The 115343-nt window shown below is 60.6% G+C and carries 107 protein-coding genes, 1 tRNA gene and 9 pseudogenes (1 of these 117 running past the window's edge); 51 read left to right on the plus strand and 66 right to left on the minus strand.

The window, feature by feature from the left end:
* The 7 genes in view from B0G77_RS20770 to B0G77_RS20800 are tightly spaced (at most 29 nt apart) and all read right to left on the minus strand, a layout consistent with a single transcriptional unit that may run on beyond the window.
* Positions 1-394, minus strand: the start of a protein-coding gene (locus B0G77_RS20770) for a M20/M25/M40 family metallo-hydrolase (RefSeq protein ID WP_133663807.1). The gene continues 842 nt to the left of window position 1, outside the view; 394 of the gene's 1236 nt are visible here — the first part of the coding sequence; its start codon is at positions 392-394; the stop codon falls past the left edge of the window.
* Positions 394-1935 carry an amidohydrolase family protein gene (locus B0G77_RS20775; RefSeq protein WP_133660508.1) on the minus strand — a complete coding sequence of 514 codons (1542 nt, stop codon included), beginning with the start codon at positions 1933-1935 and terminating at the stop codon, positions 394-396. Before B0G77_RS20775 ends, B0G77_RS20770 begins: the two co-directional genes overlap by 1 nt.
* Before the next feature lie 29 nt (positions 1936-1964).
* Positions 1965-2846 carry a carbon-nitrogen hydrolase family protein gene (locus B0G77_RS20780; protein ID WP_133660509.1) on the minus strand — a complete coding sequence of 294 codons (882 nt, stop codon included), beginning with the start codon at positions 2844-2846 and terminating at the stop codon, positions 1965-1967.
* Positions 2843-3655 (minus strand): ABC transporter ATP-binding protein, encoded by an 813-nt coding sequence (locus B0G77_RS20785; RefSeq protein WP_208116377.1) that lies wholly within the window; start codon positions 3653-3655, stop codon positions 2843-2845. Before B0G77_RS20785 ends, B0G77_RS20780 begins: the two co-directional genes overlap by 4 nt.
* Position 3656: 1 nt before the next feature.
* The gene (locus tag B0G77_RS20790; RefSeq protein WP_133660510.1) at positions 3657-4556 is read right to left on the minus strand and encodes an ABC transporter permease; all 900 of its coding nucleotides are present in this window, start codon (positions 4554-4556) and stop codon (positions 3657-3659) included.
* Entirely contained in the window at positions 4553-5614 is a 1062-nt protein-coding gene (locus B0G77_RS20795) for an ABC transporter substrate-binding protein (RefSeq protein ID WP_208116378.1), read from the minus strand. The genes B0G77_RS20790 and B0G77_RS20795 overlap by 4 nt, the downstream gene beginning before the upstream one ends.
* A gap of 10 nt (positions 5615-5624) precedes the next feature.
* Complete coding sequence (locus B0G77_RS20800; RefSeq protein ID WP_133660511.1) at positions 5625-6542, minus strand: ABC transporter substrate-binding protein; 918 nt, start codon at positions 6540-6542, stop codon at positions 5625-5627.
* 475 nt (positions 6543-7017) lie between these two features.
* Here B0G77_RS20800 and B0G77_RS20805 point away from each other — a divergent pair, with 475 nt between their 5' ends.
* Positions 7018-7749: a GntR family transcriptional regulator gene (locus B0G77_RS20805; protein ID WP_133663808.1), complete on the plus strand. Its 732-nt coding sequence runs from the start codon at positions 7018-7020 to the stop codon at positions 7747-7749.
* 12 nt (positions 7750-7761) lie between these two features.
* Here the strand turns inward: B0G77_RS20805 and argE are convergent, their stop codons facing one another.
* Both argE and B0G77_RS20815 read right to left on the minus strand, forming a co-directional pair.
* The gene (argE, locus tag B0G77_RS20810; protein ID WP_133660513.1) at positions 7762-8958 is read right to left on the minus strand and encodes an acetylornithine deacetylase; all 1197 of its coding nucleotides are present in this window, start codon (positions 8956-8958) and stop codon (positions 7762-7764) included.
* A gap of 588 nt (positions 8959-9546) precedes the next feature.
* Positions 9547-11532 (minus strand): ATP-binding protein, encoded by a 1986-nt coding sequence (locus B0G77_RS20815; RefSeq protein ID WP_133663809.1) that lies wholly within the window; start codon positions 11530-11532, stop codon positions 9547-9549.
* Between the two features lie 1217 nt (positions 11533-12749).
* Between B0G77_RS20815 and B0G77_RS20820 the strand changes: the two are divergent.
* The 7 genes and pseudogenes from B0G77_RS20820 to B0G77_RS20850 form a co-directional block, all read left to right on the plus strand.
* Positions 12750-13016, plus strand: a pseudogene (locus B0G77_RS20820) (DUF932 domain-containing protein); the annotation flags it as partial.
* A gap of 171 nt (positions 13017-13187) precedes the next feature.
* Positions 13188-14417, plus strand: a complete 1230-nt coding sequence (locus B0G77_RS20825) for a site-specific integrase (protein ID WP_133662643.1) — start codon at positions 13188-13190, stop codon at positions 14415-14417.
* Complete coding sequence (locus tag B0G77_RS20830; protein ID WP_133662644.1) at positions 14414-15763, plus strand: tyrosine-type recombinase/integrase; 1350 nt, start codon at positions 14414-14416, stop codon at positions 15761-15763. The genes B0G77_RS20825 and B0G77_RS20830 overlap by 4 nt, the downstream gene beginning before the upstream one ends.
* Before the next feature lie 2 nt (positions 15764-15765).
* Complete coding sequence (locus B0G77_RS20835; RefSeq protein ID WP_243751126.1) at positions 15766-16761, plus strand: tyrosine-type recombinase/integrase; 996 nt, start codon at positions 15766-15768, stop codon at positions 16759-16761.
* Positions 16762-16849: 88 nt separating this feature from the next.
* Positions 16850-17425, plus strand: a pseudogene (locus B0G77_RS20840) (DUF932 domain-containing protein); the annotation flags it as partial.
* Positions 17426-17676: 251 nt separating this feature from the next.
* Positions 17677-18063 carry a ParB/Srx family N-terminal domain-containing protein gene (locus tag B0G77_RS20845; RefSeq protein ID WP_243751069.1) on the plus strand — a complete coding sequence of 129 codons (387 nt, stop codon included), beginning with the start codon at positions 17677-17679 and terminating at the stop codon, positions 18061-18063.
* A complete protein-coding gene (locus tag B0G77_RS20850) occupies positions 17948-18331 on the plus strand; it encodes a hypothetical protein (RefSeq protein WP_133663811.1) in 384 nt (127 codons plus the stop codon). Before B0G77_RS20845 ends, B0G77_RS20850 begins: the two co-directional genes overlap by 116 nt.
* Before the next feature lie 119 nt (positions 18332-18450).
* Here B0G77_RS20850 and B0G77_RS44390 read toward each other — a convergent pair whose 3' ends face one another.
* From B0G77_RS44390 to B0G77_RS20865, 4 genes and pseudogenes are all read right to left on the minus strand, one after another.
* Positions 18451-18867: a hypothetical protein gene (locus B0G77_RS44390; RefSeq protein WP_243751070.1), complete on the minus strand. Its 417-nt coding sequence runs from the start codon at positions 18865-18867 to the stop codon at positions 18451-18453.
* 39 nt (positions 18868-18906) lie between these two features.
* On the minus strand, positions 18907-19185 hold the full coding sequence (locus B0G77_RS44395; protein WP_243751071.1) for a hypothetical protein: 279 nt from the start codon (positions 19183-19185) through the stop codon (positions 18907-18909).
* A pseudogene (locus tag B0G77_RS20860) lies at positions 19175-19869 on the minus strand (P-loop NTPase). Before B0G77_RS20860 ends, B0G77_RS44395 begins: the two are co-directional and overlap by 11 nt.
* A 10-nt stretch (positions 19870-19879) precedes the next feature.
* A complete protein-coding gene (locus B0G77_RS20865; RefSeq protein ID WP_133663812.1) occupies positions 19880-20344 on the minus strand; it encodes a hypothetical protein in 465 nt (154 codons plus the stop codon).
* Between the two features lie 1225 nt (positions 20345-21569).
* On the opposite strand from B0G77_RS20865, the pseudogene B0G77_RS44400 reads away from it, so the two are divergent.
* Both B0G77_RS44400 and B0G77_RS44405 read left to right on the plus strand, forming a co-directional pair.
* Positions 21570-21626, plus strand: a pseudogene (locus tag B0G77_RS44400) (IS66 family insertion sequence element accessory protein TnpB); the annotation flags it as partial.
* 15 nt (positions 21627-21641) lie between these two features.
* Entirely contained in the window at positions 21642-21896 is a 255-nt protein-coding gene (locus B0G77_RS44405; protein ID WP_243751072.1) for an IS66 family insertion sequence element accessory protein TnpB, read from the plus strand.
* Positions 21897-22044: 148 nt separating this feature from the next.
* Here B0G77_RS44405 and B0G77_RS20875 read toward each other — a convergent pair whose 3' ends face one another.
* The gene (locus B0G77_RS20875; RefSeq protein WP_243751073.1) at positions 22045-22404 is read right to left on the minus strand and encodes a tyrosine-type recombinase/integrase; all 360 of its coding nucleotides are present in this window, start codon (positions 22402-22404) and stop codon (positions 22045-22047) included.
* Between the two features lie 163 nt (positions 22405-22567).
* Between B0G77_RS20875 and B0G77_RS20880 the strand changes: the two are divergent.
* Both B0G77_RS20880 and B0G77_RS20885 read left to right on the plus strand, forming a co-directional pair.
* A pseudogene (locus B0G77_RS20880) lies at positions 22568-22771 on the plus strand (hypothetical protein); the annotation flags it as partial.
* 37 nt (positions 22772-22808) lie between these two features.
* Positions 22809-23105, plus strand: a pseudogene (locus tag B0G77_RS20885) (4Fe-4S binding protein).
* A 14-nt stretch (positions 23106-23119) separates the two neighbouring features.
* Here B0G77_RS20885 and B0G77_RS44410 read toward each other — a convergent pair.
* Positions 23120-23227: pseudogene (locus tag B0G77_RS44410) on the minus strand (short-chain dehydrogenase/reductase); the annotation flags it as partial.
* A 22-nt stretch (positions 23228-23249) separates the two neighbouring features.
* Positions 23250-23996, minus strand: coding sequence for a response regulator (locus B0G77_RS20895; protein ID WP_133663814.1), 747 nt, complete (start codon positions 23994-23996; stop codon positions 23250-23252).
* A gap of 562 nt (positions 23997-24558) precedes the next feature.
* Here B0G77_RS20895 and B0G77_RS20900 point away from each other — a divergent pair.
* Complete coding sequence (locus tag B0G77_RS20900; RefSeq protein WP_133663815.1) at positions 24559-25305, plus strand: response regulator; 747 nt, start codon at positions 24559-24561, stop codon at positions 25303-25305.
* 868 nt (positions 25306-26173) lie between these two features.
* Here the strand turns inward: B0G77_RS20900 and B0G77_RS20905 are convergent.
* The 10 genes from B0G77_RS20905 to B0G77_RS20950 form a co-directional block, all read right to left on the minus strand.
* Complete coding sequence (locus B0G77_RS20905; RefSeq protein ID WP_128595501.1) at positions 26174-26425, minus strand: EF-hand domain-containing protein; 252 nt, start codon at positions 26423-26425, stop codon at positions 26174-26176.
* A 120-nt stretch (positions 26426-26545) separates the two neighbouring features.
* Positions 26546-27100 (minus strand): glycine zipper domain-containing protein, encoded by a 555-nt coding sequence (locus tag B0G77_RS20910; protein WP_243751074.1) that lies wholly within the window; start codon positions 27098-27100, stop codon positions 26546-26548.
* A 39-nt stretch (positions 27101-27139) separates the two neighbouring features.
* Complete coding sequence (locus tag B0G77_RS20915) at positions 27140-27940, minus strand: MipA/OmpV family protein (RefSeq protein WP_166656205.1); 801 nt, start codon at positions 27938-27940, stop codon at positions 27140-27142.
* 421 nt (positions 27941-28361) lie between these two features.
* Entirely contained in the window at positions 28362-29780 is a 1419-nt protein-coding gene (locus B0G77_RS20920) for an efflux transporter outer membrane subunit (protein WP_133663817.1), read from the minus strand.
* Positions 29777-32929 (minus strand): efflux RND transporter permease subunit, encoded by a 3153-nt coding sequence (locus tag B0G77_RS20925; RefSeq protein ID WP_133663818.1) that lies wholly within the window; start codon positions 32927-32929, stop codon positions 29777-29779. Before B0G77_RS20925 ends, B0G77_RS20920 begins: the two co-directional genes overlap by 4 nt.
* Positions 32926-36000, minus strand: coding sequence for an efflux RND transporter permease subunit (locus B0G77_RS20930; RefSeq protein ID WP_133663819.1), 3075 nt, complete (start codon positions 35998-36000; stop codon positions 32926-32928). The genes B0G77_RS20925 and B0G77_RS20930 overlap by 4 nt, the downstream gene beginning before the upstream one ends.
* A gap of 12 nt (positions 36001-36012) precedes the next feature.
* Entirely contained in the window at positions 36013-37092 is a 1080-nt protein-coding gene (locus B0G77_RS20935) for an efflux RND transporter periplasmic adaptor subunit (protein ID WP_243751075.1), read from the minus strand.
* Between the two features lie 182 nt (positions 37093-37274).
* The gene (locus B0G77_RS20940; protein ID WP_243751076.1) at positions 37275-38504 is read right to left on the minus strand and encodes an ATP-binding protein; all 1230 of its coding nucleotides are present in this window, start codon (positions 38502-38504) and stop codon (positions 37275-37277) included.
* 547 nt (positions 38505-39051) lie between these two features.
* Complete coding sequence (locus tag B0G77_RS20945) at positions 39052-39447, minus strand: hypothetical protein (RefSeq protein WP_133663820.1); 396 nt, start codon at positions 39445-39447, stop codon at positions 39052-39054.
* 398 nt (positions 39448-39845) lie between these two features.
* Complete coding sequence (locus tag B0G77_RS20950) at positions 39846-40547, minus strand: fumarylacetoacetate hydrolase family protein (RefSeq protein ID WP_133663821.1); 702 nt, start codon at positions 40545-40547, stop codon at positions 39846-39848.
* Between the two features lie 415 nt (positions 40548-40962).
* On the opposite strand from B0G77_RS20950, the gene B0G77_RS43335 reads away from it, so the two are divergent.
* The gene (locus B0G77_RS43335) at positions 40963-41214 is read left to right on the plus strand and encodes a hypothetical protein (RefSeq protein WP_166656093.1); all 252 of its coding nucleotides are present in this window, start codon (positions 40963-40965) and stop codon (positions 41212-41214) included.
* Positions 41215-41438: 224 nt separating this feature from the next.
* Here the strand turns inward: B0G77_RS43335 and B0G77_RS20960 are convergent, their stop codons facing one another.
* From B0G77_RS20960 to B0G77_RS20975, 4 genes are all read right to left on the minus strand, one after another.
* Positions 41439-41999 (minus strand): MFS transporter, encoded by a 561-nt coding sequence (locus B0G77_RS20960; RefSeq protein WP_166656207.1) that lies wholly within the window; start codon positions 41997-41999, stop codon positions 41439-41441.
* Complete coding sequence (locus B0G77_RS20965; protein WP_166656208.1) at positions 41987-42718, minus strand: MFS transporter; 732 nt, start codon at positions 42716-42718, stop codon at positions 41987-41989. The genes B0G77_RS20960 and B0G77_RS20965 overlap by 13 nt, the downstream gene beginning before the upstream one ends.
* A gap of 169 nt (positions 42719-42887) precedes the next feature.
* Positions 42888-43520: an N-acyl homoserine lactonase family protein gene (locus B0G77_RS20970; protein ID WP_133663825.1), complete on the minus strand. Its 633-nt coding sequence runs from the start codon at positions 43518-43520 to the stop codon at positions 42888-42890.
* A gap of 378 nt (positions 43521-43898) precedes the next feature.
* The gene (locus B0G77_RS20975) at positions 43899-44774 is read right to left on the minus strand and encodes a LysR family transcriptional regulator (protein WP_133663826.1); all 876 of its coding nucleotides are present in this window, start codon (positions 44772-44774) and stop codon (positions 43899-43901) included.
* Between the two features lie 127 nt (positions 44775-44901).
* Here B0G77_RS20975 and B0G77_RS20980 point away from each other — a divergent pair, with 127 nt between their 5' ends.
* Positions 44902-45339 carry a VOC family protein gene (locus B0G77_RS20980; protein WP_133663827.1) on the plus strand — a complete coding sequence of 146 codons (438 nt, stop codon included), beginning with the start codon at positions 44902-44904 and terminating at the stop codon, positions 45337-45339.
* A gap of 13 nt (positions 45340-45352) precedes the next feature.
* On the opposite strand, the gene B0G77_RS20985 is transcribed toward B0G77_RS20980, so the two are convergent.
* From B0G77_RS20985 to B0G77_RS21000, 4 genes are all read right to left on the minus strand, one after another.
* Entirely contained in the window at positions 45353-46402 is a 1050-nt protein-coding gene (locus B0G77_RS20985) for a LacI family DNA-binding transcriptional regulator (protein ID WP_133663828.1), read from the minus strand.
* Between the two features lie 97 nt (positions 46403-46499).
* A complete protein-coding gene (locus B0G77_RS20990; protein ID WP_133663829.1) occupies positions 46500-47306 on the minus strand; it encodes an NAD(P)-dependent oxidoreductase in 807 nt (268 codons plus the stop codon).
* Between the two features lie 30 nt (positions 47307-47336).
* The gene (locus tag B0G77_RS20995; protein WP_133663830.1) at positions 47337-48080 is read right to left on the minus strand and encodes a GntR family transcriptional regulator; all 744 of its coding nucleotides are present in this window, start codon (positions 48078-48080) and stop codon (positions 47337-47339) included.
* Between the two features lie 54 nt (positions 48081-48134).
* Entirely contained in the window at positions 48135-49874 is a 1740-nt protein-coding gene (locus B0G77_RS21000; protein WP_133663831.1) for an IlvD/Edd family dehydratase, read from the minus strand.
* Between the two features lie 144 nt (positions 49875-50018).
* Here B0G77_RS21000 and B0G77_RS21005 point away from each other — a divergent pair, with 144 nt between their 5' ends.
* On the plus strand, positions 50019-51017 hold the full coding sequence (locus tag B0G77_RS21005; protein WP_133663832.1) for a D-glycerate dehydrogenase: 999 nt from the start codon (positions 50019-50021) through the stop codon (positions 51015-51017).
* Positions 51018-51058: 41 nt separating this feature from the next.
* On the plus strand, positions 51059-51988 hold the full coding sequence (locus B0G77_RS21010; RefSeq protein WP_133663833.1) for a dihydrodipicolinate synthase family protein: 930 nt from the start codon (positions 51059-51061) through the stop codon (positions 51986-51988).
* A 72-nt stretch (positions 51989-52060) separates the two neighbouring features.
* On the opposite strand, the gene B0G77_RS21015 is transcribed toward B0G77_RS21010, so the two are convergent.
* From B0G77_RS21015 to B0G77_RS21030, 4 genes are all read right to left on the minus strand, one after another.
* Positions 52061-53227: a mandelate racemase/muconate lactonizing enzyme family protein gene (locus B0G77_RS21015; RefSeq protein WP_133663834.1), complete on the minus strand. Its 1167-nt coding sequence runs from the start codon at positions 53225-53227 to the stop codon at positions 52061-52063.
* A gap of 32 nt (positions 53228-53259) precedes the next feature.
* Positions 53260-54567: an MFS transporter gene (locus B0G77_RS21020; protein WP_133663835.1), complete on the minus strand. Its 1308-nt coding sequence runs from the start codon at positions 54565-54567 to the stop codon at positions 53260-53262.
* 73 nt (positions 54568-54640) lie between these two features.
* Positions 54641-55948: an MFS transporter gene (locus B0G77_RS21025; protein WP_243751077.1), complete on the minus strand. Its 1308-nt coding sequence runs from the start codon at positions 55946-55948 to the stop codon at positions 54641-54643.
* Positions 55949-56048: 100 nt separating this feature from the next.
* The gene (locus tag B0G77_RS21030; protein WP_133663836.1) at positions 56049-57596 is read right to left on the minus strand and encodes an altronate dehydratase family protein; all 1548 of its coding nucleotides are present in this window, start codon (positions 57594-57596) and stop codon (positions 56049-56051) included.
* A 238-nt stretch (positions 57597-57834) separates the two neighbouring features.
* On the opposite strand from B0G77_RS21030, the gene B0G77_RS21035 reads away from it, so the two are divergent.
* The 7 genes from B0G77_RS21035 to B0G77_RS21065 all read left to right on the plus strand — a co-directional run bounded on the left by B0G77_RS21035 (position 57835) and on the right by B0G77_RS21065 (position 65390).
* Positions 57835-58773: an SMP-30/gluconolactonase/LRE family protein gene (locus B0G77_RS21035; RefSeq protein ID WP_133663837.1), complete on the plus strand. Its 939-nt coding sequence runs from the start codon at positions 57835-57837 to the stop codon at positions 58771-58773.
* 86 nt (positions 58774-58859) lie between these two features.
* The gene (locus B0G77_RS21040; protein WP_133663838.1) at positions 58860-59264 is read left to right on the plus strand and encodes a heme-binding protein; all 405 of its coding nucleotides are present in this window, start codon (positions 58860-58862) and stop codon (positions 59262-59264) included.
* Between the two features lie 130 nt (positions 59265-59394).
* Positions 59395-59670 carry a hypothetical protein gene (locus B0G77_RS21045; RefSeq protein ID WP_133660564.1) on the plus strand — a complete coding sequence of 92 codons (276 nt, stop codon included), beginning with the start codon at positions 59395-59397 and terminating at the stop codon, positions 59668-59670.
* Positions 59577-60620 carry an ISL3 family transposase gene (locus B0G77_RS21050; protein WP_243751078.1) on the plus strand — a complete coding sequence of 348 codons (1044 nt, stop codon included), beginning with the start codon at positions 59577-59579 and terminating at the stop codon, positions 60618-60620. The genes B0G77_RS21045 and B0G77_RS21050 overlap by 94 nt, the downstream gene beginning before the upstream one ends.
* Before the next feature lie 65 nt (positions 60621-60685).
* On the plus strand, positions 60686-62854 hold the full coding sequence (locus B0G77_RS21055) for a malate synthase G (RefSeq protein ID WP_133663840.1): 2169 nt from the start codon (positions 60686-60688) through the stop codon (positions 62852-62854).
* A 236-nt stretch (positions 62855-63090) separates the two neighbouring features.
* The gene (locus B0G77_RS21060) at positions 63091-64392 is read left to right on the plus strand and encodes an MFS transporter (protein WP_133663841.1); all 1302 of its coding nucleotides are present in this window, start codon (positions 63091-63093) and stop codon (positions 64390-64392) included.
* Between the two features lie 56 nt (positions 64393-64448).
* Positions 64449-65390: a glutamate cyclase domain-containing protein gene (locus tag B0G77_RS21065; RefSeq protein ID WP_133663842.1), complete on the plus strand. Its 942-nt coding sequence runs from the start codon at positions 64449-64451 to the stop codon at positions 65388-65390.
* 23 nt (positions 65391-65413) lie between these two features.
* Here B0G77_RS21065 and B0G77_RS21070 read toward each other — a convergent pair whose 3' ends face one another.
* The 7 genes from B0G77_RS21070 to B0G77_RS21100 all read right to left on the minus strand — a co-directional run bounded on the left by B0G77_RS21070 (position 65414) and on the right by B0G77_RS21100 (position 71050).
* Positions 65414-66340 carry an amidohydrolase family protein gene (locus tag B0G77_RS21070; RefSeq protein ID WP_166656209.1) on the minus strand — a complete coding sequence of 309 codons (927 nt, stop codon included), beginning with the start codon at positions 66338-66340 and terminating at the stop codon, positions 65414-65416.
* A gap of 67 nt (positions 66341-66407) precedes the next feature.
* Positions 66408-66794: a RidA family protein gene (locus B0G77_RS21075; protein ID WP_133663844.1), complete on the minus strand. Its 387-nt coding sequence runs from the start codon at positions 66792-66794 to the stop codon at positions 66408-66410.
* Positions 66795-66860: 66 nt separating this feature from the next.
* Positions 66861-67958, minus strand: a complete 1098-nt coding sequence (locus B0G77_RS21080) for an alanine racemase (RefSeq protein ID WP_133663845.1) — start codon at positions 67956-67958, stop codon at positions 66861-66863.
* Between the two features lie 91 nt (positions 67959-68049).
* The gene (locus B0G77_RS21085) at positions 68050-68775 is read right to left on the minus strand and encodes an amino acid ABC transporter ATP-binding protein (RefSeq protein ID WP_133663846.1); all 726 of its coding nucleotides are present in this window, start codon (positions 68773-68775) and stop codon (positions 68050-68052) included.
* Positions 68753-69490: an amino acid ABC transporter permease gene (locus B0G77_RS21090; RefSeq protein ID WP_133663847.1), complete on the minus strand. Its 738-nt coding sequence runs from the start codon at positions 69488-69490 to the stop codon at positions 68753-68755. The genes B0G77_RS21085 and B0G77_RS21090 overlap by 23 nt, the downstream gene beginning before the upstream one ends.
* Positions 69491-69493: 3 nt before the next feature.
* A complete protein-coding gene (locus B0G77_RS21095) occupies positions 69494-70192 on the minus strand; it encodes an amino acid ABC transporter permease (protein WP_133663848.1) in 699 nt (232 codons plus the stop codon).
* Positions 70193-70225: 33 nt separating this feature from the next.
* Entirely contained in the window at positions 70226-71050 is an 825-nt protein-coding gene (locus B0G77_RS21100) for an ABC transporter substrate-binding protein (RefSeq protein ID WP_166656210.1), read from the minus strand.
* 167 nt (positions 71051-71217) lie between these two features.
* On the opposite strand from B0G77_RS21100, the gene B0G77_RS21105 reads away from it, so the two are divergent.
* From B0G77_RS21105 to B0G77_RS43340, 4 genes are all read left to right on the plus strand, one after another.
* Positions 71218-72159 carry a LysR family transcriptional regulator gene (locus B0G77_RS21105; protein ID WP_133663849.1) on the plus strand — a complete coding sequence of 314 codons (942 nt, stop codon included), beginning with the start codon at positions 71218-71220 and terminating at the stop codon, positions 72157-72159.
* A gap of 2 nt (positions 72160-72161) precedes the next feature.
* Positions 72162-73082, plus strand: a complete 921-nt coding sequence (locus B0G77_RS21110) for a LysR family transcriptional regulator (protein ID WP_133663850.1) — start codon at positions 72162-72164, stop codon at positions 73080-73082.
* A gap of 172 nt (positions 73083-73254) precedes the next feature.
* Positions 73255-74154, plus strand: a complete 900-nt coding sequence (locus B0G77_RS21115; protein ID WP_133663851.1) for a LysR family transcriptional regulator — start codon at positions 73255-73257, stop codon at positions 74152-74154.
* A 303-nt stretch (positions 74155-74457) separates the two neighbouring features.
* Positions 74458-74604 (plus strand): hypothetical protein, encoded by a 147-nt coding sequence (locus B0G77_RS43340; RefSeq protein ID WP_166656211.1) that lies wholly within the window; start codon positions 74458-74460, stop codon positions 74602-74604.
* Between the two features lie 233 nt (positions 74605-74837).
* Here B0G77_RS43340 and B0G77_RS21125 read toward each other — a convergent pair whose 3' ends face one another.
* The 4 genes from B0G77_RS21125 to B0G77_RS21140 all read right to left on the minus strand — a co-directional run bounded on the left by B0G77_RS21125 (position 74838) and on the right by B0G77_RS21140 (position 78020).
* On the minus strand, positions 74838-75101 hold the full coding sequence (locus B0G77_RS21125; protein WP_133663852.1) for a hypothetical protein: 264 nt from the start codon (positions 75099-75101) through the stop codon (positions 74838-74840).
* 518 nt (positions 75102-75619) lie between these two features.
* Positions 75620-75862, minus strand: coding sequence for a hypothetical protein (locus B0G77_RS21130; RefSeq protein ID WP_133663853.1), 243 nt, complete (start codon positions 75860-75862; stop codon positions 75620-75622).
* Between the two features lie 28 nt (positions 75863-75890).
* Complete coding sequence (locus tag B0G77_RS21135) at positions 75891-77072, minus strand: glycosyltransferase (RefSeq protein ID WP_133663854.1); 1182 nt, start codon at positions 77070-77072, stop codon at positions 75891-75893.
* 225 nt (positions 77073-77297) lie between these two features.
* Positions 77298-78020 (minus strand): methyltransferase domain-containing protein, encoded by a 723-nt coding sequence (locus tag B0G77_RS21140; RefSeq protein ID WP_133663855.1) that lies wholly within the window; start codon positions 78018-78020, stop codon positions 77298-77300.
* Positions 78021-78608: 588 nt separating this feature from the next.
* Here B0G77_RS21140 and B0G77_RS44415 point away from each other — a divergent pair.
* On the plus strand, positions 78609-78761 hold the full coding sequence (locus B0G77_RS44415) for a M48 family metallopeptidase (protein ID WP_243751152.1): 153 nt from the start codon (positions 78609-78611) through the stop codon (positions 78759-78761).
* A gap of 491 nt (positions 78762-79252) precedes the next feature.
* On the opposite strand, the gene B0G77_RS21150 is transcribed toward B0G77_RS44415, so the two are convergent.
* The 4 genes from B0G77_RS21150 to acs form a co-directional block, all read right to left on the minus strand.
* Positions 79253-79343: transfer RNA gene (locus tag B0G77_RS21150), tRNA-Ser, on the minus strand.
* 93 nt (positions 79344-79436) lie between these two features.
* A complete protein-coding gene (locus B0G77_RS21155) occupies positions 79437-81455 on the minus strand; it encodes a sodium:solute symporter family protein (RefSeq protein WP_133663856.1) in 2019 nt (672 codons plus the stop codon).
* A 4-nt stretch (positions 81456-81459) separates the two neighbouring features.
* Positions 81460-81807, minus strand: coding sequence for a DUF4212 domain-containing protein (locus B0G77_RS21160; RefSeq protein WP_133663857.1), 348 nt, complete (start codon positions 81805-81807; stop codon positions 81460-81462).
* Between the two features lie 132 nt (positions 81808-81939).
* Entirely contained in the window at positions 81940-83922 is a 1983-nt protein-coding gene (gene acs / locus B0G77_RS21165) for an acetate--CoA ligase (RefSeq protein ID WP_133663858.1), read from the minus strand.
* Positions 83923-84272: 350 nt separating this feature from the next.
* On the opposite strand from acs, the gene B0G77_RS21170 reads away from it, so the two are divergent.
* From B0G77_RS21170 to B0G77_RS21210, 9 genes are all read left to right on the plus strand, one after another.
* Complete coding sequence (locus tag B0G77_RS21170) at positions 84273-85172, plus strand: DMT family transporter (RefSeq protein WP_133663859.1); 900 nt, start codon at positions 84273-84275, stop codon at positions 85170-85172.
* A gap of 218 nt (positions 85173-85390) precedes the next feature.
* Positions 85391-85987, plus strand: coding sequence for a TIGR00645 family protein (locus tag B0G77_RS21175; protein ID WP_133663860.1), 597 nt, complete (start codon positions 85391-85393; stop codon positions 85985-85987).
* Between the two features lie 58 nt (positions 85988-86045).
* Complete coding sequence (locus B0G77_RS21180) at positions 86046-87581, plus strand: fumarate hydratase (RefSeq protein ID WP_133663861.1); 1536 nt, start codon at positions 86046-86048, stop codon at positions 87579-87581.
* Between the two features lie 179 nt (positions 87582-87760).
* Positions 87761-88240 (plus strand): bacterioferritin, encoded by a 480-nt coding sequence (gene bfr / locus B0G77_RS21185; RefSeq protein ID WP_133663862.1) that lies wholly within the window; start codon positions 87761-87763, stop codon positions 88238-88240.
* A gap of 100 nt (positions 88241-88340) precedes the next feature.
* Positions 88341-89282, plus strand: coding sequence for a glutamate racemase (gene murI, locus B0G77_RS21190; protein WP_243751079.1), 942 nt, complete (start codon positions 88341-88343; stop codon positions 89280-89282).
* 300 nt (positions 89283-89582) lie between these two features.
* Entirely contained in the window at positions 89583-89819 is a 237-nt protein-coding gene (locus B0G77_RS21195; protein WP_133663863.1) for a (2Fe-2S)-binding protein, read from the plus strand.
* Between the two features lie 231 nt (positions 89820-90050).
* Positions 90051-90791 (plus strand): energy transducer TonB, encoded by a 741-nt coding sequence (locus B0G77_RS21200; RefSeq protein ID WP_133663864.1) that lies wholly within the window; start codon positions 90051-90053, stop codon positions 90789-90791.
* 38 nt (positions 90792-90829) lie between these two features.
* A complete protein-coding gene (locus B0G77_RS21205) occupies positions 90830-91561 on the plus strand; it encodes a MotA/TolQ/ExbB proton channel family protein (RefSeq protein ID WP_133663865.1) in 732 nt (243 codons plus the stop codon).
* A 16-nt stretch (positions 91562-91577) separates the two neighbouring features.
* On the plus strand, positions 91578-91994 hold the full coding sequence (locus tag B0G77_RS21210) for a biopolymer transporter ExbD (RefSeq protein WP_133663866.1): 417 nt from the start codon (positions 91578-91580) through the stop codon (positions 91992-91994).
* A 406-nt stretch (positions 91995-92400) separates the two neighbouring features.
* On the opposite strand, the gene B0G77_RS21215 is transcribed toward B0G77_RS21210, so the two are convergent.
* Positions 92401-93381, minus strand: coding sequence for a LysR family transcriptional regulator (locus B0G77_RS21215; RefSeq protein ID WP_133663867.1), 981 nt, complete (start codon positions 93379-93381; stop codon positions 92401-92403).
* A gap of 122 nt (positions 93382-93503) precedes the next feature.
* Here B0G77_RS21215 and B0G77_RS21220 point away from each other — a divergent pair, with 122 nt between their 5' ends.
* The 4 genes from B0G77_RS21220 to B0G77_RS21235 all read left to right on the plus strand — a co-directional run bounded on the left by B0G77_RS21220 (position 93504) and on the right by B0G77_RS21235 (position 95940).
* On the plus strand, positions 93504-94376 hold the full coding sequence (locus B0G77_RS21220; protein WP_133663868.1) for a pirin family protein: 873 nt from the start codon (positions 93504-93506) through the stop codon (positions 94374-94376).
* A 177-nt stretch (positions 94377-94553) separates the two neighbouring features.
* Positions 94554-94952, plus strand: a complete 399-nt coding sequence (locus B0G77_RS21225; protein ID WP_133663869.1) for an OsmC family protein — start codon at positions 94554-94556, stop codon at positions 94950-94952.
* Between the two features lie 70 nt (positions 94953-95022).
* A complete protein-coding gene (locus tag B0G77_RS21230; protein WP_133663870.1) occupies positions 95023-95505 on the plus strand; it encodes an SRPBCC family protein in 483 nt (160 codons plus the stop codon).
* Between the two features lie 186 nt (positions 95506-95691).
* A complete protein-coding gene (locus B0G77_RS21235; RefSeq protein ID WP_133663871.1) occupies positions 95692-95940 on the plus strand; it encodes a hemin uptake protein HemP in 249 nt (82 codons plus the stop codon).
* 307 nt (positions 95941-96247) lie between these two features.
* Here the strand turns inward: B0G77_RS21235 and B0G77_RS21240 are convergent, their stop codons facing one another.
* From B0G77_RS21240 to uvrB, 6 genes are all read right to left on the minus strand, one after another.
* Entirely contained in the window at positions 96248-96655 is a 408-nt protein-coding gene (locus B0G77_RS21240; protein WP_133663872.1) for a heme-binding protein, read from the minus strand.
* Positions 96656-96685: 30 nt separating this feature from the next.
* Positions 96686-98101: a 4Fe-4S binding protein gene (locus tag B0G77_RS21245; protein ID WP_133663873.1), complete on the minus strand. Its 1416-nt coding sequence runs from the start codon at positions 98099-98101 to the stop codon at positions 96686-96688.
* A complete protein-coding gene (locus tag B0G77_RS21250) occupies positions 98098-98943 on the minus strand; it encodes an FTR1 family protein (protein ID WP_133663874.1) in 846 nt (281 codons plus the stop codon). Before B0G77_RS21250 ends, B0G77_RS21245 begins: the two co-directional genes overlap by 4 nt.
* Before the next feature lie 51 nt (positions 98944-98994).
* Positions 98995-99327: a cupredoxin domain-containing protein gene (locus tag B0G77_RS21255; RefSeq protein WP_133663875.1), complete on the minus strand. Its 333-nt coding sequence runs from the start codon at positions 99325-99327 to the stop codon at positions 98995-98997.
* A gap of 81 nt (positions 99328-99408) precedes the next feature.
* Positions 99409-99957, minus strand: a complete 549-nt coding sequence (locus B0G77_RS21260; RefSeq protein ID WP_133663876.1) for an iron transporter — start codon at positions 99955-99957, stop codon at positions 99409-99411.
* A 444-nt stretch (positions 99958-100401) separates the two neighbouring features.
* Positions 100402-102495 (minus strand): excinuclease ABC subunit UvrB, encoded by a 2094-nt coding sequence (gene uvrB, locus B0G77_RS21265; RefSeq protein ID WP_133663877.1) that lies wholly within the window; start codon positions 102493-102495, stop codon positions 100402-100404.
* 335 nt (positions 102496-102830) lie between these two features.
* Here uvrB and B0G77_RS21270 point away from each other — a divergent pair, with 335 nt between their 5' ends.
* Positions 102831-104030 carry an amino acid aminotransferase gene (locus tag B0G77_RS21270; RefSeq protein ID WP_133663878.1) on the plus strand — a complete coding sequence of 400 codons (1200 nt, stop codon included), beginning with the start codon at positions 102831-102833 and terminating at the stop codon, positions 104028-104030.
* Between the two features lie 134 nt (positions 104031-104164).
* On the opposite strand, the gene B0G77_RS21275 is transcribed toward B0G77_RS21270, so the two are convergent.
* The gene (locus B0G77_RS21275; RefSeq protein ID WP_133663879.1) at positions 104165-105397 is read right to left on the minus strand and encodes a patatin-like phospholipase family protein; all 1233 of its coding nucleotides are present in this window, start codon (positions 105395-105397) and stop codon (positions 104165-104167) included.
* Between the two features lie 10 nt (positions 105398-105407).
* Positions 105408-106205, minus strand: a complete 798-nt coding sequence (locus tag B0G77_RS21280) for a 3-hydroxybutyrate dehydrogenase (protein ID WP_133663880.1) — start codon at positions 106203-106205, stop codon at positions 105408-105410.
* A 200-nt stretch (positions 106206-106405) separates the two neighbouring features.
* Between B0G77_RS21280 and B0G77_RS21285 the strand changes: the two genes are divergently transcribed.
* On the plus strand, positions 106406-107377 hold the full coding sequence (locus tag B0G77_RS21285; RefSeq protein ID WP_133663881.1) for an aldo/keto reductase: 972 nt from the start codon (positions 106406-106408) through the stop codon (positions 107375-107377).
* A 231-nt stretch (positions 107378-107608) separates the two neighbouring features.
* Complete coding sequence (gene rlmJ / locus B0G77_RS21290) at positions 107609-108454, plus strand: 23S rRNA (adenine(2030)-N(6))-methyltransferase RlmJ (RefSeq protein ID WP_133663882.1); 846 nt, start codon at positions 107609-107611, stop codon at positions 108452-108454.
* A 46-nt stretch (positions 108455-108500) separates the two neighbouring features.
* On the opposite strand, the gene B0G77_RS21295 is transcribed toward rlmJ, so the two are convergent.
* From B0G77_RS21295 to cueR, 4 genes are all read right to left on the minus strand, one after another.
* Positions 108501-109535 (minus strand): ABC transporter substrate-binding protein, encoded by a 1035-nt coding sequence (locus B0G77_RS21295; RefSeq protein ID WP_133663883.1) that lies wholly within the window; start codon positions 109533-109535, stop codon positions 108501-108503.
* Positions 109536-109690: 155 nt separating this feature from the next.
* Entirely contained in the window at positions 109691-110062 is a 372-nt protein-coding gene (locus tag B0G77_RS21300; protein WP_133663884.1) for a hypothetical protein, read from the minus strand.
* 208 nt (positions 110063-110270) lie between these two features.
* Positions 110271-110417 carry a DUF3563 family protein gene (locus B0G77_RS21305; protein WP_133663885.1) on the minus strand — a complete coding sequence of 49 codons (147 nt, stop codon included), beginning with the start codon at positions 110415-110417 and terminating at the stop codon, positions 110271-110273.
* 295 nt (positions 110418-110712) lie between these two features.
* On the minus strand, positions 110713-111135 hold the full coding sequence (gene cueR, locus B0G77_RS21310) for a Cu(I)-responsive transcriptional regulator (protein ID WP_133663886.1): 423 nt from the start codon (positions 111133-111135) through the stop codon (positions 110713-110715).
* A 132-nt stretch (positions 111136-111267) separates the two neighbouring features.
* Here cueR and B0G77_RS21315 point away from each other — a divergent pair, with 132 nt between their 5' ends.
* The 6 genes and pseudogenes from B0G77_RS21315 (at position 111268) to B0G77_RS21340 (ending at position 115207) form a co-directional block, all read left to right on the plus strand.
* A complete protein-coding gene (locus B0G77_RS21315) occupies positions 111268-111480 on the plus strand; it encodes a heavy-metal-associated domain-containing protein (protein ID WP_133663887.1) in 213 nt (70 codons plus the stop codon).
* 10 nt (positions 111481-111490) lie between these two features.
* Complete coding sequence (locus tag B0G77_RS21320; RefSeq protein WP_133663888.1) at positions 111491-112405, plus strand: SDR family oxidoreductase; 915 nt, start codon at positions 111491-111493, stop codon at positions 112403-112405.
* A 188-nt stretch (positions 112406-112593) separates the two neighbouring features.
* Positions 112594-112746: pseudogene (locus B0G77_RS21325) on the plus strand (transposase domain-containing protein); the annotation flags it as partial.
* A 147-nt stretch (positions 112747-112893) separates the two neighbouring features.
* On the plus strand, positions 112894-113280 hold the full coding sequence (locus tag B0G77_RS21330) for a transposase (protein WP_243750967.1): 387 nt from the start codon (positions 112894-112896) through the stop codon (positions 113278-113280).
* The gene (gene tnpB, locus B0G77_RS21335; protein ID WP_133662130.1) at positions 113277-113612 is read left to right on the plus strand and encodes an IS66 family insertion sequence element accessory protein TnpB; all 336 of its coding nucleotides are present in this window, start codon (positions 113277-113279) and stop codon (positions 113610-113612) included. The genes B0G77_RS21330 and tnpB overlap by 4 nt, the downstream gene beginning before the upstream one ends.
* A gap of 63 nt (positions 113613-113675) precedes the next feature.
* Positions 113676-115207 (plus strand): annotated as a pseudogene (locus B0G77_RS21340) (IS66 family transposase).
* The last annotated feature ends 136 nt before the right edge of the window (positions 115208-115343 follow it).

Below are 115343 nucleotides of genomic sequence, written 5' to 3' on the forward strand. Positions count from 1 at the left end.
CGAAGTCGGACTTCGAGACTGCCGCACCGCGTCCGATCATATAGCCGTCCCGGATCTCGGCGCCGTAAGGATCGCTCGACCAGCCCTCGCCGGGCGGCACGACATCGCCGTGTGCGTTCAGTGCAATCGTCGGGCCGTCGCCGAAGCGATGCCGAACGACCAGGTTGGTCACACTGATCATGCCAGCCTGAACGACAGCGTCTGCCGGCACGACGTGTCGCTCGACTTCAAGGCCGAGCGCTTCTAGCGCGCGGGCGGCCAGATCGGCGTGACCCGCACAATCGCCGGGCGGGTTGTCAGAGGGCTCGCGAACGAGGGCGGCCAGAAATTCGACTTCAGCGTCGAAGCGATCGTCGACCGCTTCCAAAAGGGCTTGCGTGGTCATTCGGTCCATCAGTTCCGTGATGAAGGGGCGTAAAACGGCTGACGCGGCGGTGTTTCAGCAAAATAGTCGGTGTAAAAGGCCTTTACATGAGGGAACACGGCCGTGCCCAGTTCCCGCTCCGCCTGCTTCACCTCGTTGCGCGGCTTCGCGAGAGTCTGTTCGATCTCGTTGAGGATCGCATCGCGATCCACGCGCGTGAACCGGCCATCCCGGTACACCACTTCGCCGGCAATCATCACGGCATCGACAGCATTGGTCTTGGCGCGCTGCATGAGCGCATCGAGCATCGGAATGTTATCGTCCTGATACGGATACGTGGCGGTCTTCCAGTTCATCAGCACCAGATCGGCCAGGCGTCCGGTTTCCAGGCGCCCAATTTGTGCGCCGAACGGGGTGGTTCGAGCGCCATCCTCAGTGGCCATTTTCAGTATTTGTGGGCAGGTCGGCACGTCGTCGTCCATTCCCGGCGTGCGGTGTACCCGCAGTGCGAGGCGCATCTCCTGCAACATGTCGCGGTCTTCGTTGATACCCGCTTCGTCGAGCCCCATGCCGACCGTCACACCGTATCTGGCGAACGCATTCAAGGGTGCCACGCCACTGCGCAAACGGAGATTCGAACTGCAGTTATGGCAGATGCAGGTGCCGGTATGCGCGACCATTTCGATGTCTGCTTCCGTCAGCCACACGCCATGGCCGAGGGTTAGCGACGGACCGAGCAGACCGAGATCGTTCAGATGCGCGACCGCCGTCTTGCCGGTCCGGCGGCGCGCGTATTCCTTCTGATAGGCGGTTTCGAGCAAATGCATATGCATCGGTACGCCGGCTTTGTCGGCGCGTTCCTTGATGGTAAGCAGTGTCTCATCGCTACACCAGTGCAGGTTGGCAGGTGCAAGCTGAATCCGGGTCAGCGATTGGCCTTCGTTGTCCTGCGTGAGCATGTCGAACAACTGCAGATGATCGGCCAGCGGGACCTGCTGCGCTTTCAGATGCGCAGCGAGCTTAGGTCCGATGTCGGCCGGCAGGCGTTTGACGAAGTCTTCGTCGGCTTCGTAGACGAGCAGATTCTGCTCGCGCACGGCGAAGCTGTACGACGCGCGCATACCGATGTCCCGATACGCCTTCAGGACGCCTGAAGCGGCTTCATGTATCGACGACAGCGGACCAGGCCGCCAACCGTGGATGTGCTGCACGGTGGTAATGCCGGACGCAATCATTTCGAAGGCGGAGTACAGGGTATCGAGGTAAAGATCGATCTCGCGCGTACCCATCCGGCTCGCAAACCACAGTTCCAGCGCGTAGTCCGGAGAGCCGTGTTGCAGCGGCGTCAGGCCGACGTGATGGTGACTGTTGACGAAGCCAGGCAGCAACACCGTATCGGGCGAGCCGAGGCGCGGCGCGTTCGGATACTTTGCGATCAGCTGCTGCGCATCGCCGATCTCGACTATTACGCCGTCGCGTTGATACAGCGCGCCGTCGCGGATGACCTCTGCGGTGTGCCGGTCGGCGACGCCCTTGACGATCCAGCCAGCGACAATCAATGTTTCTGACATGGTTGCTTTTACCTGAATAGAGGAGAGTTTCAGAACGATGGTGTGTCGTATAGATCGACACGCCGATGGTCGAAGTAAGACAGCTTTTCGCGGGTCGCCGCGATCTCTGCATGCGCGAGCGTCGCGCTGACGATGCCAGGTCCTTCGTTGCCGGGCCGGCGGGCGAGTACAGCGCCGTCGGCGGCAATCACACACGACTCGCCATAGTTGTCGATGCGCACGCCATCGAGGAATTCGTCACCGGTCTTGTTCGCGCAAACGACCGCCAGCCCATTTTCCCGCGCGTGCGTGCGCAACTCCCCGACGAAGAAATCCATATCGTCGCCACCGCTGCCCGCGACGGGCACGATGACGAGATCGGCGCCGGCCGCACGCAACGCGCGCCAGCATTCTGGAAAGCGGCGGTCGTAGCAGACCAGAACGCCGATGCGCCATGCGCCTACCTGCACGACGTGCAGTGCGTCGCCAGGCGTGAAGTGCGCGGCTTCATCGTAGCCGGGCGGCGGGTCGTCGCCGACAGGCAGGTGAAGCTTGCGCGCAACCGGACCGGCGCGCAGCGGATTGCCGTCGGCGTCGAAGCCGAGCACGGCGTTGTGATACCGACCACTCGCCCGATCGATTTCGTAGAACGGTACGAACAGGGCGATGCCACGCTCCCTGGCCAGCGCGGCGCAGCGTGCGGCGAGGGGACCGTCGGCGGGCTGCGCCCAGTCACGATATTGCCCGCCCGGCGCGCTCGCGAAGTACGGCACCATTGAGAACTCGGGCAAGACGATCAACTGGGCGCCGTCATCAGCGGCGGCGCGCACGGCGGCAAATGCCACGGCCTCGTTGCCGGCAAGGTCGGTTGTGCAGGGAGGCAATTGCAGTGCCGCGGCCCGAAGTGTGCTCAGGGTTACCAGTCGATTCATCGGACCCGCTCCTGCTCGGCGAAGGCGCGATCGACTTCATCGCGCATCAGGTCGGTCAGGTGGACGCTGAGATCGTGGAACGCCCGGCTGCGCGTGTCCCGCGGACGAGGAAGATCGACCGGAATGATGGTCTTGATGCGCCCCGGGCGTGCCGTAAACACGACAATGCGGTCGGCGAGCGCAATCGCTTCGTCGATGTGGTGAGTGACGAAGACCATCGACACATTGCTTCGTTGCCAGACCTGGATCAGGAAGTCCTGCATCTTCGCACGCGTTTGCACGTCCAGCGCGGCGAACGGCTCGTCGAGCAGCAGTATCTCGGGCTTCAGCGCGAGTGCACGCCCCACGGCAACACGCTGGCGCATGCCGCCCGAGAGCTGGTCGGGCCGTTTGTCGATGGCTTCGGACAAGCCGACACGCTCGAGAATTTCCTCTGCGACACGCCGCCGGTTTTCCTTGGGCATGTGCTGCATTTTCAGGCCGAAGGTGATGTTTTCGCCCACGCTCAGCCACGGAAAGAGCGAGGCGTCCTGGAAGACGAGTCCACGGTCCGTGCCCGGTCCGCTCACCTCGGCACCGCCGCACACGATGCGGCCGCTGGATATCTGTTCCAGTCCTGAGATTAGATAGAGCAGAGTACTTTTGCCGCACCCGCTTGGGCCGAGGAACACGACGAATTCGCGGCGAGCGATATTCAGGTCGATGTCACGCAAGGCAACGAACGGTGCGCCGTCTGTCTGCCATGTCTTGCCGACGCCCTTGCAGGTGACGAGCGGCGGTTGCATGGAAGCTGATTCATTCTGGCTCATATCATTTCCCCAAACCGTTACCTGGCACCCAGAACAGCACCTTGCGCTGGACGATTCGCAGCGCAACGTCGAAGGCGAAGCCGGTGACGCCGATCAGCGTCATCGTGAAGAACGACAGGCTCGAGTTGAAGGTATTGCGCGCGAGCATGACGACCTGACCGAGCCCGCTGCCGACGCCGGTCGCTTCCGCCACCAGCACTACCATCCACGCGCCGAACAGGTTCATGCGCAGCACCATGAAGAGCGACGGCAAGATGGCCGGCAGAATCACATGACGGAACGTCTGCGCGCGCGTCGCGCCCATCACGGCGGCGACGTTAAGGTGGGTACGGCTGACGTTGTCGATCTGGCTGATCGTCGAGACGGTCATGACAAAAAAAAGCGAGATGAACACCATGAATACAGCGGGCGCATTCCCGATTCCGAACAGGAAGATCGCGACCGGGAGCCACGCGATCGGTGAAATGGGAGCCAGCAGCGTGATCGTCGGTAAGGTGAGGTTGCCGAGCAGGCGGAAGTAGCGGATCGCGACGCCCATCGCCACGCTGCAGACGAAGCCCAGCACCAGGCCGCTTAACACCCGCAACGTTGTTGCGACGATTGTCATGGCGAGCGACTTCAGCGCTGTCGCGTTGGACGTCTCGCCGATCACGTCAGTCGGGATGAAGTACTGAGCCTGCGACGCGAAGTTGCGCAGGAAGATGTGCGGCGGCGGCAACAGAAGCGGATCTGCCCAACCTGCGGCCCACGCCAGTTCCCATGCGGCAATGAAGCACGCCAGCGAGGCGACTCCCCAGCCAAGCGGCACGAGTCGCCGGACGAGGTTGGAGCGTGGCCGGCCACTTGCTGCCGGGCGCACCACGCGCCGGTGCGCGAAGAGGGTCGTCGGATCGGCTTTCATGCGGATTTCAGCTTGAGCTGGCCATAGAGATCGCCGTTTTCCTTGATCACCTCATTGAGCGGCCCCCAGTCGAACATGTCAGGGCCAGGAAGTCGCTTGATGTAGCGCAGGTCCTTCAGATTCTGCGCCCGCTGCAGGATGAAATTCTGGTTGCTGCGCTGATCGATCATCGCCGGCTGCTTCGCGGCTGCGTCGAGCGTGGCGTCGTAGCTCGTTTTGAAGTACTTGCCGACGGTGTCCTTGACGGCCGAGGCGCGGTCCAGTTCTTCCTGATGCTGCGCGACCATCATCGCCTTGATCAGCGCCTTCACCGCATCGCGGTTTTCGTGCAGGAGCTTGCTGCGCACCGCGAGAACGCAGTCGGAGTAGTTCGCGCCGTATACATCCACACCGTTCGAAAGCTGCACGGAGCCCGGCCTCGCCTTCAACGCCTGCGTCGCGTAGGGCTCGATGTGGCACATTGCATCGACGTTCCCGGCGATGAACGCCTGCGCCAGCTCCGGCGACGTGCCGAAGTAGCGCACCTTGACGTCGGCGAAACTCATGCCGGCCTTCTTCAGGTAATCGTACGGGAGCATTTCGAGCGTATCGGCCTGGAATGTGCCGATGGTCTTGCCGCGCAGTTGGGCCGCTGACGTGATGCCCGCCTGCGCGACGATCACGCAGCCCTGCACGCCCGAGCCTGCGACGATCTTGATCGGTGCGCCGGCATCGTAGAGCGTCATGAAGTTGGTGTACGGAACCACGGAGACGTCCACCACGCCCGCGCCGAAGAGCGCCGCGATGTCCGCATTGGACGGGGTGGTGACGAAGTCGAGCGTGACGCCCTGCGCGAGATTGCGTTCCTTGACGAGAAAGAACGGACAATTGCAGAGACCCGTGCCGTGCGTCGCCTTGAGGGTCAGCGGGCCGGCCGCCATGGCCTGTGGTAGATAGGCACCGCCCAACGCCGCGGCGCCGGCCAGACACGCACCGCGCATCAGGAATTCGCGCCGCGTACTGCCGAGTTCGGTCAATGGGTAACCATTCGGGTCTTGCTGAACAAATTTCCTGAACATCGCGTGGTCCTTAGAGAGGTTGAACGGCAGATGGGCATGTGAAAGTTTCCGCAGGCGACTGCGCAAGCGTTTGTTCCAGCAGATCGAAGCTGAAAATCTGTCCAATCGAGCCGGAAACCTGCATTCGTCCGAGCGCTTCCAGCGACCGGGCACGTGCGAGAATGCACTCGCGAAGCGGGCGAATATCGATGATCGGCGGCTGCGCGGCGACGCCGGCCAGCAGTTCGTCAAGCGCGAATTCGGGGTAGCGGTACGCGCTGGCGCGCAGGGCTTCGCGGGGATTGTTCGTAATCGCTTCCTGCGCATCGAGCATTGCGCGTAAGGCCGCGCGGATGATCTCAGGATGTGCGTCGAGAAAACTCTTGCGGGCGACGAGCAACGTGTCGGGATAGTCGCCGCCCCAAGCGTGCAAGCCGTCGCACAGCACCTCGAAGCCGCGCAGCCGAAGGCGGGAAATCCACGGTTCGATCAACGTCAGCGCCGCGAGGCGGCCGTCGGTCAGATCGGCGACCGCCTCGGCGAGCGATGGGTACAGCACGCGTTCGACCTGCATGAGATCCATTCCGTGTACCCGCAGTGCATCGTGCAGCAGGACTTCCATTGGATCGTCGGCGAAGGTTCCTACACGCTGGCCGCGCAGATCGCTCATCGACAGGCCCGGCTGCCCCACGAGCGCCATGCCGAGCTTGCCGCTGCCACCGACAATGCGCAGCGGGTCGGGCCGGGCATGATCGACCAGCGGCTGTGTAAAGCCGGTGGTGCCGAGATCAGCCTCTCCGCTTCTCAGCAATGCGGCGGTGGAGCTGAAATGTGTCAGCGGCGGTGCTTCGACCTGCAGGCCATGACGCTCGAACAGGCCGGTATCGACCGCAACGAACAACGCGAGATTGGAAAGCGCACTGCCGTGCGCCAGGAGCAGTTTTTGCATGACAGGATCTGGGAGTCAGGGAATCGCTCGGGCAGACGGCTTGCCGCACGCGAGGGCTTGACGATGTTTAGCGAAGACCGTGCCAGCGAGCGGGGCTTCGTATGCGCTCAAACGCATCGCTTTGTTTACAGGATGTTGAGGATATTGTTTTAAATAAATCTTAAAACTTGTACACAATTGTGTCTCATCCTGTCTTCGAAAAACGCACCACAATGTGGCCGAAAGGCTGATTTTGCACCGCCATGTTGCGCTCGGCACAGTGACTGGGCATCATGCGTTCAAGCATTTCTAGCTTGATCTAACAAGGAATGACGGACACAGTCGTACAATTTTCTTTTGCAACAAAAATACAATCTGGCATATAACTTGTGTGCAATATCGGCGATAATTTGCACTGCGGCGAGGCAGTGCAATTGGTGTAGTCAACCGCGCACGTCGCCCTTGTCGTGATTCAACTCATTACCAGGACCCTTTCATGCCGACTGATAAGAAGAGGGCGAAGACGGCCGAAAACGAAGTGGCTGGCTCCTTCGACGGCGCGCATCGCCACGTGATTTACGAGCGCTTGATGAATGCGATCTCGGAGCATCGGCTGCAGCCCGGCACGAAGCTCGCCGAAGACCGGCTCGCCACTATTTTTGGCGTCAGCCGCACCACTGTGCGGACAGTGTTGCAGCAACTGGCGCACGAACTTGTCGTCACGATCGTGCCGAATCGCGGCGCGTTTGTTGCGAGCCCGACGGTGGAGGAGGCGCGCGAGTTGTTCGAGGCGCGGCGTCAGATCGAATTGCCGATCATCGAAAAGGTGTGCCGTTGCGCGACGAAGAAAGACCTGGCGCGTTTGCGCGCGCATGTGGCACAGGAAGATGAGGCCCGTAAGCGTGATGACCGGCGCACCTCGGTACGACTTTCAGGCGAATTCCACGTGATGCTCGCGCAGGTGTCGGGCAATCGCTTCGTCGAGCGTACGATGCGCGGCCTGCAGATGCTCACCTGCCTGACCATCCTGCTCTACAACGCGCCGACGGCGAAGGCGTGTCCACATGACGAACATACGCGCCTGATCGATGCGCTGGAAGCGGGCAACTTGAAGCTGGCGCAAAAAGTGATGATCGAGCATCTCGAACATATCGAAGCCACGCTCCGGTTGCATGAGCCCGAGGAAGAGCACGACGATCTGGAGGCGATCCTGTTCGATGGCCAATGACGTCGGCGTGCTTCAGGGCGCGGTGAGCGTTTCGAGTACCTGCCGCAGGAAGTGGTCGCATTCCGCGAGTTGCCACAACTCGACGGATTCGTCCGCCTTGTGGGCATCGTCGATGCTGCCAGGACCGCAGATGACAGTCGGAATTCCAGCCTGCGAGAACAGGCCGGCCTCGGTACCGTAGGTCACCTTGCGTGTCTCGAAGTCGTTGCACAGGCTCCGCACGAGTCGCGTGACGGCGGCTTGTTCCGCGCTGTCGAGCGCCGGGGTCGTGCCGACCTTTTCAAACGAGATCGACGCCATGTCGGCCACCGCGCGCATCTCCGGTTCGAGTTGCTCGCGGGCATAGCGGGCGATCTGTTCGAAAAAGCGTTCTGGATCTTCTGAAGGCAGGTTGCGATACTCAAAGAAGAACTCGCACTGCTCGGGAATCGTGTTGATCGCGATGCCGCCTGAGATCATGCCGGTCTGCGCCGTCGAAAATGGCACGTCGAAGGCGCGATCGAACGGGCCGTTGCGGCGAAGTAGATCGGCGGCCTCGCGGATGCGGCAGATCAGCCGCGCCGCATATTCGATCGCGTTGACGCCGCTCGGCGTGCGGGACGAATGGCCGGCCAGACCCTTCACGCAGCATCGGTAAGCATTGTTGCCTTTGTGCGCGACGACGGGCCGCATGCTTGTCGGTTCACCGACGATGCACCCAGCCGGGCGAATGCCGCGTTTCGCAAGTTCCGCCAGCAGCAACGGCGCGCCGAGACAGCCGACTTCCTCGTCGAAAGAAAATGCGAGATGAATCGGCTCGCGCAGCCGGCGCTTCTGGATGTCGGGTAACAAGCCGAGCGTCACGGCGATAAACCCTTTCATGTCGCACGAGCCGCGGCCGTAGATTCGATCGCCGCGGATGACCGGATCGAAGGGATCACTTGACCAGTTCTGGCCGGTTACGGGAACGACATCGGTGTGTCCGGACAGCACGACGCCGCCATTCGTCTCGCCGTGCATCGCTGGCAACGTCGCGAACAGATTCGCCTTTTGCCGGGACCGGTCATAGACGAGAAGCGCTTCGACGTCGCGGGCTCGAAGGCGATCCCGGATTGCTTCGATCAGGCCGAGATTCGAGCGGCTGCTGGTCGTGTCGTATCGAATGAGCTCCTCAACTAGCGCAAGGTAAGGCGCGCGATTGCTTGCGCTAGCTGTCGGCTGATCAGGCATGGCCAGTGACCTCTTTGTCTCGGTGTTAGATCGATCAATTCTATGCCGACGAAATTCTTTGAGGTGTGAATGCATATCCCGAGCCGCGGGGTGCGTTGATAGAGCGTTTTCGGCAGCTCCGAATGCCCGAATTCGGCCGGGGGTTAGTTGAGTTGAGGCGGAGTTCCCGAAGCTGCAACCCCTTCTGACCGTGCGCAACGGCCGAACGGACTAAGCCACTCGCGCGGTAAGGTGCTCCGATTGAGCTCTGGTGGTGCCCGAGAAGAAACCCGCTCTGCTTTCTGGACGAGGCAATCCGCGTCGTTCCTCCCCAGGAGCAGAGCTTTGACTCCGATACATATTGATCCTTCACCCAGACCGATCTCTGTAACGCCTGCACCGATTTGCTTAAGAGTACGTCGTAGCGGTCGACAGAGCCGGCGTCCTCTTCTTGATTCAGGGTCCTATAAACGGTCGGACGCTGCTGATCGCGACAGGCAGCAGCCGGGCCAGTTGCAGCCATTCGACCGCCATCTCGCGTGGACACTTGAACGTCGGCTTCGCCTCAAAGAACGGCCGTACACAACTTAGAGCCCAGATACGCTCTCTTCAGCAGTTTTCTTCGATCGAGCCTTTCAACCACCGAATGGATTCCATCGCCGAGCTAAAATTGTCAGCATCAATTTCATTCGCATGCGCGTCGGCCCTGAGTTTGTTGACAGTGGTCATTGCATGCTCGAAGCGAGCCTTATCATCTCGGAAAATATTTTTAAAGGTTTCCCATTCACCGATAATGGCGCGTTTTAAATCCGAGAAATAAACTTCACCGCGGAACATGTCGTCGTATGAATATGTTGCAGCCTTGTCTTTTTGGGATCTCTTTATCATTGCGTTGACGAATTTATCTTTGGCTACCGGGGTTCCAAAAGCTATTTTCAACGTGCGCTTTACAATATTCCTCAACTCTTGCTCAAACGAATTCCTTTCTGCGTTTAGCAACTCCCAGCGCTCTTCCAAAGTTGCGGGCGACCGAAGATGGGTTGCGGTATCGGCGATTGCATCTTGGACTGCGATGATGCGAAAGTGATACTTATCGCTTGCCTTCGTCACAAGTCCATATCCAAGCAGATGGTTTATTAATGTTGGTTCGTCCAAAGCATATGACGAAAATGTCTGATGGTCATCAGCCGAAAGATGTTGCAAGAGCCTGTACTCATCAACGTACCTCTCCCTCAGGATGCGGAGAATAAGGTCAATGTAGTCCCGTGTGCTGAGTCTAAGCTCATCCCGTTTTTCACGGTATATTTCTTTTCTTATATGCACTTTACGAGGCAGAAGTTTTTTCAGATGCCACTGATGTAGTTTGCTACACACTTGGCGAATCAGAAATGGATGCCCACCATATTCGTCCGTAAGGTAGGTATACACTTCCGTATCAAAGGACATCCCCATATAGCCACCAATATATTTGAGCATGGCGGTCACATCGTCTACGTCAAAGAACCCAAGATATGTCGGCTCCACGTAGCGATATAGCGGATTGTCAAGGCTTGGACCTATAAGCGGTACCTCTACGCAGCGAGGATTAACACCGCATACTAAGAAAGAGAAAAGATTTGGATTTTGTTGAAATGTCGACCGTATCGTTTGCCAAAAGGCGAGATAATCTGCACCACTAGCCCAATGATTTGTCGGCGACAGATCAAACGAGAGGTTTTCTATTTCATCGAATATAAGTAACGATGGCTTTCCATATGTTTTCTTGACTAACAAAAGATCCTCCGAAAATGCAACCGAAGCTCCTGCCTCAGAATAGGCATGCTCGCCATGTCCGCCTTCCGCTATCGGATTTGCTTGAAACAAGGCTTGCTTAATGCGAAAAAGTGTTTGATTCCAGCGGGCCTTGTGAAAGCGCGTATCAGTACAATCAATAAAAGCGACAGGCGCACCTATATCCCGAAGCTCTCTAACTACGGCCCAAAGCACAGACGTCTTGCCAATACGTCGAAGACCGAATATCGAACTGTTTTCCCCTTCATTGTATTTTCCGATAATACGTTGCACATCTGTTCGACGCCCAAAAAAGTACCTATCCGTCTTCAAGGCAGACGAAATCGCGAAAAGATCCTTCGTATAGAGATTTTCCTCTAGCCGCCGTCTGACAATATCTCCCTTGCCTGCAACGCTACCCGTCAGTTCGTTATAACGGAATGGGACAAACACCCGCGCCTCGCTAGTGATACTCACCTTCGGTACGTTAGCCTCAACATCGGATGCATTCGAAACGATCAAGACACACAAGCGATCTAGTCGGTTTTGGCTTGCCGACAACGTTCTATCAATAAAATCGATAACGCGCGCATCGAGAACCGGATATGGATGAAGCACACACAGCAACTCCGAGAAGAAACAGAATCGTTGCTGCAAATCATCGGTCGGCTTTAGATAAACTACCGGATATCTGTCTTTGCCTGCTTTTCCTACTTTCGCGTTTGAGACAAAAAATATCGTCGCTAGATTATGAACAATCTCGATCTCTTTCGGTCCAAAATCGTTTAACTTTACCGCCGGGCGAAGCCCAGGATTCTGTTTCATCTTTCAGTAACCTGTGAATTATCTATAGTAATAACCAACCTAACCGCAGGCTTCTCAACAGTTTAGCCCTAAGTGCACTATATATACCTGCCCTTTTTGTTTGTTCGCTGCTCCGCGCCCCTCTCCAAATCCGTTCGGCCTTCTTGGCCGGTTTCTCCGAACGACGCAACCGCGCTCGGCAAAGAGTTTAATGCGTTTCAGCGTGCGATGTGGAACCGTTTGCAATGGACTCAGTAGTCTTCGCAACAGCCGGCACCGAAGTCCTTTAAGCAATAACCATCCGGTTGGTGTCGGTCGCGTCACACACCACAGAAACGGAGGCTTGCGGCAACAGAGCCTGTTGACTGTCGAAAAATCGTTCGTCGTCTGGTAAGCAGACGCGAACGACCGATGTGCCCTCAGAAACGGCCGTAGTGCTCGCATCGCTCTCAAGGGCACAAATGGGTCGTTTGCGGTCCCACGAGGCGCTCGAAAGCGGCCATTCGCTGTCGGCTGCACATGCCCCGCTGCGAACGACCACAAAGGCCGACTTTGAGACGGTCGCACAACGCCGCCAAAAGCTCGGGAACCAATGAAACATCTGCGCTCCTGCGCCGATCGATCCGCTCGGCGCCGGTTCCGGCGTTCCCTTTCCTTGCTTCCTACGTATCCCTTTCTCCCGCGAGCAGGATCCGGACTCACGACCACGATGAGCGCTGTCTATCACGATTCGGATTGCAAGGAGCCTCCCAGGCATATCCCTGCGCCGTTGGATCGGCTTTCGCGCATCCGTTAAGCCTCATCGGGCGTCTCGACTCTGCAGAGCGTCAATCCCCGAAAGAGCCCTACCCCTCAAAGACTAGTCAGGTGAAGGCCGCACGCGGCCTCCACATTCGCGCTCGCCGCGCGGCGTTTCATCCCGCTCAACTGCGCAGTTTCGCCGCTACCAGTCTCCACCGTTCCCGCCCTAACCCGCGACCGTAGCCGACACCAGACGGCCGTCAAGGCGTTCGGGGCCGTGTCCTGCGCTTCGCTCCGTCCCGCACCCACCCCTCACTTCTTTCCTTGACGGCCGCCCGGCGCCGGCTCCTTGAGTCGCACGGGCGCGAACTCAGGAGACTGGCGGCAGCAAAGCCAACCTCCAGCTTCGACCAGGATGAAACCAAACCCTACGACGGTGCGGAATCTTGGAGCCCGGTCAGCGCAACACCGATCAACTTCTTGATGTGGAGATTGCCATGCAACTCGCTTCCTCTTTCCGCTACGGCTCCCCGATGCTTCGTTCCGACTCGCCCCTCTCCGATGACCAGATCCGTCGCATCGCGCCGTCCATCTTCGCCGAAGGCAAGCATCAAAGCCGCTCGGAACGCTACACCTACATTCCGACCATCGATGTACTGAAGGGCCTGCGCAACGAAGGCTTCCAGCCCTTCATGGTGTGCCAGACACGTGTGCGCGATCAGGACAAACGCGAATTCACGAAACACATGATCCGCATGCGCCACTAACCGCAAGCTTGCGGTTAATGGCGTAACGGCAAGGAAGCCGTAATGCGAAGGGGTATCGTGTACCTCGGCGCTGGGCGTAGGTTACGGCTGTTCAACTTTTCATTATTTGATAGCCGCCCAAACCGCCAGTTATGACGCTCGCGCTTCCCGCCAGGAAAGGAGGTCATCATGTATCGATCGGTACCTTGTTCAAGTCCGTGGCTTGATCTATTGAGGCATCGTCTCCAGGACGCAGGCTACTGTCGCAGGATCGCGAAGCAATATGACTTTGCTGCGCGATGCTTCCTTCTCGATCTGGAGCGTCGAGGAAAAACTATCGAGTCTGTATCTCGGTCAGACGTCGACATGTATCTCGCGAACCTGAAGCGGCTACATGACCAGCATCCGCTACCCGTCGCCAGCAGAAGGAAAGATTGTGCCTCTATCAAGATGCTGCTGCGACTGGTCCACAACGGCAAGTGGCCGCCAGAGTTCGCGCCGACAACGGATCACGATATCGTCGTGTTCGATTTGGTGCGCAGCTATGAAACGTGGATGGTGGAGATGCGCGGGCTATCTCCTAACACGCGCAGACATAGACGCTTCGAAATGTATTCTCTTCTGAGGTGGCTGCACGATCATGGAACGAGCATTGAAACGTTATGCCTTCCGGACCTCGACGCCTATATTGCATCGCGGGTTGTCGTGATGAAGCGCCGCTCAAAGGCACATGTAATAAGCACGTTACGTGGTGTACTGCGCTACCTGTTCGATAGCAATCAAATCGCAACGGATCTGGCAAACGCCATTGATGGACCTATCATCTATAAGCACGAGGCTATTCCGACGACAATCCCTCGAAAGGACATCGATCGGGTGCTGGAAATTGCCCGACGCGATCGCTCACCATTAGGTATCCGTAACTACGCGATGCTGATGCTTCTGTCGACCTATGGCCTGCGCAGTGGAGAGATCCGTGGTTTGCGCCTGTCAGATATCGACTGGCGGCATGAACGGATTCACATCAGACATACAAAGACAGGTGCGTGCTCGGAGCTGCCATTGTTACGTGATCCCGCCGACGCGCTATTCGACTATCTCAAGTGCGGTCGTCCCGCGACGTCAACGCGAGAAGTGTTTGTGCAGGCGGTAGCGCCTTATGGGCCGCTGCGTGCCGGTCTTCATCGGGTGCTGAACCACGCCATTCAGGCCGCAGGAGTGTCGCTGACAGGAAAGCGCGGGGTTCATGTCTTGAGGCATAGCCGGGCCGAGTCTTTGCTGGGTAGTGGCGTATCGATCAAGGTGATCGGAGATATCCTGGGACATTACAGTGTGCGAGGTACAGCAATGTATCTCAAGCTGGCAACTGACGATTTACGGTCAGTCGCACTTGATCTTCCGCAAGAGGTGACGACATGACTAGCAACGACCTTGTTCTCCGGTTCGTCGACACGCTGTCGATAGGACCTGAGACGCGTAGCGATTACGCCCGTGCCTTGCGGAAGTTTGAGACCTTCATGTCCGACAAAGCGCTTCCAGACGAAGAAAGCGCGATTGAAGTCCTGCGGACGTGGTTGCGACAGGAAGTCCAAAAATCGCCAGTGAGTTGCGTGGAAAACCGGGCACGCGTAGTCGTCCGCTACCTGCAATGGCGCACGAACGCCGGAGGTGGTTCGCATCCCGTTCTAGAACTGTACGCACATTACGGACGACTGATCGGTCCGGTTGTTCGGGCCTTGCTCGAAGATGACAACGGAAGCGCCCTGCGACGGCTGATTCCACTTCCCGTTTGGGGCAGCGTACTTGGCCCTGCGATGCAGGAACACGTTGTGCGGATGAAGTCACTGGGCTACCGGTACGATACGCGCGCGAGTGATCTGCTGCGCTTCGACCGATTCCTACAGCGTCACCCTGCACTGGCAACTGTCCCGCTTCGACAGCAGTTCGATGCATGGCGTAACGAAAGCCCCGGCTTGCGGCATCAGTACCTGGCTCAGCAATGTGGAGCCACGCTGTCAAAAGCGTTACGCCGAAAGGCCCCTGAGGTCCCAACTCTGCCGATCGAACCAGGATTATATGGCCGACTGATCCAGCAGGAGCGGTGCCCATATCTCTTTACCGAGGCTGAGATTCGTATGCTGCTCGATGCGGCTCGCACATTCCCTTCACCGAAGGCACCTCTACGGCCAGTCGCTCTGCACGCAATGATGACGTTGGCATACTGTGCCGGTTTGCGGCTCGGCGAAATCGCATCGTTAACCGTCGGCGATCTGGATCTTGCCCGCGGGCTACTCGAGGTCCGCGAGACGAAGTTTTTTAAGTCGCGCCGCTTGGCCCTGTCGCCAAGCGCGCTCGACGTCCTACGCGCCTATCTGGAAGCACGCGCGGCATTCGGTGCACCGATCACATCGAGAGCCCCCTTGTGGTGGTCGCCGCTGCGTCGATCGGGATACTGCAAAAGGCTAATTGAATGGATGTTGACCGAGGTAATTCGTCGCGCAGGGCTTAAACCCGCGCATGGTCATCAAGGGCCACGGGTTCATGATATTAGGCACACATTCGTTGGGCATCGGATGGTGCAATGGTATCGAGCTGGCATCAATCCTCAAGATCGCTTACCGCATCTGGCGGCGTACCTTGGTCACAAGGATATCCGGTCGACACTCGCATACCTGCACGTCTCTCCAGAACTGCTCCGTCAGGCTAGTGAACGCTATCGGCGTCACAATGCACGCGTGCTGCGTTTGCCGGGAGAAGCGTCATGAAAATGGCACCCCTCGCGTACTGGCTCCACGCGTTCTTCCACGAGTGGCTCGCTGAGCAGCGCAATTGTTCGCGACACACAATTCTGTCCTATCGCGACACCTGGCGACTTTACTTGCGGTTCGTCGCTGCACGGCGACACTGCCCGGTAAGCTCAATCAAGCTTGACGAATTGACCGCCGACGAAGTGCTCGCGTTCCTCAAGCACATCGAATCAGAGCGGCATACATCGATAGGCACACGCAACTGCCGGTTGGCGGCACTCCATTCTTTTTACCGGTTCATTGCGGACCGGGAGCCGTTAGCGGCCATGCAATGCGCTGCCGTATTGCGCATTCCTGCCAAGAGAGGGCCAATTACCGAACCCGCGTACCTCGACATCGAGGAGGTCGAGGCGATTCTGCGCCAGCCAGACCGCTCGACACCAGAGGGACAACGCGATTACGCGCTTCTTGCCTTCCTGTATAACACTGGCGCGCGCATCCAGGAAGCATTGAGTCTCTGTCCGTGCAATATCCGTCTGGCAGCGCCGGAGCAGGTGAAGCTTTGTGGTAAGGGCAACAAGATGCGGATCTGTCCGATCTGGCCGGAAACCGCGGCATTGCTGGCTGCGTTGCTCGAGCGAAACCCGAGACCGGAGAACGAACCGTTGTTCGTTAATCGTTATGGTTTCCCTCTCAGTGCCGCCGGCGTGCGATACAAGCTCGCGCAGTACGTGCGGACGGCGACGAACGAGGCACCGTCTTTACGAGGGAAACGCGTGCATCCGCACACGTTTCGCCACACGGTCGGGGTCCAACTGGTGGCGTCCGGAGTTGATGTCACCGTGATAAGAAGCTGGTTCGGACACGTGAGTCTCAACACGACAAATCATTACGCACGCGCGAACATCGAGACCAAGCGGCGCGCTCTTGAACAAATGGACCAGTCAACCCGGCCTCGCAGTCCGCCGCGGTGGCGACGTAATCCGAATCTCCTGGATTGGCTTGACTCCCTATAACCGCCTGGTAATGCGAAGCAGGAACACATTCGAAATGCCGATCATCGCACCTGCCAGCCGTTTCCTCTGCATTACGGCCTCCTTGCCGTTACGCCACGCCGACGAAATTACTGGCGAGGAAGCCAACGAGATCGTCCTCCTCAACTCGCACGATGGCACCAGCAGCTATCAGATGCTCGCTGGCGCGTTCAGGTTCGTCTGTCAAAACGGCATGGTCGCGGGCGACACAGTGGGTGAGGTGCGCGTGCCGCACAAGGGCGACATCGTGCAGAACGTCATCAATGGTGCATTCGACGTGCTCGACGGCTTCGACCTGATCCGCGAGCAGAAGGACGGCATGCGCGCCGCCAAACTCACCCGTGACGAACAGCACGCGTTTGCCCGCTCCGCCCTCGCCCTGCGCTACGACCCGACTGACGCCAACACACCGGCTCCGATCACCGGGAGCCAGTTGCTCAACGTACGCCGCTTCGAAGATCACCGTGATGACCTCTGGACCGTCTTCAACCGCGTTCAGGAAAACATGACCAAGGGAGGTCTGCACGGCCGCTCGCGCACTGGTCGGGCCATGTCCACGCGCCCAGTCGTCGGCATCGATCAGAACGTGAAGCTGAACCGCGCGCTCTGGATGCTTGCCGATGCAATGCGCCAGATGAAGGCGTAAGGACCGGAGGGGCGACCGTGCATCGCCGCCCTCCCAGCAGATTGGCGATCAGGATACCTACCCGGGTCCAGTCCTGACGTGATCCGTAACACCGTGACCCGGACGATCTCTGTCAATCATTCTGGAGTCGATCATGCAAATCCGAAGTCATCGCACAAACCAGTACAACGCCTTCCGACGGAGCAACAGCGGAAGCCACTGCCGTATCCCTGCTCGAAACGAATTTCGGTAACGAGCAACCGGTCGCGACCGTGCCCTATTCGAGTCTGTGTCCCTCACCCCATAACGCCCGGACCAAACCCCTGTCGGTCATTCCAGCGCTCGCGGACAACATCCGCGCGAAGGGCCTGTTACAGAACCTTGTTGTACACGAAATGAAGGGGTCACGTGGCAAGGCGCGCAGACACGGCGTACGCGCGGGTCAGCGCCGTCATGCGGTGCTCGACCTGCTGTACGCGAACGGCCATATCACCGCCGACTATCCTGTGCCGGTGCGCCATCAGCACCGCGCTGCAACTCGATATGACGCGATACTGGACGCCCACGCGCGCTTCGTATTTCGATCATGTCAGCAAAGCGCGCATCGCCGAAGTGGTGACCACTGCCCTGTCGCCCAAGGTTGCCGCCGACCTCAGTAAGATGAAGAAGGTCGACGCCGCAGCGGCAGCCGAACTGCGACTTGCGAAGTCTGCATGGCTCCCGGAAATACTCACCGATCGCGAAGTCCCGGCCACGCCCTCCTGGGCTGTCCACGAGGACGAGGACGAAGGCGACCCGGATGCTGTAGGCAACACCGGTGATACACGGGACGGCGAAGACGCCAGCAATGGTCCTGATGCGGAGAGCGGCGGCGAGTACACCAGCAGCGCCGCGGGACGAGCAAGTACCTCCCGCCACCGACAGTAATCAGCCGCCGTGGCCTTTCCCGACTGATTACATGCATTGACCCCGCGCAACCTGACTCGCGGGCAGCGTAAGCTCCAGCCCTCGTCCGGTAACCAGGCAAGGCAGACGGCACAGTCCATTCAGGGCCTGCCGTCTGCCGACCGGAACTGAACTGCGCGACAGTCCGTGGCCGACGGTTGGCATCCCGTCCGCCGGCCAACCAGACCGCCTGCGGCGAGCAGAAGGCAGAGGACGGCACCGCCCACCAGCAGCAGGCGATACATCGAGCGCGCGAAACGCCTTTCCACCCTTGTAGCCATCGCCTCTACCCGCTCCGTCGCTGCTTCAACCGCCCGAACGAACGTGTGGATTGTGCTTTCCAGCCGCTGGCGCTGCTCCCGCGCCGAAAGCGCCGCCGCACCGATCAGCCGGTTACCCGCCGTACGCGCGACCTGATTTGCCATACGCTCGGTCAACGCCATCATGGCAGTCTCATTGAGGGCTGCCAGTGCTGCCCGGTACCGTTCCTCATGCTCCCGCATCAGGTTTTCCGCCAACTGGATCGTCGCCTTGCATCGCTCAAGCGCGTCCCGATGCTACTGCATCAGCGCATCGGTCGCGCCGCCGACCTCGCGACGCGCGGCTTCGAGGCTACCCTCGCTCGCCCACCGGATTCGCTCCGGCATGGCCTCATACAGGCGCGCGTAGTATTCGAGCACCGCAATGATCGACCATAGCGCGTCATTGTCATGCAGGTTCAATGCGTTCGAGAGCCGGTGCATGCGGGCGAGACTGGCTCCGTCCGGGACGTCGCCGGACACCTCGCGAAACAGGTGAATGATCGGATCGACCGATTTCGACCGCCTATTGGTCATGCGGCGTCCTCTCGCTGCTGATGACTTTTGAGAACATGGCGTCGCACAACTCCCGCCAGCGAAACAACTCCGCCCGCTGTCCAATGTGCATGGTTTCTGCCGCCCTGCGGATCGAGACACGTTGACTGCGTAGTTCGTCCGCAACGCGATCCACCAGATCAGGAAAATCGAGTGAGCGGCCCTTCGTCTCGATCGTTTTGCGAAGCTGAGACTCCTGATACAAAGCGAATTTGTCGGGTGCACCGAAGTAGCCGTTGCGAACGACATGCGTCACGGTATCCGGAAACGTCTGCCCGAAAATATGCAGCAACTCCAGGCTGTCGCGCTGCCGGTTGATCACCCATAGCACGACAAGCTGTCGCCCCAGTTCATCCAGTGTCCGTGCGAGTGTGCTGCCATATCGTGTCACGCCCGTCTGATTACGTGCCGCGGTATTGACAATCACTGCGCACCTTAGCAGATCAAGGTGTTGCACTTCAAAATTGATCGCGCCAGGTCATAAGCCGCGCATGTGATCTCGTCTCTAAGCGCTTTCATGACGTCGGGATTCGACGTATCGGTTTCGACCAGAACAGCGTGAATGTCCTGCCGCTGCAGGTAATGAGCCAGCGCGAGCGTTACCATGCTTTTCCCAACACCGCCCTTACTGCCACCGACCAGATAGATGGGATGAGTTATATCCATGACCGACCTCCTAAAGGTTTTCGATATCAGGCCGGATCTCGAACGAGAACCTGTCCTGAATCTCCATTGATCCCGGCTCGCTTACTTCCCTTCCCCTTTGTTGTCGTGCATCGTCATGCCGGTCACCCGCGCGCGTGCCTTTTCGCTCTACAGTCCGCTTCTGACGGGTCAACGGCCCCGCCTCGTTCTTCCCTTGCGGATTGGCCGATCTGGAGGCCGCACCGGAAGGTTCTGGACGATACAGCGCATACTTGACAGCGCCAATGCTGACATCGAGCCCGTTGCGCCCGGCTTCCTGGACGATTTCATCGAGCGTGTACCCTTTCGCCTGGGTGGCAGTGATATGCGCCCGAATCTCTTTCATCGCGTCGCTCACCGTGACGCGCTGTTCGCTCCGGGGCTTCTCAGGTAGCGCTTCAAGCGCACCAACAAACCCATCCCACTGCGCCCGTGTGTAGCTTTTTGCGCCCGGCACGATTCGCTCCCATGGATCACCTTCGTCACCATCATGAGAACCGGGAAAAGGCTCGTCAGTACCCCTTCCAATGGCTAGGCCGCACGATCTGAACAAGTCGGAATACACAGGGAGCCGACGGAACGGAAAAATATTTTCGTTGTGCTGCGCAGATCAACCGCTTACAAGAGGCCTCGTCACAAACCCGGGTTGATGGCTAAGCAAACTGGTGCGCAATGGCATGCTGGCTTAGGACCAAAAGCTTGCGAACTCGTGGCCAAGTAGTGAGCAACTCCGAATGGAGCGCCTGAAAAGTAGAGCGACCAAACCGGCAAACATGGTCGTGTAGTTCGGCGGGCCGTTTGAGCGCACGTCGCAGACTTGCAAACTTGATCTGGCCGACGTTGAGCAGCGACCCGTCAGACTCATGCTGTGCGTTGATACGACCCGCAGCATTGCCGAGTTCGTACTCGCATCGACAACCTCGCGATATTTAGGCAAGGAGTCGACACACGGACACCGTCGGTCTCACCGACGCGCTAGATTCCATGATCAGAATCGCCCCGACACGCCGACAGAATTTCTGCAAAGGGTCAACGGAATCACAGTGGTGACTTCACAAACTCAGCGGATCAGTCTCGCAGAAAATGGCGAACTGCACGCCTGAAAAACAAGATTCAAAAAGTGATGGCAGGATAGGCTTGCGCCGGTTTTAGGCGCCATGGGCACCCACTCCGACACGCCGCACCCGCTCGCAGCATCAGTGGCCCGGGCTTGTCACCCAAATCCTCTCCCGTCTAGCCAAGATCTCGTTGCGGATCCTGGCAATGCCATTGAGCAGATCAATGGGAAAATCGCGACATGTATTCAATCCGCCGAGGAACTCTCCGCTGCTGCGACATAACAGGATCCCTACGCCAGTTGGCCGCCACGATTTCGTGTCGAAGACCGCGGCCAACAATTTGCGCGCCTTAAGGGCGTTGTTGCGGCTGGTGGATAGCGATCGTAACCAGTTCGTCATGTCGTCGTCCCCTTACCGCTATTAGCCCCGACTAAAATCCGAGAGCAAGCACAAAACGGGACCAGTTCGACTTCAGCGTAAGCGGCTCGTCCCGACCGTCGTAGGCGGTGACTGCGATAAACAGCAAAGTGATGTCCATGGACACCACCCCTGTCAGAGTCTCCAGAGAAGAAGCTGGGTAGTCGAGCAGGCCGTCCGAATTACCCACGGGAGCTTCGGGACCGGCTGGCGGCAGCAGCGTGCGAGCCGGGCGTCTCGGTCGCGAGACTGGCCCGTGAGAATGGCATCAACGCGAACATGCTGTACACCTGGCGACGGCGATATCTTGCCGAGCAGCAAGCTCCATCTACCGGCCTCCTCCCGGTCGTACTGCCGAGTGACGCGCCGACGCAGGTCCTTGCGTCATCTTCGGGCGATCCGCAAGCGCTAGATATGAAGCCGGCCTCGCCCGGGGGCACGATCGAGATCCGCATCGGCCGTGCGGTGGTTAAGGTAGACGGCCTGGTCGACGCTGACATGCTGCGTACCGTGCTGGGCAGTCTGCGATCGTGATCTCTCTGCCGGTCGGTACGCGCATCTGGATCGCTGCGGGCGTGACCGACATGCGATGTTATGTGGAGTTGCCGATTATGCGCAGTTGGCCGGCAGTACACGACAGATCGGCAGCGGCCGTGGGCCTGATGACGCTGCGCATCAAGGGCTAGTGCTTCGTTGATCTCAGCATCTCGATCAGAGCATCAGGCGGCCGGAAACGGCCTCGCCGAAGATTCGGGATTCCAGTCGCGGCGAGCGCTTCCAGTTTCTCTGTCGGGTCTGCGCGTAGATAAATCTCCGTGCTCTGAACTCTGGCGTGCCCGAGCCACAGAGCAACCCTTCGGACATCGTATGTTGCCTGCCGGGTATGCATCGCGCAGGAATGCCGCAGCACATGTGGCGAGATGCGTTTCGCGGCAAGCGTTGGCTGGAGTACTGCCGCAGCCTTCTCATGTTTGGCCAGGATGTATTCAAAGCCGGCGTTCTCGCGGGCCAGGCTCGCAAGCCGCAGCCGCCAGTCGATCACGAAGCTCCCGGGCGTAGTTCGGGCGCCCCGTTCGAGTACCCGGCTTCTTCTCTTCAGACTGTGACAAAGTGGTGCCCATCAAATCGGAATGATGGACATTACTTTGGTGTTTATCCCAGTCACCGCCTACGATGGTCGGCGCGAGCCGCTTACGCTGGGATGGATGGTGATGGCGTTGTGGAATTGGGTTATCCCGGCACTATTCGTTGGCGGCCGCCCGATTGACTACGCGCACGCCATGGGTCTGTTGATCCTGAGCCGGATCCTGTTTGGTGGATTTCGAGGTCATGGCGGTTGTGGCGGACGCCGGCATTGGCGTCGGTGGGTACAGACGACACCAGAAGAGCGCGAAAACTTCAGAAAGGCATGTTTTCCGTTCGCGACAAGCACCCAGGAGACTGCGCATGAGCGACGCGTCGAAATCCACTGGCAAGAAAGCCCCTGGTGTCATTGCCCCCGTGGTCAATTTAAAACGTGCGAGGGTAAAGCCGATTGTGCCGTCAAATGCCCTGAATCCGTTTTCGAAATCCGCCTGATCGATACAGCAGACTATCAGCGGCTAGGGACACCGCAGAAACTCAAGCTGCGCGTGCATGAAATGAAGGTTGCGTAGCCACCAAACGCCGATGCGTGCCGGGGCGTGTGGCTTATGCGTGACGGCATGTCCCGAACGCGCCAGCACATTGGCCAGGCTCGAATGACCCCAGGTTCAGTTCACATTGAGTTGCGGGAGTTCCAGCGCAAGAGACCGGGTGAACGCTGTGACCGAGGCCTTGCTCACGGAGTACACGGAAAGCAGAGGAAGCGGCTTGAATGTCACACTCCAGCGTCCAACAGGTAACACTTTAGTTTCGGGTTGCAACGAGCATGTAGCCGAGGCCCCACACAGTGCGGATATGTCGCGGCGAGGTTGCCTCTGTCTCAATCACCTGTCGTAACCGAAGAACTTGCACGTCAACGCTGCGGGCGCTCGCCTCATATTGCGACCCGCGCGCGCGCTCTATCAGATTTGCGCGGCTTACAGGACGGTTTGGCGTCTCCGCAAGCGCACACAGGAGACGCATTTCAGCTGCGCCGAGTTCGACGATGCCCGCTTCGTCCGACATCAATTCTCTACGCCGAACGTCCAGCCTGAAGGCGCCGAACCGCAAGCATTGCGACTCGCCTGCGAGCAGCATCTCGCCCCGCACGTTTTGCAGGCGCACCTGAAACTGCTGCCGACGTAACATCGCCCGAACCCGCGCTATCAGCTCGCTCGGCAGAAACGGTTTCGCGAGATAGTCGTCGGCGCCAATCTCCAAACCTACGACCTTGTCCGCGGGATCGCCACGCGCTGTTAGCATGAGGATGGGGATTGTCTCTCTCCGAGCACGCAACCGACGGCAGATGGACAGGCCGTCTTCGCCTGGCATCATGATATCGAGAATCAACAGGTCGAACGGGTAGCGCTCGATCAAGACGTCCAACTCAATGCCTGTCTTCACCGCGCGCACCGAGAAACCTTGTGCCGTCAGAAAGCGTTGCAGCATATTGCGGATTTCAACATCATCGTCAAGCACGATGATGCGACCGGTTGGCAGATCATCTGACATATGATTAAGCAGACACCTCTAATAAAGCCTGTCTTTTAGTTCCTGTTTGCGATGCTACGCGGCGAACCGCCTGGCTTTGCTACAGCCGTCACGTGCCTCGGTGGGCGGCGACACGTGCATCTGCATGCCACAAGAAGTTCCGTATGGTTCGACGAACGGAATATACAAGGATCTCCGCACTGGATGTGTTGGAAAGGTATGTCAAAAGATGTCACCGTTTGTGCTGGCCACAACACTGACTGGCGAAAGCCCACGACTGCCCGGCGCCACTCGTACGTACGGGCATGCCATCCTGGCTGCTCATATTACATCTGTCGCTCGTGGTCAGCCAGGAAACGCGTGCACCCGTGCGTTTGCGGACAGAAAAATAGGCGCGGCACCGCTCTGGGTAGCGGAACGAGCCCGTCGATGACATTTCCTGACATCATTTGCTAACACCTGACGTTATGAAATTCGCCTACATTTCTTCGATCGATCGTCTGCTGCTGCTTCTGCGGTGCGCTCGCATTGCGGTTAGTCGCGGCCCCGATCATCACTCGTTTGTGAGCGTTATTCTCTTCCTATGTCAGCTCAGATTCTTCTCATCGACGACGACGCCGAATTGTGTGATGCGACTCGCCGCTACCTGGTAAGGTGGGGTTTCGACGTGTCAGTGCTACATGACGCGCGTTCGCTCGAACAGCGGCTCAAACACGAACGCCCGGACCTGATAGTGCTCGATCTTATGATGCCGGGCGTCGACGGCATGACGGCACTACGTAGGTTGCGCGCATCAGGCGACGACATGCCAGTCTTGATGCTCACCGCCCGCGCCAACGAAGAGGACCGCATCGCTGGCCTTGAATTGGGTGCCGATGACTATCTCCGCAAACCGTTTAACCCGCGTGAGCTGGTAGCACGGATTCAGTCAGTGCTGCGGCGCCAGCGCGCCGTACCCGATGCGGGCATTCCCCAACGGCGGCAACCTTACACATTCGGCGCGTTCACGCTGGACTTTCAGTCGCGCACTCTGAATAGCGGAGAGACGTCTCTTACCTTATCTGCCAGCGAGTTTGCGCTGCTGCAGATTTTCGTTAATTCTCCCATGTGCACACTCACCCGCCGGCGTCTGCTCAAGTCACTTCACGGCCCGGACTCCGAGACCGCCGATCGCGGCATCGACGTTCAGGTCTGGCGTCTGCGCCGCATCGTGGAAACTGACCCGTCGACACCACGATTCATCCAGACCGTTCGCGGCTGCGGATACGTCTTCGTGCCGGACCTCGAAGAGCGTGCTGCCGGCACAGCGGCGCACTATTCGCATAACTGAGGTCTCTGGTTGCCCTCATGCTGCTGTTGCGCCTTTCGCGGAATATGCGCTGATTGTTTCGAGGCGACCAGTTACAAAATTGCTATTCGGTGGCAGCGGCCAAGTGGCGAACACCGCGAACGCCACTCCACGTGGTAATCGACCATACGTCGAGCGTCGGCTAACTGCCTCACACAGATATACACGATTTTTGAGCGGCTGTTGTCATGGCCGCTATCCGTGAACTGGACGCAGTTGCGCATCGTCCATGCGGCGAGCTTCGGATAGGATGCAAAGTGGCCGCTATGCAACCCGCCCGCCCGCGGGGCGGACACGCATAGACTCAGGTCAATAGTACGCGGGAGCGACGATCAGTGGCGGTCGAGGGACTACAACCAATGGCCGGGCCACTATTGGACGACCCACCGGAACGACTACACAGCCGCTAAGCACCGCGGCACTCATGCAAAAACCGGCAGCAAGCGCAAAGCGACAAAGAACACGCGCATTAAGCATTATTTCAACTCCTTTCAAATGAGACTAGCGACTGGCAGTAGGGATGCGCTCAGGGGTTACCGCGGGGTGCGACGCGCCGCTCGTGTCCCAGACCGTAGTCCGCTTTTTTGGGGGCCAAGATTCGCGGTGGTGGTCTCCCTGTCCAGGTCGCCCTCGACCGGAGCGCCGGGCGCGACGAGCACGCGGGGATTGATTTCGGTGCGCCTGGCGCGCAGAACTTCTAGCTATCGGCTTGCGCACGGGCGGGTTGTTAGCGTCGGGGTTGCCGGAGCGCGCAGCAGCCCCATCATTCGACGTGATGAGGCGACCCGATGGGACATATTCAATACACGGTTAAACCAGCCGAGGGTATTGAAGCTTGCCTTACAAGCGCTTACTGCTGATGCTGCGCGGCGAACTGTTCAATCTGCTCAAGCGTCACGTACCCTTGATGCGTCGTATCGATCTCATCGAAATGGGCTGCGACGCGCGGCATACCTGCCTCCGCCTGTTCTTTCGTGAGCTTGCCGTCATGAGTTGCGTTCGCGGCAGTAAAGCGCGCTTCCAACATCTGCTGCATGCTGCTCTGCGCGAACGCAGACGACACAGCGAACATTGCAGCCAGAATAATGAATAAACGTTTCATCAAAGACTCCTTTAAGAAAATGAATGACGTGCACGGAATAGCTAAGGGGACAAAGCTCGACCCAGGATTTCCAGCCGGCAGAATTCCAGGTCAAGCCATGGCACGACCATATGAGAGAAATCAGTACGGCGCGTAGTAGTAAGGTGGGGGCGCGCCATAGATTACGGCGCGGGGCGGCACGGGGCGTACGGGCACGATGATCGCTGCCGAAGGAGGTGTTTCGATCGTATCTCCCTTCGCCGTAATGCATTGCGCGTACGCGTTATCGTATTGCTGCTGCGACGACGCTTCGGTCTGATTGTGCTGCGCCGAGCCCATCATGCTGCCGAGCAGCAGTCCGGCACCCGCACCGATTGCGGCGCCGGCACCAGCGTTGCCCGCCCCGGCGCCGATCAGAGCCCCGGCCGCGGCGCCTCCAGCCGTGCCGACAGCGGTAGCTGCAAGTCCGGAGGTTGCCGCCTGATGCGAGGCCGCCGCCGGATTCACGACCTGGGTCGCGTACGAGCGGCAGCTATAGTCGTCCTGCTGGAACTGGTTGAGGGTCTTGCCGTTCGCTGGGACCGCCATGACGGTAGGAGCACTCGGCGGCGTAACCGCACACCCCGCCATGCCCAACCCAACAGCGAGGCTGACAAGCAGTGGCGCGGTACGAGTCCATGTCAGATTCCGGTTCATTGATAATCCTCTCACGATGATGCAGCGCGAAGTAAGCGCTCAGAAGTGGTAAGCAGCGCCCACCGATCCAAATACAGCCGCGCGTCGTTCAACGATCGGACTGTTCGCAGCATCGCCGAGCAAGGAACCGACGCCGAAGGCGCTTTGCAGTGACCACTGCTGGTTCAGCCGATGATCCCAGTCGACCTTGAGGTCGACTCGCGAAAAGCCAGCTGAGGGGTGATACGGCGAGAGGCCGGCCGTGCTGGACGCAGCCTGCTCGCTGTCGATTCCGAACCGCGTCTGCTGCGAAGGTCCGTTGGACCACACGGTGTCGGCGGACACCTTCACCCGGTCAACGGGCTTCTGGACCAGCGCATAAGACGCGCTCAGCGTGACACGATTGCCATAGCCGGCATGCGCGGACTGAAGGAAGCGGAGACCGGCGCTCGCTGGACCATAATGCCAGCGCGCGAACGCACCGAAGTCGAAGGACGTTGCGATATCTCCGATGCCGTTGAGCACCGCCGCATCGTCCTGGTTGCGGCCCAGCTGAACGCCGATCAGCGGGCCCACCGCAACACTCGGCCCCAACGGGTAGGCGATGCCGCCCGTGAGCCCCTGCACGAAGATTGCCCCCTCCGACAGCGACAGCATGGGCAACGGCAGCACACGATAGGACTTGCCGCCTTCGTAGTGGGGCAATGCGGTCACGTCGATGCCCACGGTGTTGGCCGGCGACGACTGCGCCAACGCCGGTGACTTATGCAGGCACGCGCTGGCGATGACAGCGAGCGCGCCCAGCCACCGTCGTGCGCGGCCTCGCTTGAAAACTGCGGTGACAAAGCGATAGTCATGCATGTTCAAGCCCATCCATCGATGGTTGCCGGGCGAACCGCAACGCCCACGCTGATATCAATCGCCAGGGACCCCGCAGGCGCCTTGCCGACAGCCATAGAAATCGCCGCACTGGCAGCAGACACGAGAACGATTTGAAATTTCACTGCACACTCTCCATGTGATGGATTCGCCCCACTGGCGAACCCCGCATGACACAGCCGCCAATGTAGAGAACCTGTGCGCTACATGTTGTTAGAAATGTGTTGCATGCCATGTCAAGTCACGTCGCGACGAAGCGATACCGCACGAGTGGACGTAACGGGGCCTTGCACGCAGTTCGAGACGCGGACTTTGAAAAACAGTCGTGGGCGCTAGCGCGCTCTGGACCACGCAGATCGGCAGACGACGTCACAACGGCGCGCCCGCCATCATGGGATCGGGCCTAGCTCTTCGACGACGTCCAGCCGCCGCCAAGGTTCTTCACCAGCCCAACGCCGCTTTTCGCCAGTGCCCCCTGCGTGTCGTTCAGGTTCTGTCTGGCCGTCAGTAGCGTCACTTGCTGAGTCAAATCGGACTGCTCGCTCGCGGTTCCGGCCGTCAGTTGCGCGGCGACGCTCTCCAGCAACTGCCGGTTGCGCTGGTAAATGTCGGCAAACGCGTGCTCCTGCTGGCGCAGATGGTTCAGCGACGACAGGCTGTCTTCCACGTTCTGGAACGCCGTGAGCACGGCTTCGCGGTAAGATGCGACGTCTTCGTCATAGGTCGCCTGCGCCTTGTGCACGGCGGCCACGCGGGCACCACCGTCAAACAGCGTGGCGGCAAGTGACGGACCGAGCGACCACATCCGGGTCGGCAATGAGAACAGCGTCGCGAAGGTGTTGTGTTGCACGAGACCCTGTGCCGATAGATCGAGGTCGGGAAAGAATGCGGCCTTCTCGACCCCGATGAGCGCGTTCGCAGCAGCAGCGGTGCGTTCCGCGCTGACCACGTCAGGCCGTCTTTCCAGCAACGCAGACGGCAGCACGGATGGCACCTCGGGCTGGCGAAACACATAGTCGAGCCGCGGTGCAATCGACAACGAAGCCGGCGGCACACCCGTGAGCGCCGCGATTGCGTGCTCGTCCTGCTCGCGCGAGGTCAGTGAAATTTGCAGGTTCGCGACAACCGCCTCCTGCGTGTCCTGCGCATTCAGCAGATCGACTTGCGACGCAGTCCCCTGTGCCAGCGCTGTGCGCGTGATCGCGAGAATCCGCCCGTTGACCGCCTCCTGCTGCCGCAACAGGTCGATGTCGATATCGAGCTGGCGGATTTCGAAATAGTCGGTCGCCAGCGTCGCGGCAATCGATAAGCGCTCGCCGGCAAGCGTCGCATCCGCGCCCTGCGCGTTCGCCTTGCCCGACTCGATCTGCCGGCGCACGGCGCCCCACAGATCGACTTCCCAAGTCGCGTCGGCCTTCGCGTATTCCGTCGTCGTGCCCGAACTGTGCGAGGCCGACGCGTCGACACCGAGCGTCGGAAACAGGCTCGCCCGGTCTGCAGCGACGGTGGCCTGCGCGAGCCGATAGGCGGCCGCCGCGCCTGCAATCGACTGATTCGACTGCAGCGCTGCGTCGACGAGCCGGGACAGCTCGGGATCGTCGTACGCGTCCCACCACCGGGTTGAGAGCGATGCCTGCGGGTTGGGCGCCGCAAGTCGCCACTGTGTGCCCGCTTCCTTGAACTGCGTTGGAATCGCTACGGCCGGCTGGTGATAGTCCGGGCCGACCGCGCAGCCCGAAAGCCAAAGCGTGGCACCGAGCGCACAGACGCAGCAGCACATGCCGACCGACACGACCGACAGGAATCCGATGGGCGATTTCATGCGTGTTTCCTTCGGCGCCGCAACCGCTGCGACGCCCGATCGAGCCAGAGATAGATGACAGGGGTGGTATAGAGCGTGATGACCTGGCTGAACACCAGACCGCCGATGATCGAGATGCCAAGCGGCTTGCGGAATTCGGACCCATAGCCCGAGCCCAGCACGAGCGGCAGTGCACCGAAAATTGCGGCGACCGTCGTCATCATGATCGGACGGAAACGGATCAGGCCCGCGCGCACGATCGCCTCCTCCGACGGCAGTGCATGCTGACGCCCTTCGGCAATCGCGAAGTCGATCATCATGATCGCGTTCTTCTTCACGATGCCGATCAGCATCAGCACGCCGATCAACGCGATAATCGACAGCTCCGTGTGAGTGAGCAGCAGCGCGATCAAAGCGCCGACGCCCGCAGAAGGCAGCGTCGAGAGAATCGTCAAAGGATGAACCAGGTTCTCGTACAGCATGCCGAGCACGACGTACACCGACAACAGCGCGGCGAGGATCAGCAGCGGCTCGCTCGCCATCGACTCACGAAACGCTGCTGCCGTGCCGGCGAACGCGCCGGAGATACTCGCCGGCATTCTGAGCGCAGCGACGGCCTGACTGATCTGCTGCGTCACGGGTCCGATCGATGCACCGGGGCGCAGGTTGAACGATACGGTAATGGCGGGGAACGTAGCCTGGTGATTGATCGAAATAGCGCTGGGGTCGGTCGAGAACCGGGCCATCGCGGCGAGCGGCACCAGCGCTGAACCGTTCGCCTGGGCCGCGGCCGACGGCGTAGCGGCGCTTGCGCCGGTTGCCCCCCCGGCGACGATCGTCGACGCGCCGCTCGTGGCGAGCGCCGGGCTCGCTGGAACATGGATGTCCTTCAGTACCGAAGGACTTGTCCAGTACTCGGGTGCCACCTCCATCACGACGTGATATTGATTCGCGCTCCCGTAGATGGCCGAGACCTGCCGTTCGCCGAACGCGTCATAAAGCGCCTCGTCGATATCTTTGAAGCTCACGCCCATTCGCGCGGCGGAGTCGCGGTCGACGTCGATGCCGACCTGCATGCTCTTGTCCTGCTGGTCGGTGTTGATGTCGGCCAGCGCCGGCATCTTGCGCATCTGCGCAACTAACTTCGGCACCCATTGATCGAGTGTCGCCTGGTCGTCCGCGGTCAGCGTGTACTGGTACTGCGCGGCGCTCTGTCGGCCACCGGCCGCGAGGTCCTGCAACGACTGCAGATAGAGCTGTGCCCCCGGCATATCGGCAAGCCGTCGGCGCACCTGAGCGATCACCTGATCGGCCGTCGCGCGACGCTCACCCAGGGGCTTTAGCGTGACGAACAGCAGTGCGTTGTTGAGCGCGTTCGCTCCCCCCACGAAGCCACCCACGAACGCGACGTTCGGATTCTCCTGCACCGCCTTGTTGACCATCTGGAACTGGTGCTGCATCTCGTGCCAGGAGATGCTTTGCGACGCCTGCAGCGTGCCAAGCAGCAGCCCCGTGTCTTCCTCCGGGAAGAAGCCTTTCGGAACCACGGTGAACAGCCAGAGGTTCAGCACGAACACCAGCACCGTCACGCCACCCATCAATAGCGGATGCCGGATGACCCAGCGCAACGACGTGCCGTACAGGCGAGAAATTCCGCTCTCGTGATGGTCGTCGCCGTTCCCGGCTTGCTGTCCTCCGCGCAGGAAAATGCTCGTCAGCATCGGCGTGACCGTGAGCGAAATCAGCATCGACATCACGATCGCAACGGAAAGCGACACCGAGAATTCACGCAGCAGCCGGCCAATCAGGCCACCCATGAACAGCAGCGGCACGAATACCGCGATCAGCGAAACGCTGATCGAAAACACCGTGAAGCCCACTTCCTGCGCCCCTGCGAGTGCCGCCTCGATGGGGTTCTTGCCGCGCGCCAGATGCCGCATGATGTTTTCGACGACGACGATTGCATCGTCGACCACGAAACCGGTCGAAATGGTCAAGGCCATCAGCGAGAGGTTGTTCAAGCTGTAGCCAAGAAAATACATGACCCCGAATGTACCCAGCAGCGACAGCGGTACGACGATCGCCGGAATGAGCGTCGCGCGCCAGCTGCGGAAGAACGCGAACGTGACCGCCGTCACGAGCACGATGGATACAAGCAGCGTCATTTCGACGTCGAGCAGCGAGCCACGGATCGTCTTCGTACGGTCCACCGAAATCGCCAGCTTGATGGACGACGGGATCGCCGCTTCGAGCGCCGGGAGTTGGGCCTTCACGTTGTCGACGGCGTCGATCACGTTCGCGCCCGGTTCCTTATAGAGGACCAGCAACACGGCCGGCTTGCCGTTCGACAGGCCGTAGTCTTCAAGCTGCTCGACATCCTGACGTACATAGCCGAGGTCCGACACACGCACGATGTTGCCGTTGTTCTGCCTGACGATCAGTCGTCCGTAGTCGCCGGGTGAATACAACATGTCGTTCGCGCCGATCGAATAGTTCTGCCCGCTCGCCGACATCGATCCCTTGGGCAAATCGACATTCGCATTCCCGATCGTGCTGCGGATCTGCTCCAGACTGATGCCGTAGTGGCTCACCCGGTCTGGATTCAGTTCAACCCGCACCGCCGGCAGCGCGGCGCCGCCCACCACCACGTTGCCCACACCGGTTGTCTGCATCAGCTTCTGTTGCAGCACCGTCGACGCCGCGTCGTAAAGCTGGGCTGGCGTGGCCGTGTCGGAGGTCAGACTGATCACGAGGATGGGCGAATCCGCGGGATTGTCCTTGCGATACGTCGGGCTGCCGTCCATATTGGGCGACAGGTTGGTTTTCGCCGCGTTGATCGCGGCCTGCACGTCGCGTGCCGCGCCGTCGATATTCCGGCTCAGGTCGAACTGCAACGTGATCTGCGTCTGCCCGCGCGAGCTGACCGACGTCATCTGTGCCAGGCCCGCAATATGGCCGAACTGCCGCTCGAGCGGCGTCGTGACCGAGGAGGCCACCGTCGTCGGATCGGCACCGGGCAGTTGCCCCTGCACCAGGATCGTAGGAAAGTCGATTTCGGGCAGCGGCGCAACCGGCAGCAGCCTGAATGCCAGGATACCGAACAATGCAAGGGCGACCGCCAGCAACGTCGTCGCGATGGGCCGCCTGACGAATGGGCCAGACAGGTTCATTGCACATACTCCGTTGCGATCGGCTCGTCCGCGGCAAAGCGTCTTTCCAGACGATGCATTGCCAGATAGATCACCGGCGTCGAGAACAAGGTCAGCAACTGGCTGACGCACAGGCCGCCGATAATCGCGATGCCAAGTGGATGCCTCAACTCGGAGCCCATGCCGGAGCCGAACGCGAGCGGCAGTGCGCCGAACAGCGACGCCATCGTCGTCATCAGGATGGGACGGAAGCGCTGTTCAGCCGCACGCCGGATCGCATCGTGTGCGGACAGGCCGTGGTTGCGCTGCCCGTCCAGCGCGAAGTCGATCATCATGATCGCGTTTTTCATCACGATGCCGATCAGCAGCACGATACCGATCAGGCCCATGATGTCGAACTGGGTTCCGGTCATCAGCAGCGCCAGCAGTGCGCCAAGCGCCGCCGAAGGGAGCGTGGACAGGATCGTGACCGGATGAATGAAGCTCTCATACAGGATGCCGAGCATCAGATAGACCACGATCACGGCAGCGGCGACCAGGTACCCTTCACTCGCCAGCGACGACTGAAAGGTCGCAGCCGATCCTTCCAGCGACACCTGGACGGACTGCGGCAACCCTATCTGTTCCTTGACCCGGTCAAGACGGGCGATCGCAGTGCCGAGGCTGTATCCGGGAGCGAGATTGAACGACACGTCCGCATACGGGAACTGGCCCTTGCGATCAATCCGCAACGGCACGGGCATCACCTTCATCGTCGCCATCGACGCGAGCGGCGCGAGGCTGCCCGACGACGTATCGACATAGAGTCCTGAAAGCAGATGCGCAAGGTCGTCGGCGTTGTTTCTCGCGACCAGCACCACGTGATACTGGTTCAACTGCGTGTAGATCGTCGACACCTGGCGCTGACCAAACGCGTCGTACAGCACGTCGTCGATCGCCTGTGGCGTGATGCCAAGCCGCGACGCGGTATCGCGGTCGAACGTGAGTTGCACCTGATTGCCTGACTGCATCGCCTCGCTCTGCACGTCGGCAAACGCCGGGTCGCCGCGCAACGCGCCAACCAGCACGCCCGTCCAGCGCGAGAGCAGCGCCGGATCGGTCGACTGCACGCCGAGCCGGTAGCTCGTCGTCGAGACGGTGTCGTCGAGCGTCAGATCCTGCACCGGATGCAGAAACAGGCGCACGCCCGCGAGGCCTGCGGTGTCATCGGTCAGACGGCGGATCACCTCGTCGATGCGCGCTCGTTCGCCCTTGTCCTTCAGATTGATCAACAGCGTGCCCTGATTGATCGTCGGTCTCGTCTGGTCGATGCCGACGAACGACGAGAGACTTGCGACTGCCGGATCCCGTGCGACCCGGTCGACAACCCGCTGCTGTTGGCCGATCATGCGCTGGAACGAAATGGTCGGTGCGGCCTGCACGACACCTTCGATCAGACCTGTGTCCTGCTCGGGAAAGAAGCCCTTCGGCATCAGCGTCAGCACGACGAACGTCAGCGTGGCCGTCAACACCACCGATGCGATCGTCAGGCGCCGATGCGACAACACCCAGTCGAGACCGCGTATGTACCTACTGTTGAGCCGGTCGAAGAAATCGACCCGATGCGAGTGTGGCTGCGCTTTTAACATGCGCGAGCACATCATCGGCGTAAGCGTCAGCGACACGAACGCCGACAGGACGATCGCAACCGACAGCGTCAGCGCGAACTCACGGAACAGGCGCCCGACCACGTCGCCCATGAACAGCAACGGGATCATGACCGCAATCAGCGACACGGACAACGAGACGATCGTAAAGCCGATCTCCTTCGCACCCTTGATCGCGGCGCTCAGAGGCGTTTCCCCGGCCTCGATGTAGCGCGTAATGTTCTCGATCATTACGATCGCGTCGTCGACGACAAAGCCTGTCGCGACGGTCAGCGACATCAACGTGAGGTTATTCAGCGAAAAGCCGAGCCCGTACGCGACGGCGAGTGTGCCGGCCAGCGAAAGCGGCACGGTGACTGCGGGAATCACGGTAGCGGGCACATTGCGCAGGAATACGAATATCACCATCACGACGAGCGCCACGGCGATTGCGAGCTCCGTTTCGACGTCGGCAACCGACGCGCGGATCGTCTTCGTGCGATCCGTCAGCACGGCGACCTTCACCGATGCGGGCAAGCTCGCCCGCAGTTGCGGCAACAGCTTCTGCACGCTATCGACTACATCGATCACGTTGGCACCCGGCTGCCGCTGGATGTTCAGCACAATTGACGGCGTGCTGTTGGTCCACGCCGCCTGTTGCAAATTCTCGGCGCTGTCGATCGATTTGGCGATCTGCGCCAGCCGAACCGGTGCGCCCTGCCGGTACGCGATGATCAAGTCGCGATAGTCCGCCGCCGATTGCAGCTGGTCGTTCGCGCCGATCGAATACGACTGGTATTTTCCGTCGAGACTGCCCTTCGCCTGGTCAACGTTGGCATTGCCGAGCGCGGCGCGCACGTCGTCGATCGACATGCCGAGTGCGTTGAGCGCGCCGGTATCGGTCTGCACCCGCACGGCCGGCCGCTGACCGCCGCTGATCGTGACCAGCCCCACGCCTGAAATCTGCGAGATCTTCTGCGCAAGCCGGCTATCGGCCAGGTCCTCGATCTTCGTCAGCGGCAGCACGTCGGATGTCAGCGACAGCGTGAGCACCGGGGCGTCGGCAGGGTTGACCTTGCTGTAGACAGGCGGATACGGCAGATTAGCCGGCAGAAAGCTCGAGGACGCATTGATCGCGGCCTGCACTTCCTGCTCGGCGACGTCGAGCGAAAACGACAGATCGAACTGCAACGTGATCACCGACGTGCCGTTCGAGCTCGTCGAGTTCATCGCCTTCAGCCCCGACATCTGGCCGAGCTGTCTTTCGAGCGGCGAGGTGATCGACGAACTGACCACATCCGGGCTTGCGCCGGGATACTGCGTGTAGACCTGGATCGTCGGATAATCGACTTCCGGTAGCGCCGAAACAGGAAGCAGGATGTATCCCAGCACCCCGGCTAGAAACAACGCGATCATCAACAGCGCGGTCGCAATGGGCCGCTCGATAAAGATTCGTGAAGCGTTCATCGTCAGCTCCGCTCAGTGCGCCACGACTTTCACGAGCGAGCCGGTATCAAGCCTGTCTGCACCGTCGGTCGCGACCCGCTCTCCTGCCTTGACACCGCCATCGAGAATCGCCGTGTCGTCGCCTTTTACCGGCCCGGTCTTCACGTTGCGCAATACCACTGAGCCTGCGCCGCCGATCACGAAAACGAAATCGCCGTCCGCGCCATGCTGGATTGCCGTAGTCGGCACAACCGGAATCCGGCGCAGCGTGTCGACCTGCATCCGGACATTCACGAATTCGTTTGGGAACAGCGCGCTGCCGGAATCAGGGAAGACGGCCTTGACGTTGATCGTGCCGGCGCTCGTATTGACGAGGTTGTCGACCGCAAGCAGCGAACCCTTCGCGAGCAACGATTTGCCGTCACGGTCGTAGGCCAGCACCTGAACCTCCCCGTGCGACATCGCCCGCCGGATCCGTCCCAGGTAGTCTTCCGGCACCGAGTAGATCACGGTCGCCGGCTGCATCTGCGTGATGACCGCGATACCGGTCGTGCTGGTGCTGCTCACGTAGTTGCCGGGGTCGACCAGGCGCAGACCCACCACGCCGTCCACGGGAGACGTGATGGTGCAATAGCCGACCTGAACCTGCAGATTGTTCACGTTGCCCGTGTCCGCCAGCACGGTGCCTTCGTCCTCCTGGACGGTAGCAACTTGCGTATCGAGCGTCTGCTGCGTAATCGAGCCCGCTTTGATCAGCTGCTGATAACGTTGCAGGTCCAGTTTCGCGTTTGCGAGTACAGCCTGGTCATGGCGCAGCGTACCCTGTGCCTGCAGCAACTGCGCTTCGAGCGCCCGCGAATCGATGCGTGCAATCACCTGTCCTTTCCTGACCGTCTGCCCCTCGCTGAAATCGACGGAACGCAGTATCCCGTTGACCTGCGTGATGGCCGTGACGGTACGTGTCGGTGTCACGGTGCCGAGCGAATCGATGTAGACAGGAACATCGGTAACCGAAGCCACAACCGCGCTCACGGGGATCGGATCTGGTGCGACAGCCGTCTGACGGTGACCGTGAGCCTGGTGGAACCACCCAACAGCCACGACGGCGGCCATGAATATACTTAGTATTACAAAGTATTTTGTAAGGTTTTTCATCACACAACCTGAAAATGGCCATCTCATCAAATGCTCACGCTGCCCTGCCGGACCTTTGGGCGGGGCTCGAGCATCACATTTAAGTCGTAGTCCCTGCGACACTACGACGACGGCGCACTCATCGCGCCGACAAGCGCCCGTTAAGGAATGGGAATTTGCACCACGGCCTTGAGTCCGGACGGCGCATTCTGGAAGAGATCGAGCGTGCCGCCATGCTGCTGTGCGACGTGCTCCGCTATCGCGAGGCCGAGGCCGCTCCCGCCCTTTCGATCCGCCTCAGAGCCGCGCCGGAATGGTTGCTTTATCAACGACAGAAGCTCTTGAGGCACGCCGGGTCCCCGATCCTCAACCGCAATCGTGACACTTCGCGCGTCCATGGTAGTCCGGACTGCGAGCCCGACCTGACCGTACACGACCGCGTTCTGCATCAGATTCATCAACAGGCGCTGCATGCCGACCGGTCGGAACGCAACAGGTGGCAATTCCGCGAGCGACAGTTCGAACGTGCGACCGAGACCTGCATAGTCGGCGGCGAGCTGTTCGATCAGCGCGTTCAGATCGCCGTGCGTCGCCGGTTCGCTATCCCACCCACGGGCGAAATCGATAAACTGCTGGACGATCGTGTCGATCTCCTCGACAAAGCGTTCCGCACTGGCGGCCGGGGCCTCGAATGACTCCGGCGCGAAGATGGCCATGCGCAGCTTGGTCAGCGGCGTGCGGATATCATGCGATATGCCCGCAAGCATTTCGGCGCGCGTCGCTTCGAGATCTTCAAGCGTCGACGCCATCCGGTTGAACGCCTCCGCTACTGTTGCCAGCTCGCGCGGGCCGCTCACGGGAACCGCTTCGGGCCAAACGCCGCGCTCGATGGTGCCGGCAGCGCGCGCCAGCCGGCGCAGCGCCTGTTCGACCGGCCGGTGGATCAGATAGGCCCCAAGAGCAGGAAGGGTAGCCGCACTTAACAACAGGCCGATCAGCGCCCAAGGCAGCGTACTGCTCATGGCCGAGGTTCCACGCAGCCCCACCCAGTAGTGCATGTCCTGCACATGCAGACGCACCCAGATCCGGTGCCCGTCGCGCTCCCAGCGAAGCTGTTCGTCCAGGGCAAGTTCCGATGCCAGCCGAGCGAAGAAGCGGTGCGCCATGTAGTCGGGAGGCAACCCGTCGTGAGCCTGTGGCGGCGGCAGTTCACCCTGGGGCGCTCCGTTCATTTCGAGCAGTTGCCGGTTTCGCTGGTCGTCCGGCAGGACTGACAACAGCCGGTCCAGGATCCGGATCTGCGATGCCACGAGCGCTGCCCCATCGTCAACTCTTGGCTTCTGGATAAAGTTCAGATAGACGGCAAAGACCAGGATCTGACTTGTCAGCATCAGTAAAATCAACAGCAATACGTTGCGCGCGAAAAGGGAACCCCGCCATACCGACATACCGCTTCCATTCATCTCGCTCTCTCGATGACCTGCTACGCAGGTATACATAAAACAGTCAGATGCCTTTTGCATTCGATTGACCAGTCCCGGGATCGCAGCGGGTCCTCTGCATCCTTGCCCGGGAAAGGCACTCATCCACTTGCGCGGTCGTGCCGTACAGCGCGTCCAAAAAGATGGCGGACGAATTGCCATAGCGTCGCGCGAGCTCCGCCAGGTTCATTAGCGCCGCATACGGCACTGTGCACTGCGATGCCACGCTATTAAACGATGGTGAAGGTATCGCTGCGGGGACAATCGTTTGGGTGCACGTCCATTCAGCCTCATCCACCCTCCAACCGTAAGTGCACCGAGGACCGCCCAGCAGCACAAAGTCGGCGCCGCGCAGACCGCGGCGAGCAGCCCTCGCGTCGAAGCGATGTGCAACATGGCTTTGCTGCCTTGATGGACTGGGTGACGTGTCGCACGAGAGGGGTTCGGCGCAGACATTTCACGACCAGTGACCGGCCACCCAAACCCCACCTACCCAGTGACCCGGCATCCAGACGCGACGCGGCACCCTAACTACATACATCACAGGACGACGCGGCATGACGACGATCATAGGACGACGCGGCATTACCACGACCGCCGTGGGAGGTGGGGGCGCTGGCGCAACCGTCACAACCGGCGCGACTGCCGCTGGCACGGCGGCGGCTGCGGCTGCGGCGGCGGCTGCGTAACCATTTTGCACGACCACGGTCGGCGGCGCATAGACAGGTGTCGCCGGAACGACCGCGACGGGAGCTGGCACGGCGACACCGACGACCACGCCGGCGAATGCGGAAGCAGTCATGGATGTGAGCAAAGCCCCACCCACCAGCATGGCGAACGTTCGAGTTTTCACGAGCATCCTCCTTAACAAGGGGCACGAGGTGTATCGCGCGCCGAGAAGGAATGTACAGAGATCCCGACCTCAAATCTGTTGGAAAGGTGTGTCAAAAAATGTCATCTTGGTACTGGCGCGTGCATGACGCTGCTTGATTGCTCGTGTAGCACTACACCTAAGCGCTTCTGCTGAGTAAGCGCCTCGCGTGGCTTGCAATTACCCACAATTTTGAAGCGCGAGTTCATAGCCGAGCTGAATATCGATGAGGCGGCGGGCAATTCAGTGACTCTTAGCCGTAATGCGTTCACCGCGAACGTTTAGTAGTGAGCTTGAGGCGTGCCCGTCCGGAAACAGGTATGCCGGCATAACAAACTAGAGAGTCGGCAAACGCCGTGCGCGATGATCCCGGGCCTGGATCATTCGCCTCGCAGGCCCACTTCGAAACTGAACTCTGCGACGCCCTCCACTCCAACGGTGACCTTGTCGCCTGGCTGCAGCGCGCCAACGCCCGCGGGCGTTCCGCTGAAGATCAGATCTCCCGGCTTGACAGTCACGCCTTGCGACACGTAACTGATGATATCTGCAACAGGCCAGATCATATCGGCGAGATCGCCTTGCTGATGGGCCTCGCCATTAACTGCCAACCAGATTCTGCCGCTGGCCGGGTGACCGATGTCGGACGCCGGCTTGATCTCGCTCACGGGCGCGGACGCGTCGAAGCTCATTGCGCAGTCCCACGGGCGGCTTAGTTTCTTTGCCGTCGCCTGCAGATCGCGCCGAGTCAGATCGACACCGACGCCGTCGCCCCACACAAAGTCGAGCGCGTGTTCAACGGAAATTGCTCGTCCTTGCTTGCCGACCGCGATCACGAGTTCGACCTCATGGTGGAGGTCGGAGGTAAGTGGCGGGTATGGAAGCATGCCGGATGCCGGCACAACCGCATCGGCAGGCTTGGAAAAAAAGAAAGGAGGATCGCGATCCGGGTTGGCACCCATTTCGCGCGCATGCTCGGCATAGTTTCGTCCCACGCAGAACACGCGGCGCACGGGGAAGCGGCTCGTGGAGCCGCCGACAGCAACGGAGGTAATTGGGGATGGTGCTACAGCGTATTCAATCATGGCGGGCCTCGCAAGGAAACGTTGGCCTACCTACGATATCGCCCTGCGAATGTGTCATGCAGGACAAATCCGCTGAACACCGGGACGATCTTACGGCGCTCCTTCGCATGGCAGAACCATCGCCGCGTTGACCCGCGACCCGATGCATGTCGCGAAAGTCGCTCGGAGACTGTCCAACCGACTGACGAGACCGCCTCGCAAAATAGGCGTCATCGCGATAGCCGACCAGAAACGCAACGTCCTTGATGCGCCGGCTGTCATTCGCTAGCAGGAACTTTGCTCGCGTGATGCGTCGCTCGGTCACCCACTCGACGAAAGTCTGGCCTGTCTGCTTTTTGATCAGATCCGCAAGATAGTTTGGCGACAAAAAAGCAGCGGCGGCCGCAGAGGTCAGAGACAGTGTGTCGCTAGCGAGATGTGCATTGACGTGACGGTTCACGCGGACAAGGGCTTCTCTTCGGCCGCGTCGCTGGACGTTATGGGAGGAAAGCTGAAGAAGCTGCTCCTTGTGTCGCTGGCATACGATCCCGATGAACTGAAGAAGGTGCCCGCGCAGAAGTGTGGTCGCACCGAAGCGTCGTGTCTCATTGACCTCCAGCATGCGCGACGAGAGCATCTCGATGTTGGCAAGATCGGCGTCTTCCAGAAGAAGTCCATGTGCTCCTGAAACCGGAAAGGAGCGAGCTCAGGCGCCTGCATGATCGGCACGTCTTCGAAGTCCAGGACATCCGCGATTCCGTCCGTATTCGCGCGGAGAAAATTCTGCGTGAAGTTGATGACCATGAAGCGCGAGTGTGCCGGGTGCGGGATTAGATGCAAGCGATGCGGCAGGATACGAACTATCTCTTCCAGACCGTCTATTTGCACCAGAGCCGTTTGTCGCCCCTTTCGTTAAGCATCCCCGAATTGACGGCTGGCGTTCGGGGCCTGCCGGCTTCCTTGATTAGCAATCACTAAAACGCACGTCCCGATCAGGCTACCGCCCATGACCAGCAAACCTGCGGAAAACGACTGCGTGACTGCGCGGACATAGCCAATTAGATAGGGACCGGCAAACGCACCCAGAACGCCAACCGCATTGATTGTTCCGCTGACTGAGCCAGTCACGCTGCTCGGCAGGATCTCAGTGGCGATCGACCACAGTACCGGTTGTGAACCGTATAGCGTCGCGCCTGCGATCACCAGCAGTCCCATGTTAACGACGAACGTATTACTGCCATAGCTCAACCCTCCGATTATTAGCGCCGCGCCTGACACGGCGAGCGGAAGCGCGGAGAAAAGCCGACGATCCAGCGTACGGTCTGACCAGTAAGTCAGGACCTGCATGACGACAATCGCGCATGCATAAGGAATCGCGCTGAGCCAGCCGATGTCGGTTTGCGTCAAGCCCTGCTGCTGATGGATCACGCTCGGCAGCCAGATGACGAAGCCGAGGAAACCTACGTTCCACAAAGGATCGATGCGGTGAATAGCAGCACGGGCAAACGCCGCATCTGCGAACCGAATGAGGCAGGGACGGTCGGGGCTCCTCTTTCGACGTGCAGCCTGTTTTCGGTATCGATCTTTTCGATGAGCTGCTCGCGGTCGGCCTGACTCAGCCACTTCGCATGGCGCGGGGAGTCGGCCACGCCCCACAACCAGACAAACACCCAGACGAGCGGGAAGATGCCTTCGATAACAAACAGCGAGCGCCAGTCGTGCGCACCCAGGATATAGCCGGCGATAGGACCGCTTATGACCGCGGCCAGCGGATAGCAAAGCTGCCAGATACCATTCGCGCGCGCCCGCTCGGAGGGGGCAAACCAGTTCTTCACGAACAGCAGGAAAGTCGGGAACACGCCGCCTTCGAACAAACCGATGGCGAAGCGCACGATGACAAGTTGGCTTGCGGAATGAACGAAGCCCTGCGACATCTCGGTCAGGCCCCAGAGCACCATGAGGACGGCGACCAGCGCCCGGCCATGCCCTTTGTCCGCGAGCCAGCCGCATAGCGTCTGCGACATGCCATAGCCGAAGAACAGCACCCCGGAGGCGAACCCAAGGACCGAGGCCGTTATGCTCAGCTCCTTGCCCATCATCGGTATTGCGAAACCGATGTTCGTGCGGTCCATGAATGCAATGATGAACGTGATCATCATCACAGGCAGTAAGCGAAACCAACGCTGGTTCATCATTCGTCTCCGGGATTCTGTTTTTGAAGCGAGGCCCGCTGATGCAGGACTTGCCAGGCGCTGTTCGATTATCATGCGAGTAAGCCCACGGCTTATACGGATGCTTGGGTACGTCGCACGCTAAAGACAACGGCAAGAAGGATATTGCGCGAAATCAAATACGCGTGGCTCATGCGCCGGCAATACCGTAGCGCCAAGCGCAGCCAGGCGTTTGAAGGGTATTGATGAGGACGCCCTGTGAACCCGCGGTATGCCCCGGAAGAAGCAAAGCGCGCACGCCGGGCACGATCTCCGTGTCCCCTTCGAGCACTTCCATGCGGTCCAGGATTGCGATCCAGGCAGGCACCTTGCCGCGCTGGTTAGTCTCGTAAATGGGCCGTTGAAAAGGGACAGGCCACACCGCTTCCGTGAGCTCCGCCTTCTGCACATAAAAACGAGCGTTCTGCAGGAGCGGCGCGCCCCCTACATGGTCGTTGTGCAGATGCGTCAGTATCACGCGCGTCAAGCTGGACGGATCTACGTCCAGACGGAGAAGCTCGTCGAGCAGAAGATCCTCGCGGTTCTCATCGTCGGTATAGAAGCGTCCTGCCCGGGTCCGGGTGCCCGGTCCTGTGTCCACAAGCAGTATTTCGGTCTGACCGCGCAGCAACCACGCGATACACGGAGCATTCAGCCGCGCGCCGCCGCAATCCGTGCGATACAAGAAGCCCGACCGTTCGTGATTGCGGATAGTGCCGCAATAAAGCGGGTGGATCGTAAATTCGTTTACCTGCTCAGGCAGACGTTTGGTGGATTCGATCATGGGCGTCTCCTGATCGCTCGGTAGTCGTTGGCGCCCTCACTAAGCACTGCTCTGGCCGGCAGTGGAATGCATGCGTCACATCGACCGGCTTTTTCACCTGCAGTAAGCGATTACACAGAATGTAGAGACATTCTTCCATACTGTCAACGACCGCGGTTAAGGAAAACGCCGACTACCGGCAAATCATTTATCATTAAAACAATCACTTAAGTTGCCACTTGCATGCGTCTATTGCTATACAGGACATGGAGCTTAGACGGTCAAATCATTATCATTCGCTCATAAGGTAAGCGATTACAGCCAAAAGGTTCACGCACGGATGCACTTATTCCCACACTCATGAGCACCCGTCTCACGCGCGCAGCATCAGATAACCACTCAGCCCAGTTCCTGAGCCACTGCTTCCAGCGCTTCGGCAAGCGCCAGTACGCTTGCATCGCCTTCGCGCTTTCTCAGACGGACAAGCCCGACTTCGCGCACGAAGCGGGGCTCATCGATCGGCAATACCCTGAAATTGAACCGACCGCCTCCGTGGGTATGGGTGTGCGGTATTAGCGCCACGCCGATGCCCGCCTCCACTGCCCCGGCAATTGCGTCGAGTTCGTCGAGTTCGAGGCTTTCGTTGACTGCAATGCGCTTGCGGCGCAAGAACTGCTCGACTAACCGGCCGCCAAACGACGCGCGATCGTAACGCACGAAGGGCTCGTGGCGCAGTGCTTCTCGCCAGTCGGAATACTTGCTGCCGGGCGGCAGCGCGAGAAGAAACGGCTCGTTCAGAAGCGGCTGCCAGACAAGTTCGGGCGGCAGTGCGAACGGCGGCTTGATCATCAGAGCCAGGTCGATATTGCCTGCGCCGACATCGCCGAGCAGGCTTAGGGAGACGCCGGGCAACACCCGCACACGCGCGTTGGGAATGCGCTGGCGCAGCGACGCCAGCGCGCGCGTGAGCAACACCGGCTGCGCAGACGCGATAGCACCCACGAGCAGCAACGGCGCCGTGGCCTGCAGGCCAGGACGGTTCACGAGCGAATCGAACAGCGCGACGATCTCCTGAGCGACCGGGAGCGCGTTCTGGCCGTCATCGTTAAGAATGGCCGTGCGCTTTGTTCGCTCGAAAAGCTGCGTCCCCAGCACCTGTTCCAGCTTCTGGATCTGCGCACTGACTGCCGACTGGGTAAGCCCCAGGCTATCTCCCGCGGCCGAGAACGTACCGTCCCGGGCAATCGCGATAAAGGTCTTGAGTTCTCGGATCATGCAAGCATGATATATCGATAAAACTTGTACTCACCGCCAAAAGAATTTGTTTTTTAATCGAAGAATCGAATCTTAAAATAACGTATCGGTCTTGGCAAAACCGGACAAACCCTTTCCAGGAGCCACCATGAGTCATCCAGCCAGCGCAGCCATGCCCCCGTTTCATCTCGCGTTTCCTGTCCATAGCCTCGAAGCGGCGCGCAGCTTCTATGGCGACCTCCTCGGTTGCTCCGAAGGCCGCAGTTCGCCGGAATGGGTCGACTTCAATTTCTATGGCCACCAGATCGTTGCGCATTTGTCGCCGGACGAAGCGGGACACCGAAACACGAGCGCAGTAGATGGCGACAACGTTCCGGTTCGCCACTTCGGCGCAGTGCTTTCCATGGAACAGTGGGAAGCGGCCGCGGGCAAGCTTCGCGCCGCCGGCACAAAGTTCATCATCGAGCCGCACATCCGCTTCAAGGGCGAAGTCGGCGAACAGGCGACCATGTTCTTCCTGGATCCGTCGGGCAATGCGGTGGAGTTCAAGGCGTTCGCCGACATGGCGTCGCTGTTCGCCAAGTAAGCGCGAGTCCGGCTTAACCCTTGGCCGGCGCACGGCCCGTCGTGCCACGCACGATCAGGTCGGTGGGCACGATGTTCTGCGAGCTGACCGGCCGTCCTTCTATATGGGCGAGCAGGTATTCGGCGCTGCGCGCGCCGATTTCTTCCGCGGGCAGGCGCATGGTGGTGAGCGGCGGCGTCGTGAAACTGGCGAACTCGATGTCGTTGATACCGGCAATCGACAGTTCGCCCGGGATGTCTATGCCCGCCTCGTGCGCTTCGGCAAGCGCTCCCACGGCAAGCAGGTCGGTGCCGCAAATGACGGCAGTCGGCCGGACCGGCCCCTGCATCAGCGCACGCATGGCCATCTGCCCTTCAATGATCTTGTGCGGCATCTCGATCAGATGCTCGTGACGCAACTCAAGTCCGCGCGCCTGCAAGGCACTGCGCACGCCGATGATCCGATCGGCTGCGCGATCGCTGTGCTGGGTCATCTGGGTGATCATGCCGAAATGCACGTGCCCGAGATCGAGCAGATATTCCGCGATCCGCCGCCCCACCGCGATATTGTCGAACCCAACGTACGGATGATGCTGATCGACGGTCCAGCCGTTGACCAGCGGAATCTGCTCCTTCGCGAGCAGTTCGTACAACGCGGGCGAATGACTGCGGCCGACCAGCATCAGTCCGGCAACGCCATCGGCGATCAGCGCACGGACCTGTTTGAGTTCGTCCTCCTGGTCGTAGTACGAGCACGCCAGAAGCAGCGTATAACCTGCTTCGCCGATACGTTTTTGAAGGGCGAATACGCCCAGCGCGAAGTTCTGGTTCTCGAGCGAGGGAATCACCGCGCCGATGGTCTTCGAGCGCTGCGAGGCGAGCGCCCGCGCAGCAGCGTGCGGTGTGTAGCCAAGTTTTTGCGCGATCTCGCGCACCCGGTCCTGCAATGCCGGAGCGACCGTGCCGTTGCCATTAAGGACACGCGACACGGTCGCCGTGGATACCCCGGCGGCACGCGCGACGTCCATGACGGAAATCGCATTGGACTTTCGGCGCGACGCCCTCTTCTTTAGTTCTGTGTTCAACGTCCACCTGCTTCTCGTCGTAGGGTCATGAAGGATGTCAATTCACGACCGCATACTATAACGCGACGCACACCTTGCGACGATGGACCCGTCACGCTTAGTCGATCTGCTGCGGATCGCCGTCGAATTCAACGAGACAGCCAAAGCCGCCATGAAAAAGCGTCTCGCGCGTATCTTCCACCTGTCCTGTTGCGGCGATCTCCGCCGTGTGCAGTTCGGCGTCGTCTTCCGGCTCGAACCCGAGAAAACGCACGTTGGCGTTGTCCCAGCGATTGCGCGCGTTAGCGGAGACGCCATACACGACTGCGAAATGGTAGTCCGGGTAGTCGATACAACGGCGCGCCACCTGCACCATATCGCGATGGCTGATCCATGTGAAGAGGTGCCGCGGTGCGGTAGGCCGGTCATCCGGGCGGAACGAGCCAATACGGATGCACGCAACGGACATGCCATGCTTGTCGGCGTACATCCGGCCAAGCGCCTCGCCGAACACCTTCGAGATGCCGTAGCGGCTATCCGGGCGCGGCTCGACGGTGTTATCGATCATCCGGTCGCGACGATGAAAACCCACCGCGTGGTTCGAGCTTGCGAACACCACGCGCTTGACGCCCGCTCGACGCGCCGCTTCGAAAACGTTGTAGCAGCCTTCGATGTTCATGTCGCGGATGCGCTCCCAGGGCGCCTCGTCCGGAATGCCGGCCAGATGCACGACGACGTCCACGCCTTCCATAATTGGCAGAAGATCTTCCAGCCGCGTGATGTCCGCGGTCACGATATCCTCGCCCGCCTGCGCCTCGGCTTGCGGCGCAATATCGGCGAGGCGCAACGCATAGTGGCCCTGGAAACCGGCGCGCAGTACGCGTCCGATGTGACCGGCCGCGCCGGTAATCAGTACTCGAGTCATTCATACTCTCCGTGTCATTCGGTAAAGCAGTTAACCGGTTTCGCTTTTCTGTGCGGCGTAGCCGAACGAGCGGCGGTGTTGCGCTTCGAGATAAGCGTCGCGGGACGGCACCAGATGCTCCCGGCACAACCCGATCAACGATTCGCGGTCGCCGGTGCGCAGCGCCTCGATCATCTGGTGATGCTGCGCGCGCGCCTTCTCCAGATACTGCGGAAACACGATCGATACCGAGCGGATGGCATGCGTCCTGCGCTCATACTCCCGAATGGCCTCGGTCAGGACCTGGCTTTCCGACAACGCAAAGAACGCATGGTGGAACGCCATGTTCGCGCGGAACACGCGCCGCAGATCGCCGACGTCGGCCGCTGCGTCGTGCTCCGCCTGGATGGCCGCCAACGAATCGAGCGCCTCGCGGCTGACCGGAAACACGATGCGCCTGGCCGCGTCGACCTCGAGCAGCTCGCGCAGCGCATACAGCTCGGCGACCTCGCGCGGCGTGTATGACTTGACCAGCGCGCCCACATTCTTGCGGCGCTCGACCAGCCCGCGCCGCTCCACCTCCGCCAGCACCTGCCGCGCCACGTGGCGCTTCAGGTTGAAGCGCTCGCACAAATCGTCTTCCACGAGCCGTTCTCGCGGATGCAGAACGCCGAGGACGATCTGTTCCTCGAGTTCGTCCGCGACGCTGCGCAAGGTCTGGTCGACATTACGGTCGCGCTCGACCGTCCTGGCTGCGGGGGCATCGGAGCGTCTGGACTTGGCAGTGATGGTCATACGAGGGTCCGCAAATTGATCCAAGCCGCGAGCCTATACGAAAAAGCGAGGCCTTTAAATCTTGCTTCCATCGCCTGGAACCGTCGCGGTGACGCGGGTCGCCTGTAGAAAGTCGAAGTCGCAGCCCTCGTCGGCCTGAGTGATCGTGGTCAGGAAAAGCTTGCGATACCCCCGCTCGTCGGGATCGGCCTGGCGCGCCGGCAAGGCGGCTAGACGCGCGGCAATTTCCTCGTCGCTAAGCGCCAGTTCGATCGAACGGTCTGCCACGCTCAGGCGAATCCGGTCGCCGGTCCGCACGATTGCAAGCGGACCGCCGATCGCGGCTTCCGGCGTGACGTGCAGCACCACCGTACCGGACGCCGTGCCGCTCATGCGGCCGTCCGAAATGCGCACCATATCCTTGACTCCCTGGCGGCCGAGTTTGCGCGGAATGGGAATGTAGCCCGCTTCCGGCATGCCCGGCGCACCCACCGGTCCGATCCGCTTGAGCACGAGTACGTCGTGCGCTTCCACCTCCAGATCAGGGTCGTCGATACGGCGGGCCAGATCTTCCGCATCCTCAAAGACGACGGCGCGGCCTTCGTGTTCCATCAGGCAGGCGGTTGCGGCCGACTGCTTGATGATCGCGCCGCCTGGCGCAAGATTGCCACGCAACACGGCAATCCCGCCTTGCGGGTAAATCGGGCGCTCGAACGGACGGACCACGTCTTGCGGGAAGCTGGCGGGCGCGGCATCGAGCTCTTCGCCGAGCGTGCGGCCGGTCACGGTGAGCGCATCGAGATGCAACAGGCCCTTGATCTCGCGCATGACGGTCGTCAAACCGCCGGCGCGATGCAGGTCTTCCATATAGTGCTGACCCGACGGCTTCAGATCGACCAGCACAGGCGTCTCGCGCGCCATCTGGTCAAGCTGCGCAAGGTCGATGCGAATCCCGAGTCGGCCCGCAATTGCCGTGAGGTGAATGATGCCGTTGGTCGAGCCGCCAATCGCGAGCAGCACCCGCAACGCGTTTTCGATTGCCTTGGGCGTCAGGATCGCCGTTGGGCTGAGGTCCCGCCCGATCATCGCCACGGCCTGAGCGCCGGTGCGCTCCGCAATGCGGATGCGATCGGCGGTTACGGCAGGCGCGGACGCGCCGCCGGGCAGCATGATGCCCAAGGCTTCCGCAATGCAGGCCATTGTGCTGGCCGTTCCCATCACCGAACAGGTCCCGACCGTCGCGACGAGCTGGTTGTTGACCGCTTCGATCTCGGCCGCGTCGATCTGGTCGCCGCGAAAGCTCGCCCAGAAGCGACGGCAGTCCGTACACGCCCCAACCCGCTCGCCCCGATGCGAGCCCGTAAGCATGGCGCCCGTCACCAGTTGAATGGCGGGAACGCCCGCCGCCGCCGCCCCCATCAACTGGGCCGGGACGGTTTTGTCGCAGCCGCCGATCAGCACCACCGCATCCATCGGCTGGGCGCGGATCATCTCCTCCGTGTCCATCGACATCAGATTGCGCAGGTACATGCTGGTCGGATGCGAAAAGCTCTCGGCGATCGAGATCGTCGGAAATTCGACCGGCAGCCCGCCAGCCAGCATCACGCCGCGTTTTACCGCCTCGATCAATTGCGGCGCGTTGCCGTGGCACGGGTTGTAGGCACTGCCGGTGTTCGCGATCGCCACGATCGGACGCGATAACGCGTCGTCGGTATAGCCCGCGCCCTTGATGAACGCCTTGCGCAGGAACAGCGAGAAACCCTCATCGCCGTAGTTCGTCAGGCCCTGCCGCAAACCGCTTTTCTTCTCGCTCATCCTTGCCCCTTAATCGTCGATGACATTATCAATAATCTTGACGTTAATCTTAACGATATTTATAGTGCTTCGGCAAGCGGTTCTTTTCGGTGGCGTTCGATGCCGCATAGCCACCCTCTCAAACAGCATTCCCTCGAGGTCTTCATGAAGCATGTCGTGGCTTATCGTTCGTTGCCTCCTGCTGTGCTGGGGCTTCTTCGTGAGCACTGCTCCGTCGATCTGGTCGACGTTTCGTCCGGTGACCTCGCGCCGTTCAGGTGCGCCTTGGGCACGGCTCACGGGATGGTCGGCAACAATCTCAAGATAACGCCCGAGATCCTTGATGCGGCGCCCTTACTTCAGGTCGCCTCCACCATTTCGGCCGGCTTCGATGCCTTCGATGTCCCCGAACTCTCGCGTCGCGGCATCGTTCTGACCAACACGCCGGAAGAAGTCACCGAAACCACCGCCGATCTCGTGTTCAGCCTGATCCTCGCGACCGCCCGGCGTATTTCCGAACTTGCCGACTGGACGCGTCGCGGCCAGTGGAAGCGAACGGTCAGCGAGGCGCAATTCGGTGTCGACGTGCATCACAAAACGCTTGGAATCGTCGGCCTTGGGCGCATTGGCAACGCGGTCGCGAGGCGCGCCGCCCTCGGCTTCGGCATGGACGTGATCTATTCCAACCGCTCCCGCAACCCCGAAGCCGAGGAGCGCTACGGCGCGCAATGGCGCCCGCTGCCCGAACTACTCGCGACTGCGGATTTCGTCTGCGTGCTCGTGCCGCTATCTCCCGCCACGGAGCGCCTGATCGGCAGCGCCGAGCTCGGGACCATGAAGCCGTCGGCCATTCTCATCAACTGTGCTCGCGGACAGGTCGTCGACGAAGCCGCCCTCATTGCGCATCTGCGTGAAGGCCGCATTCTCGCCGCCGGCCTCGATGTGTTCGAACGCGAACCCGTGTCGCCGGACTCGCCGCTGCTCCAGCTCCCCAATGTGGTAGCGGTGCCGCATATCGGCTCCGCTACGCAACAGACGCGCGAGAACATGGCCATGCGCGCGGTACGCAATCTCGTCGACGCGCTCGACGGCAAGCTCTCGTCGACCTGTGTCAATCCCGAAGCGCTCGAGGCCCGCTCGTCCGCGCGACAGAACACCGTCTGAATGGCGCGAAACACCCTCACTTAAACCCAAAGGAACACGCGATGACCTCAGTCAACCGGCCCCGCGGCGTCTACTCGCCCGTGGTCACGCCCTTCACAAAAGACCTTCTTCCGGACCACGACCGCTATGTCCGTCATTGCCGGTGGCTTATCGAACAGGACGTCGGACTCGCTGTGTTCGGCACCAACTCAGAAGCGAATTCGCTCGCAGTCGGCGAGAAAATCAAGCTGCTCGAAACGTTGGTTGACGCGGACATTCCGGTCGATCGCCTGATGCCGGGCACCGGCTGCTCGGCCCTCACCGACACTGTTGAACTGACACGCCATGCGCTGTCGCTCGGCGTGAATAATGTGCTGATGCTGCCGCCGTTCTACTACAAGGGCGTCACCGACGAAGGCCTGTTCCGCAGTTATGCGCAGATCATTGAGCGCGTGGGTTCCGATGCCCTGCGCATTTATCTGTATCACATCCCGCCCGTGTCTCAGGTACCGCTGAGCCTCGCGCTGATCGAGCGGCTGCTGGCTGCTTTCCCGGGCGTGATCGCCGGCGTGAAGGACAGCTCGGGCGACTGGAGTAACACACAGGCCATGCTCGAGCGCTTTCAGCCGCAAGGCTTCGATGTATTCGCTGGCAGCGAAACTTTCCTGCTGGCCACGATGCGTGCGGGCGGCGTCGGCTGCATCACCGCGACCGGGAACGTCAACCCGGGGGCTATCGTCGAGTTGTATCGTCACTGGCAATCGGCCGACGCCGATGCCTGTCAGGCAGAACTCGATGCCACGCGGGCGGTGTTCGCCAAGTTCCCGATGATCCCTGCGCTCAAAGCAGCGATCGGCGTGTATTCGAACGATTCCGAGTGGGGCGTCGTACGCCCTCCTCTCGTCGATCTGACGCCGGCGCAATGCGATGCGCTCGCCGCCGCACTGCGCGAGATCGGCTTCTCCATGCCGAGAATCGAAGTCACCGCCTGATGCCGTGAATGAAACATCCGCCGGTTGCATGCGCAACCGGCGGACTTGTCGAGCCAATCACTGCTTCTCCATTTATGCCCAGTCGTCCAGCGCGTATTCGTTCAGCGCGGCTTCATCGAAATCGAATCCGAGGCCTGGACGAGTCGGCACGATCAGCATGCCGTCTGCGAACGACAACTGCGTATCCACCAGCCGGCGGAAATTCAGCACCTGATCGTCCGGAAAAAATTCGACATAGCGCGCATTGGTCGTCGACGCCACCAGATGCACGTGCAGATCGTGGAACCAGTGCGGGCACATCGTCACACCGACCGCCGCGGCCGACGCCGCGATCCGCCGCCATTCGCTGATTCCGCCGCATACCGCCGCGTCCGACTGAAGGATCATGGCCGCGCGCTTATCGAGCAGTTCCTGATGCCGCCAGCGCCCTGCTTCTATCTCGCCGGTCGCAACGGTCACCGGTGTGCGCCGGCTCAGTTGCGCGTGGCTTTCGATGTCGTCGGGACTGAACGGCTCTTCTATCCAGTACGGGTTGAACGGCTCGTATCGGCGCAAGTATTCGAGCGCGGTTGGCACATCGGACCAGGCGTTGTTGGCATCGAGCATCAGCAGCACATCGTCGCCGATGGCCTGCCGTGCAGCCCTGATCCGCGCTTCCTCGCTGCGCGGATCGAGCCGCCCTACCTTCATCTTCACGGCGCGGAAACCTAGCGCCACATAGCCCGCCATTTCCTCGCCGAGATGCTCCGGCGTCTTGCCTTCGAGGTAGTAGCCGCCGCTGGCATAGGCCGGCACGGTGGCGGCGGACGTACCGCCGAGGTAACGGCTTAGCGGTAGGCCGGCGGCACGTGCGTTCCGGTCCCACAAGGCGATGTCGAGGATGGACAACGCCCGCATGACCGAGCCGGCACGCCCTTGCAGCAGCGACTCGTCGTACATGGCGCGCCACGAGCCTTCGACATCGAGCGCGGAGCGCCCGCGGAACAGCGGCGCGAACAATTCGCGCACGGCATACGTGACCAGCATGCCGGCGCGGCTGCCGCCGTAGCAAAAGCCGATGCCGTAACGGTCATCGGCTGTCGTGACGCGCACGACCGTGTAGTCGCGGGCAGTCACGAGACGGGTCGAGAATGCAGTGTGGCGGTCGAGCGGCACGCGAATGGTGCGTGCCTCCACAGAAACGATCCGCGAACATGTCTGGTAATCGGTTTGCTCAGGGTCAACGATGACGGGTTTCATGGCAGTCAATCGACTCGAAAAAAGAACGATATTCACGTAGCTGATTTTTCGGCGGCGGTAGCCGTCCCCGTTGCCTCGCCTGCCGTGGTGCGCCGGCCGATGACCAGCAGCATGGCCAGCACGCCGGCCAAATCGACCGCCGCGCCGAGCATGAAGCCGCTGCTGTAACCGCCCAGGTACTGGACCGCTAGACCCATCATGGTCGGACCGACGATGCCCGAAATGTTGCTCATCAGGTGAACAAAGCCGCTTACGCCGCCAAGGTGCCTGCCTGGCACAAGCTCGTGCATGGTGGCCCAGCACGCTTGCGACGAAGCCGTCAGGAACAGCACGGCGCACGCAACAAGAATTACCGCCGGCGCTACGGAATCGACCATGCTGACGCCCACCAGCGCGAGACCCGAGAGCGCGAGCGGCACGATCGCCGAGAGCTTGCGCGCCATCAGCTTGTTGCTCATGCGCTTGAAACACGCGTCGGCGAGCAGGCCACCGCCGAAGTATCCGATCCCGCCGCATGCCCATGGCACCGCGCTCAGAATACTCATGTGTTTCATGTCCAGATGCAGCGCGTTGGTGAAATAGCTCGGCATCCAGGAGATGAACACGAACAGCGTGTAGTTCACCGCGAACAGGCCGACCCCGAGCGCAAGCGTACTCGGACGAAACAGGTAGCTACGCAGCGGCGTGGCTTCGTCGCCACCTTCGGCCGGGTGCGCCGCGCCGCGGCTCACTTCGACCATTTTGCGTTCGGCCGCGCCGACCCGGGCGCTTTGGGCGGGCTTGTCGGTCACGAACAGGCGCCAGACGACGATCCACACCAGCCCGAACGCCGCGATGATCACGAACGACGTACGCCAGCCATAAGAAATCGCAATCAGTCCGACGACCGGCCCGGCGATTGCGCTGCCTACCGTCTGCCCCGAAAACGTAAAGCCGACCATGGTCGCGGTTTCATGCCGGGGAAACCAGTTCGTGATGGTCCGGTTGGTCGTCGAATTCATCGGACCTTCGCCGAAGCCGAACAGCGCCCGGGAAATCAGCAGCGTGCCGAATCCGGTCACGGCCGCAGTCAGGCCGCAGAGAATGGACCACGCCCCCATCGCCCAGGAGAACACCCGGCGCGGTCCGTACTTGTCGGCGAGTTGGCCGCCGACGAATGCGAAGATGGAATAGCCGAAGAAGAAGCTGCTGAACACCACGCCGAGTTGCGACGGAGAAAGACTCAGCTCCTTGTTGATGATAGGTGCGACCACGCCAAGCGCCGCGCGGTCCATGTAATTGATCGCGCCCGCAATAAACAGTAGCACGGCGACGACGTAGCGATACTTCCCAGTCTTCATGTTGTCTCCGTTCCGTATAGGTAAGGATGCCGAATTTTATTGTCTGACACTTCTCGCGAATGCCATGAAGGTACTACTTGTTGACAAGCCTGGCCGGAAGCTGCGTCAAGATGAGACAGGCAGACACGATCAGCGACCCCGCGATCAGGAACAGGCTCGAATCAAGTGAATGCGAAACCGTCTTCAGCCACCCGACAAGCGCAGGGCTTACGAATCCCGCGAGATTGCCCGTCGAATTGATCAATGCAATGCCGGCGGCCGCACCGGTGCCACCGAGAAAAGATGTGGGCAAGGCCCAGAACATGGGTAAGGCGGTAATCACACCCGAAGCGGCAAGCGTCAGGCCAAGCAACGCAATATACGTATTGTTGCCCGCATAGGCGCACATCACGAAGCCAGCCGCCGCCACGCATTGCGGCAACACGACGTGCCAGCGGCGTTCACGCGTGCGGTCTGCATGGCGTCCGACCACGATCATCGAAATCAAGGCGGCAAGATAAGGCACGACAGCGAGCAGGCCGATGGTGAAGGCGTCCGTGACACCCGAACCCTTTATGATGGTGGGCTGCCAGAAGCCAACAGCATAAGAGCCCATCACAATACCGAAGAGAATCGCACACAAGGTCCAGACCTTGAGCGACGTAAAGACCTCGCGCACGGAGCCGTGGCTTTTGGTGCGTGCTTCCGCATCGATTTCCGATGCGATGAATTCGCGGTCCTGAACCGGCAGCCACTTTGCATCCTTCACCCGGTCGTCGAGGAACCAGAAAATGACCGCTGCCAGAATTACCGCGGGGGCGGCTTCCAGGATGAACAGCCACTTCCAGCCGGCAAGCCCCGCGTTCCCCGCAAGGCGCTGCATGATGAAGCCCGATATCGGGCCGCCGACAATGCCCGCCACCGGATTGCCGGCCATCAGGAAAGCGATCATCTTGCCGCGACGATGCGATGGAAACCAATACGTGAGATACAGCACCAGCCCCGGGAAAAAACCCGCTTCGGCCACACCCAGAAAGAAGCGCAATACGTAGAACATCGTGGGCGTGGTGACCCATGCGGTCGCGGCCGAGAGTATGGCCCACGTCAGCATGATCCGGGCAATCCAGCGGCGCGCGCCGAGCCGGTGCAGCAGCAAGTTGCTCGGCACCTCGAAGAAGAAATACCCGATGAAAAAGATCCCGGCGCCGAAGCCGTACATCGCCTCGCTGAAGTTCAGATCGCTGAGCATCTGGAGCTTGGCGAAGCCCACGTTAACCCGATCCAGATACGCCACCACGTAGCAGACGAACAGCAACGGCATGAAGCGCCAGGTCACCCGCGTGTAGATCGAGTTGCTTGCTGCGCTGTCAGGTATCCGTATTGCGGGTGTCTGGGTACTCAAGGGTTGTCTCCATTATTTTGTTCGACTGGCTATCGGCTGCGGCTTTACTTATCGGTATAAGTGGCCGTTCGCCCTCGCGATGCGCTGAACTGCTGCCGACTCAACTCATGATGCCGATCTGCCACGGTACGAATTCGTGGTCGCCCAGCCCGAGCATTTCGCTCTTTGTGCGCTCGCCCGACGCGGCGGCAAGAATGGCGTCGAAGATTTTCTGACCCGTGCTCTGGACCGACGCAACGCCATCCAAGATGCCGCCGCAGTTCAGATCCATGTCTTCAGTGAGGCGGCTGTACATCGGCGTGTTGGTGGCGAGCTTGAGCGATGGCACGGGCTTGGCGCCGAACATCGAACCGCGTCCTGTGGTGAAGGCAATGAGGTTCGCGCCGCCGGCAATCTGACCGGTCGCCGAGACCGGGTCGAAACCGGGCGTGTCCATGAAAACGAGTCCAGCTTGCTTGACCCGCTCGGCGTACCGATACACCTCCATCAGCGGCCCAGTGCCGCCTTTCATCGATGATCCAATCGACTTTTCAAAGATGTTCGCCAAGCCGCCCACCTGATTGCCAGGGCTCACCTGACCATTGATCTGAACGTCTCGGCCGACTGAATATTCGTCTTTCCACCAGCGGATCCGCTCGATGAGCTTCTCGCCGACTTCGCGGCTGACGGCACGCCGCGTGAGCGTATGTTCCACGCCGTAGATTTCGGGTGTTTCGGAGAGAATGGCCGTGCCGCCATGACGGACCAGCAAGTCCATCGCCGCGCCGAGCGAAGGATTTGCGGTAATCGACGAAAAGCCGTCCGAACCGCCGCATTGCAGGCCGATCTTCAGGTGGCTGGCGGAAACCGTCGCGCGCTTCACGCGATTAGCGTCGGGCAGCAGCGCCTTTACCGCAGCCACGCCGGCCTCGATGGTCCGGCGGGTGCCGCCGCTCTCCTGCATGATGAAGGTGTGCAGCCGCGAATCAGCCTTCAGGTCTTCCTGATCGATCAGTCCGGCCAGTTGATTGCGCTCGCATCCCAGCCCGACAATCAGTGCGGCCGCGAGATTGGGATGGCGCGCGTAACCCGCCATGGTCCGACGCAGCAGCGCCATCGGCTCACCGCTCATCTCCATGCCGCAACCGATTGAGTGAGTGAACGCAACCACGCCGTCTACGTTGGGGTAGTCCGCCAGCCGTTCCGGCGTGAACCATTCGGCGATCCTGTGCGCGACCGTGGCCGAACAATTGACTGTCGACAACACGCCGATATAGTTGCGCGTGGCAACCTCACCGTTGTCTCGCACAATGCCCTGAAACGTGGCGCGCTCGCCTTCGGGCAGCATCTCGACCGGCCGGTAGTCGGCGCTGAACGCGTAGTCCCGGTTGAACTCACGGAACTCGACGTTATGGCTATGGACCATCGTGCCCGGCGAAATATCCGTCGTGGCGAAACCGATCACCACGTTGTACTTGCGAACCGGCTCGCCCTTCTTGATCGACGTCGCCGCGATCTTGTAACCCGCGGCCACCTGGCTGCGGCAAACAAAATCCTCCGATGAAACCGGCGTACCGATCGCGACGTCGATGCGCGCAACCACCACGTTGTCAGCGGGGTGCAATCGGATCACCGGTCCGGTCACGTTCTTACTCGTCATCTCAGTCATCAGGGATTGCCTTCCTAAAAAATGCACCCACAAGGGTCAAAAAAGGACACGATGCGAGTAATCGCTTTCCTGAATGTCCGTTACGGTCGGAGGCACCACTGCTAGAACATCCGGGTTTCATGGCATCTTATGGTACTTCAGTCGCGAGCTCAAGAGAAAGCGCTTACTTATTTCCCTTATACTACTATCGACCGCGCCGCCGCATTGGGGGATGCCGGTACCCGAACAGGAGATTGAGATGTGGCAACAAGCTGAGCGATACCCCGACCCCCGTGTGATCTCGCTGGACCCTTCCTTCGATAAATACCGCGTCGCCTTTTCGGCTGTCGAACGGTTGGCTACCGGCTACCGGTGGACCGAGGGGCCGGTGTGGTTCGGCGATGGCCGTTACCTGCTCTGGAGTGATATTCCGAACAACCGGATGCTGAAATGGGAGGAGGAAACTGGCGTGGTCAGCGTGTTCCGGAACCCTTCGAACTACGCGAACGGCAACACTCGCGACAGGCAGGGACGGCTCGTCACATGCGAGCACGGCCGTCGCGTCACGCGCACCGAGTACGACGGCACCATTACGGTCCTCCTCGATTCCTTCGAAGGCAAGCCGCTTAATTCTCCGAACGATCTGGTAGTGAAATCGGACGGTTCTATCTGGTTCACCGATCCGCCGATGGGCATTGCCGGGCACTACGAAGGGATCAAGGCGGAACAGGAACTCCCGCATTCGGTGTATCGGATCGATGGCGTGACGGGCGAAGCGTCCGTGGTCACCCGCGACTTGAAAGGCCCGAACGGCCTGTGCTTTTCACCCGACGAGAAGCACCTCTACATCATCGAGTCACGCGGTGTGCCGAACCGGCTGATTCACGTTTATGAAATGGATGCGGACGGTCGCGGAATCGGTAAAGGCCGGCTGTTCTATGACGCGGGGGTCGGCACGATTGACGGCATGCGCGCGGACATCGACGGCAATTTGTGGTGTGGCTGGGGCATGGGCAACGACGAACTCGATGGCGTCATGGTCATTTCGCCGCAAGGAAAGATGGTTGGCCGGATCGCCCTGCCCGAGCGCTGCGCGAATCTGTGTTTCGGTGGGCGCGCACGTAACCGGTTGTTCATGGCGTCGTCGCAGTCCATTTATGCGGTGCACGTCAACACGCAAGGCGCGCTCGGCGGATAACCCGGTGCATTGCGAAACGTATCCCGGCCACCGGCATCTGTCGGTGGCGACACTTCACTTCAACACACAGACTTGGTAACCCTGACATGCAAAGCAAATCAGTATTGACCGTTGTAGAGGCTACGCGGATCCTCGAAGCCGCGCGCGCGGAAGCAGAGAAAAACCAGTGGGCAGTGACGATCGCGGTTGTCGACGACGGGGGCCATCTGCTGGCCCTGCTCCGCCTCGACGGCTGTGCGCCGATAGGCGCTTACATTGCGACCGAAAAGGCACGTACGTCGGCACTCGGTCGACGTGAATCGAAGCAATACGAAGACATGATCAACGCCGGCCGGACCGCATTCCTGAGCGCACCGCTGGCCGGGACACTTGAAGGCGGGGTGCCTGTCGTCGTCGACGGGCACGTTGTGGGCGCAGTTGGCGTGTCGGGCGTCAAGCCGGATCAGGATTCGCAAGTGGCCAGAACCGCCGCAAACAGCCTCAATGGCTGACTGATTAATATTTGATTTGGGGTCTTCGCAGAAAAGTGTGATGGTTTTTCATGATGAAAATGTCGAAGAGCCAATCTGGGCAAGGGTTTGCGCGTCTTGATGGCCTCTCGAAATCGGGCATGATTTCGCGATGGCTACTTCACGCAAACTCAAGCGTCTTTCCGACGCATACCGGTTCGACGGGTTCCGTCCTTGCGAAGCGCTGCGCGGTGTCTTCGGTGATCGCATGGCACGCGTCGTCACGCTGTTTCGGCGCTCAAAAAAACGGCCTGCAAGGGATGTGGTCGGCGGTGCTCAATCCACGATCGCAGGGTGCGTCGCGTTCGAGATCTGCCGAACGGCGATGTACGGATTTACCTGGAACTCGAAGCTCGTCGGGTCCGCTGTCGATGCGATGGCAGCGTGAAAGGCGAACGACTGAGCTTTCTGGCGGACAACCCTCACTACGCGAAGCGCTTCGCGTGGTACGTCGGTCGCCGCTGTCGCGACAGCACGATCAAGGACGTGGCTGACGAACTGAAATTGCACTGGCATACGGTCAAGGACCTCGAGATGCAGTACATGCGGGCACAAGTGCAGCGGTTCGGCACGCCCGGGCCGAAGGTCATCGGCATCGACGAGATTTCGATTGGCAAGGGACAGACGTACCGCATTGTTGTGAGCGACCTGATACGGGGCCGTGCGATCTGGTTCGGTGGCGAAGATCGAAAGGAGGCCAGCATGCATCAGTTCTATGACTGGCTGGGCGAGAAAAAGGCCCGCGGAATCCGGCTTGTCGTGATGGACATGTGGCGGCCGTTTTACAACGTCGCACAGGAACGCGTGCCGCATGCGGCCATCCTGTACGACAAATTCCACGTCATAAAGCAGCTCAACGAAGCCCTGGATGAAGTACGCAAGAGCGAATACGCTCGCCTGCAAGGCGAGCAGCGGCGCTACATCAAAGGCCAGAAGTACGTTCTGCTCAGTCATCGCGAGAACCTGTCGATGGAAGGCAGGAACTCGTTGAAGACGCTTCTCGCAGCGAACCGACGTCTGAATACCGCGTACCTGCTCAAGGAGTCGTTCGGGCAGTTGTGGGACTACGAGCGCGAAGGCTGGGCACGTCGCTTCTTCGAGAACTGGAAATCCAGCCTGAAGTGGCAGCGTTTGAAGCCCTACGAGAAGTTTGCCGCGATGGTCGAGCGTCATTGGGACGGGATTGCTTCCTATTGCAAGCCAGAAAACAAGGTGTCGCTCGGATTCGTTGAGGGACTCAACAACAAGGTTCGGGTTATCCAGCGACGCGCGTACGGATTGCGAGATGAGGAATATCTGCGCCTGAAGATCCTCACTTGCATGCTGCCTCGAATCTGAAAAATGGCGATTTTTCATCACACTTTTCCGCGAAGATCCAATATTTGAAACTGTTGGAGCACATGATGGGTGAAATGATCGAGCGAAACGGGCTGCGCGTCGCGGCTGTACTCAGTAAATTTGTCGACGATGAGGCGTTGCGCGAGACCGGCATCGACAGCGAGTCCTTCTGGAGCGGTTTCGCCCAGTTGGTCCACGACCTTGCCCCGAAGAACCGCGCGCTGCTCGCCGAACGCGATCGTCTGCAGACGGAGCTGGACCAGTGGCACCGCGCAAACCCGGGGCCGGTGCGCGATCTGAAGGTATATCGTGCGTTTCTCGAAGGCATTGGTTATATCGTGCCGGCGAGCGCAGCCGTCAAGGCGACGACCCAGAATGTCGATACTGAAATCGCCGTGCAAGCCGGCCCGCAACTCGTCGTGCCGCTTTCGAACCAGCGCTACGCGCTCAACGCCGCGAATGCACGCTGGGGCAGTTTGTACGACGCACTCTACGGCACCGATGCAATCCCCGGCACCGATGGCGCCGAGCACACCGCGCACTTCAACCCGATCCGTGGAGCGCGCGTGGTCGCCCGTGCCCGCGCATTCCTCGATCAGGCCGCGCCGCTCGCCAACGGCTCGCACTTCGACGCCATCGCGTATCGCGTGGAATGCGGCAAACTCGCCGTTACGCTCGAGAACGGCTCATCTGCGTTGGAGGTCCCCGCGCAGTTCATCGGCTATCAGGGCGATGCGGGCTCCCCTTCCGCAGTCCTCCTGAAGCATCACGGCCTGCACTTTGAGATCCAGATCGACGCGACGGACTCCATCGGCAAAACCGACCCCGCGCGCGTGAAGGACGTACTGATGGAAGCGGCTGTCTCCACGATCATCGATTGCGAAGATTCGGTTGCCGCCGTCGATGCCGCCGACAAAGTCCAGCTCTACCGCAACTGGACCGGCCTCATGAAAGGCGATCTGGCCGAGCAGGTCACGAAGAACGGCAAGACTTTCACGCGCCGCCTGAATGCCGACCGCGAATACACCACGCCCGATGGCTCGACCTGCAAGCTGCATGGCCGTTCGTTGCTGTTCATCCGCAATGTCGGGCATCTGATGACGAATCCGGCGATCGTCGATGGCGACGGTCACGAGATTCCCGAAGGCATTCTGGATGCCGTGATGACCTCGCTGGGCGCGCTGCACGACCTGGAGAACAAGCTCAATTCGCGCACCGGTTCGATCTACATCGTCAAGCCGAAGATGCACCGCCCGGCGGAAGTCGCGTTCTCCGATGAACTGTTCGGCCGTGTCGAAGATCTGCTTGGGCTGCCCCGCCACACTATCAAGATGGGCATCATGGATGAGGAGCGCCGCACGAGCGTCAATCTGCAGGCGTGCATTGCGGCGGCATCGGCGCGGGTGGCGTTTATCAATACGGGCTTCCTGGATCGCACCGGCGACGAGATGCACAGCACGATGGAAGCGGGTCCGATGATGCGCAAGGGCGACATGAAATCGTCGGCATGGATCGCGGCTTACGAACGCAATAACGTGCTGGCGGGCTTAAGCTCGGGATTGCGAGGGCGCGCGCAGATCGGCAAGGGCATGTGGGCGATGCCCGACCTGATGTACGCGATGCTCGAACAGAAAATCGCGCATCCGAAAGCGGGCGCGAACACGGCTTGGGTTCCCTCGCCCACGGCCGCGACGCTGCACGCGCTGCACTACCATCAAGTCGACGTTCAGGCCGTGCAGCAGGAGCTCGAGAAAGCCAGCTACGACAGCGCACGCGACGAACTGCTCGACGACTTGCTGACGATACCTGTCGTCGAAAAGGCGCAATGGTCCGAGGAGGAAATCCGTCAGGAGATCGAGAACAACGCGCAGGGGATCTTGGGTTACGTGGTGCGCTGGATCGATCAGGGCGTCGGATGTTCGAAGGTGCCGGATATTCACGATATCGGCCTGATGGAAGACCGCGCGACGCTGCGCATTTCGAGTCAGCACATTGCGAACTGGCTGCATCACGGAGTGGTATCGGAAGCGCAGGTGAACGAGACGTTCTCGCGCATGGCGAAGGTGGTGGATGCACAGAACGCCAACGATCCGCATTACCAGCCGATGTCCGGTCACCTTGACTCGTCGCTGGCATTCAAGGCGGCGAAGGCATTGGTATTGAGAGGGCGGGCGCAGCCTGGCGGATATGCCGAGCCGTTGTTGCACAAATTCCGGCTCGGTGCGAAATCGTAGGGCGCACATCGCAGTCGAATCGGGGAGACGGATTGCTGATCGTGAGTATCTATCGGTAATTCCGGACGTTTTCGATTGGCGCCATTCATTTTTGCGTCGCTATACTCAGTTCCAACCGGCGCCGGTGCACGCATCCGCGGCACGTGGGCGCCGAGCTCAGGGCATGGGGATGGTACGTCTGGCGCGAAACGCGTCGGGGCTGAACACGGCATTCAACAACAGATAGGGTGAACGGTATGAGCAAGGTATACGCATCCGTCGCGGCGAACGTAGAGGTCAAGACTTCGGTTCGCTGGCGGATTTTCCTGATGCTGTTGCTGCTCGTGACGGTCAACTATATCGATCGTGCGTCGCTGTCGGTCGCCATGCCTATGATCTCGGCCGAGTTCACGCTTACGCCGGTCATGCAGGGCCTCATCATGAGTTCGTTCTTCTGGTCGTACACGCTGATGCAGATTCCTGGCGGCATGGCCGTCGACCGCTTCAAGCCGCGGCTGGTGCTTGCACTGTGCACGTTGCTGTGGGGCGCGTTCCAAGGCTTGGGCGCGGTGACGACCAACGCAGTGTCCCTGCTCGTGACGCGGCTCGGACTCGGCGTTGCGGAAGCGCCTGTCGCATCGGCCGGCGGTGCCCTCAATGCGATGTGGCTCACCCAGCATGAGCGGGTGCGCGGCGCTTCGCTAATGGATGGCGGTTCGCCTCTCGGCGCGGCACTCGGATCGCTGTTGATCGCGTGGTTGATCGTGGTTGCGCATTCGTGGCGGGCAGCTTTCGCGATTGCGGGCATAGGAACCATCGTCTGTGGCATCGCCACCTGGTTCTACGTCAAGAATCACCCGCGGGACCACGCAGGCGTCAATGAGGCTGAAGCCGAGCACATCGAAAAAGCGCAGCAGCAGGAATACGAGAGAGAGGCGAAAGAGCTTTCAGGCAGAACGGTCGATTTCTTCAAGCATCGTTCGGTGCTTCTGATGTTCGTAGGTTTCATGTGTTGCACGACACTCTACTACGGTCTGCTGACATGGATGCCCACCTATCTGCACAAGGTGCACGGTCTTGACATACAGCAAATGGGAAACGCCAGCTTCGTGATTTTTTTCTGCGGCTTCATTGGTGAGCTCGTCGGCGGTTATGCCGCCGACAAGTGGCTAGCAAGTGGAGCGTCGCCGAATCGTGTCATGCGCACGATCTTTGGCGTGGCCGGCGCGGTTGCCACGGTCGCCGTGTTTTCAGTCGCGCACGCGAAAAGCCCGACAACCGTCGTCATCCTGCTGTCCATCACGCTTTTCTTTCTGCGCTGGGGCGGCCTCTACTGGTCGATTCCCGCGATGCTCGCTACGCGCCACAAGGTGGGCGCACTCGGCGGTCTGTTGAACTTCGGCGGGAATATCGGCGGCATGGTCATTCCGATCGTGATCGGTGCGATCGTTCAGTACACGGGCTCGTATTTTCTCGCGTTGATGTGCTTTGCTGCGATGGGCGTCGGGCTTTTGCTCTGCTCAGTCTGGATCGACTACGAAACAAAGATTCCGGTCTGAGCGGTCCTCGCGGCTTGCATGACCATGCGTGTCACTCAGATGGGAAATTTGGAAAAATGGGAATCGCAGTAGTCGAAAACATCATTGGCCAGACTGTACGGCGTGATATTGGCCGCATGAAGCGGTTTGTCGAGGGGCAGCTCGAAGCGGCCGCGCGGTCGATCCTCAGCACGCCCAACGCCCACGTCGGTATCGTGACGGGCTTTTTCATACGTAACGCCGTTCCACCGTCGCCGGAGACAGACGGCCTCGGCGGCATGGCGCATATGGCCGCCGCGCTCGTGAACCTGGGCATTCCGGTGACCGTAATTTCCGACGCGCCATGCAGCAAGGCGGTCTGGGCGGTCACCACGGAACTGCCCCAGGAGGTGTCGCTTGAGATCACCTCGCTGAGCGAGGCGTCGGTCAGGTTGTTGCGGGACCGTCTGAGCGCGGGCGAGCGGCCGCTCACGCACCTGATCGCAATCGAGCGGGTATCACCGGCGAACGACGGCAAGCCGCATCGCGAATATGGCGCGGACATGTCGAATGATACTGCGCCGTTGCACCTGCTATTCGAAGACGCGGGGTGGCAACGCCCGTGGGTCACGATCGGCATTGGCGACGGCGGTAATGAGATCGGCATGGGCATATTGCCCGAGGAGATCGTCCGCGATGATATTCCCAACGGGCGCCTCATCAGCGCGGCTACACCGGCGGATTTCCTGATCGTGTCCAGCGTCTCGAACTGGGGTGGCTGGGGACTTGTCTCTGCGATGGCGATCCTCGCGTCGAAGGAAGAGGCCGCACGGCTTCTTGCCGACTTCAACCCGGAGCGCGACCGGGCCTACCTCACTGCCGCGGTAGTCGTCGGACAGGCCGTCGACGACAGCCGCATCGACCTCGCCGCGACACCCAAGATGAGCGTCGACCGGCTTCCGTGGGAACAGCACGCACAAGTGCTGAAGCAGCTTCGAGCGCACGTGGACGGCTATCTCGCGGATCTGCCGCGTACGTGAAAAACGGCGCCTGGAAACGGCGCCTAGAAACCGTACAGGTCTGCCGGGTTATCGACCAGGATCCGATAGGTTGTGGTGTCGTCAGATATCCATGACGCCAGGTCTTCAAGCAGTCTTGCGGCGTCTGGCTTTTTGTCGGCGGACTGGGTGGGATGGGGCCAGTCCGTTCCCCATAGCATCCTGTCCGGGGCATGCAGTGCGAAGCTGCGCGCAACCTTGCCGGCGTCTGCGTAGTCGGGCCCACCGGTTTGCGACACCAGATAGGGACCGCTCAGCTTGACCCAGGTTCGGCCACGCGCTGTCAGCTCCTTGACTACCCGGAACGCGGGATCCAGCAGCCCGGCTGGTTGCGGGATTTGTCCCATATGGTCGATGACAAGACGCGACGACACGCTCGCAAGCAATGCGTGATGCTCCAGAATCTGCGCAGCCGTGGCATTGAGCTGGATATGCCAGCCCAGCGGTTCGATTCGCTCCGACAGCGGCGCGATCATCGCCACGGTCAAACCGACGAGGTACTCCAGGTTGAAGCGCAGCCCTCGCACGCCGGCGTCGTGAAGAATGTACAGTTCACGATCAGTCACTGTGTCAGAAACCGAGGCAATGCCGCGCGCATTCGTTCCGAACTGGCGCAACGCATCGAGCAGGCAGCGGTTGTCGGTGCCATACGTAGACGGTTGAACCACGACATGCCGTCCGATACCGAGCCGCTGCTGTAACGCGCGATAGTCGGCGACTGTTGCATCGGCGGGCCGCAATTGCGCGGCCGGATCGAGCGGATACCGCGAGTCATAGATGTGGTGATGAGCGTCCGTCAGTTTCCCGCGGGTGTTGGCTACAAGCGTTTCCAGCGATGATGCAGGTTCGCCCCGACGGGTAGTGAGGGTCTCATCATGACGATCGCAGTTATCGCGGGAAACATCGGAGCAGTCCTGTTTGTCCTGCTTCAAGGTGCTCTCCTCTTCTCGGCTCTCCATGCGCAGGACGACGAGTCAACCGTGAAAAGACGGCGGCTCGCTACTGCTGCGCGCTGACCGAACCTTCTGCGGGTTCCGCTACCGCGTCGATCTCGATCCGCACGCCGTTGAGCGCGCATCCGATGGTAGTTCGTACCGGCGCGATATCGCCCATCACCTGCGCGTACACGGCGTTGAAGCGCTGAAATTCGCTGATGTCGGACAAATAGACCTGGACGCGAACGAGCCGGCTGAAATCAGTGCCAGCGTCTTCCAGAACAAGACGCAAATTGTTGAGAACTGCGACCGTTTGCTCTTCGATCGTGTTTCCTAGCAAATTTCGCTCGGGATCTCGGGGAACCTGACCCGCCACAAATATCAGACCGCCTGCGCGGCGCCAAAGGCTGTAGTGGCCGCCCAAAGACGGTTTCCTGATCGATTCAGTCATTTAGTGAAATCTCCACTGGAACAAAATGTCGACACGGGCCCGCAGGCGCTGAGCTGTCGACGGCCATCATGTGCGTGCAACGACAGAACGTTCGTTGCCGAGCTGATCGCGGTATTCCCATCGCCCGTCGACGGAGCGGACGAGAGCATGGCTGTAAAGGTACGCGGTGGTGCACGTGTGCTCCGGCACCAGCAGCAGCCGGTCGCCCGTGTCGAGCGTTTCGTTGCGAATCACGGTGTGCTCTTCATTCATCATCACGATTTCACCGGCTCCCTGAAAACGCTGTTGCGCTGGCTTGTCCGGCGAGATCGCCTTGCTACCGGCATCCAGCGTCGACGTGCCATTGCGGGTGGAAATAACCGTCGTCAATACAAACGCGGCCGCAAGCCAGTCGTGATGCGCAAGCTCCCTCAGATGCTGCGCGTTCGAATACACCCAGGTGCCCGGCGACACATGCCGCATTAGGGAGCGTGGCCACAGGTCGAACGTATAACTGCATGCGCCGACCGCATCGACGTCGATGCCCTCCTCGCGCAGGCTCGACTGCAGGGCCTCAAGGGTATCGGCAAGCTTTTGCACCGCGACTTTGCGCTCGTCGTAAGTACCGCGGATGTTGCCGTCGTAGAGATGCCAGCCCGAAAGCCGGCCGATCCGGACAACCGCGCGAGCAAGTTCAAGAGCGGTCTCATCCATTGGGACTCCCGTGCGCCCCATCGCCGGGTCGAGATCGACGCGCAGGTTAATCGAAGGCGGCGCGCCCTCGAGCAGCCGGGTCCACACATCCAGTCCGTGGCGGGAATCGATCAGGCCCGTCAGTTCGGCCTTCGGAAACTTCGCGGCCAACTCGATAGACCGGCCAATGTTCTGCGGGTTGACAGTCGGGAACGCCCAAGTGACGCGCGTGGCGCCCGCGGCCAGCACCATTTCGACCTCGGTAACCGTACTGGCCTTGAACGCGCTGACGCCATTGGCCAGCAACAGGGTAACGAGCCACGCGGCACGGTGAGTCTTCACGTGCGGCATCAGGCGCTCGACGCCGCCGCACGCCTGGGCGGTGACCTTCAGATTGTGCAGGATGCGGTCCTCCACCACCACGAAACAAGGTGTCGCGACCGCCGGCACCAGGTCCGCGGCAAGTGGGGGGAACGTGTTGTGTGTAGTCATGGCGTCATTGAGTCATGGTTATGGGCAGCGGGGTCGGCTCGCTCGCCGGCCTGTACCTCATTGGAGAGCGACCTCGCATCGATGACAGTGGCTAGTGGCGCAAGTCAGAAAGGAATGCCTGCGCGCGCGGGTGTTGTGGCGACCGAAAGAACGTTTGCGGATCGGCTACTTCAAGAATCGCGCCGCGATCCATGAACCAGACGCTGTCGCTCACCTCGCGCGCGAATCCCATCTCGTGGGTCACGCACATCATCGTCATGCCGTCTTTGGCAAGCGACTTCATGACGTTGAGCACTTCGCCAACCATCTCCGGATCGAGCGCGCTCGTCGGCTCGTCGAACAGCATCACTGGCGGCTCCATAGCCAACGCACGTGCGATTGAGACACGTTGCTGCTGCCCTCCCGACAACTGCTGCGGATATGAGGTCGCCTTGCTGGCCAGTCCCACGCGATCGAGCAACGCCAATGCCTGCCGTTTTGCCTCCGTGCGGCTCTTTCCCGCCGTCTTCATCGGCGCGAGGCACACGTTGTCGAGTGCTGACAGATGAGGAAACAGGTTGAACTGCTGAAACACGAAGCCGACACGACTGCGAAACTGGTTCAGATTCATCCCGGCCTGATGGACGCTCGTTCCGTCGACCGTGATCTCGCCTCCCTGAATCGCCTCGAGGCGGTTGATGGTACGGATCAGCGTCGACTTACCCGACCCCGAAGGGCCGCACACGACCACCACCTCGCCTCGCTTCACCTCGGCGGTTACGTCGACCAGCGCCTGATACTCGCCATACCACTTGTTAACTCTGGACAACTGAATCATTGATGAAGCTCCTGACATTTGGCATCTTGCCCGAAGCGCGCCGGTGCGAAATACGCCGTTCGACGACCTGCACCCATCGGGTGAACGTGTAACACACCGCGAAATAAATCAGCGCGAGTATCAGAAAGACCTGAAACGGCCGCGTGAGAAGGCTGGCGTTAATCTGTTGGGCCGAAAACGTCAGTTCCTGAACACTGATTACATAACCGATCGACGTGTCCTTCACCGTCGAAACGCATTGGCTGAGAATGCTCGGCAGCATGTTGTACAGCGCCTGCGGCAAAATCACGTGGCGCATCGTCGATGCGTAGCTCAGCCCGAGCGAGCGCGCGGATTCGGCCTGCCCTTTGGGCAACGACTCGATACCCGCACGGACAATCTCGCTCAGGTAAGTCGCCTGATAGATCACCAGTGTGACAACCAGGGTCGTGAACGCGCTGACGATATGGCCGATCAGCTCCGGCACGAGGAAATAACTCCAGAACACCAGCATCACGAGCGGCACACCGCGCACGATACAGACGATCACCACGGCAGGAGCACTCAGCAACCTGTAGGGCGAAACCCGGCACAACGCCAGCAGCAAGCCGAGCGGAAAGGCAAAAGCGAGACCGAGCAGCGCGAGAATCAGCGTGAGCGCGAGACCGCCAATCGGCCCATTCGGATATGGCCCGAGCAGCAGGAAATGCGCATTGTTGGTGAGTATGTCGAGCATCGCTTATTTCGCCAGGATACGTGTGTGGCGCGTAATCACTGCTCCGACACCCATCACGCCCAATGAAATGGCCAGGTAGATGACCGTTCCAACGAGATAGATTTCGAAGGTTTGAAAAGTACGGTTCTCGATGTCGCGCACCGTATATGTCAGCTCCGCAACGCCGATCGCCATCGCAAGGCTGGTGTTCTTGAAGAGCACCACTGTATGGTTAATGAACGGCTGCATTGCGATGCGGAAGCTTTGCGGCAGGATTACGTATCGCATCGACTTTGCAAAGCTCAAACCCAGCGAGCGGGCTGCCTCGTGTTGACCTGTCGATACCGCCCGCAGGCCGCTTCTAATGTCCTCCGAGTAGTACGCCGCCATGCACAGACCAATGGCAATCGACGCGAAGATGAATTCGCCTCCATGCGCATTGATCCATTGTTGCGTGCTGTCCGGCAGTAGCGTCGGAAATCCGAAGTACCAGAGGAACAGTTGTGCGAGCATTGGCACGTTCTGGTGGTAGGCAACGTAGCCAGCGACCAGCCTCTCGATGATCGGGTTACCCATCGTGCGCAGCGTCGCCATCACCGTTCCGAGCGCAACCGCAAGTACCCAGCTGGTCAGCGTGAGCAGCACGGTTAACTGCACGCCCAACATGAGGTTTTTCAGATTCGGAGCCTGAAATAGGCTCGAAAAGTCGAGATGTAACAGCATGAGCAATCCCCATCACACAGAACGGCCCGAAGGTCAGCCTTTGATCGCCCCGATCCTGAATTCGCGATGCATCTGATAAATGGTGTTGGGCCCAAGCCACTTGTCGAATATCTGCTGGGCTTCGCCGGATTTCTCCATACCGTCCAGCGCGTTGTTCACCGCGTCGAGCAATGCCGGCTCGCCCTTCTTGACGCCGAGACCCCAGTACTCCAGGCCCACCGGCGGCGACAGCGCTGCAACGTTGGTGTCATGACCGAGTTTGGCTGCAAAGCGGTGCATGATGGGTTCCGAGACGACAAAACCGTTGACCTTACCTTGCACCATGGCCAGAAAAGCGGACGGCGAGTCGTCATAGCTGACGAGCTGCACGCTCGGCATGACCTGCCCCATGATGGCAATATTGCTGGAGCCTTTGATCGTACTCACGCGCTTGCCGTCGAGGTCGTCCCGGACCTTGAACGGGCCGCCGGTCTTCACGGCGATGATCTGTCTGGCCACATAGTACTGATGGGTGAATGCGAGTTGCCCCGCGCGCGCCGGCGAGTAGCCGAGCACCGCGGCGAGCACATCGACACGGCCTTGGAGCAGTTCGGGGATGCGTGCTTCCATAGACACCACCTGCAACACGGGTTTGACGCCCAGTATCTTAGCAACGCCCTTGCAGTAGTCGACGTCGTAACCGACGATTTCTCGTGACGCCGGATCTTGGAAGCCGAATGGCTCGAAATTGGCCAATACGCCGCACACCAGCGTTCCGCGCGTCTTGATGTCCGCGAGCTGATCCGCCCGGGCGGAGCCCGCCAGCAGAGCGAGGGTGAGTACAAGCAATGTGGCGGCGAGTTTGTTAGACGATTTCATGCGATCTCCGTAGACAGCGTGCTTCATCACAGCGTGCTTCATCACACAACGTCGACCTGCATTGCGGATGACATGGAGGTCGTATTCTTGGCGGAAAATAAACTCAAACAAAGAGATATTTATGCATAATTGTTCATTCCGAAATCAGATGGATTCGAGAGGGCTGTGTGGCACACCAGATTACTTTTCTGCAACTCGAGGCACTGGTTGCAATCGCGGACATGGGTTCGTTCGAGGCGGCCGGGCGCAAACTCGGCAGCGTTCAGTCCGGCGTGTCGCGCCATGTTCGCGAACTGCAGGGGCAATTCCCGAAGCCGCTATTCGACCGCGTATCGCGATCGGCGCGGCTGACCGTCGACGGCCTCGAGGTACTCTCACAAGCGCGCGCGATTCTTCAGCAACGCGACTATCTGTTGAGCCAGTATGCGAGCGAAAAGGTACTCCGGCGTTCCTTGAGGCTGGGCGTGACTGAACTCGCGGCACTCACCTGGTTGCCGCGCTTCATCGATGCACTGCGTTCTACTTTCCCGCTGGTGGACGTCGAGTTGGAGGTGGGCGGCGTCGCTGCGGAACTCTACGAAAAGCTCAGATTGGCGCAGTTGGATCTGGCCATCGTGCCCGATACGCCTCGCTGGACGGACATGCTGAGATTCCCGCTCGCCAGCGTGCGTAACGGCTGGTTCTGCAGTCCCACGTTCAGCATGAAGCGGCGCAGGCTCGCCGTGTCCGAGCTCGGTCAGTTGACGTTGCTTTCCCAGTCTACCGATTCGGCGGTCGGACATGTGATGAGCAAATGGCTCGAGCGTAATGGCGTGCGACCGCGCAGCATCCTGACCTGCAACAGCTTTGCGGCGCTGGGTGGCATGGCGAGCGCCGGGCTGGGTATCGCCTGTCTGCCGAAAGCCATTTCGCGCGAGCTCGTTACGCTGGGCATGTTGTTCGAAGTCCATGTGGCGCCCGCGATCCCACCCGTGCGTTACGTCGCCGTCGCGCGGCACGACGCGCTGACGCCGTTTCACCGCAAGGTCATTGCGCTCGCGCGCGCAACGTGCAACTACGCGTCGCGCTATCAGGACGCCGGCGCAACGTTGGCAAGAGAAGCTGAATAGCGATGCTGACTGTCAAACAGATTGAGACGTTCTACTGGATAGCGAAGCTCGGTACTGTCCAGCGCGCAGCCGATAAGCTCCATATCACGCAGTCCGCGGCGACCAAGCGCCTGCAGGATGTCGAAGCCAGGTCCGCGGCACCCTTGTTCGAACGCGGCGGCAAGAAAGCGAGACTGTCCGCGAAAGGGCACGAGATATTCGCGCTGTGCGAGGGCTTGCTGGATAGCATTGGGCGGCTGCAGGCCTCGCAGGACGCCGACCGGCATAGGGCCCGTGTGCTGCACATCGGTCTGACTGAACTGGTTGCGTTGACCTGGTTCCCGGCGTTTCTGCAGGAGATGCGCGAGTTTTTTCCAAATGTCATCCTGCAACCCCATGTCGACATGTCCGGGCCGCTGCAGGAGCAGGTGATCGATGGACGCCTTGACCTCGCGATCCTGCCCGAACCGGAGTTACCTGCACCGGTCACGCGAGTACCGCTCGGGAGCGCCCGCTTCGCCTGGTTCTGCCGTCCCGGCGAGTTCGGCAGCAAGCGCAGGGTGCCGCTGCGCGAACTGGCCACCCGTCCAGTCATTGAGCAGATTCCCGTATCCGTCATTACGATCATGAGTTCAAGGGCCTTCGAGAGGGCGGGCGTCGATCCCCAGCGTATTTGCGGCGGCAATAGCGCGGTCGCGGTGGGAGGCCTCGTGGCGGCTGGAGTTGGCGTGAGCTTACTGCCGGTCGATCTTTTCAGGCAGCAAATCCAGGACCGCCTGATGCAAATCGTGACTACCGCCCCGCCCGCGCCGCTGGTTCGCTATGACGCAATTTTCCTTAAGCAGTCACATTCCGCGCTAGGGCATACGGTCGCGGACGTTGCACGGCGTTGCTGCGACTTCAGTTCAGACGAACAAGCGCCGGCGCTGTCGCGCGAAAGATGACAGGACGCGCAAGTTCCGACACGATCAGGATCGCTTATATGACCCGGACCTGTGCCCCGCACCACGCCGGCACCGGAAAACCATGACCGGTTCCGCGATTTCACTATATAGAAGCAAAATTGACGAAGATAATAATACGATTTAGTGAAGCTAGCGGACAGCAAATCCAGTCATGCGCATTTCCTTGCAGCAAATCGAAACCTTTTACTGGGTTGCGCGACTCGGCGGCTTTCACGCGGCCGCACGTCACCAGCATCTCACCCAGCCCACCATCTCCGCGCGCATCCAGGAGTTCGAAGAGCACCTCGGCGTGCGGCTATTCGAGCGCAGCCGGAGCCGCTCCGAACTGACGCTGGCGGGCCGCGACGCACTCGCCAACGCGGAGCAATTGCTCAAGCTCGCGGACAAACTCGAACGTATCGGCAAGCGCCGCGACCCCATGCAAGGGCTGCTACGTCTTGGCGCGAACGAGTCCATTGCTCAGGCGGGACTTGCGGAGTTGCTCACGCATATGAAGACGCGCTATCCGCAGATGAAAATCGAGCTCACCATCGACGTTGGCGTAACGCTTGGTCGCAAGCTCGGCGCTCGCGAACTCGACGTCGCAATACTGAACGATTCCACCGATGCTCCGCACGTCGTGGAGACGGCGATCGGTCATACCGATCTCCACTGGGTTGCGTCGCCGCTACTCGTGCCAGATCGCGTTGTCACGCCTCTCACGCTTGCGCCTGTTCCGATCATTACCGTCTCGCAGCCGTCGTCGAACCATTCGCTCGTCATGAACTGGTTTCGCAACGCCGGCTGTACGCCGGAAAACATCAGCTCGTGCAACTCCCTGTCTACCATGTTGCGGCTCGTCGCGGCGGGGCATGCTGCGGCGGTGCTGTCTCCGGCGATCATGCGCGTGGAACTCGAGGGCGGACTGATTCACGTGCTCAACACCGAACGGCCCGTTATACAGCAGGCCTTTTACGTGGCCTATCAGGAAGAGCGCCATGGCGGGATGGACACCATCGTGAAACTCGCGAAAGATGTGCTCACGCGCAGCCGCTTGCTCATTCCCGACTAACCGCCGCGGCGCGCCATTTCCGCGCGTCTCTCACCCCTACCGGCAGGCGCTGGTTAAGCTCGCCTTGAGCGATTCGCAGCGTAACGCGGTCGTCACGCACGGCGCAGGTCGGTCCAATTCGGCGGGACGGAATGGTGACAAGCTGGCGCCGCTCCCGCCGAGTCGGGCAGAGGCCGATGCGGCGAAAGTGTCGATTCACTCGTACTGCGCCCACTTCGTCGAGCTCGCCTGGCAGCCTGAAATAGCGCGGCTGCGAGTCAGCAAAGTGGTGAGCCGGATCTTATCCTGCAACCCCATGTCGACATGTCCGCGCCGCTGCAAGAGCAGGTGCTCGATGGACGCCTCAACCTCGCGATCCTGCCAGAGCCGGAGTTACCAGCATCGGTCGCGCGAGTGCCGCTCGGGCGTGCAAGCTTCGATGTTCGTGAGGCGCGGCAGCGCTTCTCGTAACAACAGCGATTGATTGCGATTGCCCGGCGCTCTGGTCGCACAGGGCAACCACCTTGCAGCCCTCGAGCTTCTTGTGCCCGCTGAAGCCGAGATTGTCGCCGCCTTTCTTCGCGGCGGTTGTGGCGCCATGGCCATGGATGATGCGCGTGTCCAGGCCCAGACTCTGCGGGGTTTGCCGCCGTTTCTGGCGGAGAGGGAGTGACTCGAACAACGCAGTGCTCTGCGGAGTACCGTCATGCGACAGCCTGAACCGGCGCTATCGGCACAACGGTCGCGGACATCCCCGCGCAATACAGCGACCAGTGGTCCATCATCTTTCGGCGCCTCTCGAGCATGTCACCTCGCTGATATGCGCGCCGCGCCTTGTTGGTGGTCTTGTGTGCGATCGCCTTGTCGGCAAACACTTCGGGGTACTCGCCATATTCCTCGGCCCAGTCCTGAAAGGTCGAGCGAAAGCCATGCACCGTGATCTCCGAGTACCCCATGCTGAACGACATCGACCGTCGCGCGCACAAGGATGATGACGAGGTATGGGCCACGTTCAACCAGCCGCGTAGAGAAAAGACGAAGAGCCGGCCCCCTCGGACCGAGTAAAAGAGATTACCAATGCCGACCGGTTTTCAGAGCCCTGAACGGCTTGCCGAGGTGATGGCAATCGTCACATGCTGGCAAGCCCGCGAGAGGCCCGTCAAGGCAAGGGGCTTCTACACGCCTGCGGAGCTGCACGCGGCGATGGGCCTCACGACCCGCACCCTTTCGGCGGCCCTTACCCTGCTTGGTTGGCATCGCGTGACTGTGTGGTCACGGGAGGGGGACACGCGGATCTGGCGGGGGGAGATATGTCCCGATGGCCGTCGCCGGGGCACGCGGAAGGTGCTCCAGACGTACTGGGTCGCGCCGGGGTGCACGATGGAGCGGCCCGCACGTGGCCGGCCGAGGTGGGACCTCTCGTGGCTGTTCAGCACCAGGTGAAGGTAGATGCCGATCGGCGGGCCGACCTCACGCGTGGCTTAGCTTAGATGCTGGCCCGGGCTTCGCCAATCTCTTCATCATCTAACGTCATCTCGGTCGCCCACAACGGAACCTGAAGAAGCACTAGGTCGTCTAGGCGCAGAAAAACCAGATCGTCATCCCGATCGACGAAATTAATACGAAATCCATCTTCTACGCAATCCTCAAGAACGGCAAGCAACCCACGGAATTGTCCTTCATCAACTGCGGCATTCGAAGGCATTGGCCCATTAGGATCCCACCCCATGCTCTAGGCTCATCCGCACGCGCAGCTATCAGACAAAATCTCGCTCCACTACTGGCGCCCCCACACCGCTCTCCAACACCTCCAGCAACCGGTCAACCACAATTGGCATGCGATAGCGGGCGGCGAAACTATTCTTCGCGCGAACGCTCATCGACCGTAAAGCGTCGTCAGATGCAGCAAGCCAGTTTCTCACACTTCGCAGCGTCCCTTCAAAATCGTCATTTCCGACCCATCCTACATTGTCCTCAACGATCTCCCGCCATATATTGACTTTATTCGAAATCAAAACCGGCTTACCGCACGCAAGAGCCTCCGTGACCGCTATGCCAAAATTCTCCTGATGAGAGGGAAGGGTAAACGCCTCCGCAACCGCAAAGGCGGCCCATTTCATATTCCCGCTAAGCATGCCAGGCCATATCACTTTTTCCCCAATCCCTAACGATTCCGCGAGTGACCTGAGTCGGTCCACCTTCTCAGGGGTTCCGGGCCCGGCCATAATTAACCGCAGCGAGCTATTACCTTTAGCGATTTCTGCCATCGCTCTTAGAGCGAGATCGCAACCTTTCTTCTCGTGCAACCGTCCCATAAAGAGCAGCACTCTGGTACCCTTAAGTTCAGGATATTTTTCTATAAATGCATCTACTGCTGCTTGGCTAACCTCCGGAGGTGCCGCAGTACCATAAGCAGTAACAATCTCCTCACATTTGTATGGGAAAAATGAGTTCCGAGCTAAAAGCTTCTCCTCCTCGCACGTAAAGATTACACCCCTAGCATCCCTCAATACCCTATGCTCCGCAAGAAGCCAATAAAGCGCTTTCTTTACATGCTTAATAGGATAGGTTCGTTTAAACCACGGATCCAACATACCGTGCGTAAAAACAAAATATGGAGTGTCGCTTGCCTTCAACGCCCTCCAAGCAGCCAAACTATGGTATTGCCATACCCCATTAACAATCGCCACATCAAACGATTTGGCATGCGCCTTCAGCCATGAAAAAAGATCACGACTATACGCATAAGTCCCTCCTGACGAGCCAAACGCATGCACGACACCCGGATAATCAAGTGTCGAAACGTCCGAAGGATTATCGAGACAAACCACCTCTACCGAATGACCACGCATCGTCAACTCGGCGTCGATACGACGTGCGCCTTCCATCGGACCGCCGCCTCGAGGGTTTAATGAAGGAATAATTCGCAAGATATTCATTGAGTCAGCCTATGATCACCCAAGCGAGAAATAGTGGAATCTCACCACCGTTCCTACGTAGAAAAAAAGGCGGATGACATCCGCCGGCAAAGGAACAAAAATCTATTTAATAGTTTTTTCCGCCACTGCGACCACGGTAGCTTCTTCGCCTTTAAACTCGATGCATGCGGCACCACCTGCGCGTGGCGCTGACGGCGCGGTCCATCGCTAGATTCGCCCGATTTGTTAGGAGGTTCTGGGGGCTTGACGACTTTCCCTTCGCACGTGATTACGCGATCGACAAATGAAAAAGTACTGCGAACTGAGCCACCACGGCAACCACGAGAAGGGGCTGTGCCGAACGTGTTCGACAGTGAACCGTTTGGCCACCGTGTCACGCAAGTTGCGGAAGTCGAAACCCTTATGCGTGGTTCGCGGGTTCTGTGGACGGATGACACGCACGCCAACCATGGACAGCAGGATCTCTTCGATGTGGTATTCGGTGTGTGTCTTGCGGTGGCGCCACATCCAGTTCAGCACCTTCGGGACGATTGCGAAACCATACATGATCGGCACCGAGATGATGAACGTGCCGTCGGGCTTCATGATACGCGCCGCATCCTCGAGCAGCTGATCAATCTCGTGCGCGTACAGGTGCTCGCAGACTTCAAAAGCAGTAAGGACATCCACAGATTCGTCGTCGAGCATGTGCATCGATTCGGCGTATCTGATCTCCGGGTGCAACGGCGACATGTACGGATCGTATCCGACGAGTCGAACATCACGACGCAACTCGCCGAGCATGAGGAGCAACAGGCCAGGTCCCGAGCCGAAGTCAACAACTGTCCCAAACTCTGGGCAGTGTTGGTTAGTGAGCCTGAGCGCGACAGCCATCCGTGTTCGATGCGCATACCGCGCTAGGACGTTGGAGGAGTTCACAGTTTGTTGTTCGTATGAGATGTCGCGCATTGCGGCTCCATGTATGGAAGTTGAAGGCCTGTGCCCGGTGCAAGGCCCCACGAGTGATCATGCCCCCAGGCAATTATCGCCAGCAACGGCCGACCATCGCCTTTGGCGGCCAAAGCACAGTCTTATTTAGACCCTAATTACCTACCGATTGGAGATTTGAAATGGACATGCCAGGCGCCACTGCAGGAGCGGTGCTCTGCAAGCTGAGGGTCGGGCGCGCTTCGCGCACCTACGTGCGGCATCCGGATGACGACATCGAGGGGCGTTGAAAGGCAATCCGACACGACTAGACGCTGTGAGCGGCTGGCAAATCGACCGAAGCCACTAAGCCGCCATGCCCACGGCGTACACGCTGACACGAACTGCATGGGGCGCGACATCGGTAGTCAACGGCACGACGTTCTGCCGCGTACAGCGCGACGGCCCTGTCAGATCCAGGCCGCGCCCGGAATGGTGGCACGAGCAATTCCATCTTGTGCCGATGCCGCTCATCAAACTCCCCTACAAGATCTCGGCTACCGTTGGGGTTCGTGAGGGAAAGGTTCACGCCTGTACTTTCACTGGAAGACCATCCTGCTGCCGGCACGAATCGCCGAGTACGTCGTCGTACATGAAATGGCCCACCTTCACGAACCCCAGCACACCCCCGAGTTCTGGCGGCGGGTCGAACGCGCGATGCCCGATTTTGAGCGGCGTAAAGCGTGGCTCGCCGAGCACGGGGCGGATGTCGAGGGGATCTGATCGCTCGGACGATGTGAAGGCTCGCTTCTGTGCATCGAGCGGCTAAGGGCGAACTACTCCGTCGCTGTAGGTAGAACCTACACACATTTCCTTTTCTGCCATCGCTCGATACGCGCGGGGTGAGCAGGGCCACCCCCACATCGTGCTGGGTCCATCGGGGGGATGGGTGGCGGGGGCATCCGATTACTGGTCGCTGCTTGTTGCGCGCGTTCTATGCGGGACACACCTTGCTTCAGATGTGGCTCACGAATGGCCTCGCGTTGGCCGCGTACGCGGATGGCTGGCCAGGAACGGGGTGGTCGCCGGGACGCGCGGTGCCGATGAAGCCTTCACCCACGTGTGGGGCACAACGCGTAGAGGAGCGCGCTAAGGTCGAGTTTCGCCGATGAGCGCGCGACTAAGGTACTGACGGCGGACCGGTGGGTAGGCTGGTGGGTAGTTGATGACAAAAAACAAAAAAGCCCATGAAATCATGAGCTTAAATTGTTTCCTGGCGGAGAGACGGGGATTCGAACCCCGGATAGGTTATTAACCTATACACGCTTTCCAGGCGTGCGACTTAAACCACTCATCCATCTCTCCGGCGGGAGGCGAATTATAGCAAATTCTGCGCGGACCGCCACGTCCTCCCAGCGAACGCCCCAAAAAGACCCAAAAGACGCTCAAAAATGCCCATCACGGATGCCGGATGTAGTCCACCAGCGCCCTGGCATAACCATCCGGCTTCCGGTCGACGAGGCTCACGACGATCGCCACCAGAAACCCCGCCGGCACGCCGAACGCACCCGAACTGATCGGCTCGATGCCAAACCAGCGCGCGCCCGAGAACCCGGTGAGCTGCGTAAAAAACGGATAGGTCGAAACAATGTAGTAAATGCACACGACGAGCCCTGCCACCATCCCCGCCACGGCACCGAGCCGCGTCGTGCGCTTCCAGAACACACCCAGCACGAGCACCGGGAACAGGCTCGACGCCGCCAGCGAGAACGCCGCCCCCACCAGAAACAGGATATTCCCCGTATTCAGGGACGCCACATACGACGCAAACAGCGCCACCCCAAGCAGCAGGATCTTCGAGACGGTCACGCGCCGCTGGCTCGATGCCGATGGATCGACCATGTGATAGTAGACGTCGTGCGACAGCGCATTGGCGATCGTCAGCAGCAAGCCGTCGGCCGTGGAGAGCGCCGCGGCCAGCGCCCCAGCCGCGATCAGTCCAGACATCACATACGGCAACCCCGCGATCTCGGGCGCAGCCAGCACCACCATATCTGGCTGCATCTGGATCTCGCTCCAGCGCACTACCCCGTTACCATTCACGTCCGAAACGCTGATCAGATACGGCTCGATCCTGCGCCACTGCATCACCCACTGCGGCAGTTCGTCGAACCGGTGTCCAACCAGGTTCGTCAAAATGTCGTACTTGATCAGCACCGCAAGCACGGGCACGGTCAGATAGAACAGCGCGACGAAGAACAGCGTCCAGCCCACCGACCTTCGCGCCGACGCCACCGAAGTCGTCGTGTTATAGCGCGTCAGAATGTGCGGCAGGCTCGCCGTGCCAAGCGAGAGACACAACAGCAGCGAGAGGAAATTCCGTTGGTGTATCCGCCTGTCCTCTTCGCTCGCGGCAGGAAACGGCTCATACATCGGCACCGGCGCCGACGCACGCGTCAGCATCTCGTCGCGCCGCTGGGTCCAGACGATCCGCGCTGCCGCGGCATCGCGCGGAAAGGCTGCAAGGGTGCGTTCGCGCTCGTTGATGTCGCGCAATGGACCGTTATGTCGTCGCAGATCGGCAAGCTCCTGCGTCAGCCGGGTTTTTTCAGCGACGAACGACTGCGGCAACGCGTCGAGCCGTGTCTGCATTTCGGTGGCGCGCCGCTGGTAGTCGTCGCGTACGGTTTGCTCCTCTGGCGCATCGCGCACCTGTCGCTCGAGCGCTTCGACCCGCTCCATCAAGCGGCCGTAGTTGAACTGCGGCACCCAGCCGAGACCGTCCTTATGCGCGATCATCGACACCGGAATCAGGATCGCCGCGATCAGGATGATGTACTGTGCGACCTGGGTCCACGTGACCGCGCGCATGCCGCCGAGAAACGAACACACGAGAATTCCGGCCAGCCCGCAGAAGATCCCGATCGCGAAGTCGACGCCAATAAAGCGCGTCGCGATCAATCCGACACCCTGGATCTGCGCAACCAGATACACGAACGAACACAGGATCGCAGACAACGCTGCAAGCCCCCGCACGGCATTGCTCGAAAAACGCGTGCCGAGAAAATCGGGAATCGTATAGCGCGCGAGCTTACGCACATACGGCGCGAGCAGGAACGCGACGAGACAGTAGCCGCCCGTCCAGCCCATCATGTACGCGAGACCATCGTAGCCGGTCGCATACAGCGACCCGGCAAGGCCGATGAACGACGCCGCGGAAAGCCAGTCGGCGGCCGTGGCCATACCGTTGAATGCGGACGGCACACGCCGTCCCGCCACGTAGTATTCGACGAGATCGGACGTGCGCGACAGCAGGCCGATCACAGCATAGACCGCGATCGGCACGAACAGGAACACATAGCCGATCCATGTGCCCGGTCCGGTCGAGCGCTCGACGCGCCACAGCACATAGATGAAAACGAGAAATCCCAGCGTATAGAGCGCGTATGAACGAATGAGCCGATGCGTGAGATTCATCGGCTCAGTTTCCTCTCTCGGCGGCATCCGCTTCGAACGCGTCCTGCAACACACGGTCGGCGCGCTGCATCAGCGCGATGTACACGACGATCAGCGCCAGATAGATCAGGATTGCGCCCTGCGCACCCATATAAAACGGCAACCTGAACCCGGAGAAGTGAACGACGGACAGATTGCGTGACGCGAGCGGCACGACGAACGACACGACGAAGCCGATCGCCATCAGCACCGCGATCAAGACGAGGTTGAAGCGCCAGTAGCGACGATGCGCGCGCGCCATTGCGTCCGAGACCGGCGGCGGTTCGGGCGGCGGATTGATTGTTCGTTGGGAATGGTGGTGCGGCGCGGCCATGCGCCTATGTATCAAAAAGCCACCGCGCAGGCAATCGGGATTGTCATCGCGACGCTTCGTAAAACGTTTGCGACCTCTGCAAAATAAAAGGCGCGTCCTGTGACGCGCCTTCCATCTGCAACAACACTGCGCTTAGAGCGATTCGCCGAGCTGGTCGAGGATGGCCGGATTCTCGAGCGTTGACACGTCCTGTGTGATCTCTTCGCCCTTCGCGAGCGAGCGCAGCAGGCGGCGCATGATCTTGCCGGAACGTGTCTTCGGCAGGTTGTCGCCGAAGCGGATGTCCTTCGGCTTCGCGATCGGACCGATCTCCTTGCCGACCCACGCACGCAGTTCGTTGGCGATCTTCGCGGCTTCGTCGCCTTCCGGACGCGTACGCTTCAACACGACGAACGCGCAGACGGCTTCGCCGGTCGTGTCATCAGGGCGGCCCACAACCGCCGCTTCCGCAACGATCGGATTCGCCACCAGCGCCGACTCGATTTCCATCGTGCCAAGTCGGTGGCCGGACACGTTGAGCACGTCGTCGATGCGACCCATGATCGTGAAGTAGCCGGTGTCCTTGTCGCGCACCGCGCCATCGCCTGCGAGGTAGAGCTTGCCGCCGAGTTCCTCGGGGAAGTAGCTTTTCTGATAGCGGTCCGGATCGCCCCACACATTGCGCAGCATCGCCGGCCACGGACGCTTCATCACCAGAATTCCACCCTGCCCGTTCGGCACATCCTGACCGGTTTCATCGACGACCGCCGCCATGATGCCTGGCAGCGGCAGCGTGCACGAACCCGGCACGAGCGGCGTGGCGCCCGGCAGCGGCGTGATCATGTGGCCGCCGGTTTCGGTCTGCCACCACGTATCGACAATCGGGCAACGCTTGCCGCCGACGTGCTCGTAGTACCACATCCACGCTTCCGGATTGATCGGCTCGCCGACCGTGCCGATCACGCGCAACGACGACAGGTCGTAGCTCTTTGGATGCACTTTCTGATCGGCTTCGGCAGCCTTGATCAGCGAGCGGATCGCAGTCGGCGCCGTGTAGAACACGCTGACCTTGTGCTTCGCGATCATGTCCCAGAAGCGGCCGGCGTTCGGATACGTCGGCACGCCTTCGAATACGACCTGCGTGCCGCCGAGCGCGAGCGGTCCGTATCCGATATAGCTGTGACCGGTGATCCAGCCGATGTCGGCGGTACACCAGAAGACGTCGGTTGGCTTCCAGTCGAAGGTCCACTTCATCGTCTGCGCGGCCCACAGCAGATAGCCGCCAGTGCTGTGCTGCACGCCCTTCGGCTTGCCGGTCGAGCCCGACGTGTAGAGGATGAAGAGCGGATGCTCGGCGCTGACCCATTCGGGCGCGCATTGATCCGATTCGGTCTGGGTGATTTCATGCATCCACAGGTCGCGTCCTTCGTTCCATGCGATCTTGCCGCCGGTGCGCCGGTACACGATCACGCTCTTGACGGCCTCGCAACCGCCCATCGCGAGGGCTTCGTCGGCGATGTTCTTGAGGGGCAAGGCCTTGCCGCCGCGCATCTGCTCATCGGACGTGACGAGCGCCACGGCGCCGACGTCGACGAGCCGCTCGTTCAGCGACTTCGACGAGAAGCCGCCGAACACGACCGAATGCGTCGCACCAATCCGCGCGCAGGCCTGCATCGCGACAACGCCTTCAACCGACATCGGCATGTAGATCACGACGCGATCGCCCTTCTTCACGCCGCGCTTTTTCAGCGCATTGGCGAAGCGCGACACGCGCTGCAGCAGATCCTGATAGGTGACGTTGGTGACGGTGCCGTCGTCGGCTTCGAAGATCACCGCGATGCGCTGGCCGTGGCCCGCTTCGACGTGCCGGTCGAGGCTGTTGTACGACGCGTTCAGTTCGCCGTCCTCGAACCACGTGTAGAACGGCGCTTTGGACTCATCGAGCACTTTGGTGAAAGGCTTGTTCCAGCTGAGCGTTTCGCGTGCGACACGCGCCCAGAAGCCGTCGAAATCGCGTTCCGCTTCGGCGGCGAGCGCCCGGTACGCGTCCATGCCGGACACCGCCGCCTGCGCCGAAATTTCAGCGGATGGCGGGAAAACGCGGCGTTCCTGAAGAACCGATTCAATCGCAGACATCGACTACCCCTTGGTGAAGATGAAACCCGAAACCCGTGCCGGCACAGTGACGCGCCGTGTCGTCGTGGCGCCGCGCGATGCGACGCATTGTCTCCAGACCCTCGCGCCGGGCCTCCATGACCCTGCGCCACGAACCAGCCGGATGCACACGGCGCATCGCACCATGCGCACCGCGATGACCTGCGACCGGTTCGTCCCTCACTTCATCGGCAAAGATTAAGCGCTTGAACTTACCGTGCACTTACGCGAGTGCGAATACGTTACGCCTTTCATGGTCGCAACCGGTCGCCTTTACGGTAATAAGCAGCCGCTTTTACAATGCTAACTGAACTAGCCGTCCGGATTCCAGCTTGAATCGCTATTCACTGTTTCTCATCGCCGCGATGCTACTCGTCGGCAGCAACGTCGGTATCGGTAAATCGATCGTCGCGTTTGTTCCCGTTCCGCTCTTTGCCCTGCTCCGCTTCGTGATCGCGATGGCGGTCCTGTGGCCGCTGCTGCGCGTCTCGAAACTGCGTCGCGTGAAATCGGGCGAATGGTTCAATCTATTTCTACAGGCGCTCTTCGGCACATTCGGGTTTACGCTGCTCATGCTCAACGGCGTGCATCGCACGAGCGCCGTCGCGGCGGGCGTGATTACCAGCACGATTCCCGCGGTCGTCGCACTGTTCTCGTGGCTCTTCCTTAAAGAACGACCGGACGGTCGGGCGCTTGCGTCGATTGCGCTCGCGATCGTCGGTGTCGTCGTCATCAATCTGGCGCATGCGGATCAGGCCGCGGGCGCCGCCACCGAAGGCTCGTTCGCCGGCAACCTGATGGTACTCGGCGCCGTCTGCTGCGAATCGCTGTATGTGATCCTGTCGCGCCGTCTCACGCAGACCCTCGCCCCCATCGACATCTGCGCGTACACGCACCTGTTCGGCCTCTTGCTGATGCTGCCGCTCGGCGCAGTGGCGCTGCTGCATTTCGACTACACAAGCGTGCCGCCCAGCGTCTGGTCTCTGGTGCTCTGGTATGGGCTGTCCGCGAGCATCTTCTCGTTCTGGCTGTGGATGAAGGGCATCCGGCACGTGCCGGGCAGCCTCGCCGGCGTATTCAGCGCGGTGCTTCCGCTCGCCGCAGCGGCCTACGGCATCGTCTTTCTCGGCGAACGGCCGACGCTCGCGCACGGCTTCGCGCTGGCGTGCGTTGTCGTGGGAATCGGCCTGGCGAGTCTCAAGGTAAGGCGCGTTCCGCCGGTCGCGTCCTGACGCGGCCAATCTCCACGAAGGAACATCGCCCGCCGCGCGCCGCCGGCTCGCGGAAATGGTCGCCAACAGATTGTGTGCCCAGCGCGACAATGTCCGCTGCCCGGCTCGGCATGGCGAGCCGGGGCGACGCTGTACAATAGCGCGCCTGACGCGAGCTTTCTTCAGCCGATTCGCGTCCCCGCTTTTTGCACCGTCTGTCTACGCCACCGTTATCGCCTATGTCCGCTCCGCGCCACGATTCCGCCAGTCAGCCACGTCGCCGCATGCAGCCGCTGCCTGGCGTCATCTTCATGAGCCGCTGGCTGCAGGTGCCGCTCTATCTCGGTCTCATCGTCGCCCAAGGCGTGTACGTCGTCCTGTTCCTGAAAGAAGTCTGGCACCTCGTCACGGCATCGATGACGCTCGACGAGACCAACATCATGCTCGTCGTGCTTGGCCTCATCGACGTGGTGATGATCTCGAACCTGCTGATCATGGTGATCGTCGGCGGGTATGAAACGTTTGTATCGCGGCTCGGTGTCGAGGGCCATCCGGACGAACCAGAATGGCTTGACCACGTGAATGCGGGCGTGCTGAAGGTCAAGCTGTCGATGGCGCTCATCAGCATTTCGTCGATCCATCTGCTGAAGACCTTCATCAACCCCGACCAGCACACGATGCACGCCGTGATGTGGCAGGTGATCATTCACCTCGCGTTCCTGGTGTCGGCGCTCGTGATGGCGTGGGTCGACCGTCTGACGACGCATACCCACCCGCAGCCCTTTCACGGGCCAGAAACATCGCAACTGCTTTCCCCCTTGAAGGCGCAGGAGTAATCGTGCCAGCGCGCGCGATCACGCCAATAAAGCGCCACTTGTCCCCACTGAGCTAGCCATGACCGTCATCAAACAGGAAGACCTGATTCAGAGCATCGCTGATTCGCTTCAGTACATCAGCTACTACCACCCGCTCGACTACATACAGGCGCTCGGCCGCGCCTACGAGCTGGAACAGAGCCCGGCCGCGAAGGACGCCATCGCGCAGATCCTGACGAACAGCCGGATGTGTGCGGAAGGCCATCGGCCGATCTGCCAGGACACCGGCATCGTGACCGTGTTCGTGAAGGTGGGCATGGACGTGCGCTGGGCCAGTGAAAACGGCAGCGCGACGATGGGCGTCACCGACATGATCAACGAAGGCGTGCGCCGCGGGTACCTGAACCCGGACAACGTGCTGCGCGCATCGATCGTGAGCCCGCCGGAAGGCGCGCGCAAGAACACGAAGGACAACACGCCGGCCGTGATCCACTACGAGATCGTGCCGGGCGACAAGGTCGACGTGCAGGTCGCGGCCAAGGGCGGCGGCTCGGAAAACAAGTCGAAATTCGCGATGCTCAATCCGTCGGATTCGATCGTCGACTGGATCCTGAAGACCGTGCCGACGATGGGCGCCGGCTGGTGCCCGCCCGGCATGCTAGGCATCGGCATCGGCGGCACCGCGGAAAAGGCGATGGTGATGGCGAAGGAATCCCTGATGGATCCGATCGACATTCAGGACGTCATCGCGCGCGGCCCGCAGGACTGGATCGAAGAACTGCGCGTCGAGTTGCATGAGAAGGTGAACGCACTCGGCATCGGCGCACAGGGTCTGGGCGGTCTGGCGACCGTGCTCGACGTGAAGATCATGGCCGCCCCGACGCACGCCGCGTCGAAGCCGATCGCGATCATCCCGAACTGCGCGGCCACGCGTCACGCGCACTTCACGCTCGACGGCTCGGGCGTGGCGAAACTCGAGGCACCGTCGCTCGACGCATGGCCGAAGGTGCAATGGGTTGCCAACACGGAAACCAGCAAGCGCGTGAACCTGAACACGCTGACGCCGGCAGAAGTCGCATCGTGGACGCCGGGCCAGACGCTGCTGCTGTCGGGCAAGATGCTGACGGGCCGTGACGCCGCGCACAAGCGCATCGCCGACATGCTCGCGAAGGGCGAAAAGCTGCCGGTCGATTTCACGAACCGCGTTATCTACTACGTCGGCCCGGTCGATCCGGTGCGCGACGAGGCTGTCGGTCCGGCAGGCCCGACTACCGCGACTCGCATGGACAAGTTCACCGAGACGATGCTGGCGCAAACCGGCCTGATTTCGATGATCGGCAAGGCCGAGCGCGGCCCGGTCGCGATCGAGGCGATCAAGAAGCACAAGGCGGCGTATCTGATGGCGGTCGGCGGCGCGGCTTACCTCGTGTCGAAGGCGATCCGCAGCGCGAAGGTGCTGGCGTTCGAAGACCTCGGCATGGAAGCCATCTACGAATTCGACGTGCAGGATATGCCGGTGACGGTGGCGGTCGATTCGAGCGGCACGTCAGTCCACCAGACCGGCCCGAAGGAATGGCAGGCGAAGATCGGCAAGATTCCGGTCGCGACGGCCTGAGCTTCATGATGTGTTGAATGAAAGCCGGGGCCCGCGATCCCGGCTTTTTTCATTATTCGACGAAGCGCTGAACGAAATGCAGATTGGATGCCGCAAAGCGCGTGCGTTCTTGGCTTTTTCGGTTCAGGCGTTTATTGTTGATGAAATTTGAAATCCCGAGCCCTACAAGGAAAATGATCATGCAAGGCGACAAGAAGGTCATCGAATATCTGAATGCACAATTGAAAAATGAGTTGACCGCGATCAACCAGTACTTTCTGCACGCGCGGATGTACAAGCACTGGGGCCTCGAGAAGCTCGGCAAGCATGAATACGACGAATCGATCGGCGAGATGAAGCACGCCGACTGGCTGATCGAACGCATTTTCATGCTCGACGGCCTGCCGAACCTGCAGGATCTGCACAAGCTGCTGATTGGCGAAGAAACGAAAGAGATTCTCGAATGCGATCTGAAGCTCGAACAGATTTCGCAGAGCACCTGCAAGGACGCCATTGTGTATTGCGAATCGGTTCGCGATTTCATCTCGCGCGAGATCTTCACGAAGATTCTCGACGACACGGAAGAACACATCGACTGGCTGGAAACGCAACTGGATCTGATCGACAAGGTCGGTATTCAGAATTACCAGCAGTCCGCCATGGGCTCGGTCGAGTCCTGATCCACGGAATCTGTCCGCGCCGGGTACGACCGGGAGGGTCGACGTGCCGGGCGCGGACGTGGGTACTGCTTCTGCCCTTTCCGCACTTTCCACTACGCTCATGACCGCACAGCTGGACGTCTCCCCGCTCATGCCCGCCAATCCTGCACCGGATGGCGCAACGCCCGTTTCACATTCGACTTCGGACGCGCAGACGCGATGTCCCGCCGGGGCGTCGCCGGTTGGCGTCTTCGATTCCGGCCTGGGCGGACTGTCGGTGCTGCGTGCGGTGCGGGCGCAACTGCCGGGTGAGTCGCTGATCTATGTGGCCGATTCGGCGTACGCGCCGTACGGCGAACGCGATGACGACTTCATCGCCGACCGGACGCTGGCGATCGGCGAATGGTTCGTCGCGCAAGGTGCGAAGGTGCTGGTGGTCGCCTGTAATACGGCAACGGCGCAGTCGATCGCGCTCGTGCGTGAGCGGCTGCCCATTCCGCTCGTGGGCGTCGAGCCGGGCGTGAAGCCCGCTGCGTCGCAGTCGACCACGCGCGTCGCAGGTGTGCTCGCAACCCAGGTTACGCTTCGAAGCACCCGTTTTCAGGACCTGCTGGAACGTTACGCGGGCGACTGCCGGTTCTTGTGTCAGCCCGGACACGGCCTCGTGCAGGCCATCGAGCGCTGCGACGTCGGCTCGCCCGAACTGCGCAAGCTGCTCGAAAGCTACCTCCAGCCAATGCTGGATGCCGGCGCCGACACGCTTGTGCTCGGTTGCACCCACTACCCGTTCCTCGACGCCACAATTCGCGAGATCGTCGGTGACCGGCTGGCGCTGATCGATACCAGTGTCGCTGTGGCACGGCAGCTGGAGCGCGTGCTGGATCAAAACGGGCTACGTGGCTCCGGCGGCGCGGATACCGCCCCATTACCGCGCTTCTGCTCCACCGGAGACGGCGCGCACCTCCAGCAGCTCGCATCGACGCTGCTGCAGATCGAATCACCGGTCGAGCGCGTCAATATTCCGTCGCGCCGTACCTCAACGCTGGTCGCCCACGTCGCCTGAAGCACACGGCCCACTAGCGGGGCTGCGCCATCCATCCAGGCGTGCGCGCCACCGCCCAACGCGCCGCCCTTGTGCGGATACTCCCTCCCCCCGGCTACCACCCTGGAGTCGCGCCGGACGGCCTTCCAACCGATCGCTCGGCCCCTTTCGCCGCGAAATCGCTCGGCCCGCCCCCACGCTGCGGCAGCGTGAAACCCTTCCAAGCGTCTGGTTTTGTTACAAAAATCCGCATACGAGGCTTGCCAAACCACCCAAACATAATGATAATAATTCGCATTACCGTTAGCCATCGCGCCAATCATGATCGTCTGCGTATGCAAGTCTGTCTCCGACCGCAAGATCCGTGCGTCCATCGCCGAGGGCATCGATTCGTTCGATGAGCTCCAGTTCGAACTGGGCGTCGCAAGCTGCTGCGGCAAATGCGAAGAGACCGTGCGCGACGTGATGGCGCAAAGCGGCGTCTGCGCGAGCCGCTGTGGCGTCGAGCATCACGCTCAAGCGGTACCGCTGACCTTCTACGAACGCAAGGCTGCCTGATCCCGGAGCACGGCTTTCGCTGCGCTCTTCGCCGCCGCTTTACCTACCGCCGTCAGCAAGCCAGTCTCACACCAGCCAGCTACCGCTCACCCCTTTAAGGAGTTCGAGATGGAATTGCTGATCGGTTTTGTGACCACGCTGTGCATATCTCTGCTGATCTTCCGAAAATGACACTGTTTCGCCCGGTGCACTGCATAGGCGGGACGTCTGCCGCCTGTCGTCCACGCTAACATGCAGGCCTCGCCTACCGTTCCAGCCGGCTTCCCGCCAGCGCAGTCCGTCCGAATGAATCTCCGGGTCGCCTCAGCGACTGGCGCCGTCGTCGCGATCCACGTCGCGCTAGTCGCGGTGGTGCTCGCCACCCGCAACGAACCGGTGCCGCGTGCGCTCGAATCGCGCACGATCACCGCCGAACTGCTCAGTCCGACGCCAGTGGCCGCGCCCGTGGCGATCCAGTCGGCGCCGACCCCGCCCAAACCGGTGCCGCCCGTTCCGCAGACAAAGCCCAAGGGGCAACCCCGCCCGACGCCAAAACCCGCGCCGACGCCTCTTCCCGAAGGCGCCACGCCGTCGCAGCACGAGATCGCCACGCCTGAACCTGCACCGCCCGCGCCGCCAGCGCCCGCTCTCGCCTCCCCAGCGCCGGCCACCGCAGCACCTGCCGTCGGGAAGCCGACGATGGCGCTGAGCGCGCCGAAAAGCGTCGCCCATCTCGACTGCAGTATCGTGGCGCCCGACTACCCTGCGCTGTCGAAGCGCCGGGGCGAAACGGGCACGGCGTACGTCCGGTTCGTGGTCGGCCTGACCGGCAAGATCGAAAGCATCGAACTGAAGAAAAGCAGCGGCTACAACCGCCTCGACGATGCAGCCGTCGCCGCGATGCACGACAGCGCGTGCAAACCGTACGTCGAAAACGGCGAACCGGTACGGGTCACCTACACCCAGCCGTTCACCTTCGGCCTGACCGACTGACTGAACGACCGATCCAGTTTCCAGAAAAAGGAATAGCAATGCAGAACTACGGTATTGCCCACGTTTGGGCGCAAGGGGATTTCGTGACGCGCGGTATCGCGCTCACGCTGTTGATCATGTCGGTGCTGTCGTGGACGGTTATCGTCGTCAAGAGCTGGAACGTCGTGCGCCTGAAGCGCCTGACGAAGAACGCGGAACAGGCATTCTGGCATTCAGACGATCTCGCCGACGGCGTCAGGAAGCTCGGCGCGCATGCGTCGACGCCGCAGGACAACCCGTTCCTCGCGCTCGCACTGTCGGGCCAGGAAGCCGCGGATCACCATCATCAGACGCAGCCTCATCTGCACGACCGCATGGACGTGTCGGACTGGGTAACGCGCTGCCTGAAAGACACCATGGAGGAGAGCGTCGCGCGCATGCAGAGCGGCCTCGCGATTCTCGCATCGATCGGCAGCACGGCGCCGTTCGTCGGACTGTTCGGCACCGTGTGGGGCATCTATCACGCACTGCTGACGATTGGCGCGACCGGCCAGACATCGATCGACCAGGTCGCCGGCCCGGTCGGCGAGGCGCTGATCATGACCGCGTTCGGTCTGTTCGTCGCCATCCCCGCCGTGCTCGGCTACAACGCGCTCACACGTGCAAACAAGGCGGTCGTCAGCAAGCTCTCCCGCTTCGCACACGGTCTGCACGCATTCTTCGTGACGGGCGCCCGCCTGTCGTCGAGCAAGCGCGGCGACGGCCTGCGACTCGCCACGCGCGCCAACTGATCAGCGAGGCATCCCAATGGCAATGAGCCCCTTCGCCGGCGACGATGACGACGGCCTGATGAACGAAATCAACATGACGCCGCTCGTCGACGTCATGCTGGTTCTGCTGATCGTCTTCATGGTCACGATTCCCGTGATTCGTCACGCCGTGAAAATTGATCTGCCGCACGCGAGCAACCAGAAAGAAGACACCAGAATGGCTCAGGTGACGGTTTCGGTTCAGGCAGACGGCACCTTTGTCTGGGGCGAGCAGCCGGTCAGCGATGACGTCCTGCGCGCAAAGATCGCAGAGGCCGCGCAGCAGAGCCCTCAGCCTGAGTTGCACCTGAACGCGGACCGCAGGGTTCCGTATGAAAAGGTCGCCGAGGTGATGTCGGCGGCCCAGGCCGGTGGTCTGACGAAAATCGGTTTCGTGACCGAGCCGAAGAAGTAACGCCGCTGGCGCTTGAACTGACGGTGAGACGCAGAAAACCCCTGTTTTCAGGGGCTAAAACGGATTGCATAGGTAGTGGAAGCGCGGCAGAAAGTAAAAGGCCCTCATCGTCAGATGAAGGCCTTTTTTCGTGCGCACTCGGCGCCTTCGGGCGGCGGGATCATGTGCCATCGGAATGGACACCCTGGTCACCGCATGCGACAGCCGTGGTCGACACGGACAGCGCGGTCAGCCCTATCAGGCTCACTATGATAGCGGCCATGAGTTTTCGCATAAGAGACTCCTTAGCGAAGGGATTTCAATATAAGCCCGGCAGCGCGTGCAATCAAGCAAACAGCCATTGAAAGTACCGATCACCGTCCACGCTTAAATGCCAAAAGCGATGCTTGCGTCCCGCAGCGACACATCAGAGCGCTTCGGCTTTCTGCAGTGCATTGAGTATCGAGCTCTCCGGACGCTCCATCGCAACGTATTTGCCCGTGTCGACGTCGAGCATTTCGACGAGATAGTCGACGAAGGCACGCACCGCCGGCAACATGCCCTGCCGCGACAAGAACACGGCATACAACTGTGGCGATGGCAGCGTCCAGCCGGGCATGACCGGCGACAGCTGACCGGTACGCAGAGCCGTGCCGTACATCATCTCCGGCAGCGCGGCGATCCCGACGCCCGCCATCACCGCTTCGCGCACCGTCAGCAGATCCGCGGTCACGAGACGCGGCTCGTGTTCATGCAGGTGACGCGTGCCATCGGGCGCAATCAGGTTGAAGACATGGCGACCGTCGCCGGTCGGGGTGTCGAGCGTCTCAAAACGGGACAGGTCCCCTGGCTGCAGCGGCGGCGCATTCTGTTTCAGCAGGCTCGGTGCGCCGACCAGCATCTGCTGCGTACGCCACAACGGCCGCACGACAAGGTTCGCGCTCTCCGGTGGATCCGAACGCACGCGCAGCGCGACATCGATCGAATCCTCGTACAAATCGACGACCCGGTTCGTGACACGCATCACGACGCGCACCTCCGGAAAGCGATGCATGAACTCCGGCAGGATCTGCGAAAGCACGGTCTGTGAAAGCGTGACGGGCACGCTCACGCGCACCGTGCCGCGCGGCGACGAGCGCAGTTGCTGGACGACATTCACCGCCGCCTGCGCCTCCGACAGCATCGCCTGACAGTGCTGGTAAAAGAGCTGGCCCGCCTCGGTGAGGGCGAGCTTGCGGGTGGAACGTTGCAGCAACCGCACCCCGAGCGAAGCTTCGAGTTCAGTCAGGCGCCGCGACAGACGCGATTTCGAGATGCCGAGCACGCGCTCCGCCGCCGAAAAACCGCCGTGCTCGACAACCTGCGAAAAGTACATCAGGTCGTTCAGGTTATGCGAATCGATCTTCATGTCATCGTTCCACTCATAGAACAATCCATTGCGAGACAGTGGCTGGCGCCGCCAAAATGCGTCCCTATAATAGCTCCATGTTTCAAAAATGATGCTATTCCCCATTTTTCGAGGTGACTTTGATGAACACGACACGGACGATCGAGCGCACGTATACCGCGCTTCGCACGACGGAGGGTGGCGGCTTCATCGTCCACCGGCCGTTTCCGACGCGCATGTTGATGGATTTCGACCCATTTCTGCTGCTCGACGAAATGGGACCCGTCGACTACGCGCCCGGCGAGGCGAAAGGCGCCCCTGATCATCCGCATCGCGGCTTCGAAACCGTCACCTATGTTCTGGAAGGGCAGTTCGGCCATAAGGATTCCGCCGGCCACTCGGGCACGCTGCACGCAGGCGACGTGCAGTGGATGACGGCCGGCGCGGGCGTCGTCCATAGCGAAATGCCCGATCCGTCGTTCGTCGCGAAGGGCGGCCGCGTGCATGGCTTGCAACTGTGGGTAAACCTGCCCCGCCGCGACAAGATGATTGCGCCGCGTTATCAGGAAATACCTTCGTCGAGCATTCCAGTCGTGACGTCGGCGGATGGCATGGTCCGCGTGAAGGTGATCGCCGGCGAGGCGCTCGGTGTGAGGGCCGCGATCGTAACGCGCACGCCGATCCTGTACCAGCATTTCACGCTGCAACCGGGCGCGCGGATCGAGCATCCGGTGCCGCGCGATTACCGGGTGTTCGCGTACGGGCTGTCGGGCAAGGGCCTCTACGGCGAGGACCTCCGTGATGCCGATCCGCAGACGATGGTCGTCTTCAACCAGGACGGTGACACTGTCACATTCGCGGCCGGTAAAGAACCGCTTGACGTGCTGCTCTTCGGCGGTGTGCCGCTGAAGGAGCCGGTAGTGCGCTACGGTCCGTTCGTGATGAACACCGAGGCCGAAATCCGTCAGGCCGTGATCGATTACCAGGCCGGCCGGATGGGGCAGATCGCGCACTGACACCTCATCAGTCACACGCGCGCGTGCGCACGGCACGGCGGTGCGAACGCGCCTGGCACGGCTGCGCGGAAATTCGTTCACAATATCGACTTGTGCCGCGCGGCGCCTTTTGTACCAGATGCACGGGTGCTGCACGTTGGACCGCGCGGCGTATCCCGGTTCGGCACAGGAGATCGCATGGCAGAGTCCGCAGTCACCGCTCACATTGGCTCGACGAATTTTCAGGTCCTGCTGGACGATGGCACCCATAGCTGGCTTGCCGACGAACCCGCATCGATCGGTGGCGGCGACCGCGGCCCCGCTCCTGAAGCGCTGCTGCTGTCGAGCCTCGGCGCCTGCACGTCGATCACGCTGAAGATGTACGCTCAGCGCAAGGGCTGGCCACTCACCGAAGTGCATGTGACACTGTCGCTCGAGAAGGGAGACGAAGGCTCGACCATCGATCGCAAGATCGTGCTGGAAGGGGCGCTGTCGGACGAGCAGCGGGAACGGCTCTTGCAAATCGCCAATGCGTGCCCGATACACAAGGTCCTGACACGCCCTATCGGGATCCGGACCGGGCTCACCGCTGCCTGATCGCCATGCGCGCCCTGTCGTCCCCAGTCGCTACGGCGATTACGCTGCGTTTTAAGAGGAAGCTGTCGTCTTGAACTTCGAACATCTGATCCAGATCAACGACCCGTTGAATCCGTTCGTCGAAAGCATGACCCGCGAGCAATTGTGGGAAGGGTTGGTGCTGCGCGCCGAGCAGCCTCAGCTTTTCGTGCTGGGTCTCGATAGCTGCACAATCCTGTCGCGCACCGACAGCACGCTCGAGCGCGAGCTGCACTATGGCCAGGCCACGGTGCGCGATCGCGTCACGCTCGCGCCGAACGAGAGCGTGCGCTATGACATTCTGGCCACGGAGGCCTACGTCGGCGGCTCGCTGACGATGACCATCGAACAGCCGGACGAACTGCAGCTGTTTCTGCGCTTCGAGTACAAAACCACCCTCCCCGCCGCCGACACCGAAGACACGCGTCAAACAAACGAAATCGTGAAGTCGGCGTATCGCGAGTCGGACATCGATACTGTGCGGCTGATCCGCCAATTTGTGCAGGCTCGCAAGGAGCCCGGCAACCTGCATTGAGCGACGGTCGCTCGACAGCACACGGCGGCAGATAGAACCCGCCGCTGTGTTCAAAGCTCCCCAGAGCAACATGCGCCGAAAACTTCGGCCCTATCGAAACAAAATTCCGATGAATTCATCCACGTTGTAAATGCGAACAATTATCATTTATAATCTATCTATCGAATCAACCAACCGATGGCACGAATGACCGACCTCTCTCGCACTTCCACGCTCAGCCTGCGCCGAAATGCAACGGCCGCGCTGACCAGCCGTCCGAAGCCAGCCGTGCCCGCACGCGATCTCGAACGCAGCAGCAGCCAGCCGGAAGCCAGCGAGCGTGTCGTGACCAGCGATTCGCTGCTGCAGGGACGCAGCCATATCAGCATCGCGCATAACGGCGAGACGTATCAGCTTCGCGCGACCCGTCTGGGCAAGCTGATCCTCACCAAGTAACGACGCAGAATTCAGTCAGTAAGTACCGGGTATTGTGGGGACCACCTCTCCGGGAGGTGTTGGGCATTAGCCAGCAACGACGGCTTGCACGCAAGATCTAGACCCCTTCGTGCAGACACCAAGCCAGCCGTCGGAGCAAGCCAGGCCGCTTTTTTTGGTTCTCACCGCGGTGTGGGTATGCACATTGGGCACATGCCGCAATCGAAACGAATGTGAGAAAGCCGTGCGGATGATGAACACATCCGCACGGCTTTCTGCTTTCCGTCGTGTTGAAACGCGCTGGAGCGTGACAGCTGAGCGCGTCGCGTCAGCTGATTCCTAGCGCACCAATCCCTGCACGGGCGACCGCAGCATCCTGTTCGGACTTCACGCCGGATACGCCGATCGAGCCGATCACCTCGCCGTCGACGACGATCGGCACACCGCCCTCCACCATTGCGACGAGCGGGGCACTCAGGAACGCGGTACGGCCCTGCTTGACAATGTCCTCGTAGACCTTGCTTTCGCGGCGGCCAAGTACAGCCGTGCGGCCCTTGCCGATCGCCATCTCTACCGTGCTGGGCGCGACGTTATCCATCCGGTGAAGATGCAGCAGATGCCCGCCTTCGTCGAAAATGGCGACGGTCACATTCCATTGATTGCCGAGCGCGTGCGCTTCGGCAGCGGCGGCCATTTTCTTGACGTCTTCGTCGGTCAGTGCAGGTTTGTTTCTCACAATAGCCTCGCTCTTTAACTCAACACGCCATCAGCGCGTCCAGCCCCAGAACATCAGCCACCACGCACTGTCGACGACCGCAAGCGCGGCCATGAACCATACCATTGCGAAGCCGCGTCCGAAAAGCCGCGCGCTATAGCGGCGCGTGACGAGCCACGCGAGCCACGCACTCCACACGTTCGCGATGACCAGAATCGCGATCCGCACATCTGACGCCCACCACAGCGGCACATGCTCCGCACGCAGCAGTGACAGCGTGGTCGCCGACAGCCCGAGGAACACACCGGTGCCAGCGATCGGGATCAACCCCTGCGCGAGGTGATGCAGACGCACCCAGCTAAAACGGCCAAGCGTGCGCGTAGCGCCCATCAGCAGCACCAGCAGCGCCGTGCCGTACACGAGGCCGGTGGCAACGATGTAACCGATCACCATCGTCCCGTCGAGCCACGAGAAGACGTCGTTCTGTTCAGGATAGTGCGTGAAGAGGAACCACGGAGCGTTGGTTTCGAGCGGCCAAGTGATATCGCGGTCGACGAGCCATGTCGCGAGGAACATCTTCAGATCGACGAACCAGGTCGACGCGGTCCAGTGAAACGCGCCGATGGCGATGCCGAGCAGCCCGTACAGGATCAGCGCGGTATCCCACGCGCTCGCCTGTCTGTCGCCAAGCTCGACCACCTCGGTCGACGGTGAGCGCCACGTCAGCGCGATCGCGTCGCGGTGACCGCTGCAGCGGCCGCACATATGGCACGCAGCCGCGCCTTTCATACTGCGCAACGGCACAAGCGGCGCGCAGTTGATCGGAATCACACGATGGCCGTGCTCGCCCTCTTTGTACGACTTGCGCCACGCATCTTCATCGACCCTATAGTGAAACGGCGCGAGGCGCGCCAGAAGCGCAAAAACCCCGTTCACGGGGCAAAGGTATTTGCACCAGACGCGCTTTTCGCGCCCGTAAAGCAAACCGATGATCATTGCGGCAAACGTTGAGCCGCCAAGCACCAGCAGCACCGCTTTCGGGTACTGGTAGACGCTGACCATCTGGCCGTAGATCGTCGTGAGTCCGAAGGCGACGAAAGGCCAGCCGCCCCAGCGCATCCAGCGCGGAATCGCCCAGCCTCGCCCGTATTTGCTCGCGAATTCGGCGAGTGCGCCTTCCGGACACAGTACGCCGCACCATACGCGTCCGAGCATCACCATCGATAGCAGCACGAACGGCCACCAGATGCCCCAGAAGACGAACTGCGCGGCGAGCGTCAGATTGGTCCACAGATGCGCCGTGTCGTCTGGCAGCGGCATCACCGCCGGCACCAGGATCAGGAATGCGTAGACCGCAACGACGACCCACTGGATCCCGCGGATGAGTGCGCCGTGGCGCTGCATCCACAGGCCAGCTTCTGCAAGCCGGCCAGAACGCCCTGAACTCCCGATCACACCGCTGGTCATGCCGTGCGTCCTGCCGCCTGCTGCGCCGGACGCCGGCTTGCGCGCCGCACCAGCAGGTACACGACCGCCCAGTACGCTGCGTAGGCAATCAGGTTCATCAGCGCCGGATGGGCGCGATAACCGGTCAGCGTCGCGACGAGTGAGCCGAATGTGCTCGAGTCGTCGAGGACCGCCGACGTGTTCCACAACTGGTCAACGAGGGTCGGCAGGATTTCCTTGTCGATCAGCTTGTCTACACCGGTCTGGAACAGGCCCGCGCCGAGGAACAGCAGCATGATTTCGGTGATGCGGAAAAAGAGCCTCCAAGAGAAGATCTTGCCGCCGAGTTGCAGCACATAGAACGTCAGAAGCGCAAGACCCAGCCCGATCACCACCGCGAGCATCTGGCTTCCATCGACATGCCCCGACTGACCGAATCCAAGGCCATACAGGAAGATGACAGTCTCACTGCCCTCACGCGCGATCGCAAGCGCGACCAGCACGGCAACGCCCCACCAGTTCGCGTCCTGCGTGCTCTTTTGCAGCGACTCTTCCATGTCACGCTTGAGCGTGCGGCCGTGCTGCTTCATCCACAGCACCATCTGCACGATCAGCACGCAGGCAACCAGCACCATCGCCGTCTGGAAGTAATCCTGCGCGTCGCCGGACAGCACCTCGGTGAAGCCGACGAGTGCCGCCCCCAGCGTCACGGCCGCCAGCACCCCCGCGGCGACGCCGCCCCACAGGTACGGCAGGCCGCGCTGCGCGCTCTCGTCGCCGTTCTTCAGCCATGCATACAGGATGCCGACGACCAGCAGCGCCTCGACACTTTCCCGCCACACGATGAACAAAACCTGACCCATCGATATTCTCCCGCTGCCTCGCGGACGCCGGGCGCCCGCATGGAGGCGTGCTTACTTTGCGACGATTTCGCCCTGTGCCTGCTGATGAAAATCGTCAAAAAACTTGTATTCGCCCGGCGAAAGCGGCGCAATCACAACGAACGAATCGGCGCCCGGTGCGAGCACCTTTTCTTTCCGCAGTTGCACGCTTTCGAATTCCGCCGCGCCCTTGCCCACGTTGCGCACTTCGATCTTGATGCGCTGCCCCGCCGGCACTTCGATGCGAGCCGGGTTGAGCGTGCCGTCGTTCATTTCGAGCTTGAACGTTGGCAGATCGGCCGCGTGCGCGACGCCAACGAGGGACGTCGTCATGGCGAGGATCGCGATTTTCCTGTTGATTCTCATGGAGCCTTCCTGAAGATGCGGCGCGCCCTCATGCGCCACCTGCTGCGCTTACGTTGCTACTCGCCAGGCATCACGCCGCGATCAGTACCCGCCCTTTTTACCGATACCGGCGTAGGTGAAGTCGTAATCGATCGTGACCGGCTTGAACCACGGGCCCACGCCGGTTTCCTTGTCGACGTGGCGGCCAAAGGCCATATGACCCGTCTGCATCGGCGGTTCGACGATCAGCTTCAGGTGATATTTGCCCGGACCGAACATCTTGACGTTGTCGCCGTAGTGCGGGCCGTCGCTTGCCACCATCGCCATCATGTCGCCCTTGACCGACTGGGTCGTGCCGACTTTCGACAGCTCGTAGCGAACCTGCAGATACGGCATCCAGTCGCCCTCGGCGAAGCCGGTCGGGTTGTTCTTCACCGCGTGGATGTCGGCTTCCAGGTGAACGTCCGAATCCGATGCCTTGCGCATCATGCCTTCCGGCTCCATCGTGATGGGCTGCAGATACACCGCGCCGATTTCCATGCCGCCTTGAATGTGCTGCTTGCCGATCGGGTATTCAGCAGCCGACACCGACAGCGCGGCCGCGGCAGTCACAACAGCTGCGCCGCCGCGCAGGAAAGAGGAAATCCGCATTGAAACTCCTTTGTTTTTATCAGCTGAAACGATGAAAAAAGCAGACCGACGGAGGTTCTTTCCCCCGCCCTTCAGCCGCGACTGCCAGGCAATGGTGAAAGCCCCGATCTGAAAGCCAAATCTAAAGGCAACAGAGAACGTTAATGCGAACCATTCTCAATACTTGGCGAGTTTATCATCGTTCAGGGTGGAGAACAAATGCGAATACCTAAGAAACCTTACCCCGGCTGGGGCTTAAGGCGGTTTTAAGCAGGCGTTCCGGCACCGAGTCGCCGCGCGGTCCGAAATCCTGCCTGCTGACTTGATCTGTCTGCAGGATTCGGAATGTGCGGAGCCGTTCCGGCACAGCGCGAAGTGTCGATTCGACTGACGGTTCCGGCTGCTCCTGATCCAGCCGGCCATGGCGGACCGGTACGGCATCACGCCGCACCGGTCCGCCCTCCTTCAGTTCGTGCCGGTCAGATGATCGCCGACGTTCGCGCCGAATACGCGCTCACGCAGCAAAGCCAACTGGTCGCGCGCCTGCGCGGCCTTCTCGAATTCGAGATTCTTCGCGTGCTCCATCATCTGCTTTTCGAGCCGCTTGATCTCCTTCGACAACTGCTTCTCCGACATATCCTCGAATTTCGCACGCTGCTGCTGTTCCTTCAGCTCCGCGCGCGCTTCATCGACGTTGTAGACGCCGTCGATGATGTCCTTGATCCGCTTGACGACCCCGCGCGGCGTAATGCCCATCTTCTCGTTGAAGGCGATCTGTTTCGCGCGCCGCCGCTCTGTTTCGTCGATCGCGCGGCGCATCGAATCGGTGATACGGTCCGCGTACAGGATGGCCTTGCCGTTCACGTTCCGCGCCGCCCGGCCGATCGTCTGGATCAGCGAACGTTCGGCGCGCAGGAAGCCTTCCTTGTCCGAGTCGAGAATCGCGACGAGCGACACCTCAGGAATATCGAGCCCCTCGCGCAGCAGGTTGATCCCGACCAGCACGTCGAACGTGCCGAGGCGCAGGTCGCGGATGATCTCCACGCGCTCGACCGTATCGATGTCGCTGTGCAGATAGCGCACCTTGACGCCATGATCCGCCAGGAACTCGGTGAGCTGCTCGGCCATGCGTTTGGTGAGAACCGTCACGAGGATGCGGTCGCCGGCCTTGACGCGCTTGTTGATTTCCCCGAGCACATCGTCGACCTGACTGACGGCCGGACGCACCTCGATCTCCGGGTCGACCAGGCCGGTCGGGCGCACCAGCTGTTCGGCCACCTGCCCCGCCGTCTTCTGCTCGTAATCGGCGGGTGTCGCGGAAACAAACACCACCTGACGCATCTTGCGTTCGAACTCGTTGAACTTCAGGGGTCGATTGTCGAGCGCTGACGGCAGGCGGAAGCCGTAGTCGACCAGATTCTCCTTTCGCGCGCGGTCGCCGTTATACATGCCGTTCAGCTGGCCGATCAACACGTGCGATTCGTCCAGCAGCATCAGCGCATCAGCAGGCAGGTAATCGACCAGCGTAGGCGGCGGCTCGCCGGGCGCCGCACCCGAGAAGTGCCGCGAGTAGTTCTCGATCCCTTTGCAGAAGCCCAGTTCCTGCAGCATCTCCAGATCGAAGCGTGTGCGCTGTTCGAGCCGTTGCGCCTCTACCAGCTTGCCTCCCTGGTAAAAGAATTCGAGCCGGTCGCGCAGTTCGGTCTTGATCGTTTCGACCGCGCGCATCACCGTTTCGCGCGGCGTCACGTAATGCGAAGACGGATAGACCGTGAAGCGCGGAATCTTCTGGCGCACGCGCCCCGTGAGCGGATCGAACAGCTGCAGCGTCTCGACTTCATCGTCGAACAGTTCGACGCGCACCGCCATTTCCGCATGTTCGGCCGGGAAAATATCGATCGTATCGCCGCGCACACGGAACGAGCCGCGCTGGAAGTCGGCTTCGTTGCGGCTGTACTGCATCGCGATCAGACGGGCGATGATGTCGCGCTGGCCGAGCTTGTCGCCGGTGCGCAACGTCAGGATCATCTGGTGATATTCGGAGGGATTGCCGATGCCGTAGATCGCCGACACGGTCGCGACGATCACCACATCGCGGCGCTCCATCAGGCTCTTCGTCGCGGACAGGCGCATCTGCTCGATGTGCTCGTTGATCGACGAGTCCTTTTCGATGAAGAGGTCGCGCTGCGGCACGTACGCTTCCGGCTGGTAGTAGTCGTAGTACGAAACAAAATACTCAACGGCGTTGCGCGGAAAGAACTCGCGAAACTCCGAATAAAGCTGTGCAGCGAGCGTCTTGTTCGGCGCGAATACGATGGCCGGCCGGCCGAGACGCGCGATGGTGTTCGCCATCGTGAAGGTCTTGCCAGAGCCGGTCACGCCGAGCAGCGTCTGGAACGACAGGCCATCCTCGATACCTTCGACGAGCGTGGCGATCGCCGTCGGCTGGTCGCCGGCCGGCGGGTAAGGCTGGTAAAGCTGGAACGGAGAACCGTCGAAAGTGACGAATTTCGATTCGTCGAGCGCGTCATTGACTTCAGTCAGATGATGTTCGGACATGAATGCGGCATCCTCAGCCGGGAGCAAAGGACTATTCTAGCCCCTCGCGCTTCCTCGGGAGGATGGCGGATCCGACTGCCGTTGCACGGCCTGACCCGCAGCCTGCCAGGTGACTGGCGCATCACAGCGAAGCGACGTTCTGGCACTCAAACCTCATGCTGGAACGTCGTGTTTTCCATAAATAAGCGCCCAGATCGCCCTGTTTGGGCCGAAAAACGACCCGGGATTCGCTACAATGCCAAGTTGCGCGCTCGCCGCCCCTGTCTGCGATGTGTTTGTCTGCCGACCCGGCCACGCTGGAAGCCCGCCCCTTCTTTCACTACTGCCGAACCATCATGTCTCTTTTTTCCGCTGTCGAACTTGCTCCCCGCGACCCGATCCTGGGCCTGAACGAAGCCTTCAACGCCGATGCCCGCACCACCAAGGTCAATCTGGGCGTTGGCGTATACACGAACGAAGAAGGCAAGATTCCGCTGTTGCGCGCGGTTCGCGAAGCGGAAAAGGCTCGCATTGAAGCTGCGCTGCCGCGTGGCTACCTGCCGATCGAAGGGATTGCAGCCTATGATGCAGCGGTCCAGAAACTGCTGTTCGGAAACGATTCGCCGCTGATCGCCGCTGGCCGCGTGGTTACGGCGCAGGCGCTGGGCGGCACGGGCGCGCTGAAGATCGGCGCGGACTTCCTGAAGCGCCTGAACCCGAACGCCAAGGTTGCCATCAGCGATCCGAGCTGGGAAAACCACCGGGCACTGTTCGAAGGCGCGGGCTTCGAAGTCGTGTCGTACCCGTATTACGACGCGAAGACCCAGGGCGTCAATTTCGAAGGCATGCTCGCGGCCCTGAACGGCTACGCTGCCGGCACGGTTGTCGTACTGCACGCGTGCTGCCACAACCCGACCGGCGTCGATCTGACTTCGGACCAATGGATGCAGGTCGTCGAAGTGGTCAAGGCTCGCCAGCTGGTGCCATTCCTCGATATCGCCTACCAGGGTTTCGGCGATGGCATCGAGGCAGACGCTGCCGCGGTACGCCTGTTCGCGCTGTCGGAACTGAACGTGTTCGTGTCGTCGTCGTTCTCGAAGTCGTTCTCGCTGTATGGCGAGCGTGTCGGCGCGCTGTCGATCATCACGGCGGACAAGGAAGAGGCAGCCCGCGTGCTGTCGCAACTGAAGCGCGTAATCCGCACGAACTACTCGAACCCGCCGACGCATGGTGGTTCCGTCGTCGCTGCCGTGCTCGGTTCGCCGGAACTCCGCGCAACGTGGGAAGCGGAACTTGGCGAAATGCGCGATCGCATCCGCGCAATGCGCAATGGCCTCGTCGAGCGCCTGCAAGCGGCTGGCGTCGCACGCGACTTCAGCTTCGTGAACGCACAACGAGGCATGTTCTCGTACTCGGGCCTGACGGCAGCGCAAGTAGACCGTCTGCGCGAAGAATTCGGCATCTATGCCGTCAGCACCGGTCGTATCTGCGTTGCAGCACTCAACACGCGCAACCTGGATGTGGTCGCGAACGCGATTGCCCACGTGCTGAAGTGATGTAAAGGCGACGCATGGGTGCGCGTCGGTGTGACGAGGCCCATGCCGTTTTGCCTGCATCTTCGCTGGCCTTGAAAAAACGGCGTCCCACGGGACGCCGTTCTTGTTTGCACGAGCCCTACCCACGCTGCACTTCAGCGGGCGTCGCGATGAATATCGTGCGTGACAAAACCCGCGTCGTTGTTGGGCAAATCCAGCCAGTCCGGCTGCGCCAGCGAGCCGCGGATGTCCATCAAACCGCTTTCCCAATGCTGGCGCATTGTCGAAAGACCGAACTGGTAGTCCTTGTAGTGCCCTTCGTATTCCTTGTGCCGGTAGATCAGGTGAATCACGTTGTAGCGCTTCGAACAGGAAAGATCTTCAGCGAGCTTGCACCAGGGATCGTCGCGCATTTCAGACGGCACACGCTCGAGCACCTCGCGCAGTACGTGCCGGAAGCGCTGCGAGCGCTGCAGCATGTCGGTGACGAGGCGGGTACGGCTGGAGTACTGGATATCTTTCATACGCCCCTGGACATCGGTAATGCTGTCAGGCACCGGCCCGCGCGCGCTCCATAGGTCGACCTGGAAGGCAAGTGTGTCGCGGCGTGGCGTAGTCTGGATAACCTCGTAGAGCGGCGTATTCGACATCAGGCCGCCGTCCCAGTAGTACTCGCCATCGATCTCCACTGCCGCAAAGCCAGGCGGCAATGCGCCCGACGCGATGAAATGCTCCGGCCGCAGCTTCGTATGCATATTGTCGAAATACGCGAAATTTCCGGTACCGACGTTCACCGCACCAACCGATACGCGCATCTCTCGCGAATTGATCCGGTCGAAATCGCACAACCGTTCGAGCGTGGCTTTCAACGGCGTCGTGTCGTAGTAGCTGGCTTGCTGAGGTGCGCCTGCGACCGTGGGCAGCGGTGGCGGGTAACGCGGGACGAAAAAGCCCTTCTGCCCTTCGACCAGGGCGCCCACCGCCTGCATCGCGGTGAATGCCTTGCGCACTGCATCGGTGGAATTGAAGAACGCATGCTCGATGAAGGCCGGCAGCGGCGGCCCGAAGGCCGGCTGACAGATCGTCTCCCAGAATTCGAGCAGCCGGGCGACTCGCTCTTCCGGCGGGTTGCCGGCGATGATCGCAGTGTTCAGCGCACCAATCGAAATGCCGGCGACCCAGTTTGGCAGGATGCCTGCTTCGTCCAGCCCCTGATAGACACCCGCCTGGTAGGCCCCGAGCGCACCGCCCCCCTGCAGCATCAGGGCGATGGTTTCGTACTTTGGCAACTGGATGGGTGCGCGGGCGTCGGCGGCCGCGTGCGGCCACTCGCCGCCCGCCTGTTCCGCGACGCCGACGCGAGCCCGCTTGACGTTGCGTTGCGCCATGCGGATCTCCTTATTGCATGTACCAGCCGTGGCTGACGATGAAAGATTGTCCGGTGAGTGCAGCGGTCGGGAATGCCGACAGGAACAGCACCGTCTGCGCAACATCTTCAACCGTCGTGAACACCCCGTCGACTGTTCCGCCGAGCATCACGCGCTTCACCACTTCGTCCTCGCTGATGTTGAGCTCCTTTGCCTGCTCGGGAATCTGCTTGTCGACGAGCGGCGTGCGCACGAAGCCCGGACAAACGACATGCGAGCGAACGTTGTGCTTCGCTCCTTCTTTCGCGAGAACACGCGCGAGACCGAGCAACGCGTGCTTGGCCGTGACATAGGCCGACTTCAGCGGCGAGGCCTCGTGCGAATGCACGGACCCCATGTAAATCACGACGCCACCGCGATCGTCCTTGTACATGTGCTTCAGCGCGGCCTTGGTGGTGAGAAACGCGCCGTCCACGTGGATCGCCTGCATTTTCTTCCAGTCGGAGAACGAGTAGTTTTCAATCGGATTGACGATCTGGATACCCGCATTTGAAATGAGGATGTCGACTGAGCCCAGTTCTGCCGCGACCTTGTCGATGCCCTGGTTGACCGCGTCTTCGTTCGTGACGTCCATCGCCACGCCGATCGCCTTGCCACCGGCCTTTTTGATTTCCTCGGCGACCGCGTTCGCCCCGTCCTGGTTCAGGTCGGCAATGGCAACCGCCGCGCCTGCGGCCGACAACGTCAGCGCGATCTGTTTGCCAATGCCGCTCGCCGCGCCCGTGACGACCGCGACCTTTCCATTCAGATTCGTATTGAGTGACGACATCCAGAACCTCCATGCAGTTATTGAGCAATGACACCATGACACGCAGGCGACGTAAAGCTGGCCGAAAGGCATAGACCGTCCGGATGAATGCTGCACTGCGGCCGACTTCGCTATTGTGCATGACCACATGACTTCACGCACAATTCCGGTTCGGTTTAAGCTGTGTAGCTCCGGCTGGACCACTCTCGAAGGAGAAATGCATGAACTATCGACGACTCGGACGTTCCGGGCTGCAGGTCAGCGAACTGTCTATCGGCTCGTGGGTGACATACGGCAATCAGGTCGACCGCCGCGCCGCACGAGAATCGCTGGCGGCCGCGCGAGACGAGGGAGTCAACTTTTTCGACAACGCCGAGGTCTACGCTGGCGGCAAGTCGGAGGAAATCATGGGCCACGCGCTGAAGGAACTGGCATGGCCGCGGGTCAGTTACGTCGTCTCAACCAAGTTCTTCTGGGGCCTGCACGAAGCGCCGAACCAGTACCACACGCTGAACCGGAAGTATCTGCTGAACGCCATGGACGCGTCGCTGCGCCGCCTGCAGCTCGACTACGTGGATCTGGTGTTCTGTCATCGTCCAGATCCGAACACGCGTGTCGAGGAAACGGTCTGGGCGATGAGCGACATGATTGCGCGCGGCAAGGCGCTGTACTGGGGCACGTCCGAGTGGAGCGCCGACGAAATCCGTGCCGCATATGAAATCGCGGAACGCCATCACCTGCACAAGCCGGTCATGGAGCAGCCGCAGTACAACCTGTTCCATCGCAAACGCGTGGAGGAAGAATATCGGCGGCTATACGAAGACATCGGTCTCGGCCTGACGACGTGGAGCCCGCTTGCCTCGGGCTTGCTGACGGGCAAGTACCGTGACGGCGTACCGGCCGACAGCCGCGCGCAACTGCAAGGCTACGACTGGCTGCGCAAGCAGTTGACAGATACCGGCAAGAACAACGTTGTCGGCAGGCTCGGCGATGTGGCGGACGAACTCGGTTGCACAGTCGGTCAGCTGGCCATCGCGTGGATTCTGAAGAATCCTCACGTAAGCACGGTTATCACCGGCGCATCGCGCGTCGAACAGATCGCCGAAAACATGAAGGCTCAGGAGTTCGCGGAGAAAATCACGCCAGAGGTAAAGCAGAAGATCGAAGAGATCGTCGGCGACACTCACGAGTAACGCGTGCGTATCGACGCGTGCGCCAGTTGCGACTGTGGCAGCCGCACCGCGAGATAACGTATCGCACGCGCGACGCGGCACCATGGGCTGCAGCGCCGCGTCGCGTACAATACGCGACCCGCTTGCAGCTTCACGGCGCGCGGCGCTGTAAGGCACGCACCTCGAATGTGTCGTTTCTCAACGACCTTTAAGCAACCGCAATATCTCTCCCCTTTTCAGCCTGGCTTCATCATGCTCAGTTACCGCCACGCCTTTCATGCAGGCAATCACGCCGACGTTCTGAAACACGCGGTCGTTATCCAGTTGCTGCGCTATCTCGGGCAGAAAGACAAGGCCTACTGGTACATCGACACGCATGCCGGTGCCGGTGTCTACTCACTGACGGAGGGCTATGCGACCAAAACCGCCGAGTTCGAAACTGGCATCGCGAAACTATGGAACAGGAGCGATCTTCCGCCGATGCTCGCCGACTACGTCGATGAAGTATCGGCGTTGAATGCAGATGGCGATCTGCGTTACTACCCAGGTTCACCCTACCTCGCATGGCGGCTGATGCGCGAGCAGGATCGCATGCGCCTCTTCGAACTGCACAGCACCGAAATCGACGTGCTGCGTCACAATTTCCGCGACGCAGGACGGCGCGCGATGCTATACGCTGGCGATGGCTTCGATGGCATAAAGGCGTTGCTGCCTCCACCGCCGCGCCGCGCACTGGTGCTGGTCGATCCGTCGTACGAAGACAAGCGCGACTACGCCCGTACGCTCGCCTGTGTGGAAGAAAGCCTGACGCGCTTCGCCAACGGCACGTACGCTGTGTGGTATCCGCAGGTCGCGCGCCCCGAATCCCAGCGCTTTCCCGAACAGCTCAAACGCCTGCAGGACACGAACTGGCTGCATGTGTCGCTGACCATCAGTGCTCCGCCTACGGATGGTTTCGGGCTTTACGGCAGCGGCATGTTTATCCTGAACCCGCCTTACACGCTGCCGAAACTGATGAAGGAAACGCTGCCCTGGCTCGTCGACACGCTCGGTCAGGATAAAGCCGCGCAATTCAAGATTGAGTATCGTGGCGATTGATTGAATCGAAGACGGCGCGCAGCGGACCGCGCCCCTCCGTTGCCGCTTACTTCGCCTGCGCATCGGCCTTGCGGGCAAAGTCATTGGTATAAGTGGCGTTCAAATCGATCTTGCCCGCATCGAGCCGCGTATCGAACGATGAAAGCGCACGCAACGCAGTAGCCGGACCATCGCTGGGCATCAGGCCATCAGGCGAATAGGCATCTCGAACGTTGTGAAAGGCTTCGACGTAGAGTGCCTGATCGTTGAGCAGATACGCCTTAGGGACCATCTTCACGAGGTCGGCATCGCTTACCGTCTGCAACCAACGGTCCGCACGGACAATCGCGTTGGCCAACGCCTGCGTCGTCCTGGGATTCTTCTGGATGAATGCCTCTGACGCGTAAAGCGTTGCCGCCGGCATCGTCCCGCCGAACACTTCCTGCGTGCCCTTCACCGTGCGCGTGTCGACGAGCACCTTGATTTCGCCGGCTCGCTGCAACTTTGTCATCATCGGATCGACGTTCGACAGTGCATCGATCTGGCCATTGCTCACGGCGGACAGTACCGTCGCGCCGCTGCCGACCCCGATCGCGGAGATATCGCTGCGCTGCACGCCGGCCTTGCGCAATGCGACGGTCAACACCAGATCGGTTGACGACCCGGGCGCGCTAACCCCGACTTTTGCCCCCTTGAAATCAGCCAACGATTTGATCGACCCTGCTTTTCCCTTCGTCACCGCGACAACGATCTGCGGCGCGCGCCCCATCAACACGAACGCGCGATACCGCTGGCCTTTCGCCTGCATGAACAAGGTGTGCTCATAAGCGCCCGCGCCGACATCCGCGCTGCCGCCCACGACGGCCTCCAGCGCTTTCGAACCGCCCGCGAAATCTTCGAGCGTGACGTCGAGCCCCTCGTCCTTGAAATAACCAAGCTGTTGCGCGGCGAGAACCGGCAGGTAGTAAAGTCCCGGCAAGCCGCCGACTGCCATCGTGAGCGTGGACTTTTCGGGTGCGTCTTTTGCAGTAGCAGGCAGCGTGGCTAGCGCGAGCAGCACAATGCACGCGCAGGCAGCGTGCCGCATCCAGTGGTGAGGCATTCGTTGTCTCCTGATTGGAATTATTCGAGCGGCAGGACGAAACGCAAGAGAGGCCGCGCAACGATTGTCGTTGCGCGGCCTCTCTTGCGCCATGCGCCGAAACCCCAATGGCGCTTACTCGCCCACGCTTGCCTTAGGATCGGGAGCAGCGCTCGTTACTGCGGGGCTGAGGGCGGCACTGACGGCAGAGTCGTGCGAGGGAGCGGGCTTGGGCTCGGTTGAGGACGCTGCCTACCGCCTGCGCCGACCGGCAAATTGACATATGGCGCGACAATGATCGGCACCGACGAGTCCGTCGAGAGTTCAGTCGGCGAAGCGATCGGCTGTGCCTGAACAATCCGGGCGTGCGACAGAGGCGCAGTCTGCAGGATCGTCCCGCTCTGGCCGTCGCTGATGCCGCGCTGCGTGTCGAGGATCAACGGCTGCCCGCCCGAGGCGGCATTTGCAGTCGGCAACAGGAAAGCAGTTGTCAGTAGCGCCGCGGCAATGTTGCCGCGCGTGAAACGAATCGAGCGGACTGGAAGCATAGGCGTATGAGGTTGGTTTCGAAAGCGCATGAATCCCGTCAATGCGCACAGAAAACGCTTTACCTTACCGCGACAGCAGCGTTCCGGCTAGTCGATCGTGAGAGGGCGGCCTTACTCCTGGCTCCAGCTGTAACAAAGCCCCGACGCTACGGGGCTTTCCACTTTACAGCTCCAGCTACGCGGCGCGTCCGCCGCCGGTCAGACTGACTTACAGCGAGTAACCGTTCGTTTCGAGCGAGCGAATGCGCTGCTCGAGTTGAACGATATCCGACGACGCAGCAAGGTAAGCCTCACGACGGTCGCGTTCAGCAGTTTCAAACCAGTTGCTCAACTTTTCAATGACGTATGCAAACATGATGTTCTCCAAGGATCAGAAGTGAATCCCCGGTGGATTGCACATCAGGGATATCCCTTAAAAGGGTTAACCCTGATTATATCCCTTCGGTACAACCTGGCTAGTGAAATGCCCGAATGACGAGCATTCCGTTTTGGAATGGTGCACGATGCACCGCGTCTTAAGTCACTGATTTTACGGGAGTACCATCTCTACTTTTCAGCAAAACCCAGATCTCTGGTGCGATTTCGCACCATGGTTGTGCATGAAACGATCTGGGTTGCAACAATAACGGTAAATTGGTTGCACCTTAGCCTTATGTAGCGTGGCAATGAGCCTCGGATGACGGCTCGGAATCGGCGAGCTGCTCGATAATCGGGCATTCTGGACGTGCGTCGCCGTGACAATGGGCAGCGAGATAAGCCAGCGTATCGCGCATTTCGGTGAGTTCGACAATTCGCCGGTCGAGCTCCGCGACATGCTCGAGCGCGATCGACTTTACCTCGGCGCTTGCGCGTGAGCGGTCATGCCAGAGAGCCAGCAGACGGCGAATATCCTCGACCAGAAAGCCCAGTCGCCTTGCCTGGCGGATAAATCGCAGCGAATGCACCTCCTCCGCGCCGTACAAACGATAGCCGGCCGTTGTGCGCGCTTTCGCCTTGAGCAAACCCACGCTCTCGTAATAGCGAATCATCTTCGCCGTGACGCCCGACGCCCGGGCCGCTTCACCAATGTTCATGTCCGTTCTCCCGCAGTGCGTTCAGATCGTACACCTTCCCATCATGGGAAGGTCAGTCAGCCGATAGGTGCTGGCATACAGGCATAATTCAACTGGTGCAGTTCCATTCCCTCTAGCTCCGCAAAAATACCGATGATCGAATTTCAGGTTGAAGGCATGAACTGTCAGCATTGCGTCGCAGCCGTTACGCGGGCGATCCGCGAGCAGGACGGTGCCGCGCAAGTGCGGATCGATCTCGCAGCTGGCCGCGTCTCAGTCGAGTCGAGCCAGCCCATCGATGTCCTGCGGGTAGCAATCGATGAGGCCGGCTATACCGTCGTCGACACACCTGCCAGCGGCAATTGAGGTGAGCCGCATGTTCAAGGTTGCCGTTATCGGAGCATCGGGGTTGCTGGGTCGCGCGATCGTCAATGAACTAACGCAGCAAGCCAGCTGGCAGATCGGGTCGACGGCCTTCCGTCGAGCCGGTCCGCGCATGGCCACCCTCGACGTGCGGGATGCGCAGGCAGTCGACGCATTTATCACGCGCGAAGCGCCGGATGCTATCGTCATTGCGGCAGCGGAGCGGCGCCCGGATGTTTGCGAGCACGATCTGCCGCTTGCCCGTGCACTGAACGTCGACGCGGTACGGTCCGTGGCGTCGGCGGCCAACCGGCGCGGCGCCTGGGTTCTGTCGATCTCCACCGACTATGTGTTCGACGGCGCCCACCCGCCCTATCTGCCCGACGATGCGCCCGCGCCGCTCAATGCCTACGGCCGCAGCAAGCTCGACGGCGAACTGGCGCTGCTCGAAACGGCGGAAATCGGCTGCGTGCTGCGTCTACCGCTGCTTTATGGACCGATCGTCGACTGGCCGGAGTCAGCGGTTACGAGTCTCGTGCCGGCGATCGCCGCATCGGTGCGAAGTTCGCCGGCCGCGAAGCCGGCCGTCATGGACGCATGGGCAATCCGCTACCCGACCTTCACGCCGGATGTCGCGGTGGTCATCCGGCAATTGCTCGAACGTCACGAGCGTGGCGAAGCAGTAAGCGGCATCGTCCAATGGTCCGGCGACGAACCCATGACAAAGCACGATATCGCGCAGCGCCTCACCAAGGCACTACGATTCGATGCGCAACTCACGCCGCAACATATTCCGGCTGACGCTACACCACGTCCCCACAACTGCCATCTGGACTCGGGGCGCCTCGAAGCGCTGGGCATCGGTCGGCGGACACCGTTCGACGCCGCAATCCAGCAGGTACTGGCGAAGTTTCCCTGGCAAGGCTAAACGGCGTAGTGGACGCTTCAGGATTGCCTGACTCCCTGGAACCCGCGTTAAAGAGGTGGCGCCGAGAATTCGGACAGGTCGGTAAGTGGAGGAACCGGGGCGTGAGTCGGTCATAGTGACCGGCAACAAGGAACCAGAAGATGACGAAACGCAACCGACCTGTCCGAATTCTCGGCGCCACCTCTGTTGCCATCATGAGCTTGATCCGCTCGGCGCAATTGAATGGGCTCGATCCACTCGCCTATCTGAAGGACGTCCTGACACGCTTGCCAACGCACAAGGCCAACGACATCGACGCGCTACTGCCGCATTGCTGGCAGCCTCTCTCGACCGCCGCCTAAACTCGCTCGTCAAGACGGGTTGGCTAGCCGCTTTCGAAGCAAACGGAGCCGGATACAGCGTAAGCGCCCGGCAATGTCACCTTGAACCGGCGGGTCATGAAAGCGACGATCGTGTCCACCTATTTTTTTAATGGACACGTGTACGCTATGAACGAAAATGAAGTGGGTTCTGAAGTGGTGCAGCCGAGGCGGCGCCGTCGGCACAGCAAGGAGTTCAAGGAGAAGGTGATTCGTGCGGCGATGCAGCCGAATGTGTCAATCGCTGCGGTCGCGCTGCATTACCAGTTGAATGCGAATTTGTTGCGCCGATGGGTGGCTGCACAGGAGGAACAGGACCTCGCACGTGAGGCGCGCCAGTCGATGAGCGTGCCGCCGGCGGAGTTCGTTCCGCTGCAACTGCAGGCGCCGGGCGCGGTGCCCGCTTCGACGGAGATTCAGATCGAGGTGCGCCGGGGAGCGGCGACCGTCATGGTGCGCTGGCCGCTTTGTGCCGCAGCCGATTGCGCCGCCTGGTTGCAAGGGTGGCTGCGATGATCCGCATCGAGGCGATCTGGCTGGCGACGGAGCCCATCGATATGCGCGCCGGCATCGACACGGTCCTGGCGCGTGTGGTCAAGGTGTTCGGCGCGGCACGTCCGCACCACGCCTACCTGTTCGCCAATAAGCATTCGACGCGCATGAAGGTACTGGTGTACGACGGGTTCGGTATCTGGTTGGCTGCGCGTCGCCTGAACAAGGGGCGGTTCATCTGGACGAATGGGGACCAGGCGATCGCCACCGCGCTCAATCCCGAGCAGTTGCGAGCGCTCGTGACCGGACTACCGTGGCAGACGCTCACACACGATCACGCGATTACGGTCGTGTAATACCCCCAAAGACGTAAACTGGCTTGCTTGCCGCAGCGGGTTGGGTTCTGGCAGACTGGCCCCATGAACCTGCCCGCCAACCTCGACGCTCTGAGCCCCGACGAACTGCGCACACTGGCTGCGCAGTTGATGGCTCAGGTCGGCGAGAACGAGCGGGAACTGCGCTACCGTAAGACGCGCATCGACCAGCTCACACACGAGATTGCCGTGCTCAGGCGTCTGCATTTCGGCAAGCGCAGCGAGCAGCTCAACGCCGAGCAACTGAGTCTGCTCAATGAGGCGATCGATGCCGATCTGGCAGCACTCGAAATCGAACTTGAGCAGTTGCAGCCGGATACACCACCGGATAAGCAACGACAGAAGCCCAGGCGCACACCGCTGCCTCCGCACTTGCCGCGCACCGACATCCACCATGAACCCGACGACAAGACGTGCTCCTGCGGTTGCCAGCGAGTGCGTATCGGCGAGGACGTCAGCGAGAAGCTGGACTATACGCCGGGCGTGTTCACGGTCGAGCGGCACATTCGCGGCAAGTGGGCCTGCAAGGCGTGCGAAACGCTGATTCAGGCGCCTGTTCCGCCTCATGTGATCGACAAGGGCATCCCTACCGCCGGCTTGCTCGCGCAAGTGCTGGTCGCCAAATACGGCGATCACTTGCCGCTGTACCGTCAGGAACGCATCTTCGAACGCGCGGGTCTTGCAATTCCCCAATCAACGCTTGGCGAGTGGGTTGGCGTTTGCGGCGTGCGGTTGCAGCCGCTAGTCGACGCGCTGCGCGACGAGCTTCTGCAACAGGGTGTGCTGCACGCCGATGAGACGCCGGTGCAAATGCTGGTTCCCGGTAAAGGAAAAACGCAACGCGCCTATGTATGGGCGTATGCCACCACGCAGTTCGCCGACGTGCGCGCAGTGGTCTATGAATTCGCGGATAGCCGTGCTGGCGAACATGCTCGCACGTTCCTCGGCAAATGGCGTGGCAAGCTGGTGTGTGATGATTACAGCGCCTATAAAGCCGGATTCGAGCTGGGCATCACTGAAATCGGCTGCGCGGCACATGCCAGGAGGAAGTTCTTCGAACTGTACGCCAACCACAAGAGCCAGATCGCGGAACAGGCCCTGAAATACTTCGTCGCGCTATACGACGTCGAGCGCGACGTTGCAGACCTGAAGCCCGATCGAAGATGTATCGAGCGCCAAGAGCGAGCGCGACCCATTGCCGATGCATTGCATGCCTGGATGACCGGTCAGCGCAAACTGGTCTCCGAGGGATCGGCGATCCCAGGGCACTCGACTACAGCCTCAAGCGATGGGACGCGCTTACACGCTACCTGGTCGATGGGCATGTGCCCATCGACAACAACTGGCTGGAAAATCAGATTCGTCCATGGGCCCTGGGAAGGGCGAACTGGCTCTTCGCGGGCTCTTTGCGTGCGGGCCAACGTGCAGCCGCGATTATGAGCCTGATTCGATCAGCGCAGCTCAACGGCCATGATCCATACGTCTACCTGAAAGACGTACTGAATCGCTTGCCAACGCATCGCGCCGACCACATCGCTCAGCTACTGCCTCATCGCTGGGCGCCGATCACCGCCTGATCGCTGTAGGCACTCCCCAGGGTGCCATTGCCGGGCGCTTACGATACAGCGGCCGCGACGCTGCATGGTGCCGTATGCACTGCTGCTGCGGGCAGGGTGTGTAAACGCAGAAACCCCACCTTTTCGGGGTGGGGTT

It is taken from the genome of Paraburkholderia sp. BL10I2N1, from assembly GCF_004361815.1.
Lineage (GTDB): Bacteria > Pseudomonadota > Gammaproteobacteria > Burkholderiales > Burkholderiaceae > Paraburkholderia.

What these genes read in the sequence shown, in the direction of transcription:
- B0G77_RS20920 (WP_133663817.1), bottom strand. Translation starts at nt 29,780, where the DNA reads ATGAAATCGCCCATCGGATTCCTGTCGGTCGTGTCGGTCGGCATGTGC.
- B0G77_RS21255 (WP_133663875.1), bottom strand. Translation starts at nt 99,327, where the DNA reads ATGAGAATCAACAGGAAAATCGCGATCCTCGCCATGACGACGTCCCTC.
- B0G77_RS20995 (WP_133663830.1), bottom strand. Translation starts at nt 48,080, where the DNA reads ATGACCATCACTGCCAAGTCCAGACGCTCCGATGCCCCCGCAGCCAGG.
- B0G77_RS21235 (WP_133663871.1), top strand. Translation starts at nt 95,692, where the DNA reads ATGACCGACCTCTCTCGCACTTCCACGCTCAGCCTGCGCCGAAATGCA.
- B0G77_RS21330 (WP_243750967.1), top strand. Translation starts at nt 112,894, where the DNA reads ATGAACGAAAATGAAGTGGGTTCTGAAGTGGTGCAGCCGAGGCGGCGC.
- B0G77_RS21260 (WP_133663876.1), bottom strand. Translation starts at nt 99,957, where the DNA reads ATGCGGATTTCCTCTTTCCTGCGCGGCGGCGCAGCTGTTGTGACTGCC.
- B0G77_RS20935 (WP_243751075.1), bottom strand. Translation starts at nt 37,092, where the DNA reads ATGGCCGCCGTCGTGGCTGTTGGGTGGTTCCACCAGGCTCACGGTCAC.
- B0G77_RS21135 (WP_133663854.1), bottom strand. Translation starts at nt 77,072, where the DNA reads ATGAATATCTTGCGAATTATTCCTTCATTAAACCCTCGAGGCGGCGGT.
- B0G77_RS21075 (WP_133663844.1), bottom strand. Translation starts at nt 66,794, where the DNA reads ATGACTGAATCGATCAGGAAACCGTCTTTGGGCGGCCACTACAGCCTT.
- B0G77_RS21020 (WP_133663835.1), bottom strand. Translation starts at nt 54,567, where the DNA reads ATGAAGACTGGGAAGTATCGCTACGTCGTCGCCGTGCTACTGTTTATT.
- B0G77_RS21270 (WP_133663878.1), top strand. Translation starts at nt 102,831, where the DNA reads ATGTCTCTTTTTTCCGCTGTCGAACTTGCTCCCCGCGACCCGATCCTG.
- B0G77_RS20965 (WP_166656208.1), bottom strand. Translation starts at nt 42,718, where the DNA reads ATGAACCAGCGTTGGTTTCGCTTACTGCCTGTGATGATGATCACGTTC.
- B0G77_RS20905 (WP_128595501.1), bottom strand. Translation starts at nt 26,425, where the DNA reads ATGAAACGTTTATTCATTATTCTGGCTGCAATGTTCGCTGTGTCGTCT.
- B0G77_RS20800 (WP_133660511.1), bottom strand. Translation starts at nt 6,542, where the DNA reads ATGCAAAAACTGCTCCTGGCGCACGGCAGTGCGCTTTCCAATCTCGCG.
- B0G77_RS21040 (WP_133663838.1), top strand. Translation starts at nt 58,860, where the DNA reads ATGCAAAGCAAATCAGTATTGACCGTTGTAGAGGCTACGCGGATCCTC.
- B0G77_RS44405 (WP_243751072.1), top strand. Translation starts at nt 21,642, where the DNA reads ATGCTGTACACCTGGCGACGGCGATATCTTGCCGAGCAGCAAGCTCCA.
- cueR (WP_133663886.1), bottom strand. Translation starts at nt 111,135, where the DNA reads ATGAACATTGGTGAAGCGGCCCGGGCGTCGGGCGTCACGGCGAAGATG.
- B0G77_RS21110 (WP_133663850.1), top strand. Translation starts at nt 72,162, where the DNA reads ATGCTGACTGTCAAACAGATTGAGACGTTCTACTGGATAGCGAAGCTC.
- B0G77_RS21130 (WP_133663853.1), bottom strand. Translation starts at nt 75,862, where the DNA reads ATGGGGTGGGATCCTAATGGGCCAATGCCTTCGAATGCCGCAGTTGAT.
- B0G77_RS20970 (WP_133663825.1), bottom strand. Translation starts at nt 43,520, where the DNA reads ATGATCGAATCCACCAAACGTCTGCCTGAGCAGGTAAACGAATTTACG.
- B0G77_RS21055 (WP_133663840.1), top strand. Translation starts at nt 60,686, where the DNA reads ATGGGTGAAATGATCGAGCGAAACGGGCTGCGCGTCGCGGCTGTACTC.
- B0G77_RS21010 (WP_133663833.1), top strand. Translation starts at nt 51,059, where the DNA reads ATGACCTCAGTCAACCGGCCCCGCGGCGTCTACTCGCCCGTGGTCACG.
- rlmJ (WP_133663882.1), top strand. Translation starts at nt 107,609, where the DNA reads ATGCTCAGTTACCGCCACGCCTTTCATGCAGGCAATCACGCCGACGTT.
- B0G77_RS21250 (WP_133663874.1), bottom strand. Translation starts at nt 98,943, where the DNA reads ATGGGTCAGGTTTTGTTCATCGTGTGGCGGGAAAGTGTCGAGGCGCTG.
- uvrB (WP_133663877.1), bottom strand. Translation starts at nt 102,495, where the DNA reads ATGTCCGAACATCATCTGACTGAAGTCAATGACGCGCTCGACGAATCG.
- B0G77_RS21195 (WP_133663863.1), top strand. Translation starts at nt 89,583, where the DNA reads ATGATCGTCTGCGTATGCAAGTCTGTCTCCGACCGCAAGATCCGTGCG.
- B0G77_RS20940 (WP_243751076.1), bottom strand. Translation starts at nt 38,504, where the DNA reads ATGCTGACAAGTCAGATCCTGGTCTTTGCCGTCTATCTGAACTTTATC.
- B0G77_RS20900 (WP_133663815.1), top strand. Translation starts at nt 24,559, where the DNA reads ATGTCAGCTCAGATTCTTCTCATCGACGACGACGCCGAATTGTGTGAT.
- B0G77_RS21205 (WP_133663865.1), top strand. Translation starts at nt 90,830, where the DNA reads ATGCAGAACTACGGTATTGCCCACGTTTGGGCGCAAGGGGATTTCGTG.
- B0G77_RS21015 (WP_133663834.1), bottom strand. Translation starts at nt 53,227, where the DNA reads ATGAAACCCGTCATCGTTGACCCTGAGCAAACCGATTACCAGACATGT.
- tnpB (WP_133662130.1), top strand. Translation starts at nt 113,277, where the DNA reads ATGATCCGCATCGAGGCGATCTGGCTGGCGACGGAGCCCATCGATATG.
- B0G77_RS21175 (WP_133663860.1), top strand. Translation starts at nt 85,391, where the DNA reads ATGTCCGCTCCGCGCCACGATTCCGCCAGTCAGCCACGTCGCCGCATG.
- B0G77_RS21210 (WP_133663866.1), top strand. Translation starts at nt 91,578, where the DNA reads ATGGCAATGAGCCCCTTCGCCGGCGACGATGACGACGGCCTGATGAAC.
- B0G77_RS21035 (WP_133663837.1), top strand. Translation starts at nt 57,835, where the DNA reads ATGTGGCAACAAGCTGAGCGATACCCCGACCCCCGTGTGATCTCGCTG.
- B0G77_RS21305 (WP_133663885.1), bottom strand. Translation starts at nt 110,417, where the DNA reads ATGTTTGCATACGTCATTGAAAAGTTGAGCAACTGGTTTGAAACTGCT.
- B0G77_RS20790 (WP_133660510.1), bottom strand. Translation starts at nt 4,556, where the DNA reads ATGAAAGCCGATCCGACGACCCTCTTCGCGCACCGGCGCGTGGTGCGC.
- B0G77_RS20825 (WP_133662643.1), top strand. Translation starts at nt 13,188, where the DNA reads ATGTATCGATCGGTACCTTGTTCAAGTCCGTGGCTTGATCTATTGAGG.
- B0G77_RS20950 (WP_133663821.1), bottom strand. Translation starts at nt 40,547, where the DNA reads ATGATTGAATACGCTGTAGCACCATCCCCAATTACCTCCGTTGCTGTC.
- B0G77_RS21315 (WP_133663887.1), top strand. Translation starts at nt 111,268, where the DNA reads ATGATCGAATTTCAGGTTGAAGGCATGAACTGTCAGCATTGCGTCGCA.
- B0G77_RS21030 (WP_133663836.1), bottom strand. Translation starts at nt 57,596, where the DNA reads ATGACTGAGATGACGAGTAAGAACGTGACCGGACCGGTGATCCGATTG.
- B0G77_RS20925 (WP_133663818.1), bottom strand. Translation starts at nt 32,929, where the DNA reads ATGAACCTGTCTGGCCCATTCGTCAGGCGGCCCATCGCGACGACGTTG.
- B0G77_RS21155 (WP_133663856.1), bottom strand. Translation starts at nt 81,455, where the DNA reads ATGAATCTCACGCATCGGCTCATTCGTTCATACGCGCTCTATACGCTG.
- B0G77_RS20975 (WP_133663826.1), bottom strand. Translation starts at nt 44,774, where the DNA reads ATGATCCGAGAACTCAAGACCTTTATCGCGATTGCCCGGGACGGTACG.
- B0G77_RS21285 (WP_133663881.1), top strand. Translation starts at nt 106,406, where the DNA reads ATGAACTATCGACGACTCGGACGTTCCGGGCTGCAGGTCAGCGAACTG.
- B0G77_RS20780 (WP_133660509.1), bottom strand. Translation starts at nt 2,846, where the DNA reads ATGAATCGACTGGTAACCCTGAGCACACTTCGGGCCGCGGCACTGCAA.
- B0G77_RS21100 (WP_166656210.1), bottom strand. Translation starts at nt 71,050, where the DNA reads ATGAAATCGTCTAACAAACTCGCCGCCACATTGCTTGTACTCACCCTC.
- B0G77_RS43335 (WP_166656093.1), top strand. Translation starts at nt 40,963, where the DNA reads ATGTGCATTGACGTGACGGTTCACGCGGACAAGGGCTTCTCTTCGGCC.
- B0G77_RS21295 (WP_133663883.1), bottom strand. Translation starts at nt 109,535, where the DNA reads ATGCCTCACCACTGGATGCGGCACGCTGCCTGCGCGTGCATTGTGCTG.
- B0G77_RS21180 (WP_133663861.1), top strand. Translation starts at nt 86,046, where the DNA reads ATGACCGTCATCAAACAGGAAGACCTGATTCAGAGCATCGCTGATTCG.
- B0G77_RS21000 (WP_133663831.1), bottom strand. Translation starts at nt 49,874, where the DNA reads ATGAGCGAGAAGAAAAGCGGTTTGCGGCAGGGCCTGACGAACTACGGC.
- B0G77_RS21225 (WP_133663869.1), top strand. Translation starts at nt 94,554, where the DNA reads ATGGCAGAGTCCGCAGTCACCGCTCACATTGGCTCGACGAATTTTCAG.
- B0G77_RS20895 (WP_133663814.1), bottom strand. Translation starts at nt 23,996, where the DNA reads ATGTCAGATGATCTGCCAACCGGTCGCATCATCGTGCTTGACGATGAT.
- B0G77_RS20835 (WP_243751126.1), top strand. Translation starts at nt 15,766, where the DNA reads ATGGCACCCCTCGCGTACTGGCTCCACGCGTTCTTCCACGAGTGGCTC.
- B0G77_RS20990 (WP_133663829.1), bottom strand. Translation starts at nt 47,306, where the DNA reads ATGACTCGAGTACTGATTACCGGCGCGGCCGGTCACATCGGACGCGTA.
- B0G77_RS20795 (WP_208116378.1), bottom strand. Translation starts at nt 5,614, where the DNA reads ATGTTCAGGAAATTTGTTCAGCAAGACCCGAATGGTTACCCATTGACC.
- B0G77_RS20815 (WP_133663809.1), bottom strand. Translation starts at nt 11,532, where the DNA reads ATGAAACAGAATCCTGGGCTTCGCCCGGCGGTAAAGTTAAACGATTTT.
- B0G77_RS21125 (WP_133663852.1), bottom strand. Translation starts at nt 75,101, where the DNA reads ATGTCGTTCAGCATGGGGTACTCGGAGATCACGGTGCATGGCTTTCGC.
- B0G77_RS21090 (WP_133663847.1), bottom strand. Translation starts at nt 69,490, where the DNA reads ATGCTCGACATACTCACCAACAATGCGCATTTCCTGCTGCTCGGGCCA.
- B0G77_RS21080 (WP_133663845.1), bottom strand. Translation starts at nt 67,958, where the DNA reads ATGACTACACACAACACGTTCCCCCCACTTGCCGCGGACCTGGTGCCG.
- B0G77_RS21245 (WP_133663873.1), bottom strand. Translation starts at nt 98,101, where the DNA reads ATGACCAGCGGTGTGATCGGGAGTTCAGGGCGTTCTGGCCGGCTTGCA.
- B0G77_RS20775 (WP_133660508.1), bottom strand. Translation starts at nt 1,935, where the DNA reads ATGTCAGAAACATTGATTGTCGCTGGCTGGATCGTCAAGGGCGTCGCC.
- B0G77_RS21005 (WP_133663832.1), top strand. Translation starts at nt 50,019, where the DNA reads ATGAAGCATGTCGTGGCTTATCGTTCGTTGCCTCCTGCTGTGCTGGGG.
- B0G77_RS21200 (WP_133663864.1), top strand. Translation starts at nt 90,051, where the DNA reads ATGCAGGCCTCGCCTACCGTTCCAGCCGGCTTCCCGCCAGCGCAGTCC.
- B0G77_RS21220 (WP_133663868.1), top strand. Translation starts at nt 93,504, where the DNA reads ATGAACACGACACGGACGATCGAGCGCACGTATACCGCGCTTCGCACG.
- B0G77_RS20980 (WP_133663827.1), top strand. Translation starts at nt 44,902, where the DNA reads ATGAGTCATCCAGCCAGCGCAGCCATGCCCCCGTTTCATCTCGCGTTT.
- B0G77_RS21045 (WP_133660564.1), top strand. Translation starts at nt 59,395, where the DNA reads ATGGCTACTTCACGCAAACTCAAGCGTCTTTCCGACGCATACCGGTTC.
- B0G77_RS44395 (WP_243751071.1), bottom strand. Translation starts at nt 19,185, where the DNA reads ATGACCAATAGGCGGTCGAAATCGGTCGATCCGATCATTCACCTGTTT.
- B0G77_RS21095 (WP_133663848.1), bottom strand. Translation starts at nt 70,192, where the DNA reads ATGCTGTTACATCTCGACTTTTCGAGCCTATTTCAGGCTCCGAATCTG.
- B0G77_RS20930 (WP_133663819.1), bottom strand. Translation starts at nt 36,000, where the DNA reads ATGAACGCTTCACGAATCTTTATCGAGCGGCCCATTGCGACCGCGCTG.
- B0G77_RS21320 (WP_133663888.1), top strand. Translation starts at nt 111,491, where the DNA reads ATGTTCAAGGTTGCCGTTATCGGAGCATCGGGGTTGCTGGGTCGCGCG.
- B0G77_RS20915 (WP_166656205.1), bottom strand. Translation starts at nt 27,940, where the DNA reads ATGCATGACTATCGCTTTGTCACCGCAGTTTTCAAGCGAGGCCGCGCA.
- acs (WP_133663858.1), bottom strand. Translation starts at nt 83,922, where the DNA reads ATGTCTGCGATTGAATCGGTTCTTCAGGAACGCCGCGTTTTCCCGCCA.
- B0G77_RS21115 (WP_133663851.1), top strand. Translation starts at nt 73,255, where the DNA reads ATGCGCATTTCCTTGCAGCAAATCGAAACCTTTTACTGGGTTGCGCGA.
- B0G77_RS20910 (WP_243751074.1), bottom strand. Translation starts at nt 27,100, where the DNA reads ATGAACCGGAATCTGACATGGACTCGTACCGCGCCACTGCTTGTCAGC.
- argE (WP_133660513.1), bottom strand. Translation starts at nt 8,958, where the DNA reads ATGCCTGATCAGCCGACAGCTAGCGCAAGCAATCGCGCGCCTTACCTT.
- B0G77_RS21300 (WP_133663884.1), bottom strand. Translation starts at nt 110,062, where the DNA reads ATGCTTCCAGTCCGCTCGATTCGTTTCACGCGCGGCAACATTGCCGCG.
- B0G77_RS21275 (WP_133663879.1), bottom strand. Translation starts at nt 105,397, where the DNA reads ATGGCGCAACGCAACGTCAAGCGGGCTCGCGTCGGCGTCGCGGAACAG.
- B0G77_RS20805 (WP_133663808.1), top strand. Translation starts at nt 7,018, where the DNA reads ATGCCGACTGATAAGAAGAGGGCGAAGACGGCCGAAAACGAAGTGGCT.
- bfr (WP_133663862.1), top strand. Translation starts at nt 87,761, where the DNA reads ATGCAAGGCGACAAGAAGGTCATCGAATATCTGAATGCACAATTGAAA.
- B0G77_RS21065 (WP_133663842.1), top strand. Translation starts at nt 64,449, where the DNA reads ATGGGAATCGCAGTAGTCGAAAACATCATTGGCCAGACTGTACGGCGT.
- B0G77_RS21280 (WP_133663880.1), bottom strand. Translation starts at nt 106,205, where the DNA reads ATGTCGTCACTCAATACGAATCTGAATGGAAAGGTCGCGGTCGTCACG.
- B0G77_RS21060 (WP_133663841.1), top strand. Translation starts at nt 63,091, where the DNA reads ATGAGCAAGGTATACGCATCCGTCGCGGCGAACGTAGAGGTCAAGACT.
- B0G77_RS21085 (WP_133663846.1), bottom strand. Translation starts at nt 68,775, where the DNA reads ATGATTCAGTTGTCCAGAGTTAACAAGTGGTATGGCGAGTATCAGGCG.
- B0G77_RS20785 (WP_208116377.1), bottom strand. Translation starts at nt 3,655, where the DNA reads ATGAGCCAGAATGAATCAGCTTCCATGCAACCGCCGCTCGTCACCTGC.
- B0G77_RS21160 (WP_133663857.1), bottom strand. Translation starts at nt 81,807, where the DNA reads ATGGCCGCGCCGCACCACCATTCCCAACGAACAATCAATCCGCCGCCC.
- B0G77_RS20830 (WP_133662644.1), top strand. Translation starts at nt 14,414, where the DNA reads ATGACTAGCAACGACCTTGTTCTCCGGTTCGTCGACACGCTGTCGATA.
- B0G77_RS21140 (WP_133663855.1), bottom strand. Translation starts at nt 78,020, where the DNA reads ATGCGCGACATCTCATACGAACAACAAACTGTGAACTCCTCCAACGTC.
- B0G77_RS20850 (WP_133663811.1), top strand. Translation starts at nt 17,948, where the DNA reads ATGACGCGATACTGGACGCCCACGCGCGCTTCGTATTTCGATCATGTC.
- B0G77_RS43340 (WP_166656211.1), top strand. Translation starts at nt 74,458, where the DNA reads ATGTCCGCGCCGCTGCAAGAGCAGGTGCTCGATGGACGCCTCAACCTC.
- B0G77_RS21215 (WP_133663867.1), bottom strand. Translation starts at nt 93,381, where the DNA reads ATGAAGATCGATTCGCATAACCTGAACGACCTGATGTACTTTTCGCAG.
- murI (WP_243751079.1), top strand. Translation starts at nt 88,341, where the DNA reads ATGACCGCACAGCTGGACGTCTCCCCGCTCATGCCCGCCAATCCTGCA.